The sequence below is a fragment of the Cupriavidus sp. NPDC089707 genome (assembly GCF_044748965.1).
Classification (GTDB): Bacteria; Pseudomonadota; Gammaproteobacteria; order Burkholderiales; family Burkholderiaceae; genus Cupriavidus.
In genome coordinates this window covers 1-114,921 of record NZ_JBIVHB010000019.1, presented here as the reverse complement: position 1 = coordinate 114,921, position 114,921 = coordinate 1, and the positions used below count along the sequence as shown (strand labels likewise).

Below are 114,921 nucleotides of genomic sequence, written 5' to 3'. Positions count from 1 at the left end.
CCTGCGGATGCCGAGGTCAGCGGCACGGCGGCCGGCCTGCATGTGGTGCTGTGGCTGCCGTCCCTGCGCCCGCGGGACGAAGCGGTGCTGGTGGCCGCTGCGCGGGAGAAGGAAGTTGGCGTTTATCCGTTGTCGCCGCTGTTTGCAATGCCGCCGTCGCAAGGCCGGCCGCGACCCCTCGGACTGGTGCTGGGTTATGCCAGCCTGACGACCGCGCAGATTCTGCAAGGCATGCGTAGCCTGGGCACGGTCATCGCCACGATGGGCCGGTGAATGCCGCTACGGGCGAACGCATCTGCGGGCGAACCGATCCTGGCGTTGGTGGACTAACAGGCAGCAAACCGCAGGAGATAAGCATGTCGCACATCACTTATCCCAACGAAAGCGCCGAATACCGCAAGGCGCGCAACGCGCTGCTTGACGAAGAAATTGCGTTGCGAAGGCATATCGAGGCCGTCGCGGCTCAACGCCGCGCGCTGCCGCCAGGCGGCGAAGTGCCACAGGACTACGTGTTCGAGCGCATCGGCGCGAACGGCATGCCCGAGAAGGTCGAAATGTCCACGCTGTTCGGCCCCCATAGCACCCTGATCCTGTACAGCTTCATGTACGGCCCGGACCGCGACACGCCATGCCCGATGTGCACGCTCTTGCTCGACTCCGTCAACGGTGCGGCGAGGCATATCGGCCAACGTGCTGCGCTCTATATCGTGGCCAAGTCGCCAATCGCCCGGCTTGTCGCCTGGGCGCGTGAGCGGGGATGGGCGCATTTGCAGTTCCTCTCGACCGCGGGCAACAGTTACGACGCCGACTATTTCGGAGACTCGACGAAACTGCCGGCGGAAATCCGGGCCTCCAGCGGCGGGAAGCCCGGCGAGGAATGGGACGACACCGCGTTCAACGTATTCCGTCTCGACCGTGGCAAGGTCCGCCATTTCTGGGGCAGCGATCTTACCTGGGCGCCATCGGAACCTGGCACGGACCACCGCTCCGGCGATGCCGTCAGTGCGTTCTGGGGACTGGTCGACATGACCCCAGAGGGGCGTGGGCAGTTCATGCCGAAGCTCGCCTACTGAACGCCGCCGATAGCGGCCTCCATCGCTTCAGCGGCTGCTGCCGGACTTGCGCTTCCTGACAGCACGCAGCATCAGTCCCGCCAGCATGGCGACGACTGCCAGGATGCCGATGGCGATGAAGAACGGCAATGGCTGATCGACGGCCAGGCTTTCCCCCGCGACGACAATGCCAAGCGCGTAGCCCCCTTCGGCGATGGCGATCGCGGCCAGGAATTTCGGAAAGGGGTAACGCATCGTGCCGAAGAGATAGCCGGGAATTTCCGACGGCACCGCGATACAGAACAGCAGCACCGCCCAGAATTTCATGCGCCGGGACACGTAGTCCTGGTACTTCGCCAGCTTGTCCGCGTAACCGCTGCGCGCGAGCAATGGATAGGCGAGCCGGCCGATGCCGTAGGCGGCAGCAGCGCCCAGCAGCCAGCCACCCCAGAGGAGCAGAACGGTGAGCGGCTTGCCCCACACCGCGCTGGCCGGCGGCACCAGGACCACGCTCGAGGCGAAGGCGAGCATGGCAGACACGGCCGAGAACAGGAAGAAGACGAGCGCGCCAGCGCCGCGGTGCTGTTCCATCGTCGCCTGCGCCCAGGCGATGGCCTGGTCGGCAAGGCCCTTGAAGGGAGGCGAGAGGACGATCAGTGCGACCAGCACCGCCAAGGTGCCGACTGCTAACCAGAACCAGATGGCGTGCCGATTGGCAGACAATTTGCTCAGCATACGAAAATTAGAACCACAGGCCTTGCCGAAAGTTTCGATCCCACTGTCGAGCGGATCGATGCATCGGGCAGGACGGCATCGACATTCAACTGGCTGATTAGCTCAGACGCACGTCATATTGGTCTGTTGAGGTCGAGGATGTAGCGCAGCCAATTGCTGCCATTGGATGGCGCATTCTCAATACGCCAGCCAATCATTTCGAACGGGCTCGTCATGACACAAGGCTTTCATCTGCGTTGATGCTGGTAACGCCCGTGCCGTCGTGTGTAACCGCGATGTAGCCGGCGGCTAGCCTGGCGGCGACTTCGAGGTTTGCCTGTGCGGCACGTACTGCAAGAGGTTGACGGCCATTGCAAGCTCGGGGGCACATGCCAGCCCCAGCGTACTGTCTTCATTCTGAAACGTTTTTTTCGATTTGCGCTGGCCGCCAATCCTTCCACCCCGACATTCCCGAAAAGAATCAAGAAGCTAGCCTTGGTTGGCACCGATCTCGCTTCGCCTTTTAGATCAATTCGCTATTCCGGGGAGATGCCGGGCGTGCGCCGGCGACGCCGGTGCGCGCTCAAGTTGGCAGTGAAGCTGCCGCCCGAAGGAAGTTTTGGAGGGCCCCGGACGAGACCAACGATGTCGTCCCGGGAGCTTCCCGGCCTTCCGCCGCTGGCGGAATGTTCCGCCCGCCCAGGGCAAGCCAAATGCGCCACAGAAATCAGTGAAGGAGGGCGCCACAAGTACCTTGGTTGAAACAGCTTTCTAAGGTTGGGGCACTGCTGGCTGCTGGCTGCTGGCCTTCAAACTGTATCCCTGAATAGATGGCCTCAAAGGAGGTCGTATGGCAAATCGTCGTAACGCCCTGTCACTGGCGGTGACAGGCACATGCTCGTTCTGGCTTATCGCCGCGCTGCCCGGTGCCGCTTCGGCGGCCGATGTATGCCCTGCCGCGGGTGTGGCGGTATGTGGGGTAAACAGCGGCCTGGTTCCGATCCACAAGGATTTTATCCACACCTCCCTTATATGGAACAAAAAATACGCCAAATGTCCCAAGATGCTGATCTGGATGCGGCCATCGGAGTACAAGCCGAAGCACTATCTCAACCCGACGGTGCACGGCGGTGGCTTCCCGGGATTCAACCCGAAGTACATCGAACTGGTACAGGGCGGTTTCGGGCTCGGGCAGCTGGACGAAAGCGGCTGGTCGCGCCACAGCCCTGACCTCGAACGAGAAAACACACAGATCGTCGATGTCTGTGGACTGCAGTACTTGATCGATGCCGGCATCTTCACCAAGACGGCTATCGCCGATCTGACCAGCGCGGAGCTCAGCTTTACCGAGCCGTTCTTTTCGGACGCCGGCTTCTCCAGGGGACTGGGATATAACCTGTTCTGCACTGGCCACGTGGCCGGCATCGATGGCCGCATCTACGTAGTCGGGCTGCATGACAAGGGCGGCAACAATGGTGGCAGGAAAGTCAACATATTCGACCCCAGGACCGAGCAATGGGTATTCAGGCCTACGCCCTGCGTCAGGTCAGGCTTCGAATCGGATCCGACCGGCGTCCTGTCGCATTGCAATCCGCTCAATGAGGACAACACCGACCCAAGGATTTCCTCGGACCTGAAATATCAACGGTGGTACCCGACCGCCGTGACCCTGCCCGATGGGAAGATCCTGGTCCTGTCCGGCTCGGACCAGGATACTAGCGTAGGGCCGGCCAATGCGAGCGCCACCAAGGTGCGGCAAGCGGTGCCGGAGGTGTATGACCCCAAGACGGACACGACGGTTGCACTGGAGAGCGCGCAGAAGCTGCTGCCAATGTATCCGCGCGCCTTCGTGGTCCAGACCGGCCCCGGCGAGAAGGACTGGAAGGTCGCGGTGACATCCGAAGTCGTGCCACCCCTGCCTGGACAACCGGGTGGGCTCAATATCCGCGGATATGACCCGTTCTTTTACAGCGGCAGGACCTACCTGTTCGATGTCCAGGCCGCACTGGCCGATCCGCTGATCGCCACGCCGGCGCAAAACCATTGGCAATATGTCGATACGGCGCAGAATGCCCACGACAGTGGCGCCGGGGTCATCATGGTAACGATCAACGCGGATGGCACATGGTCCCAGGATGTGTTCCTGTTCGGCGGATCGAATGGCGGCAACACACCGGCATCAGCTGTTGCGGAAACGATCAATTTCTCCAGCGCGGCGCCAAAATGGAAGCCCCTCGCCAACCTGGCCATGCCGGTCCAGCAGAACAATGTGGTCGCGCTGCCGGACGGGAAACTGCTGGTCGTTGGCGGTGCCGATGGCAACGTAAACAGCCTTGTCTACCAGATGTTCGATCCGGCCGACGGTAGCAGGACCGACGTGGTCACTTCGCCGGTGCCCCGGCATGACCATTCCACTGCGCTGCTGATGCCAAATGGTGGTGTATGGGTGATGGGAGGCAACCGGGTCAACCTGATACCAGGATCACCCCAGACGCAGGCGCAGCGTGACGCCGCCGTACCGGTCCTCGAGTTCTACAGGCCGCCGTATTTCTTCAAGGGCGCGAAGCCGATCATCACTAACAGCCCAAACAGCATCCACTATGGCCATAGCTTCAAGCTTGACGTCTTCGGTGCCGAGGTCGAATCGGTGACGCTGGTACGTACTGGTCCGATCACGCACAACTGGAGCTGGGGAAACCGCTATGTGAAGCTGCCAGTCCGGGCTCAGAACTACGGCAAGCTGGAAGTCACCGCTCCGCCGCTGCCAGGGCTTGCGATTGCCGGCGACTACGTGCTCTACGCGGTTGGCAAGAACGGGGCCGTCAGCGAAGGGCGCCATGTGGTGCTGAAGTCCAAAGGTGACCCTGCGAATGATTAGACCTGGCAGATGTTGACCGCACGAACCCGTTCGGCCCCTTCGTTCACGAAGCGGCCGAACGGGCCAGACTGCGCTCCTGCAAATCCATGGAACTTGACGGCCCGACCCAGGGCCGGGCGTTTCTGTTCCTGTTCCTGTTCCTGCTCCTGTTCCTGCTCCTGTTCCTGCTCCTGTTCCTGTTCCTGTTCCTGTTCCTGCTCGTGCCTGTTCTTCCAGTCAACGCGCAACTAAAGTGAGCCGGCACGAGGCGGCCGAAGTCGCGCCGTTTCGCGTTGGCCCACGCTTGCTAGCCGTCCTGAACCAGCTTGAATGCGGCCCGGCATGCCGAGGCCAATTCGCGGGCCAGCTCCTTGCGCAGCGCGGGCCCGGTCGCCATCGCTTGGTCCATCCCGGCCGCAAGCTCGTGCACGGGCACCGCGGCCGGCGCGCCGGCCGCGCCCCAGGCCGCGGCGAACGCAACCTGCTTGCTGGCTCCGGGCGGTTGCGCGGGCCGCAGCAGGCCCAGCCTCGGCAAGGCAAAGGCGCCTGCGACGATGCCGCCGTGCAGGCTGCTGCCGATGAAGCCCTGGCTGTGCGCGATCAGCGCGCAGATATCCCACAGGTCAAGCGAGTCGAAGAGCGCGACGGGCGTAGCGGACAACCGCGTGGCTAGGCGCCGGTAGCAAGCCAGGTCGTCATGCCACGGCGCGGCGCCGGCGCGGAACAGCACCACGCCCAGGTGTCTGTCCCGGGCGATGCGTTCGAGTTGGGACGCCAGCTGCGACAGGGTTTCGTCGTCGCCAAAGTCAGCGCTGCACTGCACCGCCAGGTATCCGCCAGGAAAACCTGAGTCGATGCGCGCGCATGCGCCGTGGCCGGCGCGCCGGCGGATGCGGTCGCCGAACAGTTCAGCCACCAGCACCGCCGGATCCGGCTCCAGGGCGCAATCAATGCCGTTCTCCGCAAGCAAGGTCCGGGTCCACGGGTCTCGTACGCCGACGCTGGTGGCGGCACCAAGCTTGCTCACCACCTCGGCCCGCATGCCAGGCTCGACCGATCCAAGGTCAATGCCGCCCGCGGCATGGACGATCACGCGCCTGACATTGACGAACAGGTTGGCGGGCAACAGGTAGGGAGCAAGGTCCGGCACGCCCAACTGGTCGCGCGCCCACACCGTTCGCGCGTGCGGCCGGTGATCGAGCTGCGCCACCACTGCCTCGGCCTGCTCGGGGGGCAGCAGCATCACTGCCGCCTCCCACAGCGAGCAGGTCAGGATTTCACCGCCCACGTGGATGACATCGACGGCGGCGTTGCCCACGGTGGCGGAAAGGCGCGCCAGGGTGTGGACCTGATGGCCGCCATGGCGCCTCAGGTCGCGCTCGGCAAGACCTCCGTAACAGAGACTGTCACGGGGACTGTCCGGGCCGACCATGCGTTGCACCACATGCGCGAGCAGCAGATCGCCGAAGTTGTGGCGGTCGAAGGCGCCGAACAGGATCGTGTAGGTCGCGGCGCCTGCTGGCATGGCATCAACGATACGCAAGCACCAGCTGCATGTCCGCGCTGTCGAAACCTTCGGTAAATCCAGCCCGGATACCCTCCAACAACTGTGTGGCGGGTTCCTCCTTGCCCTGCTGGCGCCATAGCCGTGCCAGGTCCAGCGCGGCCCGCAATTCCAGCGACCTGGCATGCTGGTGGCGAGCGACTTCCATCGCCTTGTGGAAACACGCTTGCGCTTGCGCCTCGCCATCAGGCCGCCCCTCGGCAGCCGAGCGTTGCTGTAACAGCTGACCCTGGAGACGGAGCCACTCCGCTTCGCAATAGTGCTCTCCGGCCTGGTCCACCGCGTCTTTCGCCACGGCAAGCGCGTCCAGCCCCGCCTGCCATTGCCCCTGGCGTCCGTAGGCGTTGGCCAGCAGGCACTGGAAGTGAGAATTGCCCAGGACCGCGCCGGTGGCGTGATAGGCCGCCAGCCCTTCGTCCATCAGGGCGATGCCTGCCTCTTGCTGCCCCTGTTCTGCCAGCGCCCAGCCGCGAAGGATGGTCGTCCACGCGCGCCAGAGCGGGAAACCCTGCTCGGTCGATAGCGTGATGGCAGCGTCCGCATATTCTTGCGTGAGTCGGGGCTCGCGGCGGAACTGGTGCAGCTCTGCTGCCTGGCATAGGGCATGGGCCAGGCTGAAGGGGTGGGATAGCTGCCGCGCCAGCGCAAGTCCGTCCTGCGCGCACTGAAGGGCCTGGTCTGGGTAGCCAAGGGCCCAGAGTACGAGCGCTGAAATCGACAGGGCACGCACTTCCGGATCCACGCCATGGACATTGAGGTGGGTGAGATGCGGTCCCGCGCCGTAGAGCGCCAGGGCATCGCGCAGATGGGCATGCGCGATGCCGAATCTTCCCGAGTAGTACGCGGTCATCCCGAGCGCCACATGCGCCTCGCCCGACAACTCCGGATCGTTCGTTTGACCGGCCAGCCGCAGCAGCTGCTTGCCCAGCCGGTAAGCCTTCGCATGTTCCGCGCGCAGCGAGAAATAGGTACGCAGCCCCACCAGCGTTGGAAACAGCTGCGGCGTGTCGCCGCTCTGGCCGCATAGCGCCAGCGCGCGGCTGTAGGTCGCTTCCACTTCAGATGCGGCAAAGCCGCGCGCGGCGATCAGCGCCGGCCCGATGGCCAGCCGCAGCACGAGCTCCTGCTGCGCGCGTTCCGGGGTATCCGGCTGGCGGCCGAGCCATTCCAGCGCGGCATTCAGGTGGCTGATCGCCTCGTGGTAGGCAGAGCGCTGGACGGCCTGCTGTCCTGTGTACTGCAGGTATTCCACCGCCTTCAGGCCGTTGCCGCTGAGGCTGTAGTGCCGGGCCAGTTCGCCGTAGTGATCCTTCAACTGGTTCTGGAACAGCGCCTCGATCGCCTGGGCCGTGCGCTGGTGCAGCGCGGTGCGTTGCTCCGTGAGCAGGCTGTTGCCGGCCACTTCCTGGGTCAGCGCGTGCTTGAACGTGTATTCGGTGTCGGGGAACGCCGGCCGCTCGTAGATGAATTCTCCTGCCTCCAGCTGGGCGAGGAGGGGGCGCAACTGTTCATCCGGCTGCGCTACCACGCGCTGGATCAGGCGGAGGGAGAACTCCTTGCCGATCACGGCCAGCGTCTGCAGCAAGTCTTTCTCGGCACGGGACAGCCGGTCGATGCGGGCGGCAAGCACGCCTTGCACCGTCGTGGGGATATGCAGCGCTGTGGGTGTCTGCTCGATGCGGTAATGGCCGGGCTCGCCAAGCAGCACCTTCTCCTCGCACAGGGTTTGCACCACCTCTTCCATGAAGAATGGGTTGCCCTCGGTCTTTGCGAGGATAAGGCGCTTGAGGGCCGTCAGCGCCGGATCGTCGCCAAGGAGCGCGGTGAGCAGTTGCCCGGCCTCCGCCTGGCCCAGCGGGTCCAGCCGCAGCGGCGTGTAGCTGTGTTTCCGGCTCCAGCCATGCTGGTACTCCGGCCGGTAGTTCAGCAGCAGCAGGATCCTGGCGCCGGAAAGGCGCTCGACCAGGACATCCAGGAAGGCCTCGGTCTCGCTGTCCAGCCATTGCAGGTCCTCGAACAACAGCACGAGCGGTTGATTGCGGCTCTCGCGCGCCAGCAGGCTGGTGATCGCCTCGAACGTGCGCTTGCGCCGGATCAGCGGATCCATGTCCGGCAATGCCGAGCCGGGTTCGCTGATGCCCAGCAGGTGCAGCAGGTATGGCAGCGCGTCTTCCAGTGTCCGGTCGAGCATCACCACGCGGCCGGCAACCTTCTCGCGGCATTTCCGTTCGTCGTCGTGGACCTCGAGCTGGAAGTAGTTCTTGACCAGTTCGATCAGCGGGAGATAGGCAAAGGCCTTGCCGTGGGACACCGAGAATGTCTCCAGCGTCAGGCAGCCGCTGGGAACGCGCGCCTTGAATTCGTGGAAGAGACGCGATTTGCCGACCCCGGCCTCGCCGACGACCGCGACGATCTGCCCATGTCCGGCCGCGGAACGCTGCAGCGCCTGCTGCAGCGCTTCCAGTTCCCGGTCCCGTCCGACAAAGCATGCGAGGCCGCGGTGCGCCGCCACCTGCAAGCGCGTGCGCAAGGGCCCGATGCCGGTCAGCTCGTACACGGCCAGCGGCATCGGGATGCCCTTGACCTGGGCAACGCCAAGCGGCTTGAACGCGAAATACCCTTCGGCGAGCCGATAGGTGGATTCGCTGACAAAGATCGACGACAGCGCGGCCATGGTCTCCATCCGCGAGGCAATGTGGATGGTGTGGCCGACCGGGTCGTAGTCCGTGTGCAGATCGTCCTTGCGGATCGAACGCACGACCACCTCGCCGGTGTGGATGCCGACCCGCATCTGCAGCGAGATGCCTTGTTCCAGCCTGAGCCTGTCGCTGTGGCGCTGCATCGCCTTCTGCATGCGCAGCGCGGCGTACAGCGCACGCTGGGGATGGTCCTCGTGAGCGATCGGTGCGCCGAACAGCGCCAGGATGCCGTCGCCCAGCGACTTGGCGACGTAGCCCTCGTAGTAGTGCACCGCCTCCATCATCAGGTCGATCACCGGCGTGATCAGCCGGTGGGCGTCCTCCGGATCCAGGTCGTGGATCAGGGCGGTCGAGCCGGCCATGTCCGCGAACAGGACGGTGATGGTCTTGCGCTCGCCGGCGGCCTCGCCACGGGCTTCCAGTGCGGCCTGCTCGCTGCGGATGCGTTCCGCCAGATGGGCCGGCGTGTAGGAGACCGGGGCAGTGGGCACAGCGGGGGGCAGATCACCGCAAGGTTCGCCGCAAGCACTGCAGAAGCGCGCCGCCGGGGCCAGGGCATGGCCGCAGCGGCGGCACTGGCGGGCGAGGGCGCTGCCGCACTGCTGGCAAAAATTGGCGCCCGCGGGGTTATCGCATCCGCACTTTATGCACTGCGCCATGGGGCCTCCTCGGGGACGCTTCCTTCATAGGATTAGTGCGCAAAGCCGTCCATCGCAAGAGGCGCCGCCAGGGGAGGCTGGCATCGGCCCAAACCGGCGGGCCAGTCAGCTTCGAAGTGCGCTGATGCCGTCCGGTTTCGGTTCCGTGGAGATGCTACAAGATGTCTTCCAGATTGTCCTGCTGCGACCGGATGTCTTCCGGACTGAACACGATATACCCGAGGGCTCTCAACAGACGCACCGCCTCCAGTTCGGCATCCAGGTACACCGGCCGTTCCGTGCGCCGCGCGCGCGCGGGGGCGCTGGCGTGCGTGCCGGCAGGGGGGGCGGGGAAGGACTGCCCGTCCGGCTGCCGCGCGGTCAGGATGCGGCAATGCTCGACGCTGGGCTTCCATGACACGTCGACGGCGGCATTGAAACGCGCCGCGCACAGCCGCAAGCGCTTCAGCGCCTGCAGCCAGCCGATAAATGCGTCGCGCTCCGACGGCTGGTAGCCCTTCAGCAGCGTACTGAGCTGCTCGTGGGCGGCGGGGTTGGCCGCGGCCGGGTCGTCGTCGAGCAGCGCGATCTCCAGCGCCACCCGCTGGCACCTGTCCTGGTCGTAGATCGTGCATTGGCAGTCGAGCACGCCTTCCTGCAGCAACTCGCACAGCAGGGCCCACACCCGCGGGTTCTTGTCGAGCCGGCCATCGAGGGTGGGATCGATCTGGCCGAGGATATCCGCAAGGAGGCGGCCGCTGTCCGCCTGCACGGCACGCGCAAATGCCATCGCGTTGTCCGAAGGGCTGTCGCCACGCGCCAGCCGTTGCAATGCGGCTTCCTTCAGTTCGTGGATCTCCGCGACGGTATCGGCGGCCTGCTTCCAGGCAAACGCTTCCAGGCCGCCAGCCAGCTTGCGCGCGGGCCTGGCAAGCTGGCCTGCCAGCGTCTGGATAAAACTGGTGCAGACGCTGCAGTGACATTCGAGCCGGCCCGCGTGCAGGAAGCCGGCATACAGGCGCTCCCGGTGCCCGCAATGCGGGCACTCCACCGAGAAGCCACCCTGCCGCGCGACGCGTTGCGAGGCGAGCAGTCCATCGACCTGGTAGTGCGCCTGGCCATCGCAGCACGGGCAGATCCATTCCAGCTTGTGAGCGCCGTCGCGCGGCGCGACCGCGCGGTCGAACTGGCGCTCGATTGCGCTGCGCGGAATGCCTTGCGAGCGTCCAAGCACGTCGGCGGCATAGCGCCAGTAGCAATACGAGTGGGCGGCGGCGGCCGCTTCCGCATCAAGACTCTGCAAAGCAGGGATGAGATGCGTGCTGCGCCGGATTTCGTTGGCCTTCGCGTCGACCAGCGCGGCCCCGCCGGGCATCACCGCCTCGAGTGCGGCACGACTCTGCGCGAGGAAGTCCGGCACGTGGACGCGGCGGATGAAGTCCTCGTTCTCGAGCCAGAACATATGCCCGGGCAAGGATTCGAGCGCATCGACGCCGGCCCTGACTTCCGCCATGCCGGAACAGGCGAGGAACGTGAAGGGCTTGCTGAACAGGAATGCATCGGCCATGTTTTGTCAACGGAGTATCCCGCCCACGGCCAGTACAGCACCGCGTGCGATGGTTTCACCCCGTGGCTCCTGCCAGGCCGATCGCGCGGACGGCGCATGCTTCTCGCATCAGCCCGCTTTTTTGGGGAGATTCCCCTTGTTATTGTTCAGGTATGTCTGATTCCGCACAGGTTAGCCCTGCCGGTTAGGACAGGATAGGCGACGGTCATGGATCCGTGCAAAGGCCAATAGTCGACTGCTGCAAGTTCCCGGCGGTCAGCGATCCTTCTTCTTCGGGGGCAGTCCTCCGGCGTAGTGCCGACTGACTGCCCTGGCCGGCACGTCAATGCATATGCTGCCCGCCGTTGATGGCGATATTCGCACCCGTCACGTAGGCCCCGTCCTCAGAGCAGAGGAAGGCAACCAGTCCGGCCACTTCTTCCGGCTTGCCAAGGCGCCCCATCGGGATCTGCGGCAGGATCTTGCTTTCCATGATGTCCTGCGGGACGGCCGTCACCATCTTGGTGGCCAGGTAGCCCGGCGATACGGTGTTGACCGTCACGCCCTTCCTGGCGACTTCGAGCGCCAGCGATTTGGTGAACCCATGCATGCCGGCCTTGGCCGCCGCATAGTTGGTCTGGCCGAAAGCGCCCTTGGAACCGTTGACCGAAGAGATGTTGATGATCCGACCCCAGCCACGCTCGACCATGCCATCGCAAAGGGGTTTGGTCATGTTGAAAACCGAGTCAAGGTTTGTCCTCATCACGGCGTCCCAATTCGGCTTGTCCAGCTTCCTGAATGCCATGTCGCGCGTAATGCCGGCGTTGTTCACCAGGATGTCGACGCGGCCAAGATCGGCCAGGATCCGGGCCGCGCTCGCCTGGCAGCTGTCGTAGTCGGCCACGTCGGCAGCGTACGCGTGCATCTCGCGGCCGCCGGCGGCCATGGCAGCCAGCCATTCCCGCACCTTCGTGTTGCCAGGCGAATGCGTGACCACCACCGTATGGCCGGCGTCGTGCAACCGGACGGAGATGGCCTCTCCGAGGCCGCCCATGCCGCCGGTAACCAGTGCGATTCTTTTCATCATTCGGATTGCTCTCGTTTTCGAGGTTAATAAGCCGCCGAGCCTGCCCTGAATGGCAGACCGACTGGACGGTTTTGTTGTGGCAGCCGCGACCCTGCCGGCGCAGTGCGGCGGGTCCGCTGGTCGATAAGCCGGGGTATTTGGTAGCAAGGGCGCCGGCTATTCCGGCGCCGCATCACGCCTTGAAGAGGCGAGACGTTGCCTGGCGGGCCGCGCCCGTGGTGGCACCAGCGCTTGCGGCGAGATTGGCGGTGGTCACGTCTGCCATCTGCTGGGTGATGGCCTGCGCCGCGCGGTAGGAATGATTGGCGGCATCTACCGTCGACTGCAGCAAGGCGGTAATGGCTTCGGAGCCGGCCGGGGCATTCTTCACGAAGGTGTCGACGAAGGCCTGCACATTGCGATGGTGCTGTTCGTACTGATCTTCAACGGCCTTGGCCAGTTCCGCGTGAGCCTGTGATGCGATCTCGCACACGCGTTGTGCATACGAGATGGCCTTTTCCGCGGAGGCCTGAGGCAGGTTACCCGGCACCGCCAGCGCGTCACGCAGATCGTTCCCGGCTGTCGCGGCCCTGAGGCCTTCCTGCCCCTCGGCCAGGGATGCCCTGGCCGCCTGCAGGTTCAGTTCCGCCAGCTTCTGGATCCCTTCAAGAGCCGTGTTCGACAGCCTTTCCAGATTGGCGAGGTTGTTCTTGTGGACTGCTGCAAACTGATCGGAAGTAAAGAAAGACATCCTTTGGGTTCCCCTTTTGTTGGTCGCCGGGTGTCAGCAGCAAAGGCTGTGAAATCCAATGCGAGCGCTGTTGCCAGGCGGTCATGGCTGCCGTCGCGGCAGCGCAGCAACCGAGGGCCAGAGGTTAGAGGAAATCTTCTAATTTGATCCCTAGGGACTTACCCAAATCGGCGCTGCATATCGGCTCATATGTGCTTTATGCGCCATGTATATAACATTTACTTACACATTTATGCTGCACCGCGAGATTACCTTTTCGGAGGAAGACGGACCTCGGGAGCTGTCTTAGAAGATTCATATCGCGCCTTGATAATTCGTGTAAGGCGGTATTGAATGAACGTTCCCGGCGCATGCGGCAGGTGCCGAGAGCTCAAAGGACCTTTGCAGAGAAGCGCATTTCGCCGTATGTGCCAATTCCTGGCGACGACGGCATTCATTCCCCCGCAGACGACAACGACGCAGGAGACGAACGTGCTGAGTCCACATGAAATTGCCGCACTCATTCTGGTCAAGGATGCCCCGAATCCGGAGGAACTGGATCCCGTGGCTATTGACATGCTGCTCACGCATCAATTTGTCACGCTCGAAGACCGGCCTTCCGGCCAGGCGTGTCCCCGCCTCACCCCGCGCGGCGATTCCGTTCTGAAGGCCGTCGGGCGGTTCCGCTAAGCCGCTGCCTGGCTGACACATCCTTACCCTTCCGTCCGTGGCGCTGCCATTTGCAGCAGGCCTGCCAGCAAGCCGCGTGTTTCGGCTGCGTCTCGGCTCGCTGGCCCCAGGCTAATTCGCACGACCCATTGGCGCCTCTGTGGCGACACGCTGCTGCCGCAGAGGCCGCCGGGTCCAACCTCAGGAGTCCATCATGCCTACGTTGCCCACCGAACAATTTTCGGCCCTCCACGCCGCCAACCTCGACCTGCTTTTCAGTCTGACGAACCAGACCATGGTCGGCTTCCAGAAGCTGACCGAACTGAATCTGCAGACAATGAAGGCGACCTTGGCGGAAACCCAGGACAACCTGAAGAAGGCGTTCGCCGCCAAGGACGTGCAGGAGCTGCTGGCGCTGCAAGCGAGCTTGTTGCAGCCGGCTGCAGAGAAGGCACAGGCGTACCGGCGTCAGTTCGTTGAGATCACCTCGGCCACACGAGCCGAATTCGCGAAAGTCGCCGAAGCACAGTACGAGGAAAACAAGCGCAAGGTGCAAGACGTCATTGACAACGCCACCAAGGCCGCCCCGGCCGGCTCGGAGGCCGCCGTGGCCGCCTGGCAATCGGCGGTGAGCGCCGCCACCAGCCTGTGCGATACGGTGCAGCAATCGGCCAGGCAGGCAATCGAAATCACCGAAAGCAATCTGGACATAGCTGCTGCCGCCGCATCGAACGCAGCGCGGCAAGCGACTGCGCAAGCTGCGCGTGCCACCAAGCGGTAGCGTGCGACGTCGACTGACGACGTCGATTCCTTTTTGCAGATTGCGCGGCGCCATCGGAGAAGGTGTGCCGTAGCTGCCCGACACACTGTTTCCGCCAGATTCGAGGGGGGCAGTAGCCGCAGTTGGTGGACAGGGCCCTGACCAATGCAGTCAGGGCCCATTTCCATTTGAGTTTTCCTGCCGGCGCGGTACTGCGGAAAACGCTGCTTTCCGGCCTCAGCCTGCCGTAGACAACGCTCGCCAGCGAGCGTCATCGGCATCGCACTGATGTGCGCCCGCGACCGATCTATGGTTCGCCGGCCGCCAGAGGTGGCCTGTCACTGCGCGTATGGCCATATCGCTTGTACAGGAAATGATCCACCGGCCAATTGCCGGCACCACGACATAGCAACACGAGCAGCATCGCCGCCCACTGGATATGCGTGGGCCAAGCCAGCGGATAAACGAATACCTCGATCACTGTGGTCGAAAATTTCTTGTGCGACAAACGGCTGTCGATAACGCAGAATGCAGTCATGGCTTCCCGAGCGCGCCGTCGTGACGGCCACCCCAGTTGCACGGGCGATCCCCAGGATTCGGCTCTTTCCGGCCTCGGATCCGGACCAGCGGCCCGCCGGGCCGATGGCACCGCGGATTGGTCGGTTGCCATGATGCGGGCCCAGGGCGGCGACCGCGAAGCCTACCGATACCTGCTGGAAGCCATCACCCCCTACGTGCGGGCACTTGCGGCCCGCCAGGTCCGCAACCGCGGCGACCTGGAGGATACGGTGCAGGACGTGCTGCTGACGGTACATGCGGTGCGTCACACCTATGATCCGGCCCGCCCGTTCGGCCCGTGGCTGGTTGCGATCGCCAATCGGCGCATCGTCGACGGCCTGCGCCAGCGTGGCCGCATCGGCTCGCACGAGACTGTGCTCGACACGGAGCATGAAACCTTTTCGGCCTCCGGCGCGAACTTTCAGGAAGAGGCTGTTGATGCGCGCGCGGTGCGGGATGCCATCGAGCAGCTCCCCATCGGCCAGCGCGAAGCGGTGCGCATGCTGAAACTGGAAGAGATGTCGCTCAAAGACGCTGCCGCCGTCAGCGGGATGTCGGTGGCGTCGTTGAAAGTGGCCAGCCATCGCGCCTTGAAGACGCTGCGCAAACTGTTTGCATCGCAAGGTAACAAGACGTGATTCCCACCCCTGACCTGATCGACTCCCTGGTGGCCGACGCGACGCCGGTGCGACGCTTGCGCCCGCCGGCTGTGCGGGCGGCACGGTGGCTGCTGCTTGCAGCGCTGGTCATTGTGCTGGCCGCGCTCCATCATGGGGTGCGGCCAGACTTGGCGTTGAAACTAGCGCAGCCCGTCTTTGTCTCCGGTGTGGCGGCAGCGGTGCTGACCGCTGTGCTGGCCGCCATCGCCGCGTTCATCGCCAGCGTACCTGGCCGCTCGCCACGATGGCTGATGCTGCCGGTGCCAGCAGTCCTGGTTTGGATCGGCACCATCGGTTACGGCTGCCTGACCGACTGGGTCAGGATCGGCCCGGGCGGCATCTCGCTCGGCGAGACAGCCAGTTGCTTCGCCACGCTGATGGTGGTCGGCCTGCCGCTATCGTTCGCCATGCTCTTCATGCTGCGCTATGTGGCACGACTGTCCCCTGGGCCGGTGGCAATGTGCGCCGGCCTTGCCGTTGCCGCGATGACAGCGACGGCCCTGTCCTTGCTCCACCCGTTGGATGCCACGGTGATGATTCTGCTGTGGAATTTCGGCGTGGCGCTGCTGCTGGTTGGCGTCAGCGGCCGGTATGGGCATTGGCTGTTCGCATGGATGGCGGCGCGCTGAAACGACTGCGTCCCCCTCGCATACCGACCTCAACACGCCCGATAGGGCTAATATCGACGCCTGAGGCGGACGACCGGCAAACCGTGCCCGGCGCACGCTTTTGAGTGTTCGACGACCACGGATGCCCCGTGCCCACCTTTCCAGGAGACACAACATGCCGAGCAAGAATACGATCTGTTTGTGGTACGACCGCGATGCGCTCGACGCCGCGAACTTCTACGCCGCGACATTCCCCGACAGCGCTGTCAAGGCCGTCCTCCGAGCCCCCGGCGATTATCCCGACGGCAAGGAAGGCGATGTCCTGACCGTCGAGTTCACCGTTGCCGGCATTCCCTGCCTCGGTCTCAACGGCGGCCCCCATTTCAAGCACAGCGAGGCGTTTTCCTTCCAGATCGCGACGGACGACCAGGCAGAAACCGACCGCCTCTGGAACGCGATCGTCGGCAACGGCGGCCAGGAAAGCGAATGTGGCTGGTGCAAGGACCGGTGGGGACTGTCGTGGCAGATCACCCCGCACGCACTGACCGCGGCGATCACCGATCCCGATCGCGCGGCGGCCAAGCGCGCCTTCGACGCAATGATGACGATGCGGAAAATCGATATCGCCAAGATCGAGGCGGCCCGGCGGGGGGCATGATCCAGTTGCCGGCCTGCACGCGCCTACACGCGCTGCGCCTGCCGCGACCGCCACTTCGACACGCTGCAGCCAAACTCGCCACTGAACCAGCGCGAAAACGTGCTCAGTGACGTAAATCCCAGCAGCGTTGCTACCTCCGACAACGGCCTGTCGGGGTTCTCGATATAGCCGACCACCAGGCCCGCACGCGCCTGGTTCAGGATTTCGGTATAGCTGGTCTGGTCCCGCGCCAGGCGACGGTGGATGGTGCGCCGGTCCACACCTAAGTGCTGCGCCACCCGGTCCACCGAGCACATGCCGGTGGGCAGCAGCACGTAGACCAGCTTGCGCACCTTGTCCGGCATGGTGGCGTTTGCCTGGGCCAGCAGGCTGCCGAGGTAGCGCTTGACCTGGCCTGCCATCACCGGATCGTAGGACGGCAGCGGGGCCTCCAGGTCGGCGGCGGCGCAGACGATGCCGTCGAAGTCCTGGTTGAACAGCGGGTCGATGCCGAACACGCGCGTACAGGTTGCCACGCTGGCGGGTGCCGGATGCGTGAAGCAGATGCTGCGCGGGCGCCAGGACGCACCCAGGAACAGGCTCAGCATGCGGAACATCACGCCCACGGCGAGGTCGGTGGCCTGCCGCAGCACGCCGGGCTCCTCGGTCAGGACGTGGAGCCGGATGATGACCAGTCCTTCGGATTCCTCCATGCGCATGGCCAGCGATTCGTTCTGCAGGCCCATGTATCGCACCATGGACTCCAGCGCGCGGCGCAGCGTGGGCTGCTCGCGCACCACGAAGGCCAGCGGCCCCAGGTTCGAGAACTGGCGCAGTTCCGCCATGCGCAGGCCGAAGTCGTCCACCTGCGCGGCGCGTGCCGAGGCGTCCAGCAAGCGTCCCACCAGCGCGGCGGGGATGCGGATGTCGGGATCGAGCAGCACGTCGCGGCTGATCCTGGCCGCGCGCATTTGCTGGTGCGGATCGAGGCCGACGGCGCGGGCCACTTCGACGTAGTTGGTAAGGCTGGCGCTGCGCAGGTAGTAGGACATCGCGTTATCCGAGTGTCGCGAGATGCAAGCCGATGGCGTCCGAAGGGCTGCCGATCATCGTTGCATGCCCTCAGCGCCCGCAGCGCTTGCGTTGCCGTTTGCGTTGCCGTTTGTGTTGCCGCTTGCGTGCCGCCGGCGCCATGCCAGCGGTGGTTCGCCGAACTGGATCGAGAACCAGCGCGTGAACGTGCTGGCCGAGCTGTAGCCCAGCAGTTCCGCCACCCGCAGCATGGCGTATTGCGGGTTCTCCACATAGCGCAGCGCCAGTTCGCGCCGCACTTCATTGAGGATATCGGTGAAGGTTTCGCCGGCTTCGTCGAGCTGGCGCTGCATGGTGCGCAGGCTCAGTCCCAGTCCCTGCGCCACGCCTTCGCAGGTGGCGCGGCCCATCGGCAGCATCAGGTAGACGGCATTGCGCACATCCCGGCCGATGCTGGGCGCGTTGATGCGCGGCAGCGTGTCGACAAAGCGCTCGGCATAGCGCGCCATCGCCGGATCGCCGGTCGGGTTGGGCGTGTCGAGGTCGGCTGCCCGGCACACGATGCCATTGAATTCGCTGTCGAACTCCAGCGGACAGCCGAACAGGCGCCGGTGGACGCGCAAGTCATCGGGCGCGGGATGCGTGAAGTTGATGCTCAGCGGGCGCCAGTGCGAGCCGAGCAAGGCCCGGCACAGGCGGAACACCACGCCCAGCGCCAGCTCGGTGCCCTGGCGCGAAGGCTGGTCCAGCACGACTTCCTGGCGGATGATGACCGCGCCGCCGGCTTCTTCCAGCAGGATCGACACGGATTCGTTGACCAGGTGCCGGTAGCGGATGATCGTGGCGAGCGCCGCGCGCAGCGTGGGCTGCTGGCTGATCAGCAGGCTCATCACGCCGAAGTCCGAAAGCTGCCGCGATTCCGCCATGCGCAGCCCGAAGGTCGGGCAGTCCGCGGCCCTGGCGGCGGCTTCCAGCAGGGTGGCGCAGGCGCTCACCGGAATGCGCTGGTCCGGCTCCGCGAGCAGCGCCCGGCTGAGCCTGGCGGTGCGCAGCAAAGGCTGCGTATTAAGGCCAAGTTCGCCGGCCACTTCAAAGAAATTGGTCAGTGCCGCGGCACGTACCAGCGTGTCCAAGGTTGTCTCCCCGCTTATGGCTGGCTGCTTATCGCGGCGGGCTTGCCGGGAAGCCGCCGCATTGTCTTTGCAGCGGCATGATAGGCGGGGTTGGCATGAAATGCAAAGCCGCTGGAGCCTATTGCAAAGCCGCCAGGGCCGCGGCGCCCTACATTGCTTGCATGCGCGGCACACACCGGTGCCGCAGTGTTCCAAGGAGACAAGTGCATGGCAAAGATCGTCCGCATGTATGAGACTGGCGGCCCCGAGGTATTGCGTTATGAAGACGCGCCGGTGGGAGATCCCGGTGCCGGGCAGGTGCGCATCCGCCACGTGGCGGTGGGCCTGAACTACGCCGACACCTACTTCCGCAACGGCACCTATCCGGTACCACTGCCGTCCGGCATGGGCGTCGAAGCCGCGGGCGTGGTGCAGGCCATCGGGGCTGGCGTGACCAACGTCGCCGTGGGCGATCGCGTCACGTATACCGGCTTCATCAACACGCTGGGCGCCTACAGCACCGAGCGCCTGGTGCCGGCGGCGCCGCTGATCCGCCTGCCGGACACCATCGGCTTCGAGACCGCGGCGGCGATGACCATGCGCGGCCTGACTTCGGCCTACCTGATGCGCCGTATCCATGCGTTCCAGCCTGGCGAGGCCATCCTGCTGCACGCGGCGGCCGGTGGCGTGGGCCTGATCGTGTCGCAATGGGCCAGGCTGCTTGGCCTGACGGTGATCGGCACGGTGTCGAGCGAGGCCAAGGCCGAAGTGGCGCGCGCCCATGGCTGCGACCACATCATCAACTACAGCCATGAAGACGTGGCCAAGCGCGTGCGCGAGCTGACCGACGGCGTCGGCGTGTCGGTGGTGTTCGACAGCGTCGGCAAGAGCACCTTCGCGTCTTCGCTGGATTCGCTGCGGCGCCGCGGCACCATGGTCTGCGTAGGCACCGCCTCCGGGCCGATCCCGCCGTTCGACCCGGTGCTGCTGGCCATGAAGGGCTCGCTGTTCCTGACCCGCCCGGCGCTGGCCGACTACATCTTTGATCCCGCAGAAAAGTCGCAACTGGCCGAAGAACTGTTCGATCACGTCGGGTCCGGCCGCATCCGGATCGAGATCAACCAGCGCTACGCGCTCGAAGACGCGGTGCTGGCGCACCACGACCTGGAATCGCGCAAGACCACCGGTTCGTCGATCTTTGTCATCTGAGGAGCCAATGCCATGCGAGTCCAACCACTCACTTGCGCGCTGGGCGCCGAACTGAGCGGCGTCAACCTGGCCGATGCCGTGCGCGACGACGGCTTGTTCGCCGAGATCCGCGCGTTGCTGCTGCAGCACCGCGTGCTGTTCCTGCGTGACCAGAAGCTCAGCCGTGCCGAGCATGTTGCCTTCGCCAGCCGCTTCGGCGAACTGGAAGACCATCCGGTGGCCGGCAGCGATCCGGAACATCCTGGCCTGGTGCGCATCTACAAGACGCCCGAGCAGCCGAACGACCGCTACGAGAACGCCTGGCATTCCGACACGACCTGGCGCGAGGCGCCGCAGTTCGGCGCGGTGCTGCGTTGCGTGGAATGCCCGCCGGTTGGCGGGGACACCATGTGGGCGAACATGGTGCTGGCCTACGAGCGGCTGCCCGACCTTGTCAAGACGCAGATCGCCGACCTGCGCGCGCGCCACAGCATCGAAGCCAGCTTCGGCGCCGCCATGCCGATCGAAAAGCGCCTGGCGCTGAAGGCGCAGTATCCCGATGCCGAGCATCCGGTCGTGCGCACGCACCCGGACACCGGCGAGAAGGTGCTTTACGTCAACGCCTTCACCACGCACTTCACCAACTACCACACCGCCGCGCGCGTGCGCTTCGGGCAGGACGCCAATCCGGGCGCCGCCGACCTGCTGCGCTACCTGGTGAGCCAGGCCTATATCCCCGAATATCAGGTGCGCTGGCGCTGGGCGCCCGACAGCGTGGCGATCTGGGACAACACCGCCACGCAGCACTACGCGGTGATGGATTACCCGCCGTGCCACCGCAAGATGGAGCGGGCCGGCATCATCGGCACGCGGCCGTACTGAACCCTGGCTTCGAGCAAATGAACATGCAAGACAACCTTGGTACCAACCTTGTTACGCCGGCCAAGTCGGCCTACGCCTATCCGCTGCTGGTCAAGCAGCTGCTGACCAATGCCCTGAGCCTCTACGGCGACCAGGAGATCAGCTACCGCGGCGAGATGCGCTATACCTTCCGCGACTTCCGCCACCGCATCGGCAAGCTGGCCTCCGCGCTGGCGGCGCTGGACATCCGCCATGGCAGCACCGTGGCCGTGATGGACTGGGACAGCCACCGCTACCTGGAATGCTATTTCGGCGTGCCGATGATGGGCGCCACGCTGTTCACCGTCAATGTGCGGCTGTCGCCCCAGCAGATCCTTTATACGCTCAACGACGCCGGCGCCGCGGTCGTGCTGGTTCACCCGGACTTCCTGCCGGTGATCGAGCAGATCCGCCCGCAGCTCACCGGCAACCCGCGCTTCGTGCTGCTGGCAGATGGCCAGGACGTGCCGCAGACCGGCGTGCCGCTCGCCGGCGAGTACGAGGCAATGCTGGCGCAGGCGTCAGCCGATTTTGATTTTGCAGACTTCGACGAGAACACCAAGGCCGCCACGTTCTATACGACCGGCACCACCGGGGATCCGAAGGGTGTCTGCTACAGCCACCGCGAGATCGTGCTGCACACGCTGGCGTCGGCGACGACCCTCTGCGCGCCGCGTGAAGGGCAGCGCATGCATCGCGAGGATGTCTATATGCCCATCACGCCGATGTTCCACGTGCTGGCGTGGGGCATCCCGTATATCGCCGTGATGCTGGGACTGCGCACGGTGCTGCCGGGCCGCTACGTGCCCGATCAACTGCTGAAGCTGCGCGAGACCGAGAAGGTCACGTTCTCGCACTGCGTGCCGACCATCCTGCAGATGCTGTTGCAGGCGTCCGCCGACGGCAAGCCGGACCTGTCCGGGTGGAAGATCATCATCGGTGGTTCGGCGCTGCCGCCCGCGCTGTGCGAGGCGGCGCTGGCGCGCGGCATCGACATCTTTGCCGGCTACGGCATGTCGGAGACCGGACCGATCGTGTCGCTGGCGCAGCTGCCGCCCGGGCGCGCGCCGAAGGACCATGCCGAAGAAGTCCGCATGCGCTGCTCCACCGGACGTCCGGTGACGCTGGTGGACTATCGCATCGTCAGCGAAGACATGCAGGACCTGCCGCGCGACGGCAAGAGCCGCGGCGAGATCGTGCTGCGCGCGCCGTTCCTGACCAAGGCGTATTTCGGCAAGCCGGCGGCATCGGAAGACCTGTGGGCCGGCGGCTACCTGCACACGCAGGATGTCGCGGTGATGGGCCAGGACGGCTTCGTGCAGATCGTCGACCGCATCAAGGACGTGATCAAGACCGGCGGCGAGTGGGTGTCGTCGATCGAGGTGGAGAACCTGATCACCGAAGTGCCCGGCGTGCTGGAATGCGCGGTGATCGGGGTTCCCGATGCCAGGTGGGGTGAGCGGCCGATGGCGTTCGTGGTGCGCAAGCCTGGCGCGGGCGTGGATGCGGAGCAGGTCCGCGGGCATCTGCTGGGACACGTCGCATCGCAGCGCATCAGCAAGTATGCAGTGCCCGAAGCCGACCGCATCACATTCGTCGAGGCAATCCCGAAGACCAGCGTCGGCAAGATCAACAAGAAGCAGTTGCGGGAAACCGCAGCCTGAGAGGGAAGGTAAGGAGCTTGGCGCCAGTCCTTTGGCGGGGACTGGCGATTTTTTATGTGCGCGCGACTCAGGCGATGACCTGCTTGGCGTAGGTCGCGCGCTGCATCTCGCACACTTCCACCGATACCTGTACCGATTGTCCGCCCTCCGCGCCGGTGCGCACGGCATCGGCGATCACGTCGCAGACGGCCTGGCCCAGCGCCTGTCGCACGGCGGTGTCGCGGCCATCGAGGATCGACAGGCGCGCAAAGACGAACGCGCGATCCGCGGCATCCACGCCCTGGCGGTAGGTCGACAGCGTGATGCAGCGCGACTTGATATCGGCCTCCTGGAACTGCCCCGACGCCAGCAGCGCGGCGTTTGCTTCATCGAGCAGTTCTTCCTGCGAGCAGTTCAGGCGGGTATTTTCCGTGAGTTCGATGACGAGGTGGGGCATGGCGGTATCCTGGATGATCCTGGCGATGGTGCCGGCATGGTGCCGACGAGAGTGCCGTCGAAAGCGAGCATGATACGGGATCGCGCGCCAGGTGGAATGCAACGGAGCGCCCGAAGGCGCCCCGCTTGGCTTGCCGCAAAGGTGGCTGCGGATCAGGCGTGGACGTACTCACGCATGACTTGCGCAGCCGGCTCAGTGGCGAAACGTGCCGGGTTCTCGCGCGCCAGCTGCTGCAGTTGTTCAAGCTTGGCCTTCAGCCCGGCATCGAGCTTGGGGGCGGGCATCACCGTGGACGGGCAGGCCACCCCAAGGATGCAGAGTGCATGCTGGAAGTTTTCAAGCGTCAGACCGAGGGCCGGATCGACGCTGACGAGGTGGTCGCGCATGGCTTCCGGCATGGATGCCGGCGCGGCGCATGAAAGGATCGCGTAATGGACGGGTGCCACGGCCTGTGCAAAATAAGCGGCGATCTCCGCGCCGTGGCCGCCACTGGCGGCCGGGGTCATGGCTTCGATCTGCAGGTCCAGCTGCTGCAGGATCGCGGCCGGCGTGCCGCGGCGCCAGGCATCGGACACCACCACGCGCGCACCGGCGACACCGAACAGCCGGCGAACAAGTCCTAGCGCGATCGGGTCGAAGAACCTGACATCGCGCAGCGTGCCTGAATCCGGAATGCCGCCAAGGCGGGCGCGGGAGCGGTCGGAGTACAGGACGCCGGGTACGTCCAGCATGATCAGTCGTTCAGCCATGGTTTCCTGGGCGGATGCCAGTTCAGTTGGTGTGAAGCAAGATTACTAGGCAGCCGGCGGCCTACACGTAACTGGCACCGCTTCAGTTGAAACAGATCTGTAACTTTGTCGAGGAAGACGTAAATGCCGGTTACGTCGCCATGACAAATGTTTCGCGCAGACACATCTGCCTGTCGTTAAGCGATCGGGAGCGACAAAGCTTGCCGCTCAGAAGCGGAATCGCGCCACATCCTCGGCCAGGACGGCGGCCTGGTGATCGAGGCGCCCGGCCTGTCCACCCAGTTCGTCCACCAGCGCGGCATTCTGCTGGGCGGTCTGGCGCAGCTGCGTGACGGATCCGGCAGCCGCCTGCACACTGGCGGCCTGCTGGTCGGCCAGCGCGCACAGGGTTCCGGCCAGCGCATGGCTGTGCCGGACCGCGGTGGCGATACGCTCCATGGCTGCAACCACGTCACCGCTCAGGCGCGCGCCCAGGCCGATTTCATGCGTGGCCGTGCCGATGATGCCGCCGATCTCGCGCGCGGCATCGGCGCTGCGCTGGGCCAGCGCGCGCACTTCCTGCGCGACCACGGCAAAGCCGCGCCCGGCCGGGCCCGCCCGGGCGGCCTCGACGGCGGCGTTGAGCGCCAGGATATTGGTCTGGAACGCAATGCCCTCGATCACGCTGACGATTTCCGCGATGTGGCGCGAGTGCCCGTGCAGCGCGTCCATGGCGCCGCGCATCTGGCGCACCACGTCCGCGCCGGCATCGGTGGCGGTGCGCGCCTGGTCGGCCAGCAGGCTCGATTCGGTCGCCTGGGCGTGGGCGTCGGCAACGCGCCCCGCCAGCGCCTCCATGCTGGCACCCGCGGCATCGAGTGCGCTGGCCTGCAGCTGCGTCCGGGCCGACAGGGCGTGATTGTCGGCGGCGATCTGCTGGCTGGCCGCGGCGATCTCCTGCGCGGAGCCATGAATGCGTGCCAGCACGCCGGCGAGCTGGTCACGCATGCCCGCCACGTGGTGCAGCATGCTGTTGCAATCCGAGGGATGCAGCGCGATCGTGGCGGTCAGGTCGCCGGCGGCAATGCGCCGCGCAATCTCGGCGGCGTCGCGCGGCTCGCCGCCCAGCTCGGCCCGCAGGCTGCGCGCGGCGATCCACGCCAGCCCTGCCGCGGCCAGCAGGCTGGCGCCGAGCAGGGCCACCATCCACGCTTGCGCGCGCAGCTGGCTGCTGGCGACGCTTGCCACGGTGGCGGCGGCCTGCCGCTCCTGCTGCACGCGCACCGCCTCGATGCGCTGGCTCAGGGCCTGCAATTGCTCGGTGACGAAGTGGCCCTCAACCGAGACCGCGCTGTCGAACTGCAGCGGATCGAGGGGCTGCTTGCGCAGCAGCGCGACATAGCCTTGCACCAGCTCGGCCGCGCGTTGCCGTGCCTCGAGCACCGGCCCGGCCTGCGTGGCATTGGCCTGGCGCACGCCGGCCAGCGCCGCGTCGAGCCGCGCCAGCGCCTGGTCGATCTCGCCGGCGGCGGTGTCGCGCTCGGCGCCGCTGGTGGCCATGGTCAGCGCCAGCTGGGCGCGGCCCAGTGCGGCCAGCGCCGAATGCGCGCGCTCGGCCGACATGGCGCCATGCATGTCCTGCTGGTAGAGGGTATCGGTGCGCGCCTTGATCGACACGAGGTTGGCGATACCGGTCAGCCCGACCGCGGCCCCGAACAGGTAGACCAGGGCAAAGGCGGCGCAAAGGCGTGCGACCAGCGGCAGGCGGCCCAGACGCGAAGCGGCCTGGCCTATCGCGGCAAAAGCCGGGCGGCCGCCCGGCAGGCTTGACTTGATGACGTGCAACACGGAGATGACTCCAGACGGGCGCGCGTCCAGCCAACCGCAGCGGGCGGCAGCGCAGCCCGGGCTTGACCCGGTATGCCGTCGCGCCTTCCTCATTTGGGCGGGTCGCTGGCGGCGCACGGATGGTGACCTATCAATGTGACGCTGGCGTGACATGACAAGCGCGGGACTGTCATCGTGTTGTCATATCCATGTCATGCAATGTGGCCCGCCGCAGGGTCTTGTGCCCTGCCAATCTGCTTTGCCTCCCGGATCCATTCATGCCCGGCCACGACGCCGCACCGCCACCGTTCCAACTCATACCAGGCCTGCGTGCCGGGCCGGCGGTGCCTCGCGCGCAAATCCCGCCGCTGCATGCGATATTCCAGCCGATCGTGCAGGCCGGCAATGCCGAGCTGCTCGGCTACGAAGCGCTGATCCGCGGCCCGGCGGGTTCGCCTTACGCATTGCCGGAAGCGTTGTTCCGCCTTGCACAGGGCGTGGAGAACACTATCGCGCTGGAAATCGAGGCAGCGCGCACCGCGTTGGCCGCCTGGCGCGGCCTCGACCTGCCGGGCAAGCTGTTCCTGAATTTCAGTCCGATGACGTTGCGGTATCTGCTGGCCGATCGCGAGCGCTTGTCGGCGGCGTTGCTGCGAGCCGGTATCGCACCGTCGCGGCTGGTGGTAGAAGTCACCGAGCAGACCCCGATCGGCGATGCCGCGAGCTTCGGCACGGCCATGTCGCTGCTGCGCGAGCTGGGCATGCAGTATGCGCTGGACGACTTCGGCTCCGGCCATGCCAACCTGGACCTGCTGGCACATCTGTCGCCCCAGTTCGTCAAGATCGACAAGTCGCTGGTACGCGGCATCGCCTCGTGCTCGCGGCGGCTGGAGATACTGCGTGCGGTGATGCGCATGATGAGCGCCTTCGGCGGGCGTGTCATTGCCGAGGGAGTCGAGCATGAGGAAGAACTTGCGGTGGTCCGCGACCTCGGCGTGACCGGTGCGCAGGGCTACTACATCGGCCGGCCTTCGGCACGCCCGGATACGCAGGTGGCCCCGCAGGTGCGGCGCACGCTGGCATCCCGGCATATCGCCGTGTTTCCGCAGGTGGTGCGCTCGGGCTGGTCCGGCACGACCGCCGGGCGGCTGTTGCGTCCGGCACCGACGGTATCGCCGGCCGCCAGCAACGACGCGGTGCTGCGCATGTTCCAGAACCAGCCCGAGCTGCATGCCGTGGCGGTGGTCCATGACGATGGACGGCCGCTTGCCATCATCGGCCGCCAGGGTTTTATCGACCGCTATGCCGCACCGTTCCACCGCGAGCTGTATGGCAAGAAGGCCTGCATTGCCATGGCCAACCGCGAACCGGCCTGCTTCGAGCGCAGCGCGACGCTGGAGGAAATGGCGCAGATCTTGTCCGCAGAGAACACGCGCTCGCTGGCCGATGGCTTTCTCATCACCGAGCAAGGGCGTTATATCGGGCTGGGGACCGGCGCCGACCTGATCCGCGCGATCACCGAAGTGCGCATGGAGGCGGCACGCTATGCCAATCCGCTGACGTTCCTCCCGGGCAATATCCCGCTCAACCAGCATATCGAGCGCCTGATCGAGGCCGCCAGCGAGTTCCGTGCGTGCTATGTCGACCTGAACCACTTCAAGCCGTTCAACGACAAGTACGGCTACTGGAAAGGCGACGAAATGCTCAAGGGCGCCGCCGCGATCCTGGCCGAGGCGTGCGACCCGGCACGGGATTTCCTTGGCCATGTCGGCGGCGACGACTTCCTGGTGCTGTTCCAGAGCAACGACTGGCCGGCGCGGATGGACGAGGCGATCCGGCGCTTCAACGATGCGGCACTTGCCATGTATGCGCCCGGCGATCGTGCTGCAGGCGGCATGCAGGGCGAAGACCGGCACGGCCAGCCAGTGTTCTTCCCGCCGGTATCCATGGCGGCGGGCGTGGTTTGCGTCAGCGGGGAGGGCGTGGCCGCGCTGCAGCGCCTCGGCAGCCAGCATATCGGCGCGGCCGCGGCAATCGCCAAGCGCGAGGCCAAGCGTTCGGCCACGGGGGTGGCGGTGCTCGAGTTCCTGTCGCTGGCGGCAGCGCTGCAGGCCTAGGGTCCGTGAACAGACCCTAGCAATCAGAGGGCTTGCCCGCGGTCAGCTTGCCACTGGCTACCGGCAGGCGCGGCAGGCTGCTTTCCTCCAGCACATCGAGCCGATAGCCATGGGCGTAGACGACGGTGACGATGATGCCGTTCTCGATGCCAAGCCGCAGCGTCTTGCGCAGCCGCGACATCAGCCCCGCCAGCGCTCGCGACAGCGGCGGCAATTCATGGCGCCATACCGTCTGCTCGATGCGGCTGTTGGGCAGCACCCGGCCGATATTGGAAAACAACAGCATGGCCAGGTCGAATTCCTTCGGCGTCAGCTCGATGCGCTCGTCGCGCAACGTGGCGAAGCGCCCGACGCTGTTGAGCTGGTATGGGCCGGCACGCACCACCAACCCCTGGCGCAAGCGCTCGCCGGTCACGCGGCGGCGCAGCGCGGCGATGCGCGCCAGCAGCACCCGGTGGCTGAGCGGACGGCACATGTAGTCGTCAGCACCGGCATCCAGTGCAACGACCAGGCGGTCTTCGCTGCTGTCGCTGCCAAGCATCATGATCGGCACATCGCGCGAGCGCGCGCTGCGCACCGCCCGGATCACGTCGATGGCCGGGATGTCGGCCACTTCGTCGGGAATCAGCAGCATGTCGTAGGTCTGCTGCAGGGCGCTGTGGATCAGGTCGCGGCCCGCGTCGAAGATGCAGTAACGAAAACCCGAGCGCTCCAGCAGGTCTGGAATGTCCTGGAGCTGGAGCGACCTGCCCAGCAGCAGCGCAATAGTGATCGGCGGCGGCATACGAAGCGAGCGTGACGGCGTGTGAGAACGGCAGGAACGGGGCGGATACCGGACGCCGGGTAGCGGGCAGATACCGGACCGCGTTGCATCGGGGTCGGAACCGAAGCGCGGCGCATTGCAGGCTGCGAATCGCGGAGCACCATGCGGCATCAAAGGGTAAAAAGTCGCGTGCCGTGGAACAATCGGACAATTCCGAAAAGCTCGCCGTTTTTGCCCTTTTCCCTCCGACGCGCTAACGGGCAGGCATGGATGACCAGCCAGGCTTGTGGGGGAGACCAAGTTGTCCACAGATCCTGTGGACAACGGGCCGGCCCCGGGGTTGGGGGCCGCATGGCACCGTCATCCCATCGGCGTGCCAAAAAAGAAGGCAGGCGGTGCGGTGCGGCATCAACATCCGGCCCGCGGTGTGCCAAAATAGCGCGCATCGTGTTCCGGACCGGGGACTCAAGCCACCGATGCTGCAGAGCCCGAGCATCATCGCCGTCATCCTCCTGGCCTTTCACGCTGTTGGCGTGGTGGCGGCGCTCCACGCCGTCATGACGGTGCGCACCGCGCCCGGCGCCATTGCGTGGGCGGGGTCGCTGTTGATGATGCCGTACATCACGCTGGTTCCGTACCTGATCTTCGGGCGCAGCACCTTTGCCGGCTACGTCGACGCGCGCCGCTTCAATGACGACCGGCTGCGCGAGATCCGCCACGGCATGACCCCGCGCGAACGCGAGGCACGCAGCGCCTGCGTGGTGCACGCGCCAACGCAGGTCTGCATGCGCGCGCTGCCGCAACTGACCGGCATGCCATGCCTGGCCAACAACGACGTGCGGCTACTGGTCAACGGCACGCAAACCTTCGATGCCATCTTTGCCGCGATCGGCCAGGCCAGGCAGGTGTTGATCGTGCAGTTCTTCATCGTCCACGACGATGCGCTGGGCCGGCGCCTGCAGGCACTGCTGTGCGAGCGCGCGCAGGCCGGCGTCAAGGTCTACTTCCTGTTCGATAGCATTGGCTGCCATGCGCTGCCGCGACGCTACGTGCGCACGCTGCTCGAGGCGGGCGTCAATGCCCGGCCGTTTTCCACGCATCGCGGCTTCGTCAACCGCTTCCAGCTCAACTTCCGTAACCACCGCAAGCTGGTGATCGTGGATGGGCGCGAGGCGTTTATCGGTGGCCATAATGTCGGCGTGGAGTACCTGGGCGAGCGTCCGCCGCTAGCGCCGTGGCGGGACACCCATATCGCATTGCGCGGCAGCGCCGTGCTGGACCTGCAGATGTCCTTTGCCGAAGACTGGTACTGGGCCGCGCGCGAAGTCCCGCATCTACTGATGCCGCCACCCGAGGTGGGCGGCCGCATGACCTGCCAGGTGGTCCCGACCGGCCCAGCGGACTCACAGGAAACGTGTTCGCTGTTCTTTGTCGAGGCGATCCAGTCGGCGCGGCACCGGCTGTGGATCACGTCGCCGTATTTCGTGCCCGACGAGGCGGTGTTCGCCGTGCTGCGGCTGGCGGTGCTGCGCGGCGTCGATGTACGCATCCTGATACCGGCGCGTCCCGATCACGTGGTCGTCTACGCGGCGTCGACCATCTATGCGTACCAGGCAGTCGCGGCGGGAATCAAGCTGTATCGCTACCAGCCGGGCTTCCTACACCAGAAGGTGATACTGATCGACGACGAGGCCGCCGCGGTGGGCACGGCGAACCTCGACAACCGCTCATTCCGGCTCAACTTCGAGCTGATGGTGATGACGGCGGACAAGGGCTTCGCTGCCGACGTGGAGGCCATGCTTGAAACCGATTTTGCCAACGCCACACGCATCGGGCTGGATGAATTCCTGGGCGCGCCCGCGCCGCTGCGTGTGGCCATGCACGTGGCCAAGCTGTTCGCCCCCATCCTCTGATTCCGGCTGCGGATAACGGCTTGCGGCGAGCCGGCGGCGCTTTGTTTGTGTACACTGTTCACTATAAGCGCCTGCAGATAATGAACCGAATCCAGCATCACAGGGGAGCCGCATGAAGCCGGCCGTCCCCGCGCCACCGGCGCGCGCCACTTACCGTCACGGCGACCTGCGCCGCGCCTTGCTTGACGCCGGCATCGACCTGGCCCGCGAAGGCGGCCCCGACGCCATCGTGCTGCGCGAAGCGACGCGCCGCGCCGGCGTTGTTCCCAATGCGGCTTACCGGCACTTTGCCAGCCGGCAGGACCTGCTTCAGGCGGTGCGAGCGTCGGCCTTGTCGTCGCTGGCGATCGCGATGGAGGCCGAGATCGGCGGACTGCGCCCGGGCCGTGGCGCCGCTGCCCATGCACGCGCATGCCTGCGCGCGGTCGGCACGGGCTACCTGCGCTTTGCGCTGGCGGAAACCGGCCTGTTTCGCACGGCATTCTCCGTGCCGGATGAAGTCGAGGATGACGCCGATCCCGCCAAAGCGGGCAACAGCGGGCTCAACCCGTTCCAGCTGCTTGGCGCTGCGCTCGACAAGCTGGTGGAGTCCGGCGCATTGCCCCCCGAGCGGCGGCCCGGTGCCGAGTACCTGGCCTGGTCCGCCGTGCACGGGCTGGCCATCCTGCTGATCGACGGTCCGTTGCGCAGCCGCGCGCACGAAATGGCCGAGCTGCTCGGGCAACGGCTGCTGGAAATGGTCGAGAAGGGTCTGTAGCCCCGCGCCGCGCTCAAAAAAAATTGCCACGACGGCGGGGACCATCGTGGCAGTGCAAGGAACCAGGAAGGGGGGCAACCTGGCTCTGTCGGGGCACCCGCGGACCGGGTGCAAGGGCAATGTAATACGGGCTTTCTCATGCGAATATCGGACAATTCCTAAATATGTCCTTGAATTGTCGTGACTCGGATTGTGCTGCGGCGCAGCGCTCGTCAAGTCATCGCCAAGAGCGGTCCGGGCGCCGGTGGAATTGCGTGGCAGCCGCGGCGGTCTAACCCTGTGCCCGCAACCCAGGCTGGCGACGCAAGGAGGGACCCATGCGCTACGGATATGGAGTGTTGCTTGCGGCGGCGCTGGTCAGCGGGTGCGTGGCTTATCCCTATGCCGGCGACGACTACCTGGCCTATCCCGCCTACCCGGTCAGCTCGCCGTACTACAGCGGCTATCCGGTCACGCCCGGATACCCCTATTACGGCCCCGGATACGGCAGCTACTACGGCAGCTTTGCCTTTTTCTATGGCGGTGGTGGCCGCAGCTGGAACCACGGACACCACGGACATCGCGGCTGGCATGGTGGCGGCCGTGGCAGAGGCGGCTGGGCTGCTGGCGGACGTGGCGGAGGCAGGGGCCGCTGATCGCTGATGGATATCAGGCGGGGATCTCTGGCCGGGATGTCTGGCGGGACGGCCAGGACGCACGAATTCCAGGCCAACCCGTTTGGCGGCGAGGTGCGCTACCGCCAGGCGTCTGACGCTACGTCCTGGGCGCGGGCCGCGGCAGCTAAGGCAGCTGCCGCAATTGGCCGATCACGGACATCAGGCGCCCGTGCGCCACGATGACACCCGATTCGTCCTGCAACGCTTCCTGGTAGCGCTTGCGAAAGCCGGGATCGGCGCCGTCGCTGAAGAGCTTTTCGGCGGCGCGCGCCACGGCGCGGCAGGTCTCGTCGTGATGCTCCTTCGATTCAAGTTCCTCATCGACCTCGATGATCAGCCGCGACAGCGGATCGAGCCAGCGAAAGAAGTTGTCCTCCGTGACCAGCTGGACAAACAGTCCGGCCGGGATCGGGCCATTCAGCCGTTCGTACTGGCTGCGGTCATAGCCGATGACTTCCTTGTGAACTTGCAGCAAGGCCGCCCGCAAGGCTTGCAGCCCCGAGCGGCGAGTTTCCTGGGTGGCGAGGAATTGTTCGTTGGGCATGCCCATCTCCGCGTTTCCACTGGTATGGCCCGGCAGCCGGTCCGGTCGCTCCGGCACGCGTTCCGGCGCACATCGTGGGCTTGTCCGGGCGGGTCGCCATCACCTGCCCCGGATCTCCGGGTGCTGCCGGCCAGCGCATCTGGCAATGTCCGGCGCGCCTGCCAGTATAGGCACCTGATGCATCCCGGGCCAGCGCACGGGGATAGCGAAATACCCGCATTTGCGGCGCGTTCTGCGCCCGCTAGCCGTTCTTGTCTTTCGCTAGTGCTGGCCCGAGCAGGTCCGCCGCACGCGAGCGCTGCATGTCCGCCGCACGGAAATAGCGCACCACCGTGGCTACGCTGGCGTGGCCGGTCATCGCCATGGTTTCGGCCAGCGGCACCTGTTGCGCTGCCGCTTCGGTGACGAAGCCCGCGCGCAGCGAGTGCGCGGAGTAGTCGCCCTCCAGGCCGGCCTGCGCGCAGCGTGCCTTGACGATGCGGCTCACTGCGGCATCGGATAAGCCTTCGCCCACATGGCCCCCGCGCCGGATGCGGCGGAACAGCGATCCGCCGTCAATGCCCGAGGCGGCCAGCCACGCCTCCAGCGCCTGTCCCGCTGCGCCAGTCACCGGCTTGGCGGCATCGGCATGATCGCGGCCTGACTGGTTGGTCTTGGACCAGCCCAGCACGTACACAAATTCACCCGGCGCGACGCGCGTCAGGTTCTCCACCGTCGCGCGCGCGACTTCGGAACGCCGGCGGCCGCCGCTGGCCCATGCGAACAGCAGCAGCGCACGGTCGCGCACGCCGCGCAATGAGTCATCACAGGTAGCCAGCAGTCGCAGCAGCGGGTCGCGCGTGAGCGCGGCCTTGCGTGCCTGCCGTTGTCCGCGGCGTGCATAGGCGCGGCGGATGCCGGACATCAACTCGCGCACCGACGCGTCGGCACAGGGATTGGGCAACTGCTGCAGGCGGTGGGCCTTGGCCAGCACCGCCAGGCGGTGCGTCAGCGTGGACAGCGCGGGCGCGCCGGGTCGTGCCTTGTATCCATCAGCGACCAGCGCCTGGTCGATCGCCGGGGGCAGCTCGCAAACAGGCCCGTGCGGCGTCTGCCGCGTAGCGTGGTCGACGATGAACTGAACCACGACGGCAGGAGCAAGCGGAAGCCGAACCGGCTGGCGATAGCGCAACCCGTGCCAGGCAGCCCAGTAGCGCAGGGCAGAACGGTAGCTTGCCACGGTGTTGGATGACTCGCCCTCGCGGCGCAGCGCGTTCGCGGCCTGTTCGGCAAGGGGATCCAGTTCAGACGGGCGAAGCGGCGCCGGAAATTCGACATCGGAGGCAAGTTGAGGTGGGTTGGCTTTTATCATATTAAATATGATGTATGCTGTATTGTATCATACATACACATCAGATAGCTTTCGATAACTCTCCATTATCGAACCTTATTTTGGCCTTTCCCGGATCTGACCATGGAAACACTCCGCTCCCGAGGCATCACCCGCGACGACGTCTGGAGCGCCGCCGACAGCCTGCTCAAGGCAGGCCAGCGTCCGACCATCGAACGCATTCGCCTGCATCTGGGGCGCGGTTCGCCCAACACCGTCAGCCCCCACCTCGACGCCTGGTTTGCCGCGCTCGGCGGGCGATTGCAGGATCCGCAAGGCTTCGCACCGAAACCGGGTTGCCCGGAACCGGTCACCGAAGCGGCGCGCTACCTGTGGGAGGCCGCATTGCAGGTCGCCCGGGCGCAGGCGGAAGCCGCGCTGGCCCAGCGGGAAACAGCGCTGGCCGAGGCGCAGGCGGCATTGGCCAGGGATCGGGAAACGCTGGAGCAGGAGCGCCTGGTCATGCAGGCGCGGCTGGACGGCGCCGAAGCGGCGATGGCGGAGATGACGCGCGCGCGGGACGAGGCGCTGGAGCGCGGCGCGCAGTCCGATTCCCGCGCGACAGCCCTGCAGCAGCAGGTCGAGACGTTACGCGCCGAGGCTGCCGTCGCGCTGGAGGCCCGGGTCTCGTTGCAGCGGGAATTCGCCGCGGAACGCGCCGCGTGGGACCTGGAGCGCGAAACCATGACCGCCCGCGCCACGGCCAGCGAGCGCCGGCTGGCGCTGGAACTGGATGCGGCCCGCGTGGCGGGCAAGGAATCGCAGAAGCTGCTGGAAGCAGAACGCAAGGCCGCGCTGGAGCGGCTTGCGCACGCGGCCGAAGCGGCTTCGCGCCAGGGCAGCGAGATGACGCGACTGAGCCAGTCGATTGCCGTACTGGAAGAACGCATCCGCCGGCGTGAGGCGATGCTTGTCGAATATCGCGAACAGAAGGGTGCCGGCAGCCAGGGCGTTGCCGCGGCGGGCCGGCGCGGGCGCCCGGCGCGTGGGGCGCTTGCGGGCGGCGCGAGCGGCTTGCTGCGGACGCGCGCGGCGCCGGGCGGCTGAGCTCGGGGCCGGCGCGCTACGCCGCCTGCGCGTCGGCGCGCAGCATGTGCTTCTGGATCTTGCCGCTGGTCGTCTTGGGCAGCGCGTCCAGGAAGTGATAGCGGCGCGGCCGCTTGTAGGCCGCCAGCCGGTCGCCCTGCAACAGGAACGCGTCGAGCTGCCCGGCGCTGACCGGCGCATCGCCGCGCACCACCACGTACGCACCCACCACCTGGCCCCACGTGGGATCGGGCTCGCCCAATACCGCGACTTCGAGCACCGCCGGGTGCTCGATCAGCGCGTCTTCGACTTCGCGGGGATACACGTTCTCCGCGCCGGAGTTGATCATGTAGTCGATGCGGTCGCGGATCCACAGGTAGCCGTCGGCGTCCAGGCTGCCAAGGTCGCCGGTGTGGTACCAGCCATGCGCCAGCGCCCGCGCATTGGCGTCGGGCCGGTTCAGGTAGCCCTGCATCATGCAGCCGCCGCGCACCAGCACCTCGCCGACTTCGCCGGGCGCGCACGGCTGCGCCGGATCGGTCGGCGCGCCATCGTCGCGCAGCTTTGCAACCACCAGGACATGGCCGAGCGCGGGCAGGCCTGCGGAGCCGGCGCGGCTGAGCTGTTCGTGCGGGTAGAGCACCGACATGCACGGGCCCATCTCGGTGGTGCCGTACACCTGTACCAGGCCGGCGCCGATCTTGCGGTCCCATTCGCGGATCAGGTGCGGCGCCATCGAGGCGCCGCCGTATTCGACCAGCCGTAGTGACGAGAGGTCGCGCGTCTGCGCGTCGGGATGGTTCAGCAGCATGCCGATCATGGTCGGCGCGGCGAAGAAGTGGGTCACGCGCTCGCTTTCCACCAGTTGCCAGGCTTCGCCCGCATCGAAGCGGCGCTGCAGCACCTGCGTGGCGCCGACCTGCAGCCGCGGCAGGAAGCTGGTGTGCAGTTCGGCGGTATGGTTCAGCGGCGCCACCGACAAGCCCACGTCTTCGCGCGAAAGCGTCATGGCCTGGTGCATGATCGCGTTGTGCTGCAGCTTGCTGCGATGGGTGTGCACCACGCCCTTGGGGCGGCCCGTGGTGCCGCTGGTGTACATCAGGATGCAAGGGTCGTCTTCGTGGACGTCGACCGCAGGCGGCGTGGTCGGCTGGCCGGCAGCGAGCGCATCGAGGCGATGCGTGGCAAACGCAGGGGCCGGGTCCGCGCCGGCATAGATGCGCAGCGCCGTGCCGGTGGCCAGTTCCGCCGCCTTCTCCACCACGGCGGCGCCTTCTTGCTCGAACAGCACCGCCTTGGCAGCCCCGTCGTTCAGGATGTAGGCCAGTTCCTGCGCAGCCAGCCGGTAGTTCACGGGGTTGAACACCGCGCCCAGGCGCGCCGTGGCCAGTAGCGTAAAGACGAAGGCCGGCGTGTTGTAGAGGAACGCGGCTACCACGTCGCCCTTGCCGATGCCGAGCGCCTGCAGCCCGTGGGCGTGGCGGTTGACCTCGGCATCGAGCTCCGCATACGACCAGGCCTGCCGCGCGGCGCCGATGCCGCTGACCAGCGCGGTCTTGCGAGGCAGGTAGCGTGCCGGCCAGGAAAGGGTATCGCCAAGGGTGAGGCCGCGGGTCAAGGTCATGCTCCAGTCGTGTGCTGGCCGCCGGATCAAGCGGGGACGGCCGATATTCTTGGGAACCGGAGACTATAGGGCGCAGTACGGGGCACTTGGAAATAACGATTTGCTCTTTCCTTATGCCGCCGTTGCCGCGCAGGGCGGGTGATTCGGCTCCAATACTGTATATTCATACAGCCCTAAGCCGTTCCAGCCTCGTGTCCGTCGACCCACCTGCCGCCCCCGTTCCGGTCCCAATTCCAACGCAAGCCCCTGCGTACATCGTCGCCGTGCGCGCGTTGTGCGACTTCACCGCCAAGGCAGGCGACCTCGACCTGCGCTTCGTGCCGACGCCAACCGCACAGGAAGGCGTCGCCGGTCACGCCCTGGTGACCGGCAGGCGTGGACCGGGCTACCAGGCAGAAGTGTCGCTCTCCGCGGATTTCGGCCCCTTGCATGTTCGCGGCCGGGCCGACGGCTACGATCCGGCCGCCAATCGCCTGGAAGAAATCAAGACCGTGCGAGGAGAGGCCGCGGTGCCGGACAACCACCGCCACCTGCATTGGGCGCAGGCAAAGATCTATGGCTGCCTGATGTGCCGCAAGCTCGGCCTGCCCGGGATCGACGTGGCCGTGGTCTATTTCGACATCGTCGGCCAGCGCGAGCACCCGGTGGTGCAGCACTTCACCGCGGACGCGCTCGACGCGTTCTTCATCCAGACCTGCGAACGCTTCCTGCAGTGGGCCCAGGCCGAACTGGCGCACCGGCAAGCCCGCGATGCCGCGCTGGCGCGGCTGGCCTTTCCGCACCCGGCATTCCGCACCGGCCAGCGTGAGCTGGCGCAGGCGGTCTACAACGCCAACCGCGCCGGGCGCACCCTGCTGGCCCAGGCGCCAACCGGCATCGGCAAGTCGATCGGCACCCTGTTTCCGCTGCTCAAGGCGATGCCGGGGCAGGGCATCGACAAGGCGTTCTTTTTGTCGGCGCGCTCCACCGGCCGCGGCGTCGCGCTGCAGGCTGCGCAAGCGCTGCGCAGCCACGGCGCGCAGCCGCTGCGGGTGATCGAACTGGTGGCGCGCGACAAGGCCTGCGAGCACCCGGAACTGGCCTGCCACGGCGAATCCTGCCCGCTCGCGCGCGGCTTCTACGATCGCCTGCCCGCCGCGCGCGAAGCCGCCTGTGACGTGCCGGTGCGCGACCGCGCCGCGGTGCGCACGCTGGCGCTGGCGCACGGCATCTGCCCTTACTACCTGGCGCAGGAACTGGTGCGCTGGAGCGATATGGTGGTGGCGGACTACAACTATTTTTTCGACCGCAGCGCGCTACTGTATGCGCTGACTGTCACCAACGGCTGGCGCGCAGGCGTGCTGGTCGACGAGGCGCACAACCTGGTCGAGCGCGGCCGTGCCATGTACACCGCCGAACTGGATCCGCAGGCGCTGCGCGAAGCCCGGCGCGGCGCGCCCGGGGCGGTGGCCAGGCCGCTGGCTCGGCTGGCGCGCCACTGGAGCGCACTGGCGCGGCAGGCCGACGCCGCCTATGAAGTCTTGCCGGAAGTGCCCGCGCCCCTGCTGCGCGCGCTCGATGAGTGCTGCGCGGCAGTGCTGGCGCACATGACCGAGCAGCCCGCGGCGATCGACCCGGCGCTGCAGCGTTTTTATTTCGATGCCTTGCATTTCAGCCGGCTGGCGGAGCAGCTCGATGCCAGTTCTCTGTTCGATATCCAGCGGCCAGCCCTCGCCGGAAAGGCAGGACGCGGCAACCATGCGCGCCTGTGCCTGCGCAATGTCATTCCGGCGCCGTTCCTGCGGCCGCGCTTTGCCGCGGCGCACTCCGTCACGCTGTTCTCGGCCACGCTGGACCCGGCCGCGTTCTATCTCGATACGCTGGGTTTGCCCGCCGATTGCGCGCGCGTGGCAGTGCCGTCGCCGTTCCGGGCCGAACAGCTGTCGGTACGCATCGCCAGCCGGATTTCCACCCGCTATGCCCGGCGCGGCCAGTCGCTGCCGGCCATCGCCGCGCTGATGGCAGAGCAGTTCCGCGCCCGCCGCGGCAACTACCTGGCGTTCTTCAGCAGCCACGAATACCTGCAGCAGGCCGTGTCGAATTTCACGCAGGCCCATCCGGACATTCCGCACTGGGTCCAGTCGCGCGGCATGGACGAGGCGGCGCAGGCCGCTTTCCTGTCCGCCTTTGTTCCGGGAGGCGCGGGCATCGGCTTTGCGGTGCTGGGCGGCGCCTTTGCCGAGGGCGTGGACCTGCCCGGCGAGCGCCTGATCGGCGCTTTCGTCGCCACGCTGGGGCTGCCGCAGTTCAACGCGGTCAACGAGCAGTTCCGCGCGCGCATGCAGTCGGCCTTCGGCCAGGGCTACGACTATGCCTATCTCTATCCGGGCTTGCGCAAGGTGGTACAGGCCGCGGGCAGGGTGATCCGCACGCAGCAGGACGAAGGCGTGATCTACCTGATCGACGACCGCTTTGCCGCGCCGGAAGTGCGCCGGCTGCTGCCGGAATGGTGGCAAATCGGCCCGGCAGCGTAGGAATTACACGGCGCGCCGCGCTTGGCCGCACCGCTTGCCGGGCTCCGCCGGGCCGCAAGGAATCTGGCACGAATCCGGCAGCAATGCGACCATGCGTGCCGATCGTACCCATTCGTCATCGAAACCAGGGGCCTGACCATGCCAATGACCCAGCATTACGCGGCCACCGAGCCGCACCGTACGGAAGTGAATGCGCTGAACGGCGGCACCGTGCTTGAATTCGGCGCCCCGTGGTGCGGTTTCTGCCAGCGTGCGCAGCCCGCCCTTGCCGAAGCGTTCGCCGTGCATCCGGCGCTGCGCCACATCAAGGTCGAGGACGGCAGCGGGCGCCCGCTGGGCCGTTCGTTCCGCATCAAGCTGTGGCCGACGCTGGTGTTCCTGCGCGACGGGCAGGAAGTCGCCAGATTGGTACGGCCGACCGAGGCGGATCCGATCCGGGAAGCCATGCGGCGCATCAGTTGACTGTTGAAAGTGCTTGATGGGGCGCATATAGGCGTTTTTCCGCTGCACCAGGACGCCTGACCCTGCTTTGGGAGGGAACAAGCCGGAGCAATTCTGCCGTTGTGCAGAGGGCGCCCCCGCGCAATGGCCCTGATGGCCGCGCAGGCGACCAGCCCGGCAACGGCCCGCGCGCGCAGCGCGCAGGAAACAAGACGGTCCCAACCGCCAATTTCGACAGATGAGCGCCCCAAGCCCCGACCAGCGCCCGACAATCCTGGTCGTCGACGACGTTCCCGAAAACATTGCGGCCATGGTCGCGCTGCTGCAGGACCCGTACCGCGTCAAGGTGGCGCCCCGGGCTGCCACCGCGCTGCAACTGGCACGGGAAGCGCCGCCCGACCTGATCCTGATGGATGTGTCGATGCCTGGCATGGACGGCTACGAGGCATGCCGCCAGCTCAAGGCCGATGCGCGCACCGCCATCGTGCCGGTGATCTTCCTGACCGCACGGGCCGAGGCCCACGACGAGGCGCTCGGCTTCGAAGTTGGCGCCGTCGACTACATCATGAAACCGGTCAGCGCGCCGGTGGCGCGCGCACGCATTGCCAGCCAGCTGGCACTCAAGCAGGCGCACGACTTCCTGCGCGACCGCTCGGCCTGGCTCGAGTCCGAGGTGCAGCGCCGCACGCGAGAGATCGAGCTGATCGAGGACGCCACCATCATCGCGCTGGCGGCGCTGGCCGAGACCCGCGACAACGAGACCGGCAACCATATCCGCCGCACCCAGCACTATGTGCGTGCACTGGCGCGCAAGCTGCAACACGAGCCGGAGTTCGCCGGCAGGCTCGACGACAAGACCATCGACCTGATGTTCAAGTCCGCGCCGCTGCACGATATCGGCAAGGTCGGCATCCCCGACCGCATCCTGCTCAAGCCCGGCAAGCTCACGGCCGAAGAATTCGAGGTCATGAAGACCCATACCACGCTGGGCCGCGATGCCATCGCCGATGCCGAGGCCCAGTGCGGCACTACCAGCTCTTTCCTGCGCTACGCGCGCGAGATCGCACATCACCACCACGAGAAATGGGACGGCAGCGGCTACCCCGACGGCCTGGCCGGCGAAGCGATTCCGCTGTCGGCGCGGCTGATGGCGGTGGCCGATGTCTACGACGCGCTGATCTCGCGCCGCGTTTACAAGCCCGCGTTTGCGCACGATGACGCGGTGCGCATCATCGCCGAGGGCCGCGGCCGCCATTTCGATCCGCGCGTGATCGATGCCTTCCTGGCGATCACCGGTGAATTCCATGCGATCGCGCTGGAATATGCCGATCCGGCCGGTGCCGAGCCGGTGCCGGCTCCCGCGCAAGGCTGACCGGCATGCCATCGCTGCGCATGGCACTGCGCCGCAGCGCGCGCGCGAGGCCGTTCGGCCCGCTGCTCGCCTATGCCGTGCTGTTGGCGGTGGCGGTATGGCTGCTCGCACTGGGCGCGGCCTCGGTGGTGCGCGAGAAGGAGCAGGCCAGCGTGGGCGCGCGCCTGGGCGCCACCGTCAACACCACCGCGCGGCTGCTGGAGGTCTGGGCGGGCGAGCAGCGCCGCCGCGCCGTGTCGATCGCCGCGCTGGACGACACCTTGCGGCTGGCGCGCCCGCTGCTGGCCAGCCATGGCGACGCCACCCCGGCGCAGGCTGCCGAATTTGCCGGATGGATTGCGCCGCTGCTGCGTTCGCACGGCTATATCGGCTTTGCGCTGGTAACCGCGGACGACCGCATCGTGGCCTCCGAGCTGGCCGACCGCAACGGCCAGCTGCTGTTGCCCGAGTCCGCCCGCACCGCGCAGCGTGCCCGCCACGACGGGGCCGCGGTGTCCGCGCCTTATCCCGGTCCGCAGCCCGGCCCGCAGCTGATGCCCGACGCCCGCGGGCACGCTGCCGTCCCGACCTTCCAGGTGGTATGCGCGAGGCTGTGGGATGCTGCCGAGCAGAATGTCGAGCGCGCGGCCGGCACCTTGTGCCTGCGCATCGACCCGCACGCGGTCATGCTGCAGATCGTGATGGCGGCACGCTATGGCCGCAGCGGCGACCTGTACATGATCGACGGCAACGGCCGGCTGGTGTCGCCCGCGCGCTTCGATGAAGAGCTGGCCGCGCAAGGGCTGCTTGCGCCCGGGATGGCGTCGATGTTCCATACCGTGGCGCGCGTTCCCGCGCCCGACGGCAACGGCACCTACCGCCTGCCGCCGGGCGCGCCACTGACACGGCTGGCGCAGCAGGTGCTGTCGCACCAGACGCTGCAGCTTGGCTTCGGCTATCGCGATTACCGCGGCCGGCGCGTCGCCGGCGCCGGGCTGTGGGTGCCGGCGCTGGCGAGCGGTCTGATCCTCGAGCAGGACATGGACGAGGCCTTCCACTCGTACCTGTCGACGCGCACCGTGGTCATCGGCATGGCGCTGGCGATCCTGCTGCTGATCGGCCTGGCCGCGTGGGCGCTGCGCCGCGGCCAACTGCGCCTGGCGCACAGCGAGGAGCGGCTGCGCGCGATGCTCGACCATTCGCCCGCCATCATGCACCTGAAGGATCGCAACCACGCCTTCCTGGCGCTGAACCCGGCCACGCAGGCATTGATCGGGCATACCGAGCGCGGGGCGCTGGGCCGTACCGACCGCGAATTGCCGGTGATGCCCGACGGCACGCAGGAGCGCTGGGACATCGAAGAGCGGGTGATGTCCACCGGCACGGCGGAGGAACATATCTACACGATGAAGGCCGCGGAGGGCACGCGCGAGCTGCAGGTGATGCGCTTCCCGGTGCGCAATCCGGCCACCAATGAAGTGGTCGGCGTGGGCTCGGTCGGCATCGACATTACCAGCCAGGTGCGCGCGCATCGCGAGCTGAAGGAGTTGTCGCAGACGCTGGAGCACAAGGTGTCCGAGCGCACCCGCGAACTCGCCATTGCCAACGCCGAGCTGGCCGAGGCCAAGCACGCGGCGGAATCGGCGGCGCAGGCCAAGGCCAGCTTCCTGGCCAATATGAGCCATGAGATCCGCACGCCGATGAACGCGGTGATCGGCATGGCGCACCTGGCGCTGGGCACGCAGCTCGATCCCAAGCAGCGCGACTATGTCGAGAAGATCCAGCGTTCGGGCCAGCACCTGCTTGGCATCCTCAACGATATCCTCGACCTGTCCAAGATCGAGGCCGGCAAGCTGGAAGTCGAAGAGATCGACTTCTCGCTGGAGCGCGTGCTGCGCACCGTGGGCGACCTCGTGTCCGAGCGGGCCGCGGCCAGGCAGCTGGAGCTGATCGTCGAGGTCGCGCCCGACGTGCCTGACGCGCTGCGTGGCGATCCGCTGCGGATCCGCCAGGTACTGATCAATTTCACCACCAACGCGGTCAAGTTCACCGAGCGCGGCGAGATTGTGGTGCGCGTGGCGCGCTGCGCCGGCGACGACGCGCTGCCGCGCGTGCGGCTGCATTTCGCCGTGCGCGACACCGGTATCGGCATCGCGCCCGATGCGATCGGGCGGCTGTTCCAGAACTTCGAGCAGGCCGACAGCTCGACCACGCGCCGTTACGGCGGCAGCGGCCTGGGCCTGGCGATCAGCCAGCGGCTGGTGCAGTTGATGGGCGGTACGCTGGGTGTCGAAAGCGCGCCGGGCGAGGGAAGCACCTTCTGGTTCGAACTGTCGCTGCTGCCGGGCAGCCAGCGCGCCCCGGCGCTGCTGGTGCGCCCGGAACTGGCCGGACGCCGACTGCTGGTGGTCGACGACCACGGCTATGCGCGCCAGGTCATCGCCGCGATGCTGCGCCGCTTTGGCTTCCGCGCCGACCAGGCCGCCTCGGGCGAAGCGGCGCTGGCCGCGATCGAAGCCGCCGATGCCGAGGGTGACCCGTACCACGCCGCCTTTATCGACTGGCGCATGCCCGGCCTGGATGGCATCGAGACCGTGCGCAGGCTGGCCGGGCTGACGCTGCGCGGTCCGCGCCCGCGGCCGCTGATGGTGACCGGCAACGGCAGCGAGGCCGTGATGCGTGCCGGCGAGCAGGTCGGCTTCGAAGCGCTGCTGCTCAAGCCGGTCAGCGCGTCGGTGCTGTTCGATGCCACGCTGCGTGTGCTGGCCGCCGAAGCCGGCATGCCGCCGCCGGCCGAGCCGGAGCGCCCGGCGCCCGGCCCCGGCTGGTCGCTGCCGCAGCGGCGCGTGCTGCTGGTCGAGGACAACGAAATCAATCGCGAGGTCGCGGTACACCTGCTGCAGCAGGCCGGTATCACGCCGGACACCGCCGACAACGGGCGGGTCGCGCTCGAGCGGCTGGCTACACAAGCGTATGACCTGGTGCTGATGGACATGCAGATGCCGGTGATGGACGGCATCGAGACCACGCGCCGCATCCGTGCCGATACGCGGCTTGCTGCGCTGCCGGTAGTCGCCATGACTGCCAACGCCTTGCCAGAGGACCGCGAACGCTGCCTGGCTGCGGGCATGGACGACCACATCGCCAAGCCGATCAGTCCGCCAGCGTTCTTTGCCACCGTGCATCGCTGGCTGGCCCGCGGCGGCGAGGTGCAAGCCGTGGCGCCGCAAGGGCCGGGGGAGCCGGCATGGCTTGGCGCGCTCGCCGCGACGGGCTTACTGGATATCCGGGGTGCGCTCGCGCGCGCCGGCGGGCAGCCGGAGACTTACCTTGGTTTGCTGGCGCGGCTGCGCGACCGATTGAGCCGCCGATTGAACGACCGATTGAGCGACCGATTGAGCGATCCATACGCCGATGCCGGCGCGGCCGCGCAGCTTGCGCATGAGCTCGCCGGCGTGGCCGGCAATCTCGGCGCAATGGTGGTGTCCCGCGCTGCCGCGGCGCTGGAATGCACGCTGCGCGATGGCGATGCAGACGGCGGCGCCGCGCTGCAGGCTGCCGCGCTGCAAGAGGCGATGTCGGAACTGCTGGCGGCACTGCGCCAGCATCTGCCGAATGCACCACCAGCGCCGCCAGCACCACCAGCGCCCGTCCAGTCTTCTACCGGATCCGCTGCGCCGGCACTGATCCGGCTGCGGCTGCAGTTGCGCGAAGGCGCCAGCGAAGCCGGATCGACCCTCGCCGCGCATCGCGCCGCGTTGGCAGTAGCGGTGCCTGCTGGCATGCTGGCCGAACTGGAAGCGGCGATCGAAGCGTACGACTACGACGCAGCGCTGGCGATCCTTGACGACGTGCTGCCCGTCATGGCGTCCGGCCACGGGTGATACTGATACCCGGCGGCGCCAGGCTTGTCAGCGGCCTGCCGGCAGCACCATCGTCACCAGCACCGATGCATCGGTGTCAGCGGTCAGGTCATAGCGCACGCACGGGCCGACGTAGAGCAGGTCGCCCTGACTCAGTCCGCGTTCGGCGCCGTCCACGCGCAGTCGGACTTTGCCTTCCAGGCACTGCACCGTCATCGGGCCGTCGACTGCATGGGGCGGCACATGCTTGCCTGCCTTCAGCACCAGCCGCATCACTTCCAGCGGGCCTTCCTTGAACAGGGCTTGGGTGACAGTCTGGTCCAGGCGCGTGCCCAGGGGCAGCACGCTGGCGATCTGTCCGGAAGCTAGGTGGGGGAGGGACATGCGCGGCTCCTCGCTGTAGTGGGGGCTTGTGGTTTGTGCCTTGTCAGGCACCGCTGGCGTTTTCCGCCAGCACGCCTTTCCAATCTAGCACCGGAGCGCGCACCTCAGTAGCGTTCAGCGTGCCGTAGCCGGCGTAGCCGGGATCGCCGATGCGGGCGCCGCGTGGTGGTTTTGTGCACACGGGACCGCATGACGGGCGCGTGCTTGGGCGCGTGCTTGGGCGCGGGCGCGCTCGATCACGGACCAGTCCGGGCCCGCGCTGGCGGGCAGGGATGCGGCAAGGGCGCCAAGCGTCAGCACGGCGAGCAGGATGGTCTTCATGGGGAATGTCGTCGAACTGCGGTGGGGGTCGAAACATGGCCGGAAACAGGTCCTTCCGGCCATCAATGCCGCCACGGCGAGCGCCGCGGCGGGCGGCAGCAGTATCAGGCGGCGTGTGCCGGCGGCGCCGAGACGCCGGTGCGGTCCAAGCCCGCCAGGTCCATGACGGCCGCCGGCTGGTTGGCGCCGTCGGTGAACGGGTCGCGCTTGCCATTGACATGGGCGCCGTCGGTGAACGGATCGCGCTTGCCGTTAACGTGTGCACCTTCGGTGAAGGGATCGCGCTTGCCGTTGTGCTGCAGGTTGTAGCCGTAGCGGTCGGCTTCGGTGCCATGGTCGCCGTGGTTGCTCAGGCCTTGCGCTGCGGCCGGGCCGCAGGCGAGCACGCTGGCCCCAAGGGCGGCGATGGAGAGCGTCGTGGCAAGGAGGGCTTTGAGATCGTTGTTATGCATGTCTGCTGTATCTTGAGTAAGGGGACGGCACGGTCCTGCAGCTTCCTGCTGGCCGTGCGGAGTGGCGGATCTGCCTGGCCGCAAGCCGTCCGGTTCGCCTTGTGGGCGGTGCCTGGGCGCACAAGGTGCCGGGGCACGGGACGAAGTGTAGTCACGCCGATCCATTCCTGTGATGATTTAAAAGGACAAAAATCAGTCGCTTTTTTCATCGTTAAGCGAGAGACCTTTCGAGAGCCTTTCCGAGGGCCCTTGCGAGACCTTGCGGCCGGCTTGCCAGCCGCCGCCCAAGGCGAGGAACAGGTCCACCTGGCGGTACGACACCTGAGCCTCGGCCGCGGCCAGCGCGGCTTCGGCATCGGCCAACGCCCGCTCGGCGTCGAGACGGTCAAGGTAAGAAACGCGGCCGGCCTGATGCAGCCGCACCTGCTGGCGCGCGGCTTCACCGGCCTGCTCGCGCGCCGCATGCAGCGACTCGCGCCGCTCCAGCGCATGGGCATAGGCGGACAGCGCCGTTTCCGTTTCCTGCAGCGCCCGCAGCACGGTTCCGTCGAAGCGCGCCAACGCGGCGTCGGCGGCCGCTTCATTGCCGTGGATGCGGTGGCGCACGCCGTTGGTCGGCAGCGACCAGCTCAGCAAGGGGCCCAGGCTCCAGCGCGCCGTCGGGCCGCTGCCGAGGTCGCTGAGCACGCCGGTCAGGCCGGCGCTGGCGCCGATGCGGATCGACGGATACAGGTCCGCGGTGGCAACGCCGATGCGCGCGGTGGCCGCCGCCAGTTCCCGCTCGGCCTGACGGATATCGGGGCGGCGCCGCAGCAGCGCGGCACCGTCGCCCACCGGCAGCGGCGCCTGCAATTCCGGCTCGGCATGGCAATCGACCTCGTCCGGCGCCAGTGCCGACGGCGGCTTGCCCAGCAGCAGCGCCAGGCGGTAACGCGCCGCGGCGCGCTCTGCCGCGAAGGCCGGCAAGGCGGCGCGCAACGCTTCCGTGCGGGCGCGTTCGCGTGCCACGTCCGGCGGCTGCGCGCGGCCGGCGGCGACCAGCCGGCGGGTTGCGTCCAGCGTTCGCTCCCGCACCGCAAGCTGCTGCGTGGCGACTGCCAACTCATGGGTTGCGGCGCATCCCTGCACATACGCGCGCACGGTCTGCGCGGCCACGCTGACGCGCACCATGTCGAGGGTGGCTTCGCTGGCTTCGGCGCCAGCCAGCGCGGCCTCGTCGGCACGCGCCAGCTTGCCGAAGAAATCGATGAGGTAAGACACGCCGAAGCCGAAGTCGCCCAGGTTGAATACCGGCGGCTTGACGGTCTGCAGGAAGCTCTGGGCCGACAACTGCGCGCGCGACACGCTGGCGTTGACGCCGCCTTGCGGCAGATTCTCGGACTCGACTTCGTGCAGCAGCGCCACCGCGCGCCGCAGGTTGGCCGAGGCGGCGCGGATGTCGGTGTTGGCCGCCAGCGCCTGCCGCACCAGCCGGTCGAGCCGCGCGTCGTCATAGAGTCGCCACCAGTCGTCCGGGACCGGGCCGATGTCGACGCCATGCGTGTTGGCGCCCTGCAGCGCGCCGTTGGCCTGCGGCGCCTTGATCGCGGCGCGCTCGGGCACGCGGTAGTCCGGGCCCATCGTGGTGCAGGCGCACAGGCACGCGGCTGCGCACGCCAGCCAGCGACGGCGCCCGCTCATGACCGCGCCGCGGCCGGGCGCCGCGGTTCGCGCACCGACACCGTCGCGGTGCGGCCCGACACCAGCCTGACGTCCGCAGGCACGTCTTCCAGCACGATGCGCACCGGCACGCGCTGCGCCAGACGCACCCAGTTGAAGGTCGGGTTGACGTTGGGCAGCAGGTTGGAGCCCGCACTGCGGTCGCGGTCCTCGATGCCGGCGGCGATGCTCTGCACATGTCCGCGCAGGTGCCGCGGCTCGCCCATGATATGGACGTCCACCGGGCTGCCGATATGGATGCGGTGCAGCTTGGTTTCCTCGAAATACCCTTCCACATGGAACGATGCCGCGTCGACCATCGATAGCACCGGGCGGCCGGTGGATACGTAGTCGCCCAGTCGCGGCAGGCGGTCGTTGAGGTAGCCGGCTACAGGGCTGCGCACGCTGGTGCGCTCCAGGTTCAGTCGCGCCAGCCGCACCGTGGCTTCGGCCTGCGCCAGCGCGGCTTCGCCTTGCTCCACGCGGGCACGGCCCTGTTCGGCGACTTCGCCGGCCACCAGCCCGTCGAGTGCCCGGTTGCGCGCGGCTTCGCGCCGCGCCTGCGTCAGCGTCGCGCGCAGCGTGGCGGCGGTGGCCAGCGCCTGCTGCAGCGCCAGCGCATAGCGGTCACGGTCGATCTCGAACAGCACCTCGCCGCGCTGCACGTACTGGTTGTCGCGCACCAGCACGCGCGTGACCAGGCCAGAGACGTCGGGCGCGACCTGGACGATATCGGCGCGCACATGGCCGTCGCGCGTCCATGGCGCGGCGGTGTAGTAGTCCCACAGGTGGCGCAGCACCAGTACGGCGGCCAGCACGGCCAGCAGCGTCGGCAGCAAGGGAAGCAGGGGGCGGAGTCGGAGTGTCATGACGGCAGTCCCGGCACCGCGGCGAAGACCGCCGCCACGCCGCCCAGGACGATCACATAGAGGGAAAGGTTGAACAGCGAGCGGTGCCAGATATGCCGATAGCAACCCAGCGCCGCCAGCGCCATGCGGATCGGCGTGGTGACGGCGAAGGCCAGCACCATCAGCACCAGCACGCCTGGCACGAACACGCCATAGAGATCGATTTCACTGAGCATCGGGGAGCAGCAAGAGCGGTGGGGGGCGGTGGGTGAGCGGTGGGTGGGATCAGCCCGCGCGCGTCGGCGGGCACGCGCCGGGCTGCAGCGTTACCTGCAGCACCACCAGGGCGCCTAGCGCACCATTGTCCTGGCGTGGCAGCGCGGCGATGGCATCGGCGACCCTGCGTGACAGCGCCGCCGGTGCCGCCACGGCATGGCCGCTGCGCAGCCGCGAGCGGTAATGCCGCGCGACTGCCGCAAGCACCCGGCGCACCGGCTTGCGTGCCGCGGGCGGCAGGTCCGGCAGCGCCTTGTGCAGCGCCAGCGCGCAATAGCCGACCTGCAGCGCATGGAAGCCATCCGACGAGAGCGGGTCGCCGGCCGCACCCAGGCGAGGCACCAGCTGCCCGAGCCGGTCCAGCATGCGCGCGCCGAGCCGTGCGTCGCCATCGGCCGTGCGCAGCGTGGCCGCCTGCGCCAGGTCCTGCCAGCTGGCGCGCACCAGCCGGTGCGCCGCCGCGCGCGCGCCGAACGGGCGCACCGCCATCGACCACAGCGGCGCGAACAGCATGGCGGCGGTGCTGGCCAGGCAGGCATTGAAGGTGCCGAGGAAATCCGCTTCGAAGACTGCCTGCACATTGGCGAGCGAGGCGGTATTGACCGACAGCAGCATTGCGATCAGCTGGAAGCCCGGCCGCGCCACCAGCAGGCCGATGCCGAGGTAGGGCAGCGCCAGCATTGCCGCCAGCGTTTCGAAGGCAGGCGCGTGCGGAACTACCACGAACAGGTAGCCGGAGGCCACCAGCAGGCACACCAGGCTCCAGCGCAGGAAGGGGCCGGCCATGCGGCGCGGCTCGTCGATGGCGGCAAAGAAGCAGCAGGCGATCGATGCCACCGCCACCGCGCCGGCGCCGTCTTCCCAGCCCGAGAAGATCCACAGCAACCCGGCGCAGAACACCGCCAGCCCGCTGGACACCGCGCCGAACAGCAGCATGCCGTGGTCATGGTGGTGGCCGGAGCCGTCCGCTCCCGGCCGGCTGGTGGCAGACAGCGCCTCGGGGCCGTGTTCGGCGATGCCACGTTGCAGCGCCCGGCATTCCGCGTACAGCGTGCACAGGCGTTGCAACTGGTCTGCGGCGGTCGTGGCGAGCCGCGCCGGCCAGCCGCCCTCCGCGCCCTCCAGGCGCCAGTCGCGGTGCAGGCGCGGAGCCGGCTGCGCGGCACCGCTGTCCAGCCACGCGGCCGTCGCGGCCAGCGCCTGCCGCAGCGGCGCCGGCATGCCGCCAGGCAGCGCGCGCTGCGCCTGCAGCACGCTTTCCAGGGACGACAGCAACGGCATCAGCATCGTCATGCGCTGGCGCAGCGCGCGCGCATGGCGCAGCGTGCGGCTGCCTTCGGTGTCGTAGGCGAGCTGGCTGATCAGCTGGTCCAGCGCCAGGATGTCGCTGGCAAGCCGATGGCGGCCATCGTCGGCGCGGGGGCTGCCGCGCAGGATCGCCGCGGCCCAGCCGCTGGCGTCGGCAAGCCAGCGCTGCGCACGCTGGTGCAGCGCGGGCGCCACCTTGGCCGGGAACACGATCGACCCGACCAGCCCGGCGCAGACGATGCCGATCACGATTTCCTCGATGCGCGCCACGGCGATATCGAAGATCTGGGCCGGCTGGCTGACGGCCGGCAGCGCCACGATCGGCAGCGTGTACGCCGCCAGCAGAAACACATAGCTGCGCGGCGAGCGCTGCAGCAGCGACAGGTACACCAGCGCGGTGATCCACAGCCCGATTGCGCCCATCAGCACGATCGGCATGTTGACCAGCTGCGGCACCGTCGCCACCGCGGCGGCCGCGCCAAGCACGGTGCCGGCGACTCGGTATGCCGCCTTGGAACGGGTGGCGCCGGTCAGCGGGTGCGAGACGAAATACACGGTGGCCATGGCCCAGAAGGGCCGCGGCAGGCCCAGCGCCAGTGCGATATAGAGGGCCAGCATCGCGGCGGCGAATGCCTTCAGCGAGAACAGCCACTGTCGTGCATTCGGCCAGCTAGCCATGGAGCGGGGTCTTGAAGACAAGGAGTTGGGGGGGCGCAGCGCCGCCTGCCGCCCCACGCTTCATGGCGGCGCAGTCGGGCAGGGGCGATGTGTGGAAGCGAAGTGTAGCCAAACCTTTTGCATTCCATTCATGATTTAATATTGGCTTTACCATTCTGTTTTTTCATGGATTCGTGCCACCACGGTCCAGCCTGAGTTCCACATGCCTATCGATATCCGCGCGCTGCGCTATTTCGTCGAGACCGCCCGCCTGCACAGCTTCACGCAGGCGGCGAGTTCGCTGTTCGTCACCCAGTCGACCATCAGCAAGATGGTGAAGCAGCTCGAGGACGAGGTCGGCCAGCCGCTGCTGATCCGCGAAGGCAAGAGCGTGCGCCTGACCGACGTGGGGCGCGTGGTCTACGAACGCGGGCAGGAAGCGCTCGGCGTGGTCCACCGGCTCACGCTGGAGGTGGCAGACCTGTCATCGCTGGGCCGCGGGCAGCTGACGGTCGGCATCCCGCCGATGGTCAACCTGTTCTTCTCGCCGGCGGTCAGCGCGTTCCGGCAGCGCTATCCCAACCTGCAGCTGACGCTGGACGAGCATGGCGGGCAGGTGGTCGAGCAACTGGTTGCCAGCGGCGAACTGGAGGTCGGCGCCACGGTGCTGCCCGGCGACAGTGGCCTCGCGCTGGAGACACGGCAGTTTGGCCGGCACCCGATCTGGGCGGTCGGGCCGCGCAAGGCGAAGTGGGCGCGCGGGCGTACCGTCACGCTGGGTGCGCTGCGCGACGAGCCGCTGGTGATGCTGACCGACGACTTCTCGCTGACGCGCAAGCTCAGCCATGCCTTTCTGCAAGCGCGCATCGAGCCGCGCGTGGTGGCGCGCAGCGGCCACTGGGATTTCCTGGCGTCGATGGCGGCGGCGGGACTGGGCACCACCTTCCTGCCGCAGCCGCTCGCCGAGCGCCTGCAGGGCCAGGACACGCTCGCCATGGCGCGCCTGACCGAACCGGCGATGGACTGGACCATGGCGCACATCTGGTCGCCGGGACGCTACCTGTCGCACGCGGCACGCGCGTGGCTGGCGGTCTGCGACGAAGTGCTCGGGGAAGGAGAAAAGCGGTAGCGGCGCCAGAGTTATTCTGTCGCCGGAGTTGTCCGTTCTGCTTCGTATTCCCAGTCGTCCAATTCCGCTTTCCTCACGAAGACCCACCGCTGCCTGAAATACCCCCGGCCCTCACGCCGGGTATTGGTGGCAAGCCGAGCCGCGGCGACCCGCAGCGCCGGCGCATCGTCATCGGTCATCGCCGGGAAGATCAGGGGCTTGTCTGCGTCTCGCCAAGAGTAAAACGTCACTCGACGCGGAGCCACCACGCCTGCTCCCAGCCGTCTTGACCAGTCTTCTCATCCCGGACCGGCACATCAGGGAATGCCATATTGGCGGGCAACGTGAACGCCGTTCCACGTGTCATGGGATGGACGTAGTGCCGCCCATGCGGAAACACCGGCACGTACTTGCCCGCCTGATGGCACATATCGCCGCTCATCGGCAACGGGCCGTAGCGCTGACGCAGCGACACCGGCATCTCGCGTGCCCGCGCCTTGCGTTCTTCCTGGGTGAGCACCGGATAGTCGCGATTGATGCGTACCTCCGCCAGCACTGTCGAGGTCAGACCACCCTGTTCCGGGGGCTGAGCCCCCGGCCGGATATAGTCGAGCTGTACCTTTACCGGGAACTTGCTGTCCGGCACCTCCAGCGCTTGGTAACGGTAGGGCTCCGCAAACGGCGTGAGTGGATCAGCCGGGAAGCGGTTATAGGAAATCACCTCCCCATCAATGAACCGGTAACTGCCCACCTTCAATTGCAGCAGCCCCTCCAGCTCCTCGACTGCGAGCTTGTCCAGAAGCGGTGTGAAGTGAATCGAGAAGAACGTCGGCACCTCTGCTGCCTTGGCGCGATCTTCGCGGAAGTCATCAGGGTCATCCGCCATGTAGAGCACCATGGACACTCTCGGGAGCATCGGGTGGGAGAAATCGTATTCCTTGCCGAAAGGATTGCCCGGCAGCGGTGAGATATCCCAATTTTTCCCAAAGCCCCCCTTGACCTTCTCCAGCGGCACATCGTCGCGCAGCAGGCGCATGGCGGCCTGCAGAATCTCGCGCACGATCTGCCGCTGCTGATCGGTGTAGCGCTCAGCCATGACTGTGGCCTCCCGCGCCGCCGGCGGCTTCGGAGAACTCTCTTGTGCAAATCCCAGGGTTGCGCAACAGAGGAGTGCCATCGCGGCTATCCCAGTACGACTGCACCGCTTCACCGCAAATAAACGCGTCGTCTTCATGGAGTTGTGCCCGATATCCTGTTTCATGCTTCACCATGGTGTCGACATTGATGGAAACGCCCCCGGCGCCAACGGTCTGCAGCAAGTTGTAAGCGAACTGCCGCGTTGCCTGCAACTCGGCGTCATAGGAGGCATCCCCGAAGAGCGGCACGCCCGGGTTCTGAGCCTTGTGCGCCAGCCGCAGGTCAAGCGGGGCGCGCCAGATGGATCACGCTTTTGCCACGCGTTAGGAGCGTTTCGCCAAAAGTAGAACGTCACTCGACGCGGAGCCACCACGCCTGCTCCCAGCCGTCTTGACCAGTCTTCTCATCCCGGACCGGCACATCGGGGAATGCCATATTGGCGGGCAACGTGAACGCCGTTCCACGTGTCATGGGATGGACGTAGTGCCGCCCATCCGGAAACACCGGCACGTACTTGCCCGCCTGATGGCACATATCGCCGCTCATCGGCAACGGGCCGTAGCGCTGACGCAGCGACACCGGCATCTCGCGTGCCCGCGCCTTGCGTTCTTCTAGGGTGAGCACCGGATAATCGCGATTGATGCGTACCTCCGCCAGCACCGTCGAGGTCAGGCCGCCCTGTTCCGGGGGCTGCGCCCCCGGCCGGATGTAGTCAAGCTCGACATCCACCGAGAATTTGCTGCCCGGCACTTCCAGCGCCTGGTAACGGTAGGGCTCCGCAAACGGCGTGAGTGGATCCGGCAGAAAGCGGTTGTACGGTACGACATGGCTTTCCGAAAACCGGTAACTGCCCACCTTCAATTGCAGCAGCCGCTCCAGTTCTTCGACTGCGAGCTTGTCCAGAAGTGGAGTGAAGTGAATCGAGAAGAACGTCGGCACCTTTGCCGCCTTGGCGCGATCTTCACGGAAATCATCAGGGTCAGCCCCGGTGTAGAGCACCATGGACACTCTTGGGATCATCGGGTGGGAGAAATTGTATTCCTTGCCGAACGGATTGCCCGGCAGCGGTGAGATATCCCAATTTTTCCCAAAGCCCCCCTTGACCTTCTCCAGCGGCACATCGTCGCGCAGCAGGCGCATGGCGGCCTGCAGGATCTCGCGCACGATCTGCCGCTGCTGATCGGTGTAGCGCTCAGCCATGACTGTGGCCTCCCGCGCCGCCGGCGGCTTCGGAGAACTCTCTTGTGCAAATACCAGGGTTGCGCAACAGAGGAGTGCCATCGCGGCTATCCCAGTACGACTGGACCGCTTCACCGCAAATGAACGCGTCGTCTTCGTGGAGTTGTGCCCGATATCCTGTTTCATGCTTCACCATGGTGTCGACATTGATGGAAACGCCTCCGGCGCCAACGGTCTGCAGCAAGTCGTAAGCGAACTGCCGCGCTGCGTGTAGCTCTGCGTCATAGAAGGCATCCCCGAAGAGCGGCACGCCTGGATTCCGAGCCTTGTACTGCTGCCGCCCCTCGCGCAGGCCGGCCAGCATCCAGTAGTAGTGTCCCACCAGCATCCGGTGCAGGCCCCGCAGCACCAACGGATCCATTGGGATCGGTTGTTTGCCAGCCAGCTTGAACACCTCTTTGTGAAAGAACTCCCCGTAGAACTCTTGCATATGCGGCACACGTGCATAGTCCTGCGGGAACTGCTGCATCAGGGCCGCCATCCAGAATTCCTGCTGGCAGTGCCGGGCTTCGTGGTAAAGAGCGTCGGCCAGCACCTTCTCTGCGATGTCTCGGCTAGTCAGGTCCCGGGAATTGAGCAACGCCTCGACCGTCTTGGACGTCACAGCGATCTGCCAAGGCTGGCGCAGGAAGCCTGCGTTGGCAGTGGCCACCAAGTGCAGAGCTTGCAATTGTTCGTCGGTAACGATTCTGACGGCAGGTAGCGCCCCTGAGTTGGGCGATCCATTTGCAATCCCGTCCGGCAAGCCGAACGGCCCGCTGCGCAGTGCAGCGTAAATCCACGGCTGGATTTTCTTGACTAGGCCTTTTGCCTCAGTATCCGCAAGCGGCCAACTCATCGCGCCCCAGTCGATCCCTTGCAACACCGGCTTGATAGTCGCCGTATAGGCCTTGGCAACCGGGTAGACCACATCCTTGCGCAACGGCCTGCCGCTCTCGCCCGGCTTGCCCGTCGCCGGGTCAATGGCGATTTCACACAAGCGCAGCCCATAGTTGTGCGGATCGCAGGTGGCCAGCATCGGCTGCTTGCTTTCACTGGTCGGCTCACGCTCGGCTTTCTCCGCGGTCTTGCCTCCTACCTGCGTGGAGCGCCGTTCCGGATTCGGCGCGGCAACCGCGGCGTACTGCGCATCCTGCATCAGCATTGGTTCGTGTACCGTCAACACCTTTCCGGGCTCGCTCGCCGATAGAAATTCCAGCCGCGCTAACTGCGCCACGGCCGCCGTCGCCAATTCGGTCTCTCCGTGCGCATTGGCGATGCCTTCGATCACCCGGCCATCGTCGAGCGTGATCCGGTAGGGTTGCTCCGGAAGGGTGAGGCCCGTTCCCAGTTCGGCCAGCACAAAATGCTCGGCTACCCTGGCCTCGGTCTGCGGCAGCAGCGGCATGGCCTGCCCGATCGACTTCGGCCCGGGCATGGCGTGCGAGCTGGCATGCGCCTTCCAGGTGCCGGAGGTGCCATGCTCGATGCCATCGGCATTGAGCCGCACATAACTGCCGCCACCATTGACCAGGACCTCCTTGGCGGCGGTGATCTCTATCCGTTCCATGGTGCTGATCACCCTGAGCACCTTCTGCGCAATGATCTCGATGTCATCGCTCTGCGCCTGGATCTCGACCTTGCCCTTGGCCGCGAACAGCCGCATGCCGCTCTTGCGAGCGAACAGCACGATCTTGTCCATGGCACTGGCCAGCAGACTCTTTCCGGTGGCGATCGACAGGTGTTGGCCGGTGGTCAGGCCAGTATGGTGTTCGCTGTGCAGGTGAATGTCCTGCGCCGCAGTGGCCGCAATGCCTGCGGGGGCGGCCAGCACCAGGTGCGGGGCAGCAAATTCTCCTTGTTCGCCGCGACCTTTCAGAGTGTCGTGCTGGGCCTGCAGCGCCCGCGCCACGTCCAGTTGTTGCCCCTCCTGGGCGCGGAGGTGCTCGGCCGCGTCGCCCAGTTCGTGGTGGATGTCGTGCGCGCTGGCCAGCCGCTGTACGGTCTCCGAGATGTCCTTGTGGTAGCTGACGGCATCGGGCCGGACCTCAGCGGTCAGCAGCAGCCCGGCGCCCCCGCGTAGCGCGCCCCAGCCATCGGTGCGCAGCTCGAACCCCTCGCCGCGTTTCTCGCGCCGACCCTCATGATCGGGCACGTGCACGATGTAGCCCAGGCTGAGCATCGTGGCCTGGTGGTCGCTGCCGATCTGCGTCTGGATCTGAGCCTCGGTATCATCCTGCAGGAAGGTGTTGTGGCGCTCGCCAAACAGCTCCTTGCTGCGAAAGCCCGACAGCGCGTGCTGGTCCGGCAGGTTCCACTGCGGCATGTTGACCCGGTTCGGCACCCGGCCGATGACGATCGGGCAGTCGGGGTCGCCGTGCGTGAAATTGACAATCACCTCCTGGCCGATGCGCGGCAGGTGGCTCGCCCCGAACTGGTCGCCTTGCCAGGCCTGTGCGACGCGCACCCAGCATGAACTATTGGCATTGCGCTGCCCAGTCCGGTCCCAGTGGAACTGGACCTTGATGCGGCCGAACTCATCCACCCAGATTTCCTGGTTCTCCGGCCCGACCACGGTCGCCGTTTGCGGCCCGCAGGTGTGCGGTTTGGGCTGGGTGCGCTCGGGCCGGAAGATCTCCGCCGTGGACTGGGCCTGGAACCCGACCTCGCAGCGCCAGGCCTGTCCCTGTCCGGAGGCCTCGCCCACTTCCTCGAGCGTCAGGGTGGTGTGAAACACCAGGTATTCGCGGTTGGCCTCAGCCTGCGCAAAGCCCTTGAGGGTGAAGGTACAGCCCGGCACCACGGCGCGCACGTTGCCGCCCGCAAAGACCCGGCTGCCATGCTGGCGGATTGCCTCCATGCGGATGCGCGACAGCAAGTCGCCTTCTTTCCACGGATCGTTGCCGGTGGCGGGCTGGGCGTGATCGCCGGGATATTCGCGGATCTCGCTGTTGGCGTGGGCGGTGGCACGTGGATCGTCAGTGGCCACGGTCAGATCGGCGCGCGGCTTGACGAAATCGTAGTCCGTGCTCGTCCAACTGCCCGACACGAGCTGGTCCTGCACATGGAAATCGTACAGGTGCTCGGCATCGGCCCGGTCCGAGGTCGGCCGCCAGGAGAGCGCGTGGTACGCCGGGCTGGCAAAGCGGCGGAAGGCGCCATTGCCATCGGTCAGCACCAGCCGGTGCTTGCCACCCGAATGCTCGAAGAACCACGAGATGCCCCATTCCTGGGTCAGGCGCTGGAAGAACCCGAAATCCGTCTCGCCGTACTGGACCTGATATTCGCGAGTCGGATAGCGCGCGACATCAAGGCGGTTCTCGACTGGGAAGCTATAGTCCGCCAGCAGCGCATCGAGAATCTCGACCGCGGTCTTCTGCTGGAAGATCTTGAAGTCGCTGGTGAGCGTGGCCAGGAACAACCAGGGTTGGAGCGTGACCCGATAGATAAAGTGGCGTCCCTCCACAACGGGGCCCATGACCCCGGTCACAATGCCCGTGATTTCGCGCGTGCCTGCGCCAAGATTTCCGGTCAGTCCGGTGCCGCTGCCATCGAGTTCGATCTCCAGCGTCAGCTCCTTGCCCTGCAGCGCCGGCAGATCAAGATTGGCGGCTGGGGCGCCCAGTCCCCAGCGCTCGTCGGGCGTCTTGAGCTCGACCGTATAGGAGAACAGGTCGTTCAGGCCTTCGGTGCCTTGCACGCGTGCGACGGTCAGGGCGACCTGGCCGAGGATCTCGGGTAGGCCATCACCACGCAGGGTGACAGTGCGGAAGGACGGCAGCGGCAGTCGGTTGCCCATTGGCAGCGCTCCAACGAAAGTCGTGGGGCCCGCGCAAAGCTCGATACCAACCAACGCATGACGCGGGGTAGCCTTTCAGGCTACCCGGCAAATACCGGATTTCTATAAGAGGAATCCCAAAATCGCGAATGATTTGGCGCTAAGCGCTGCAGCGCTGTCCAATGGCGCGTGAGCCTGGACGGGTACTCCGAGACGCGTTTCCAGGGGATGATGAGCCTGGAGTTGAGAAGTGCTGCGGAGGGTTGACTGCCGACAGGCGGCGGACTATGGCCGAAAGTTGATCATCTGTGGTTAATCGTCAACTTGGCGGAATCAAGAATCGCACGCTGGCGCACGAAGTACTCGAAGGCACGTGCCGACTGGAATTCATCTTGGTCGTACCCCTATTTGTGCAGGCACTGGTCCGGCGCGATATTCAGCCGCACCAGCGACTGCCGCCCCGCGGTGTAGTGGTACAGCAGCGTCACGCCGAGCTTGCCCAGCACCGGCACGTCCGGATTGCGGCAGATGCCGCGCTCCAGGATCGGCTTGGCCGACGCCATGTACTCGCGCGTGCCGTCGCGGGTGGCATCGACCCCCGACACCTTGAGCTGGAACTCGACGATCTTGCCGGGCCGGGTCACGCAGCCGTCGAAGCGCGTGGTGTCGTCCAGGTCCAGCGGGCCGGCGCGCATCAGCTCCTGGCAGGCCATCCGCAATTCCCGGTCGACATTGCCAGTCGTAAGCCGCGTGATGCCGGACATGCCGGTCGGCTTGCCGCGCACGGTGCCGAGCAGCAGCGTGGCGAGGCCGGAGAGCTGCGGGCTTTGCGCCGGTGGCGCCGCCGGCGCGGCGGTGGCGGACACGGAGGCGACCAGGGGAACGAGGACCGCCAGGAAGGGCAGGAAGAGGCGGTGGAGCGTGGCCATCGGGGCGGCTGGGGCAAGGCGCATAAAGGGGGCGGGTTGGGTGAAGCCTGTCGCGCTGCTACTTTAGCCCCAGCCTCTTGCCGCCGTTGTCAGGCGTTGTCCTACGCGGCAACACCGCCAGCGCCGTGCCGCAGGCAGTGCGCGGCACATGGCGCCGCGGCACCGGCCGCCGTTACAGCTCAAGCACCAGCCGGCATCCGTCGGCCGCGCGCGAGCAGCACGCCATCATGCGGTCGTTGGTGTCGCGCTCGGTGCGGGTCAGCACCACGTCGCGGTGATCGACCTGGCCGGCCAGCACGCGTACTTCGCACGAGCCGCACAGGCCCTCCTCGCAATCGCTCTGCACGTCGATATTGGCGCCGCGCAGTGCCGCGAGCAGGGTCTGGCCGGCGGGCACCTCCATGACCAGCCCGGAGTCCTTCAGTTCGACGGTGAAAGCCTGCTCCTTCGACGCGTCCAGCGTGCCCAGCCGCGACACGAAGTGCTCGACCCGCAGCGCGTCCTCCGGCCACGCCGCGCAGGTAGCCGAGAGCGCATCGAGCAGCCGTTGCGGGCCGCAAGCGTAAACGTGGGTGCGCGGCGCCGGCGTGGCCAGCAATGCGGTGAAGTCGGCGCGGCGGCCTTCGTCGCTGGCGTAGACGTGCAGGCGCTCGCCATGCAGGGTCTGCAGCCCGTCCAGCATCGCCATCGACCTGCGCGAGCGGCCGCAGTAATGGATCTCGTAGTCGATGCCGAGCTGGCGTGCGCGCCGTGCCATGGCGCTGACTGGCGTGATGCCGATGCCGCCGGCAATGAAGATGGCGCGGCCGCAGCCCTCGTCGAAGCGGAAATGGTTGCGCGGGCCGCGGATGCGCAAGCGGTCGCCCGCCTTGACGTTGTCGTGCACCCAGGCCGAGCCGCCGCGGCTCTCGGGCTCGCGCAGCACGGCGATTTCCAGTGCGGCGGCATCGTCGGGATCGCCGCACAGCGAATACTGGCGCGACAGCCCGGTATCGCCGCACTCCACGTCGATATGCGAGCCCGGCGCCCAGCGCGGCAGCGGCTTGCCGTCAGGCGCCGCCAGCCGCAGCCGCACCACGCCATCGGCGGCGTGGGCGATGCTCTCCACCACCACGGTGCGCGCGCTGGTGTGCGCCGACGGTTCGCCGATGCGCACGGGCTGGCGCTGCGCCAGCAGCGCGGGGTCGCGACGCTCCGGGTTTTGCGCCGGGTCCCATTCGACCAGCAGGTGCTCGGGGCCACGGAACGACGTGTTGGGCACGTAGGTGAAGGACTGTTCCGCCAGCCGCATATGCGGCAGCCGGCGTGTCAGCTCTTCCAGGAAGATCTGCATCTCCATGCGCGCCAGGTTCTTGCCCATGCACTGGTGCGAGCCGTAGCCGAAGGTCAGCTGCTCGCTGGCGTTGTCGCGGCGGATGTCGAACAGGTCGGCATCGGCAAAGTGGCGCTCGTCATGGTTGGCCGACGAGGTCACGATCAGCAGCTTGCTGCCGGCGGCCAGTTGGATGCCGCCCACCTCCGTGTCGCGCGTGACCAGCCGGCGCCACGCCGCCACCGAGCCGTTGTGGCGCAGGCATTCTTCCACCGCGTTGGGGATCAGCGAAGGATCCTCGCAGATTTCGCGCCATGTGTCGGGATGCTGCAGCAGCAGCTTGATGGCGTTGGCCGAGGCGTTGGCGGTAGTCTCGTGCGCGGCCACGATGCCGGCCATCATCATCGAATGCAAGTACGAGTCGGTGACGACTTCAGGCAGTGCCTGCTGCTTGCGCAGGCCGTACTGCATCCAGCCCGGGCCGGACGGGTCCTGGCGCATCTTGTCGAGGATGCGCCCGGCCAACTGCCAGAAGTTGCCGACCGCATGCGCGACCGCGACCTGTTCTTCCGGCCTGGGCCGTCCCCACGTGTTGACCGTATGGGCAATGGAGTACTGGCGCAGCAGGTCCATGTCCTCTTCGGGCACGCCCAGGAAATGCAGCGCCACGGTCAGCGGCACTTCCCACAGCATCTGGTCGACCAGGTCGGCGCGGCCGTCGTCGATAAAGCGGTCGACGTATTCGCGCGCGAGGCGCCGCACCATCGGCTCGTGATGCGCGAGCTCGGCGGGCGTGAACGGGTCCATCAGCGCGCGCCGGCGCGGCATGTGGGCGGGCTCGTCCTCGTTGACCAGCGTGCGGTTCATGGCATAGCCGTACGAGGCCAGCACCGCGTTGGCTTCATCGCCGGTGGGCGTGATCTTCTCCAGCGCGATGGATGGGCTGAAGGTGAGGTTGTCGCGGAAGATCGCCTTGATGTCGTCGTAGCGCGTGACCACCCAGTAGCCCAGCTTCGGGCTGTAGAACACCGGTTCCTGCTCGCGCGACCAGCGCACGTACTCGGGCGGATCCTGCTGGTAGCCGTCGCCGAACGGATCGAACTTAGCCGCCTGGTGACTGACCGGGCAGCCATTGGGGGCGGTGAAGGCGGAATGGTCGACGGGACAGCCGCCGCGCGCGGTGTCGGGGGAGGGGGTGGCCATGCTGCGTACTCCTGCAAAAACATCGCCGTCCGGGCGGGGCCGGACGGCCTCGAAGCGATACCAGAACCGAGGCGGATGCCGCTCAGTTGTCCAGCGTGATCTTCAGGTCGCGGATCAGCTTGGTCCAGCGTGCCGACTCGGTGCGCAGCAGCTCGCTGAACTGCGCCGGCGTATTGCCCACTGGCTCCACGCCGAAGTCCACCAGCCGCTTGTTCACCGCCGGTTCGCGGATCGCCGCGACCACGTCCTTGTTCAGCGTATTGATAACCTCCGTCGGCGTGGCGGCAGGCACCACCATGCCGACCAGCGCGGCGGCTTCCACACGCGGATAACCCAGTTCGGCGAAGGTCGGCACGTCGGGCAGCTGCGGCAGCCGGGTGGCATTGGCCACTGCCAGCGGCCGCACCTTGCCGCCCTTGATAAAGCCGGCGCCGGCGGCGTAGTCCACCATCATTGCGGCGACCTGGCCGGCGGCAACGTCGGACAGCGCGGGCGCGGCGCCGCGGTACGGCGCGTGCGTCATCGACAGGCCACCGGCTTCCACCTTCAGCAGTTCCATCGCCAGGTGGTGCGGGCTGCCCGCGCCGGCGGAGCCATAGTTGACACCGCCCTGGGTTGACTTGGCCTGCGCAATGAATTCCTTGGCAGTTTTCACCGGGCTGTTCGCGCCGACTACGAGGATCATCGGGAAGCGGCCCAGCAACGTGACCGGGGCCAGGTCCTTGCCAGGGTGGTAGGAAAGCGTCTTGTACAGGACCGGGTTGAACACCAGCGTGCCGTTGTCGGCGGACAGCACGGTATAGCCATCGGCGGCCGAGCGCGCCGTCTCGGACGCGCCGATCGCGGTGTTGCCGCCGGGTTTGTTATCCACCAGCACGGGCTGGCCGACCTTGGCCGACAGCCCCTGGCCGATGGTGCGCGCGAGGAAATCCGAGCCGCCGCCGGCGGCGTACGGCACGATCCAGCGGATCGGCTTGGCCGGGTAGGTGTCGGCGGCATGCGCCGGCAGGGCGGACAGCAGGGGCAGGACGAGCGCGCCGATGGCCAGGCGCGGCAGCAGGGGGCGGGGCATGTGGTTGTCTCCGTTGATTTCTGTTTTGCGTAAATCTTATACGCATTGCGTAATGATTGAATGAGGGTTAACCTTGAAGCGGATCGCCCTACCGCCTCTCTCCCAGGCATGGCCTAATCTGCCAGCCTTTGCCAACACCACTGCCATGCCAGCATCCCGTTCCAAGTCCGCCGCCTCCGAAACGCCTGCCGACGTTTCCTTGCCCCGCACACGGGAGCGCCGCCAGCGCGTGCAATCCGCTGTCACGGGCATGGCGGTGCTCAAAGGGCTGGCCCGGCTGGGCGGGCGCGCCAGCCTGACCGCGCTGGCCGCGCATATCGACGAAAGCCCGGCCAAGGTGCATCGCTACCTGGTCAGCCTGCTGGAAGAAGGACTGGTCGCGCAGGAATCCGGTACGCAGCAGTACCACCTGGGCTACGAGGCGCTCCAGATCGGGATGGCGGCGATGCGCCAGGCCGACCCGATCCGGCTGGCCGAAGCCTCGCTGGTACGGCTGCGCGAGACGCTGGAGGTGACTTGCTTTGTCGCGGTGATGGGCAACAAGGGCCCGACCATCATGCGTTTTGAAGAACCGGGATTGCCGGTCACGGTGAACGTGCGCGCGGGGTCGGTGATGCCGCTGTTGTGGTCGGCCACCGGGCGCGTATTCCTGGGCCTGCTGGACGAAACCCGGGTGCAGACGCAGGCGACAGAAGAACTGGCAGAGGCGAGCCCGGCGCGGCTGGCATCGCTCGACCGGGAGGACCCGATCGGCGCGCTGCGCCGCGTCGTGCAGGCCGACGACTGCGCCTGGGTGCGTGACACCAACCTGACCGGCATCAGCGCCGTGGCCGCGCCGGTGCGCGACCACACTGGCCGCGTGTGCGCGGTGCTGACGGCGCTGGGCGCCACCGGCGGCTTCGATCCGACGATCGACGGGCCGGTCGGCACCGCCGTGCGGCACGAGGCCCGCGTGATCAGCGCCGCGCTCGGCTTCAACCCGGAGGCGGCGCGCTAAGGTCCGGTTTCAGCGCCGGGCAAGCCTGCACGGCAACGGCGTCGACGCGTGCCGGGTCGCCCAGCAGCGCCATCAGTCCGCACGCCAGCGTACCGCGCCACTGCAGGTAATCGTGGCCGCTGGCATGCTCGGCATGCACCACCGGATAGCCCTTTGCCGTCAGCACATCGCGCAGGTGGCGCGTGGTCGTCAGGATATTGACCGTGCCGCGGCCTTCCTCGAAACGTCCGGCTTCGAGATAGAACCGCAATGGCAGCCGTGGGCTGGCCGCGTACTGGCCGATCAGCCATTCCGGCTGCCGCGGCGGCTGGTCCGGCGCGCCGCCCGGCCCCCACCAGAACGAGCCTGACTGGCTCAGCACGAGCCCGAAGCGCTCAGGATGACGCAGGCCTGCGTATGCCGCAGCCAGTCCGCCGTAGCTGGAGCCCGCCACTACCGTGCTAGATGCCGGTGCGTCCAGGCCCAGCGTGGCCGCCCACGGCATCAGTTCGTTGGCGAGGAAGTCGGCAAAGGCCGGGTTCGGCGGCAACTGCGTGGCACGCGCGTTCGCACTGGGATTGGCGACGATCAGGGCTGCTACTGGCGGGATGCGGCCTTCGGCCACGAGGTTGTCGAGCAGCGTCGGCGTGGGCACCAGCGACAGGTAGGCATGGGCGTCGAACAGCACCAGCGTGGCGGACGGCCCGGCGCCTGCCGGACGGTACACGTAGACGTCGCGCGCTTCGCGGAGGATGCGGCTGTCGAGGCGGTAAGCCGTGACCGTGCCGGCGGGCACGCCCGCGCGCGGTGCCAGCCAGGGCTGCGGCGGCGCGGCAGGCAGTTCCAGCGTCGACTTGAGCTGGAACGCATCGACGCCCTGAGTCGGGAAGGTGTGCGGGAAAGTGTGCGGATTGAGCGGGTCGCGCTGCACCGTGGCCAGCAGCGCGCGGCGGCGCTGCGGCGCGGGCAAATTCAGCTCGGGCACGTCGGGCGCGAGCTGGTAGCTCATGCGGGTGCTGGCGGGTACGCGGTAGGTGCGGTACCAGACGTCGCTGTCGCCAAGGCGCAGCAAAGGGTCGTGGTCGCCGGCGGGGCTGCCGAGCAGCCGCACGTTGTGGCGCGCGCCGCGCCACAGGAAGGTCACGCGCACCATTGCCTCAGTCGTGTCGCCAGACTTAGCGGCGATCGGCTCGACCAGCGGCGTGCCGCGCCGGGCCACGTCGTCCCAGAACGCTTCGGTGCTGCCCCCGGCTGCCAGCGCCTGCGCTAGCGCGCGGATGGCGGGGCTGTCGGGTTCGTCGGGCGGGGCATGCTGCGCGCTGACGGGAACGATCTCGTCGATGCGCAGCGCATAGCGCGCGCCTGGCTGCGGGCGGCCGCCGACGGCGCCCCCAACGGCGCCCTGGCCGGCATCGACGCGCAGCCGGTAGGTGCCGGTTCCCGGCGACACGAACATGAAGCTGCGCGACAGCGTGGTGGGGCCCAGCAGCCGGCGCACCGGCTTGCCGTCGGCATCGGCCAGCTCCAGCGCGGCGGCCGGTCCGTCGAGGTTGCCGCGTACCAGGTCGCCGGCATGCAAGGCCAGCGTAAAGTCGAGCGTCGCGCCAGGCTGCCATGCGGCGGCAGCGGCCTGGCCGACAGCGAGCCGGGCCGGCGCAGCCTGCGTGGCCACGGCGCCCAGCGTTAACGCGAGAGCCACGAGGGTTCGGCTGGTCAGGTTAGCCTTGCGCATCAGAAATCCACCGACGTCGTGAACTTGAACAGCCGCGGCGCGTTCTGCGTGACGTAGCCGTCGTTGAACGAGCCGGCCCAATAGCTCTTGTTGAACAGGTTCTCGACGCTCGCATAGAAACCGACGCGCTTGCCCTGGATCTTCGTCACGTAGCGCGCGCCGATGTCATAGCGGGTCCAGCTGTCGATCTTCTGTGTGTTGGCGTTGTTGACGAACTGCGAGCCGGTGTAGGTCACGCGGCCAGTGACGGTCAGCCCGGGCACCCACGGCAGGTCCCATTCCGCGCCCAGGTTGCCCGACCAGGTCGGGCTGCCGAAGGCGGTGTTGCCGTCATACGTGCCATTGGCCGTGCGCGTCAGCACCGCGCGCGTGTAGGCGATGCCGCCCAGCACGCGCACGCCGGGCACGGCTTCGCCATAGAGATTCCACTCCACGCCGCGATGGCGGCGTTCGCCGTCGGGGTTGTAGGTGTTGGTGGCGGCGTCCTTGATCAGGCTCGGGCGCGTGATCTGGAACACGCTGAGGGTCTGCGTCAGCTTGCCGCTGTCCCATTTCACGCCGAGTTCGCCCTGGCGGGTTTTGTAGGGCGCGAACATCTGCTGGTAGTTGCGCGCGGTGATGTCGGTCACGGTATCGCCCTGGCTCAGGCCTTCGACATAGTTGCCGTACAGCGACAGCTGCGGCCCCCACGGCTTGAGCACCAGCCCGACGGTGGGCGTGAATGCGCCCTCGTCATAGTCCGCGGTGCGCGCGCCGGTGGTGGCGCTGAAGCTTTGCGCCTGCACACGCTGGTGGCGCACGCCCAGCGTCAGCTGCACCTTGTCGTCGGCGAAGGCCAGAGTATCGGCCAGCGCCAGGCTGCTCAGCGTGGTGTCCGACGTCTTGGGCACGTTGCCGGGCGAGGCCGCCAGGATCGGCGTGACGGGATCGTAGATGTTGGAGCTGTACGAGCGGCTGGCCACGTTGACGGTGCCGGAGCGCAGGCCGAGGTAGGTGTAGCCGAGGACCAGCCGATGCTCCACCGGCCCGGTGCGCAAGGTGCCACGCAGGCCGGTCTCGGCCGAGACCGTGTCGGTGTAGCCCTTCTGGTTGTAGGTGATGCCGGTGAAGTTGCCGTTCGGCTGCACGTTGTTGGCGCGCGTGCCGTTGATAAAGCCGCTATAGCGGTAGCCCAGCGCGCCCAGGCCCGCATAGACGGTCCAGTCCTTCGTCAGGTCATATTCGCCGCGCGCGACCACGGCGTGGTTGTCGAGCCGGCCATGCGTGCCGCGCAGGATATTGGTGCCGGCCTTGGGCGGCTCCGGCACGGTGCTGGCGAACGAGGCCATCCAGGCGCTGCCGTTGCGGACTTCTTCCTCGTTGACGTAGGCGTCGATCGAGGCGCGGGCGCGCTCGCCGGCATAGTCCAGCGCCACCGCGCCGAGCGCGCGGCGCTTGGACTGGCCGTCGATGCCGGTGCGGCCGTTGTCGTACGCGCCGTTGACGCGCACGCCGAAGGCATTGTCCGGGCCGAAGCGCCGGCCTACGTCGATGCTGGCGCCGACGTTGCCTTCTGAGAGGTAGTTGGCGGACAGGCGCGTCAGCGGCGCATCGGCCGCGCGCTTGGGCACGAGGTTGATCACGCCGCCGACGGCGCCACTGGGCGACATCCCGGTCAGCAGCGCGGTAGGCCCGCGCAGCAGCTCGACGCGCTCGACGAACTCGGTGGGCGCATGCCCGTACGGCGCCAGGCCATACATGCCGTTGAGCGCCAGGTCGTTCGACGAGATATCAAAGCCGCGCACCGTGTAGTTCTCATACAGGTGGCCGGCCGAGGTGGTGAAGCGCACGGTCGGGTCGTTGGCGAGCACGTCGGCAATGGTGTGCGCCTGCTGGTCCTGGATGGTCTGCGCGGTATAAGCGGCGCTGCTGTACGGCGAATCCATGGCGTCGGTATTGCCGAGCAGGCCAAGGCGCGCGCCGCGTGCAACCTGGCCGCCTGCATAAGCCGGCGTCAGCGCCTCGGCGTCGGGGCGCGCGGCGGTCACAGTGACGGCGGGCAGCGTGGCGCCGGCACCGTCCTGCGCGGCGGCGGGCAGCGGCTTGACGGCGAAGCCGTTGGGCACCGCCTGTGCCTGCAGGCCGGTGCCGCGCAACAGCAGCGCCAGGCCCTCGGCCGGCGCATGGCGGCCCTGCAGGCCGTCGGTGCGGCGCTGGGCGAGGTCGGCGGCATCGTATGAGACCAGCACGCCGGCTTCCAGGCCGAAGCGGGTCAGCGCAGGTTGCAGCGGTCCGGCCGGGATGGCATAGCTGCGCGCGGATGCGGCAGCCGTGGCGGCATCGGCGGCATGGCCGGCCAGCGGTATGGCGCCCGCCAGCAAGACAAGGGCGTGGCTGACTGCGACGACGCTGTGCCGCACGCGCGGCGTGGATGGCCGGCGGGCGCCGGCGCTCGGAAATGGCAAACCTTGCTTGCCCATGAAACTGTCCTTTCAAGAAGACGCTGGAAATCAGTCGTTCCTCTCGTAGGCCCCGCGAAACGGGCAAACCCCTCAACCTGAGGCAACAAATATCTCTATGGAGGTGAAAGCGTCGATAGCTTCGGCTAGGCGCGTGGCCTGACGCTGACCCAATAGCGCGTCCACCGATGGACCGTTACCGGCAGCAGGTGCGGCAGTGCCGCCAGCACCTGGTCGGTATCGGACAGCGGAAACACGCCCGATACGCGCAAGCCGGCCACGGCCGGCGCGCATCCAAGCCGCCCGTGCCGGTAGCGGCCCAGCTCGGCCAGGAAGGCGTCGAGGCGCATGTCATGAACGGCCAGCATGCCTTGCGTCCAGGCGTTGTCGGCGACGCTGGCCGGATCCGCCGGATCGATCGCCGAACGGGTGAAGCGCGTGCGCTCGCCCGCTTGCAGCACATGGGTTTCGGCGGCGTTGTCGGCGGGGCGGATCTCGACTGCACCTTCCTGCACGCTGACCGCGGTGGCGTCGTCATGCAGCCGCACGGTGAAGCGCGTGCCCAGCGCCCGCAGCGTGCCTTGCGCGGTCGCCACGCGAAACGGTCGGCCCAGCGGGTCGCTTGCCGTCGCCACCGACAGCGCGCCGGCCAGCAGCGTGACGCGGCGTTCGCTGGCGCCATAGCGCACGGCCACGGCGCTATCGGTATCCAGATCGACTTCGGTGCCGTCGTCCAGTACCAGTTGGCGGCGTTCGCCGACGCCCGTCTCATGGTCCGCGCGCCAGGCCACCAGGGGGCTGCCGCGCTGCCATTGCCAGGAGGCTGCAACCACCGCGCCAGTCGCCATCAGCACCATGGCGCGGCGGCGTCCGCGCTGCGGCGTGCCGCGCGACGCAGACGTATCGGCCAGTGCAGCGCTGGCGATGCCGCGCGGCATCCCGTGCATGGCCGTGTTGAACGCATGCAGGTGCTGCCACGCCCGTTCATGGTCGGGATGTTCGGCGCGCCAGCGCGCGCAGGCTGCGTGGCTTTCAGGCGATGCGCCGGGCGGGAGCAGCGCCATCCACCATTGCGTTGCCCGCAACGTGATGGCGGAGTCGATCGGCGGATGCGGCGCGGCGGGCAGGGAAGACAAGGACATCTGGGAGAGCGGGGCGCAGATGCTCAGGCAGCGAAGCAGCACTGGTGCAGCGCCTTGACGATATAGCGCTGCACCGTGGCGATCGATACCCGCAGTTCCGTAGCGATGCTCGCCTGGTCCATGCCATCGACCTGGAACAGCACGAACGCGCGCCGCACCGCGGCTGGCAGTGCCAGCAGGCGGCGGTCGATCTCGGTCAGTGTCTCGAGCAGCAGTGCGCGGGTCTCGGGATCGGGCGCCTCGGCTTCGGGCAACGCGGCCAATGCCTGCTGGCACGCCAGCTCGATTTCCTGTCGCCGGTAGAAGTTGGAGACCAGCCCGCGCGCCACCGTGGCCAGGAATGCGCGCGGCTCGCGCGCGGCGATCGGCGCCTCGCGCGAAAGCAGGCGCACGAAGGTGTCATGCGCCAGGTCCGCGGCGTGCCCCGCGTCGCCCATGCGCCGCCTCAGCCAGGCGCGCAGCCAGCCGTGATGGTCGAGATACAGCGTATGGACTTCATCGTTGAGCGAGGGCTCGGCGGCGGGCATGGCGCGGGCAGATCAGGCAAGGCTTTAGGCAGACAGCGCCGCATTATATAGGTAAATGATAATTATTCGCAATAATAGGGAAGGATGGAGATTGTTGAGATCCGGTCAGCTGTCTGCAACCTGGCCGCGATGGGCGGAAAAGCTTTCCCTCGCGGCCTGACAAAGATCCTTGTTCCAATGAGTCTGGCAGGGGAGTCAGTGCCCCGCCCCGCGGATCGAATCCGGGGAAAAATACGCCTCACCAAACTGCGGACTGCTGTTTAAGCGTACCGGCTTCCCTTCATTCGTCAGCCGGTCCGCCAGATAGGAGCCAGCAGTGAGGTCGTGGTAGAACGCCACCGCCGGGTAGTAGCGCCGCGCATCATAGGCGTAAAGCGACGATTGCATGTTCGTTCGCCACAGCTGGCCGCGGGCATCGTAGTTGTCGGCAAGCACTGCCATCCAGGTGTCTTCGTCCAGGTACAGGACGCGCCTCGCATACTGATGTCGGAAGCCTTGCTTCAGTCTGGCTTCGAGCACCCAGACGCGGTGCAATTCATAGCGGATCAGCTCAGGCGTGGCATGGTTGGGGCCCAGCAGTTCGGCGTACTTGACGGCGGGATCGACCAGCTTGTAGTTGTGGTAGGGAATATAGATCTCCCGCTTGCCGACAATCTTCCACTCGTAGCGTTCGCCAGAGCCATTGAACAGGCGATCGTCGTCGACCGTGCGGAAGCCGCCCGGCCCCAGCGGCTGGTCGAAGCCGAACTCGGGTGCCTGCCGCACCCGGCGGGTCCCGGGATTGTATTGCCAGGTTCTGGCTGTATCCGAACCTTCGCGATCCCAAAAATTGTGGGAAACGATGATATTGCCGCGCTCGCGTAAAGGCAGTTCGGTTTCCACGCGTGCGAAGGTCCGGTTGATCAGCGGCGAGCCTTTTTCAAATGCGGTACCGTTGACCGGCGACCAGATGTCATATTTCCACTTGCCCCACGCGATCTTGCCGTCGCGATACACGACTGCCTGGTCGTAGACGGCCGACTCTTCGGCAATGGCGGAAGAAAAGCGAAGATTCCACATCAGCTCCAGCCCGCTCTTGGGGACAGGAAACGGCGCGGTGGGCGGATAGTCCTTGAGACCGTTCGCATCCGTCGTCAGTTGCGTTCTGGCGGCGTGATGCTGAATCGCCCTGTAGATGGCATCCCCATAGCGGAAGTCGCGATGGCTGGGATAGATCGCCATCTTGAATGTCGCCGGGTAGAGCTTGAACATGGCGAGTTGCCCGTCGCTCAGGTGCGTACGGTACTGCTCCATGTTCTGGGCCGTGATCGTTGCCAGCGGTTGCTCCGACGCGTAGGGATCGGGATAGGCATCGCCTGGCCGAAAAGCCAGGCCCGCTGGCGTGGCCTGCCATTTTCCGCTCCACGCGGGGATGCTGCCGTCCTTGTTGGCGGACCGCTCGGCACCCATTGGCGTGAGCGGACCGTCCAGGCGCCTGACTTCGTCAGGCGTCATCGCGGCAAGGGAAGGTGCGCTCAGCTGTGAGGCGGCTAGCACCGTACCGGCTAGCGTGCACAGCAGAATGGCCTTGCTTTTCATTGTCTCTCCTCCGATTTCGATGGTGTGATGGTCTTGCGCCAGCATCGGCCTGCCGACAGGCTGGCGTGAGATCGCCTGCGATCAAGCATTGGGCGGTTCGGCAATACGCAGGACCAGCTTGCCTGGCGCCTGACCCGACTGCACCAGGTCGAGCGCGCGTCCGGCCTGTTCCAGCGGCAGGCATTCAATGCGAGGGGGCCGCAGGCGCTCGCTTCCGAGCAGCGACGCGATCTCGCGCAGCCGCGCGCCGCTGGGCATCTTGCTGTACGCCACGGCGGTCCGCATACCGCGCCGTGCGGCTTCGGCCGGATCCGGGCCGTCATCGCCATTGACTAGTGTGAGGATGGCGACAAGGATGCCGCCGGGCCTGAGCAGGTCCATGCCATTCGGCAGGGTGCCGCAGCCAACGGCATCCAGAACCAGGTCGACGCCAGCCTGCGCCCATGCCTGCATGGCGGTAGCGATGTCGCCGCGGTAGTCGATCGCCAGGTCGCAGCCAAGCGCTCTCAGTTGTTCGCGGCGTGCCGCGCTGCAGGTCGCCGCGACGGCAGCTCCGGCTGCCGTTGCCAGTTGCACGGCAAACGTGCCGACCGCGCCGGCACCGCCATGCACCAGCACTGTCTGCGCTGGCTTGAGTCCGCCTTCATCGAAGAGTCCCGTCCAGGCCGCCAGCGCCGGCGTCGGGACGGCCGCAGCTTCGGCAAAACCGAGGTTGTCTGGCATCGGCACCACGCAATCCTGAGAGACCGCCACGTACTCGGCATAAGATCCCCATTTGCCGGCGCCAGCCTCCGTTTGCGCGAACACGCGCTGGCCCGGGACGAAGTCCTTGACGCCGGTCCCCACGGCTGCCACGACGCCGCTGGCATCGAAGCCGATCACGAACGGGAAGCGGTATGGCATGAAGCGGCTCAGATAGCCTTCACGGCATTTCCAATCCGCGGGATTCACCCCCGCGCAGGCTACGCGGATCAGGATTTCGCCGGCAGCGGGCTCCGGCCTCGCGACGTCCGCAAGCCTGAGTACATCGGACCCGCCGGTACGGTCCATGACGACGGCGCGCATGCTCTTCTCCATCGGTTCACCTTGCGGACAGTTCATCGTGGCTCCGATTGGCAATCAGGCTGGTTGCGAGTGGGCAGAAGGCATGCGAGATCGACTGGACGGTCCATTCGGGAAACTCCGGGTCGAACCATCGGTCGACATGGCCCCAATGGAAGGGGTGCATCAGGTATTCGCCCAGGAGGTCATCTGCGCTGGCAAACTCCTGCTGCCAGACATGGGTCCATGTGCCAGGCGACAAGACGCGGGCAAGCCGCCAGTTGAGGATGCCGGGCATGTACTCAGGCATGCGCAGCAGGTCCTGCTCAAGGCCGCGGACCCGCCAGTCGGGTGCTTCGGGCCGGACGCGAAACATCAGCGTGCGCCAGATCCCCTGGCGCAAGTGCGGGGCGCGCAGCCCATGCGCGATCGGGCTATAGACGACGCGATCCACCTCGGCCATCCCGTCCAGCGCGGCAGCCAGGCCGGCGTCGGGGCCGGCCGAGCAGGATGGCGCCGGGTCGAAGCGCAGGTCGAGCGTGTAGTCGCCAGCCTCCCAGCTTCCCGCCAGGTTCCGGCCAATCACCACATGACGCAGGCCTGGCAGCGTTTCAATGCGGGCAAGGATGGCTTGCTCCCGTGTGCTTGCCTCAGTGCCGGTGGCAGGGCGCATCCGGATCTGCGCTGTCTCAAGCCGCATCGCAATGCTCCTTGCGTTCGGACAGGCCATGTGTCGCATCGGCCATCACATGGCGACGGCGGGTATCACACAGGGTGTCGACCGTCGACCAGAAGGCGAGGGCCGGAGCCTCGATGCTGGCGCGCATGGCGTAGTAGGCTGGCGCATCCGCCACTTGCCACAGCAGCCACAACGTATTCGGTGCATCTTTCAGTGCCACCGGTGGCGAAACCCAGCGCTGCAGCAGCGCCAGGCCCCTGCCGGCGCTGCCGGGCAGGTACTGGCTTTCCAGCAGGGCCAGCACGGTGGCCAAGTGCCGCGGCGCGAGGACGATTTCATCGAGAATGTGGATCATGGCTGTGTCTCCCGCGGCGCAGGCAGCGTGCAGCAAGGCTGCGATGTCGGCGTCGGAGATTTGCGGGCGGAATGCGCGGTCATGGGTTGTCCCGTGGGTTGTTGCGTGAGTTGTTCTGTGGGTTGATCCGTGGGTTGTTCCGTATGGGCAGGGCGTTCATGGCATGGCAACCTCCATGGCCCAGGCCGTGCGTACCTGTTGCGCGGCTGGAAGTGCCGGGATGATTATGTGAGGCCTGGCCGCACGGGATCCCTACCAGGACGATCAACAACCGCTACCGAAGCAATCAGGACGAGCAACCATGAATGCCTACATACCGGGGAATCGCGTACCCGTTCCGCATGGCATGGTGCAGCGCTTGCTAGATGAACTGAAGCGGCAGGGCGTCGAGGTTCCGCCGGCCCCCGGCGCACCCGGGCATGCGCCGCCCGCGCAGTTCATCGCGCTCTATCGCGCCGCGATCGAGCAGCTGGAAGCCCTGGTCGCCAAGGGCAACGGCCATCCCCCGATGCGCAAGCAGGAAGTGGACTTGTTGTGTCGTTGCGTATTGAGTAGCCAGACGCTGGGGGAGGCGATCCGCTGCGCGGGCGACTTCTGCGCGATGCTGTACCCGCGCGCCGGCTCGCTCAGCCTCGGACAAAGCGCAGGCAAGGCGCTGTTCCGCATGGATTCACTGCGGCGCGCAAAAAGCTCTGCGGCTTGTCTGGTGGACCTCACCGGGCTCTTCTTCTACATGCTCTTGTTCGGCTGGCTGATTGGCCATCCGATACGTCCGACCCACGTCTACCTTGCGCACCCCCGACGCGAGGACGCCATGCCTTTCCTGGGCTTGTTCCATGCCGCTGTGACGTCCGGCGCGCAGACCTACGGCTTCGAGTTCGATGAGGCGTTGCTCGACCGGCCGGTCGTGCGCCAGGCAGCGGAACTCGATGCCTTCCTGGAAGACTTCCCTTACCGCCTGATCGGTGCGCCGGTTGAGGTCGTATCCCTGAGCCAGCAAGTGCGCGGCATCCTGCATGCAGCGCTGGTACATGGCGCGCGGCTGCCGACGCTCGCTGAACTGGCCGCACGTTTTGATGTGAGCGAACCGACGCTGCGCCGCCGTCTCGCTGCCGATGGCAGCAGTTACCGGATACTGCGCGAGCACAACCTGCAGGAGTACGCCGAACAATGCCTGCGTACGACCAACTGGTCGATAGGCAGGATCGCGGAGCAGCTTGGCTTTGCCAGCGAGGAAGCGTTTCGCCGGGCGTTTCAGCGCTGGACCGGGCATGCGCCGACGCGGTTCAGGCGGGACAGCAGAAGGTGAGGCGCTCGGAGCCGGTGCAAGGGCAGCCGCCAGGCATGCGAGTCTCCTTGTCACGGTCCTGTTTCGATGGTCGACTTGCGAACGGGCAGCGCGCGGCCTGGTCGGGTATGCTCGGCTTTCCGGAGCGCAGCCCTGCTCCTTTTACTGCCTGACATGAAGATCCTTGCCCCCACGCGCCTCGCGGCGATTGCCGCCGCCGGCCTCCTGTGCACGCCAGCCACGTACGCCGCCGACAAGGTCGACCAGCGCCTGCTCGAACGCGCCGTCAACGAGGCGATCGCGCCAATGATGAAGGCGCACAACGTGCCGGGCATGGCCATCGCGGTGACGGCGGACGGCAAGCAGTACTTCTTTAACTATGGCGTGACCGCGAGGCGGGGCGGCAAGCGCGTCACCGAGTCGACCCTGTTCGAGCTCGGCTCGGTCAGCAAGACCTTCACCGCGACGCTGGCGGGCTATGCGCAGGCCAGCGGCGCCATGTCGCTGTCGGATCCCGCGGCCAAGTACCTGCCGTTGCTTGCCGGCAGTGCCCTGGGCACGACCAGCCTGCTCGACCTTGGCACCTATGCGGCCGGCGGCCTGCCGCTGCAGTTTCCGGAGACGGTCAACAGTCCGCAGGCGATGGTCGATTACTTCAAGACCTGGCGACCTGCCTACGCGGCCGGTACCCACCGGCGCTATTCGAACCCCAGCATCGGCCTGTTCGGCTACCTCGCCGCGCGCAGCCTGGGCGAGCCGTTCGACGACCTGATGGAGAAGACCCTCTTTCCGTCGTTTGGCCTGAAGCGCACCTATATCCGGGTGCCGAAGCCGTTGATGGCGGACTACGCGTGGGGTTACACCCGGGACAACAAGCCGACCCGCGTGACGCCGGGGGTGCTGGATTCCGAAGCCTACGGCGTGAAGACGACGTCTGCCGACATGATCCGCTTCGTCGAGGCCAACATGTCGCCGGCGGGGCTTGACGACAAGATGCAGCGCGCCATCGCCACCACGCGTACCGGCTACTTCAAGGTCGGCGGCATGGTGCAGGGGCTGGGATGGGAAATGTATGCCTATCCGACGCCAGTCAGTGCCATGCTGGCGGGCAACTCGCAGCAGATGGTGTTCGAGGCCAACAAGGTCGACAGGCTGGAGCCGCCGCAGGCGCCGGGCGCCAATGTGCTGGTCAACAAGACCGGGTCGACCAACGGGTTTGGTGCCTACGTCGTCTTCGTCCCGGCCAGGCGCATCGGGCTGGTCATGCTCGGCAACAAGAACATGCCGGTGCCGGCGCGGGTTGAAGCGGCGCATCACATTCTGACTGTGCTGGACACCGAGCTGGCGGCAAGGCGCTAGGACCGGCCCGCCAGTCACTGGCCGAAAAAAAGCGGCCCGAAGGCCGCCCGTGTCTGCTGCGCGCTGAAGCGCCGTCAGAACTGATCGGCTGTCAGCGCATTGACCGGACCAGCACCGCCGACGATAGCATCGCGCAGCGCCGTTGCCTGCGACAGGATGTGCTGTGCGAAGAAATGCGCGGTCGCGACCTTGGCGTCGTGGAAGCCGGGATCCTCGGCGCGCCTTGCATCGGCCGCCAGCATGGCGCGGCCCAGTTGCCAGCCGGAGAACACGATCCCGCACAGCTTCAGGTACGGCACGCTGCCGGCGAACACGGCGTTCGGGTCCGACTTGGCATTGCTCACCACAAACCCGACCACTGCTTCCAGCGCCGCGCGGCCATTGGCCAGCTGCGCCTGGACCGCGGTGAAGGCAGCGCCGCCGTGCTTGCCCAGCGCGGCCTCGGTCTCGGCGATCTGCGCGCAGATCGCGCGCGCCACCGCGCCGCCATCCCGCACGGTCTTGCGGCCGACCAGGTCGTTGGCCTGGATGGCCGTGGTGCCTTCGTAGATCGGCAGGATGCGGGCGTCGCGATAGTGCTGCGCCGCGCCGGTTTCCTCGATAAAGCCCATGCCGCCATGCACCTGCACGCCGAGGCTGGTGACATCGATCGACAGTTCGGTGCTCCAGCCTTTGATCACCGGCACCAGGAACTCATAGAATGCCTGGTTCTGCTTGCGCACGGCTTCGTCCGGATGCTGGTGCGCGGTGTCGCTGGCAGCGGCCGCCACGTAGGCCACCGCGCGGGCGCCCTCGGTCAGCGCGCGCATGGTCATCAGCATGCGCTTGACGTCGGGGTGGTGGATGATGGTCACGGCTTCGCGCGCCGAGCCGTCGACCGGGCGGCTTTGCACGCGCTCGCGGGCATAGGCCACGGCCTGCTGGTAAGCGCGCTCGGACACGGCAACACCCTGCATGCCGACCGCGAAGCGGGCCGAATTCATCATGATGAACATGTACTCCAGGCCGCGGTTCTCTTCGCCCACCAGCGTGCCGATGGCGCCGCCGTGGTCGCCGAACTGCAGCACCGCAGTCGGGCTGGCCTTGATACCCAGCTTGTGCTCGATCGACACGCAATGCGCATCGTTGCGCTCGCCCAGGCTGCCGTCGGCGTTGACCAGGTACTTGGGCACGATGAACAGCGAGATGCCCTTGACGCCTTCAGGCGCATCGGGCGTGCGGGCCAGCACCAGATGGACGATGTTCTTCGCCATGTCGTGCTCGCCGTAGGTAATGAAGATCTTGGTGCCGAAGACCTTGTAGGTGCCATCGCCCTGCGGCTCGGCGCGGGTGCGCACGGCGGCCAGGTCCGAGCCCGCCTGCGGCTCGGTCAGGTTCATGGTGCCGGTCCACTCGCCGCTGATCAGCTTGGGCAGGAAGGTAGCCTTCTGCGCGTCGGAGCCGGCGGTCAGCAGGGCCTCGATGGCGCCGTCGGTGAGCAGCGGGCACAGCGCGAACGACAGGTTGGCGCTGTTCAGCATTTCAATGCAGGCGGTGGCGATCAGCTTGGGCAGGCCCTGGCCGCCGAAGTCCTGCGGATGCAGCACGCCCTGCCAGCCGCCTTCGCCAAACTGGCGGAAGGCGTCCTTGAAGCCGGGCGTCGTGCTGACCACGCCGTCCTTCCAGCTGCTCGGATCCAGGTCGCCGGTGCGGTTCAGAGGTGCCACCACCTGTTCGTTGAACTTGGCGGCTTCGTCGAGCACCGCCTCGGCCGTTTCCGGCGTGGCTTCCTCGAAGCCGGGCAGGCGGCTGACGGCGTCAAGACCTGCGAGCTCGTTCATCACGAACAACATGTCTTTGAGCGGGGCACGGTAGGTCATGGATGTCTCCTGTCTGTACGTCTGTATGCTTGTTCCTGGGTGGCGCGCAAGGCATGGCGCCTGGCCCACAGCTTGGGCCGGATACGTGATCGTAACGCGGGAAGCGCCGGTCGCGGCTATCCAAAGCTGCCCATTCATTGACGAAACCTGCCGCCATACATAAACCGGCGCGCAGCGATGCCCACAGGCTGGCGCCGGCCGGGCCGGGTGGCAGGATTTGTCAGGCGTTTGCGGGCATGGTCCGGTAGGCCTTGGGTGTGCTGCCGGTCCAGTTGCGGAAGGCGCGATGGAAGGCAGTGGGGTTGTCAAAGCCGATATCGAAGGCGATCGCCGCGATCGCGTCCGTGGTGCGCGTCAGCCGCTGGATGGCAATGTCCCGGCGCACCTCGTCCTTGATTGCCTGGAAGTTGGTGCCCTCGGCGGTGAGCCGGCGGCACAGCGTGCGCACTGAGAAGTGCAGGTCCTGCGCCACGGCTTCGATGGTCGGCGTGGCTGGCAGGCAGTCGGCCAGGTACTGGCGCACATGGTGGCACACCATCTGATCCGCGAACGAAACGAAGATCCAGTCCTCGGGCGCGCGTGCCAGGAACTTCCGCAGCTCGGCCTTGCGCCGGCGGACCGGCATGTCCAGATAGGCGTCGTCGAACCTGAGCAGCGTCTGGCGGCTGCCGAACTGCACCGGGCCGGGAAACAGGTAAAGAGAGTCGCTGGCGCGCGGCGGCCGCGGGAAATTGAATTCCACCCTGGCCAGCGGGATGCGCATGCCGATCAGCCATGAGGCGACGCCATGGACCAGCTTGAGCATCAGCTCGCTGCCCAGCGCGCTGACGCCGGGGCCGGCCGGGTCGGCGCGCAGCACGACCTCGCCGAAGCCGTCCTCGCGCCCGGATTCAAGCCGGAAGTCGTCCAGGATCAGGTGGAAGAACTGGCCAAAGCGGTGCAGCGCCACCTCCAGCCGCGGCGCATCCAGCAGGCTCAGGCACAGGAACTTGAGCGTGCCGTTGCGCAGCGGGCGGTTGAAGATGCCGGGCATCTCGTCGTCCAGTTCCATGGCGAGTTCGCGGTAGAGCGTGGAAAACTGTTCCTCGGTCACGCGCGCGGCCGGCGCCTGCAACAGGCCGCGCGGGATCCCGGCGCGCTCCGCCAGCCGTGCCGTGGCGGCCGGATCGGCACCGGACAGGAAGCCGTTGACCAGTGAAATGGGGACGGTGGCGGTGAACTGGGTCAATGTTGCGGGGCGGGTCAGGACGGTGTGGTGCGGACGCGGGGCGGGCCGGTGCGTGGCGTATTTTGTCATAGCCCGGCGGGTAGTCACCGGCGCTCCGGGGCGGCGACGACGCCCGTGTCGAGCGTCGCGGCCGCGGTCAGTCCTACGCGGACCGTGCCGGTTCCTCCGGTGCGTGCGCGCCCGGCGCCGCGTCCATGTGGACGCTGGCCAGGCCGGAATTGAGCTGGTTCAGGAAATGGACCAGTGAAACCTTGTCGTCAAAGCCGAAGCTTGCCAGTGCCTGGCGGTAAAACTCATAGATCCTGGGTTGCAGGCTGTTCCAGAACTCGCGCCCCTTTGGCGTCAGCACCACCTTCTTGGCGCGGCGGTCCACTGTGTCGGCAACACGCTGGACATGCTTGTCCCGCTCCAGCCGCTTGAGCACGCCATCAAGGCTTTGCCGGCTCACCACCAGGTATTCCGTCAGTTCCGAGAACGACATGCCTTCCAGCACCTGCGGCCGCGACAGCGCTCCCAGCACCGACCACTGCACGGTGGTGATGCCGAGCGACTTGCTCGTCTGCCGGTCCAGCGTATTGCCGGCCTGGAACAGCCGGAAGAACAGCCGGTTATGGACGGATGCGTCGGCCGGGTCGTACGTGGAATCTGGTTTGGTCATGGTGTGGGTTTGACACTGGCCGCCTTGAGCGTGCCATGGGTGTGCCTATTCTAAGGCGGCGCGGAGCACACACGTGCGCGGGGCAAAGGGTGGGGTGGGATCCTGGTTCCCTTCGGGACTCGTCTGAATGTGTGTCGGAGTCGTCTTTTGCTGCATTTGTGCAATGATCTTGATCATTATTTCTGAGTCTTCGCGCAGAGATAAAGCATCATGCGGCGCAGTAAGTAAATATAGGTAATGATATTGACGTACAGGTGTGGCGTGCCTAGTATTCTTCAGACTCTTGCCACAAAGGTTCGGCCATGACCATCACGCTCCACCATGCCGGCGATATCGCCGTCCTGACCGTCGACCGCCCGGCGGCGCACAATGCCCTGAATCACGACATGCTGCAAACGCTGTCGCAACACCTTGACGCGATTGCCGCTTCGGACGTCCGTGCCGTGCTGGTCGTGGGCGGCGGAGACCGGGCCTTCTGCGCCGGGGCCGACATCGGCGAGCTGCGCGGCCGCACCGACGACGAGCACCTCGCGGGGATAGCGCTGGGGCAGGGCACGTTCTCGCGCCTGGCCGCGCTGAAGGTGCCGACAATGGCGGTGATCCGCGGCGCCGCGCTGGGCGGCGGGCTGGAGCTGGCCATGGCCTGCAGCCACCGGGTAGCACTGCCCGGCGCCAGGCTCGGCCTGCCGGAAATCAAGCTTGGCCTGATTCCCGGCTACGGCGGGACCCAGCGCCTGCCGCGCCTGGTGGGCGCGGACAAGGCGCTCGACCTGATCCTCTCGGGGCGCCTGATTCCGGCTGAAGAGGCGTTGGCGATCGGGTTGGTCGACCATTTGGCCGGTGACGGCGACGCGGTGGACATCGGCCTGGCCCTCCTCGACTCGCTCGAGGCGCACGCATCGCTGGCTGGCCAGCTTCCCGCCGCCGCGCATTTTGTCCGTGAGGCAGTCCGGCGCGCGGCAACGCTGGGCCTCGAAGCCGGCCTGCTCGCGGAAGCGGAACTGTTCGTGCAGACAGCCCGGACCGCCGACGCCTGCGAAGGCATTGCCGCCTTCCTGGAAAAGCGCCCGGCGCGCTTCGTCGGCCGCTGAGCGGTTGGCGCCGGCTCGCTGGGACACAAAACATGGAAGTGGCACAGGCCGCGCGACCCCACCGGTCCACGGAGCCGGAAATCGGCATCGCCGACATGCTCCATCACATCCGCGCCGCGGCCCGGACCATCCAGGCCGAGGCCCGGCGCCAATGGCCCGGCGACGCCAATGCGGTGACACGCCGCCTGAGCCGCCTGCTGTCGCTGGCCATGCGCCAGCAATCCGCGCTGGACATTGCGGTGATCCTGGGCAGTGCCGCCGAGCTTCGCTATTTCCCGGACGATGCGGCGCTGGAGCGGTGTACCCGCATGGTCGAGTCCCACGGCGGCAAGGCGATGCGTGCGGTCGTCTGGGCGGTCCGGCATCGCCGCGTGCGGGCCGGCGTCACCATTACCCGGCGCTTTGTCGTCGACGCCGCCGACTGACCTCCAATGACAATGGCGGGCCCTGGCATCGTGCCGGCCCGCCATTTCCTTACCGCGGCGCGCAGTCGCGCCGCACGCCTCCAGGACGCTGTCAGCTTCGCGCTTCAGCCACGCCTTGCATCACCGACGCCGGAGCCACGCTTGCCGCTGCATCGACATGCTGCGCCGATGCCGACAGGCGATGGTTGATGCACGCCAGCGCCAGCGCACCCACAATCCCCGCCGCACCGATGACCAGGAAGTTTTGCGCCAACGGCAGCTGCAGCGAAACGATCAGCCCGATCAAGACCGGTGCCGCGATGGCACCGAGCCGTCCGATGCCAGAGGCCATGCCAACGCCGGTCGAACGGATCGACACCGGATAAAACTGGCCGCTGTATGCATACGCGACGATCTGTGCGCCGGTCGTGCAGGCGCCCACCGCGCCGATCAGCAGGTAAAGCATCTCGGTCGAGGTCTTGAACGTCATCAGGTACAGGAAGGCGCCGCCGAGCAAGTACATCACCACCAGCACCCACTTGATATGGAACCGGTCGGCCAGCCAGCCGCCGCCAATCGCACCGACCACCGCGCCCACGTTCAGCGCGATCACGAAGCTGAGCGCCGAGCCCAGGCTGTAGCCCGACATCGCCATCAGCTTGGTCAGCCAGGTGCTGAGCGCATAGACCATGAACAGGCCGGTAAAGAAGGCGATCCAGAACATGACCGTGCTGAAGCCACGCCCGTCCTGGAACAGGCGGGCCACCGGCGCGCCGCTTGCGCGGTCCTGCTGCGGTACGCGGAAGGTAGCGCCGGCATCCAGGCGCAGGTGCGGGTCGATGCGCTGGGCGAGCGTGCGCAGGTCCTTTTCGTTCTGGCGCGACACCAGGAACGACAGCGACTCCGGCATCGACTTCAGGATGAACGGGATCAGGATCACCGGCACGCCGGCCGCGAAAAACACGATCTGCCAGCCAAATCCGGCAATGAACTGCTTGCCGATCACCGCGGCCAGGATGCCGCCGATGGCGTAGCCGGAGAACATCACCGTGGTCATGAAGCTGCGGATCTTGCGCGGCGAGTATTCCGTCATCTGCGCGACGATGTTGGGCATGACGCCGCCGATGCCGAGACCGGCGATAAACCGCATCACGCTGAACGTGACCGGATCGCTGGTCAGGCCCGCGGCCGCGGTGAATACGCTGAACAGGAACACGCACAGCGAGATCGTCCAGCGCCGGCCGATCCGGTCTGACAGGGCACCCAGGAAGATGGCGCCGAACATCATGCCGAACAGCGCCGAACTCGCCATGAAGCCGGCCGTCGACGCGGTGACGCCCATCTCCTTCATGATCGAAGGCAGCGCGGCACCCGCGACGGCGATGTCATAGCCGTCGATGATGATCACCAGCAGGCACCAGGCCAGGACACGCGCATGGAATCGGTTAAAGCGGGCGCCGTCGGCCAGCTTTTGTACATCAATGTGCTGCATCGTATGTCTCCTTCACCAATCTTCTTTTGAACGCTCAACAAGCGGCAAGGCCCTCCGAACCGGCCCCTGGCCTGGGCTGGACGGACTATGGTTGATGCGTGGTTATACGTCAAGATCATTACCTATATCGTGACGAGAACCTAGGGTATTTCCTGTGAAGAAGTGCGGAATTAGCGGTTATTCAGTCAATAAGTTGATTTATCAAGGCCATATGGTGAGGCGCCATCGGGTCTGACCGCCATTGACATAGTTTGCGCAACTGCGCGGCCTGAACCTATCTCCCGTTGTGGTCCCGGACCGCAACACCACGTGCTGCGGCTGGCCCTATCGCCGCCCCCTTCTGTCACCTAGCATTCCAGCGGGGTCGTCCCATACTGTTCCCGCAAACCGAGGTGCAAGATGAAAATTGTCGTGATCGGTGGTACCGGGCTGATCGGCAGCAAGGTGGTGGCGCGGCTGGCGGCGCAAGGGCACGAGGTGATTGCCGCGGCGCCAAAGACCGGCGTGAATGCACTGACCGGCGAAGGCCTGGCCGAGGCGCTGGCCGGTGCGCAGGTGGTCGTGGATGTCGCCAACTCACCCTCGTTCGAGGACAAGGCGGTACTCGACTTTTTCCAGACATCGGGGCGCAATCTGGCCGCCGCCGAGAAGGCCGCGGGTGTCAGCCACCATGTTGCGCTGTCCGTGGTCGGCACGGACAAGCTGTCGCAGAGCGGTTACTTCCGCGCGAAGATCGCCCAGGAAGCCCTGATCCGGGACGCCGGCATTCCCTATACCATCGTCCGGTCCACCCAGTTCCTCGAGTTCCTCGGCGGGATCGCTTATTCCGGGGCGGAAGGCGATACGGTGCGGCTGTCCGCCGCGCAGATCCAGCCCATTGCGTCGGATGACGTGGCCGAGGCAGTCGCGGACCATGCGCTTGCCGCCCCGGTGAATGGCATGGTCGATATTGCCGGCCCCGAAAGATTCCGCATGGACGAACTGGTGCAGCGTTATCTCGAGGCCACTGCCGATCCGCGCAAGGTCGTGACGGATCCGGAATCCCGGTATTTCGGCGCCGAGATCAACGACGGTACGCTGGTGCCGGAGGGTGCCGCCTGGCTGGGAAAGACCACCTTCGAGGCATGGATGGCGCAAAGCCGCGGCGCACAGCGCTGAATGCAGGGATGTGCGGCTGGCCCGGAGCGCCTGGCAGCCTGCATCCCGCACCCGTCAAGGCATTCACGCCAGCGTACTGAGCCGAGCCTGCAGCCGCCCGCGCGTGATCGCGCCGATTTGCGCCAGCGCCTCATCCAGCTCGTGCTGCGTGCCGCGGTCGATACGGCGTTCCAGCGCGGCGAAGATGCCTTCGCGCGTGTAGTGCCGCACGCAGATGATGAAGGGAAAGCCGTGCCGCGCGAGGTAGGCGGCATTCATGCGGTCAAGCGTGGCTTCCTGCTGCGCTGACATCGCGTCCAGCCCCGCGCTCTTCTGCTCGGCATTGGAATCGGCTGTCATGGTGCCGGCGCGGATGTTCGCGGCCGACAGCATCGGGTGCAGGTTGAGGAAATCGCACTGGGCTTTCGCGTCCAGCTTGCGGATGACATCCATCATCGCATCGTGCAGCGCGCTGGCCGATGCAAAGGGCCGCTGCGCCCAGGCGCGCTCCGCGGCCAGCGGAAAATGTTCGAACACGCTGCCGAACGCTTGCGTGAAGCCGGACTGGTCCAGCGCATTGACCGGCGCCAGATCGAGTGACTGTGACATGGACTGCTCTCCCGTAAGGCCCGCCGCGCAGGCCAGGCATGGAAACCGAATACGGGCCGAGTATAGAAAGCAGGCATGACCGCGGCGAGGGGCGCGGCCATATAGGACGCATAACAGAATCCAATACCGCTAAGCGCGTGCGGCAGCGTCCAGGTCGCGCAAGTCACGCAGCGCCTGCGACGCCGCCGTCAGCATGCCGCGCAGCCACGCATGCGAGGCCGAGCGGTGGCGCGCGGGATGCCACAGCTGGTAGAAGCGCATGAACGGGAATTCGATCGGCGGCTTGAGCAGGGCCACCGGCACGTGCTGCGCGTGATAGTTGGCAAAGTGGCGGCCCGTGGTCAGGATCAGGTCCGTACCCGGGATCAGGCTCGGCGCGAGGTTGAAGTAGGGGCAGCTCACGCGGTTGTCGCGGTGCACGCGCATTGTGCTCAGACCCGTGTCCACCAGCCCGCGCTGGTCGCGCGAGTAGGGCGTGGGCACGATATGCGCCGCGCCCAGGTAGGCCTGGGCGGTGAATTTGCCCGGCTGGTTATGCACGCTGTCCTGCGCCACCATGCAGACCACTTCGTCTTCCAGCAATACCGACAGGTGCAGGTGCTCCGGCGGATTGGGCCAGTTGCCGATCACGATATCGATGGTGCCCTCTGACAGCGCCTGCTCATAGTCGAAGGTGGCGGTCAGCGGAATCGCCGCGAGCCGCGCGTGCGGCGCCACGCGGCGGAACTCTCGTACCACGTGGGCAAAGAAGGGCGGTGCGAGGTAGTCCGGCATGGCTACCGTAAAGCTTTGCTCGGTGGTGGCGGGGTCGAAGCGGTCGTCCGACACCAGCAGGTTGTCCAGCGCGCTTAGCGCCGCCTGCGCGTTGCGGGCGATCTGCAGGGCGCGCTCGGTCGGCACCATGACGTTCTTCTCGCGCGTGAGCAGCGGGTCGTTGAAGATCGCGCGCAGCCGCTTGAGCGCCGAGCTGATGGCCGGCTGCGACTGGTTCAGGCGGATGGCGGTGCGCGAGACGCTCTGCTCGGCAATCAGGATGCACAGCACGCGCAGCAGGTAGGTATCGAAAGGGTCGTCGGCGCGGATCATGCGGAATCTCGGGCGTTCTGGTTGGTGAGGTGGCGCGGGCAGCGGCGCAACCGGCACGCAGCGCGCACTGCCCATGCGGATTTGTAGCCTGCCGCGCACCGCAGGGCAACGCGGTCGAACCCGCACGCGGGCGCGGCGCCGCCCGAACGGTGCCCCCGTGAGGGCGACCAAGCCAGCCGCCTAGGGTAATCCATAGGTCTGCCAAGGCGCCGGTCAATCGCCCGGAAACCCGCGCCACGCAAGGCTTTCCGACCCATATCCAAGCTGATATAGGGCCTATACCAGCCCCCCCGTTCCGCATTCCGGGCCCGTTCCTATACTTGCACCCAATCCAGACGGAAGGCCGCCGCCGCATCATTCCCGCGGCAACGGCTGCACCACACAAACCGACAAGACAGGAGACTCCATGTCCATTACAAAACAAGGCGTTCCGCTGTTCGCCGGCACGGCGGACGATGCGGAAGCCAGCGTCTTTCGCAAGGTGTCGTGGCGCCTGCTGCCATTCCTTGGCGTGCTGTGGGTGCTGGCGTGGCTGGACCGCGTCAACATCGGCTTTGCCAAGCTGCAGATGCTGGATTCGCTGCGCTTCAGCGAGGCGGTGTATGGCCTGGGCGCCGGCATCTTCTTCCTCGGGTACTTCTTCTTTGAAGTGCCGTCGAACATGCTGCTGCAGAAGATCGGCGCCAAGAAGACGATCATGCGCATCACCATCTGCTGGGGCGTGATCTGCATGCTGCAAGCCTATGTCACCACGCCGACGCAGTTCTATATCCTGCGCTTCCTGCTGGGGGCGTTCGAAGCCGGCTTCTATCCGGGCGTGATCCTCTACCTCACGTACTGGTATCCGTCACAGCGGCGCGCGCGCGCGTTCGGCACCTTCATGTCGGCATCGGCCATCGCCGGGGTACTGGGCGGCCCGCTGGCGGGCTGGATCATGACCTCGATGGGCGGCGTGCACGGCATGCATGGCTGGCAGTGGCTGTTTATCCTGGAAGGCATTCCCTCGGTGCTGGCCGGCATCTTTGCCTGGTTCTACATGACCGACAAGCCGCAACAGGCCAACTGGCTGAGCGACCATGAAAAGCGCGTGGTGCTCGATGCCCTGAAGCGCGACGAGGCCGTCATGGGCGATCGCGGCCACGACTGGCGCACGCTGTTCACCAACCGCAAGGTGTGGCTGCTGATCGCCATCTACTTCTGCTTGCTGTGCGCCAACTCCACGCTGACCTTCTGGATCCCGACCATCATCAAGGACGTGGGTTTCACCACCCCCATGGCGGTGGGCTGGATCGCGGCGGTGGCCTACCTCTGCGGCGCCATCGGCATGGTCGCCAACGGCGCGCACTCTGACCGCCGCAACGAGGTGCGCTGGCACTTCAGCGCCGCCGCGCTGACCGGTGGCGCAGCAATGGCCGTGCTGGCCGTGCTGCTGGGCATGCAGGCGCTGTCGCCGGTGATTGCCATGCTTGCCATGACCGCCGCGCTGGTCGGCACCATGAGCGCTATCCCGGTGTTCTGGCAGTTGCCCAACCGCTACCTGGCAGGCAGCGCCGCGGCCGTGGGCGTGGCCCTGATCAACTCCGTCTCCAACCTGGCCGGCTTTGGCGCGCCTTACGTGATGGGCCTGATCAAGACCTCGACCGGCACGGTCAGCAGCGGCCTTTACCTGGTGGCCGCCATCGAAATCCTGGCTGCGGTGCTGGTTGTGTTCGGCATCCGCCGCCTCCATCACAAGCGCGAGGCCTGACATGCACGACGACCACGATCCCGGCTTCAACGCCGCCCGCCGCCGCTTTGGCCTGCAATCGATCACGCTGGGAGGCAGTGCGCTGCTGGCCGGCAACGCACTGGCCGCCAGCCCGGCGCCGGCCCCGGCACCCAACCAGACCGCGGGCCCGGTGCAGCAGGGCGGCCTCAGCCCCCGGCTGACCATGCACGCGCTCGACACCTGGCACGGCACGCCCGCCGCGGGCATGCGCGTGGACATGTACCGCGTTGAAAACGGACAGCCACGCCTGCTGCAGACGGTGACCCTCGCCGCCAACGGCCGCAGCGAACCACCGCTGCTGCTCGGCGATGCCTATCGCACCGGCACCTACGAACTGGTGCTGCACGTGGACGAGTACTTCGCCGTCCGCAAGGCCAGCCTGCCGCAGCCGCTGTTCCTGTCGAAGATCCCGCTGCGCCTGCGCGTGACGGACGCCAGCCAGCGCATCCACCTGCCCGTGACGTTCGGGCCGTGGAGCTACAACTACTACCGCGGCAGCTGATGCCGGCGTTGCATTGAAAGGAGACAGATCATGGCAGGCATCAGCACCCACGTCCTCGACGTATCGCTCGGCAAACCGATTGCCGGCATGCAGATCGAATTATTCGACGTCGGCACGCAGCCCCCGAAACTGATCGCAAAGGCGCGGACCAATAACGACGGCCGCACCGACTCGCCCATGCTGCCCGCCGCCCAGGCCCGCACCGGTGACTTCGAGCTGCGTTTCTGGGTGGCGGACTACTTCATGACGCCCGACACGTTCGCCGACATCGTGCCGGTGCGCTTTAGCATCGCGGACGCCGCGCAGCACTACCACGTGCCGCTGCTGTGCTCGCCGTGGAGTTTCGGCACGTACCGGGGCAGCTGAAGCGCAACCTACTGCGTGCCGGTCAGCACCGCGCGGGAGCGGGTCGGCGCAGCGTTGCCCTCGACCACCAGCAGCGTGGCGGCCGCGGGCTGCTTCCCGGACAAGGCGGGCACCACCTCGCGCAACGGCCCGATGGCCGTGCCATTGGCGGCGCCGGCAGCATTCGTTTTGAAGCTTGCAATCGGCGTCCGGTGGCCAGACAAGTAGACGTCATAGACCGTCTGCGGCTTGAGCTGGAAGAGGAACACTTCCAGCGCATCGACCAGGCCGAGGTTGCGTGCCACGACGAAGCCGCGCCCGGCGCCGCCGGTAGCCTTGAGCGGAACGTTGATGGGATCGCTGTTTGCGCGCGGCGTGAGATTTGCCTTGCCATCGCCGGCCGGCACGGCGTTAGAGACATAGACGAGGGCCTGCGGTGCCTGTCCCACCGGGGTGCGGGCGATGACGCGCTGGGTAGCGGTGTCGATCACGTCGACGCCGTCGCCGTTTTCCAGGCCCACATACATGCGGCTGCCGTCATCGGACGGCCAGATGCCATGCGGCAGCGCGCCGACGGGGATGGTCGCGAGCAGGCGGGGCTCGGCGTCGGTGGTGTAGACCTTGACCGCATTCTCGCCGCCGACCGTTACGTAGGCGAGCGTGCCGCGCGCGGTCCTGGCGAAGCCGATGTGGTTGGTGATAAAGCCGGTATCGAACACGCCCTTGACGCTGAGGCCTTGCGTGTCGATGCGGGTGACCTTGCCCACGTCCTTGTGCGTCATCCACACTTCGCTGAAGTCCGGGGTGAACTGCAGGAAGGGCGAAAACGGGCTGGCGACCGGAATGCGCTTGACGACCTGGTACGTGGCGACGTCGATCACATCGACCTCGGGCGTAAAGCTGGACACAACAAAGGCGAGCTTGCCATCGGGATGGAACAGCACCATGCCTGGGCCTGGCGCGGTGGGGATGCGGCGGATCTCCTTGTAGCTGGCCGGGTCGATCACCGAGATATAGTCCTCGCCACGCACAACTACCCACGCTTGCTTGCCATCGGCGGTAAAGAAGCCCTCGTGCGGCGAGCGGCCGATATAGGCCACGCCCTTGACCTGGTTCGTGGCGGTATCGATGAACGTAGCCGAGTTCGAGCCATTGGAGACCACAAGCAGCGTCTTGTGATCCGGCGAGAAGCCCAGGCCATGCACGTTGATCTCGCCCTTGTAGAGCGGCGAAAGGATATCGGGCCGCGCGTTGCCAAGGCGGATCTGGCCGAGCAGCGTATTGGTGGCGGGGTGGATGACCGACACGGTGTTGCTGTTCTGGTCCGCCGTGTAGACGCGGTCGCTGGCGGCCGGCGCCGCGACGGCAAGCGACGACGCTGTGCCCAGGACCAGCGCAAGCTGCAATGTCTGCTTCATGTGGGGTTCCTTTAGTGAGAATCGGCAGGTGCCGGATTGCGGCTCGGCGCGGCTTTCGGATGGCGGGCGAGCCAGGCTTGCATCAGGCGGATCTCGTTCTGCTGGTCGGTGATGATTCCCTGCGCCAGGTTGCGCAGTTCGGGATCCCTGGTGTCGAGCAGCAACGCCTTGGCCATGTCGATGGCGCCCTGGTGATGCGGGATCATCATCGCGACGAAGTCGTGGTCAGGGTCGCCGTTCATGGCGGCGGCGCGCATGCCTGCATCCATGACGGCCATGGCGTCGTCCATGCGTTGTGCGAAGGGCTTCGCGGTGCTTGCGACAAAGGGTCCGGTTTGCCGCGCCAGTGGTGGATGGCCATGATCATGCGACACCGCCGGCACGCCACCTGCCAGGCAGATCGATGCGGCCGCCGCCGCAATGGCGGCGAGCATGAAAGCGGGCAGAGGGGGCTTCATGTTGGCGTTCTCCAGGTTGTCGTTGCGCGGGCTACGTCGCAGTAAACACACCTGGAGCCGGCTTTATTCCACGCTGCCGGACTTTTTTTTCACAGTCTTCGAGACATCACCTCAGCCGGCGTCAGGCCGCCTTCGCCGTGGCCTCGAAGTAGTCGGCGAATTCGTCCCGCACCACCTCCTCGATCCGCGCAATCTCTTCATCGGACAACTCGGTGAATTTCGCGCGCTTGCGGTTTGAGAGTTCGCCGTGGTTCTGCACGACCAGGTCGATCAGGTTGGTGAGGCGCGCCTGGCGCAGGTCCAGCCATCCTTCGATCCGGGCCACGCTGGCATCGAACGCCTTCAGGTAGCGGATCTCCATTGCAAGGTCTTCCTCGACGCATTGCTGGATGCATTCGAAGACAAACTCGCAAAGCGCCGTCGCATCGAACGATGCATAGAGCCAATAGGGCTGCGGCGACTTGATGAGGATCGTATCGCTGTCCGCGTCCAGCGCATAGTTCAGCAGCCCCGTGCGGGGCGCGGAATAGTCCTTCAACAGGCCCGCGTAGACCGGCAGGTTCTTCAGCATGCTGGCCGATACCGGCAACACGACGCCCTCCGGCGTCACGCCGGCCTGGCGCAACAGATGGTGGATCAGGAAGCGGTGGAGGCGCCCGTTGCCGTCATAGAACGGGTGAATATAGACAAAGCCGAATGCAACGCATGCCGCGATGACCAAGGGGTGTGCCGCTTTCGTCTTGATCAGGCCGGCAAGCTGGGCCAGGCCTTCCATCATCGGCTCGATCTGCTGCGGGGGCGGGGGGATGTAGTCGGCAATGTTGCGCAGCCGTCCGCCGCGCGAGAGCCAGTTCTGGCGGTCGCGATAGGCGTACTCCGCCCGGATCGATGAAATGATCTCGTTTTGCCATTCGCAGAACTGCGCCTCGTCGAGCGGCACGGCGGCACCGGCAAATTCCAGCAGGCGCCTGAACCTGGCGACACGCTGGTTGTCTGGCAACTCCTTCTCGATCGAGTACGTCGAACGGGTTTCGGCGAGGTATAGATAGTCCACCGCGCGCGCCAGCACTTCCGGCTCGAGCCGGTTGATCGCGGCGGCGATCTTGCCCGGGAGGTCGGCGCCGATGAATGCCTCAAGGCGCTCAGTGCGACGCACCAATGGGCAGAATGCCGCCGGGCCGAGGTGGTTGTTCAGGATGCCGAACTGGGCGTCGAGCTGGCTTTCGCCCGTCACGTAGTCCGCTTCGTCGAGCGCCGCAACGCGGGCGGTTCCCGCAGGCAGCTTGTAGTCGAACTCCGCGCCGGCAAGCCACTTCGCATAGAAGCCGCTGAGCCGCGCATACCGCGAGCCGGGCGAAGCCGCCAGCCACTGCCGTACCTCGTCAACCGCCTCCCGATGCTCGAACAGCGCGGCCAGCACCGTCAGGTTCAGTGGTTCCTTGCGCAGCGCAAAAGTGAGGTGGTCGAGCGTCGTATCGTCGCCGCGGTAGCGATTTCTGGGATAGACAGTTTTCACGCTGCCGTCGGCGCCGGTATGCGTGCTTAGCACTCCTGTCTTGTCCGACAGTTCCGATATCGAATGCAGGGGCGGAACGCGCAGCTTGAACTTGGCAATCAGGGCGCTGTAGCCGAGTGGAGCGTAAGCCATAAACGGACTGCGGAGTGAAGTAATGGATGCATGGTGGATTACCAGAGTTTATACGTCGATTACCACTTCGTCTATGTCAGTCGTTATGAATTACCATATTGCATATTTCCGCTGCGCAGCCAAATTGCCAGATCACCTATGCGGCTTACCCAAACACCTACCCATAGTGAAGCCGATTACCAGTTCGCATGCAACGGGCAGGGCACGCATGACGTCTATTCCGCAATGATCTTGCGGTCCGCGGCGATCCGCTTCCATTGCGCGAGATCGTGCTTCATCCGCGCGCCAAACTCAGCGGAAGTGACAGCCAGCGGACGCGAGCCATCCGGTTCCAGCACCACGCGCACCTCAGGCGAGGCAGCGATCTCGGCGATTTCCCGATTCAGCCGCTGCACCAGCGCCGCCGGCGTCCCGGCCGGCGCCAGCACGCCGACCCAGATCTCGATGCCATAGCCGGGCACCGACGCCGCCAGCGTTGGCAACTCCGGGAAAGCGGGGTTCGGCGTGGCCGACGTCACGGCCAGCGGTTTGACCTTGCCGGATTTGATCTGCGTAGCAATCGAACTGTAGTTCGACATCATCACATCGATCTGCCCAGCGGCGAGGTCGATCAGCGCATTGGCCGCGCCCTTGTATGGCACGTGCATCATCTGCACCCTTGAGGCGTCGCACAGCAGCTCGGTCGCAAGCTGGCCCAGCGAGCCGACGCCCGCCGAGCCATAGGTGATGGCGCCCGGCTTCGCGCGCGCGGCAGCGATCAGTTCCGCGGCCGTGCGGATCGACTTCGACGCCGCGAGGGTGGACGACACCGCCAGCAGCAGCGGCCCGTCGGCAACCAGCGCAACCGGCGCGAACGCGGTCAGCGGATCATAGGGCGAGCGCGCCTGCGTGGCCGCCGCGGTCAGGAAGGTCGACGACGTCAGCAGCAGCACCGATCCGTCGCGTGGCGACTTGGCGACGTAATCCGCGCCCAGCACGCCGGCCACGCCGGGCCGGTTCTCGACGATCACGGTGTTCCCGAGCCGCTTGATCCGCGCCACCGGCACGCCGAACAGCGCAGCCATGCTTTCGCGGTTTAGCACCCGGGACCGTTTGACGCGCTCATACTGCGCGGCCTCGCGGAAGATGATGTCGAACGTGATCTTGTTGACCCCGGCGTTCTTGCTCCGGATGGTCTTGGCAAGTTCGTGCAGCTTCTGCGCGGGCGCATGGGAGGCGAGCGCAGGGGAGGCGGTCGGATTGGCGGTAGTCATGATGGATATCCTGGAAGTTTGGCGCGTCAGACGCCGGCCTCGACAACATGGGTGGGGAACAGCGCCAGCGGATCGTGCACCGCCATCGTGTGGTTCAGCGTCCAGCGATAGGCGGGGCTGGCGCGCAGCACCTCGTCCAGCGGGAACGACACCGAGCCTGCCGTGCCTTTGACGTCCGGCAGGCGCGCATAGAACATCTGGCGCAGGCCGATCATCGCCACTTCCTCAGCCATCTCGCGCGTGGGCGCCACGCCCTGCACCATGACGCACAACTCATGGCCAGGACGGTCGCGCAGCGGTTCCAGCTCGCCCATCACGCCGTCGCGCCCGTAGACGTTGTAGTGCAGCTCGTAGCCCATATCGCCGAAACGCGCGCGCACCTGGTCGCGGGCCCAGGCGATCACGCGGTCCACATTGGCGATCGTGTACGGGTCGCGGATACCGCAAAGCCCCACATACCGCTCGCCGACCTTGCCGGCGCCTTCGAGCTTGACGCGCACGAGCTGGTCGGGCTCGAAGCGCGAACCGGTAATGCGGGTCGTGCGCGGATCGAGCTGCTCGTAGTGGCAATGGCGCATGTCGAGCCTGCCGCCCGCAACGAATTCCTCGAAGGGGTTGGAGCGTTCATACATGGCATGGCCGGCCACCGACGCAATGGTGCAGCGCTGGTCCGGATGCATCGCGGTGACGCGGACGTCGTCGCGGGTGATCTCGCCCATCACGGTCTCCTTGCCGCCATACGGCTCTGCGCAGAAGGACGCGCATTCCAGTACCTTGCCCAGGTAGTAGGCATGGTCTGCCGCAAAGCCGTGGTGCAGTGCCGGCGCGGCGAATACGGCGGCGTCGGAACTGCGGCCACCGATGATCACGTCCGCCCCCTGGCGCAGCAGTTCGAGATAGGGATGCACGCCCGCCATGGCGACGATGCGGTCGGTGCTGTCCAGTTCGGACAGCGTCAGGTCGGCAAAGCCGTCGAGGCCGCGGATGGTCTCGTTGGCGGCGAGCTTTTCACGGACCAGCGAGGTGGGAACCTCTGAGTAGAAGTAGCCGATGCGAAAGCGCTTGAGCCCGTGCCGTTGCGCCAGCTCGCGGATGATATTGACGTAAAGGTCGACCCGGCTGTTGGTGCCTGTGTCGCCCGCCGAGCCGATGATCATCGGCACGCCCAGGCGCCGCGAGGCCAGCAGCATGTGCTCCAGGTCGTGGCGCTGCCATGCCTCGGGGCTGGTCGAGGTATCCGAGCCGAGCGGCACCGGGCCCACGTCATCGCTGCCCGAATCGGCCGCGATGTAGTCGGGCCGGGCGGCCACGCCGATCTCGAAGCTGCCGGTGCGCAGCGGTGCAAAGCCGAGATGGCCGTTGGGGCAAATGATCTTCAGCGACTGCATGCAAGGTTCTCCGGTTAGGTGTCGCTTTATCTGATTAAGCGAGTCACATAACACTTACTGAGCAGAAGCCGTGCCAGCCGAAGGTGTCAGATTTTCTTCTTTGAAATCAATGGCCTGCGAATCGAGGGGGAGGGGGGTCTGCGTGAAGGGCGCGCGCGCAGCCGCATGAGGCGCGTGCATTCCACGCGGCTGCGTGAAATGCACGCCAGATCAGTCTGCGGCCAGGCCGAGCTTGATCATCTGGTGCCGGAGGGCGTGGCGGCTCAGGCCAAGCCGGCGAGCCGCCTCGGCCAGATTGCCGTGGCATGCCGCCAGGGTCTGCCCAAGCAGCGCCATCTGGAATTGCGCCGTGGCAGCGTGGTAATCCAGGCCATCCGCCAGCGCCGCGCTTGCCGCCGGCGATGCTGCGCCGGCAACCGGCGCGGCATCGGCCAAAGGCGCGGTGGTCGTCCCAGGGGTGTCGGCCCTCCCGGTCGCGCGCAAGATTCGCGCCGGCAGATGCGCCGGCAGGACGCTATCGCCTTGCTCGAGCAGGCAGATGCGTTCCAGCAGGTTTTCCAGTTCGCGCACATTGCCCGGCCAGCGATACGCGCGGAAGATCCGCTCGACTTCCGGGTCGAGCCGCTCCATCCGGCTGCCGTACTGTCGGTTGTAGCGCTGCAGCGCGCCATGCGCGAGCAGCAGGATGTCGTCGCCGCGCTCGCGCAAGGGCGGGATATTGATGGCGATGACCTGCAGCCGGTAATACAGGTCCTCGCGGAACTTGCCGGCGTTGACCTCGCTGAGCAGGATCTTGTTGGTGGCGGCGATAAAGCGCACATCCACGCTGATCGGCTTGACCGCGCCGACCCGGCGGAAACGGCGAGTATCGAGCAGCGTCAGCAGCTTGGACTGCATGACCAGATCCAGTTCGCGTACCTCGTCCAGGAACACGGTGCCGCCATTGCCGGCCTCGATCAACCCTTCCTTCTTGCCGACCGCACCCGTAAAAGCGCCGCGTTCGTGGCCGAACAGCTCGGATTCGAGCAATTGCGCCGGGATTGCCGCGCAGTTGATGTCGATGAATTCCGCTCCGGCGCGGCTCGATTGCTGGTGCAGCATGCGAGCCACCAGGCTCTTGCCGGTGCCAGTCTCGCCGTACAGCAAGACCGTGCGGGCCTGGCTGCTGGCCACGCGGGCAATGAGGTCGCGCAAGGCGACGATCGATGGATGGTTTCCGACGAGTTGCAGTGGGGCGTTCATTGCTGGCGGAAGGCGAGGCAGGACGCGCATGGGTGGCGCGGTCTGGCCCGATCATGGGGCAGGCCTTGGGTGGGCCTTGGGTGGGCCTGGGGTGGGCCTGGTTTGGCCCGCATCATAACCCGCGTCAGAGCTGGGAGCCGATCAGTGATGCCGCCCGGTCGCGCAGCTTTTCGGTCCAGGGACGGCCGGCCCATTGCTCGTACGTCATCGGATGCGATAGTTTCAAGTCTTCCTCGAAGATCCGGGTCTGTTCCGCAGCAAATCCGGCGTCGAGGATATTCAGCGTGGCCTCGTCATTGAGACGGAATGACCGGTTGTCGAAATTGGTGGAACCGACCGACACCAGCAGGCCATCAACGATCAGCACCTTGCAGTGGTACATCGTAGGCGCGTATTCGGCGATCACGGCGCCAGCCTTCAGCAGATTGCCCCAGCGCCGGCGCGAACTCGTTGCCGATATCGCCGGACCAATAGATGTACGACTCGAAATTGATCGTTTGCTTCGCGCAGCGGATCGCGCCCAGCATCGCCGGAAAGATCTCGTCGCCATTCCTGAGCACGCGAAAGCGGTTGCCATCGACAACAGGAGGCCCGAGCAATACGCCCAGTTCGCGGACAAATTGCGGATCGGCCAGGCTGTAGAGCCGGTCGAGACGGCGCTCGATACGCTTTTCGCCGCCAATCAGGTTGTACGCAACAATGCCGCCGAGGGCGGCCACTAGAATGACGGCAAGCAATGCGAGCATTCGGCCCTTTCTACGCGCTCCTGGAAGGACGTGGCGGTAAATCACGCAAGCACCATGATGTCTGGTCCAGGAATTGCACCGTCAAGCCGGCGACTATCACAGCATAGTTCCCTGGATTGGCAGTATCAAAGCCAGGCCCGTGCGAAGCTCGCGGCATTTGATCGATCAAGACAACGGGGAAAAGATTGACATGGGCATCCACATCCGCAATGAGCAGGTCGCCGACGTCGACGCCATCGCACGGCTGACGGAAGCCGCGTTCCGCGGCGAGCCGCACTCAAGCCATACCGAGCACTTCGTTGTCAATGCACTGCGCCGCGATGGGCAACTGATTGTGTCGCTCGTGGCAGCGGACGGCGACGCGATCGTCGGCCATGTTGCCATCTCGCCGGTGACGATTTCGTCCGGAGCAACGGGATGGTATGGCCTGGGACCGATCTCCGTGTGGCCTGAACGGCAAGGGCAAGGTATTGGCACGAAACTGATGAAGGCGGCCCTGGCTGAACTGCAGCGCCTTGGCGGCGCAGGCTGCGTGGTGCTCGGCAACCCTGAGTACTACGGCCGCTTTGGATTCAGGGCGCATGCCGGCCTGGTGCTGCCTGGCGTTCCACAAGAATACTTTCAGGCCGTAGCCTTCGGCGGGGAAATGCCGGCCGGCGACGTGCGCTACCACCAGGCGTTCGAAGCCACGGAGTAACGGAGGCAAGCGGCACCCAGTGGGCGGCATGATCCGGCTGGCTCAAAGCCGTACAGGTTACCCGGACCAACTCGGACATTTGAATTTGGCTATAAACGGACATTAGAATCTGGCGCCAACACCTACTGTCCAGGCAAAGTTGAAATGTCCGGGCGCCAGCAAAGCTGAAATGTCCGTTTTTCCGGTGTCATTTCAGCTTTGTTTGTTCTGTTTTTAGGGTTCCGGTCGGGCGGTGGTGCTGGCCTGACACGATTGAGTCCAACTCAGGGTGAAGCTGTCATGCCAGCAGGGCGGAGTGAATTCTCAGGCGCAAACAGAAATCAGTTCTCGGTTCCGTTAAGCGGCCACGGTTGCCGCTGTAAGCGTTTTAGCGCTTCCAACATATCGTTCTGATCCAGCGAGCGCTGCGACTTCTTGCCTGGTGGTCGTCCACGCTTGCGAACAACGCCTTCCGTGGCAGGCAAAGAGAGCGATCGCGTGTTGTCGCGTTTCTCCTGGACATATTGCGCCATCTGCAGCACAGCTCCGAGCCGCTTGTTATCGACGATGGCGCCTTGATCGATTTCTGACAGTCGGTCATAGATGGTGTAGGGCAGGGCAGCGCCATTCGCCCTTGGCTCAATCCTACCGTCCGGATAGTGATAGACGTCGATATAGCGCCCAGCAAGCTTCCGATGCTCTGGCGTATCGGCCAGCAGGTAGAGCATCTTGTCGTACTGAATCGTCAGGCTCTTGGACACACACCGCGGCTCGCGCCAGGTAAAGACTAGGTCCAGGTTTTCATCCGATCGCAGTGGTCGATGGGCATCATGGCTGTTGCGCGGTACCTTGGCAAAGCGCGCGTTGTAATCCGCAATGAATTCCGACATGAAGGCGTTGGCGGCCTCCATGGTGCTGATGCCGCGCAGGCGCAGTTCCTTGACCAGGCGATCCTGCAACGTCAGGTGGGTCCGTTCGACGCGGCCCTTGGCTTGGCTGCTGTTGGCGCAAATGCCCTCAATGTTCAACTCGAACAAGGCCCGGGAAAACTGGGTGTGGCCGTCGCCGCTGGTTGCCCCTTGTTTGTTGGGGTCGCTTCAGAAAACGGAAAATATTGCACGCTAAGACCAAGCAGGGGCGCGGCCGCTGTAGTGCTCAGTTGGACTGGCGCGGAGGTAATCCCGACACGCGGCAGATCACAACATGGCCGTTGCCGACCCAACAGAGCCATTCGACGAAGGGCCGAGTCGTGCCGATAAGCGGCGTTCTGACGCAGAATGCGAGGACCGCTGCGGGCCCTTCATGCGCTGTTTCATGGCGTTTCAGTTCAGAGCTGCATTGCCTCGGTATGCCCACGCAGACTGGCTGATGGGCGGCAACCTCGCCGTTGCAAAAGGCCCACTACTACGAGATGGCAAGACAATCTCTGCTGGAAGGGTTGTGTCACGCTCGAAGCCGGCAGTTTGGGGGTCCGTCGAAGCCCGGCTGGCCTTCTCAAGGCCGGATCCCTTTTCATGGCTCTGGACAGGTCGGTACCAGGATCGTCAACTCGCTGGTGAGCCGGGCAGTCGCTCCCAATGATGTGCTTGCCGCTGGTCGGCACGCCGATTTCGCGCTGGCGATGTCTCAGCGCTGCATACGCATCTGGTCGTCATGGCCGCTGCCATACGACATCAGGCCTTTGCCGTCAGTCTATCCACGCCACGCCGACTTGCTTTCGATTCCATCCTTTTCTTTGCCCATCGCAATCAACCCTCTGCCACAGTCCGTCGAGCTTTGCTGGATTTCGACAATATCGCGACAACCGACTCACGGGCCTGATTGGCTACAGAATCCCCGGCGGAGGTCACCGGCGCTGGAAGCCTCGCGCTATTCGCGGGCCTACACTACACTGAAAGCCGCTATCGCGAACTGCTTCTGGCAGGACATGTAAACGCCTCGCTCAACTCGCATGTCCATGGCGATGCCGGTAAGTCCGCGCCGCGAGATAACAGGCATTTAACACGATAAAATTTGGGGATCTCCTTGTCATCCTCCAACAAGCTAACGACCTGGACAATTTTGGCTCCGCTGGCCGGTTGGATTATCCTGATCGCGGGAATGCTCTCTGCTCAGGAATGGCTGCAGTGGTTGGCCGCGCTTGCCCTGGCCGGCTCCGTATTCGCGGCAGTTCACCACGCAGAGATGGTTGCCCACAAGGTGGGCGAGCCGTTCGGCACGCTGGTGCTTGCCGTATCGATTACCGTCATCGAGGTAGCGTTGATCGTTTCAATGATGGTGTCGGCCGGACCTGAGAAGGCCGCACTGGCACGCGACACGGTATTCGCCGCGGTCATGCTGGTGTGCAATGGCATTGTGGGCCTGTGCCTGTTCATGGGCGCGCTGCGACATCGCGAGCAGGTCTTCCAGGCACCGGGCGCAAACGTTGCCCTGGCGGTGCTGACAGCACTTGCCGTGCTGACCATGGTGCTTCCGAATTACACCACCGCCACTCCGGGACCCGAGTTTTCCCGCTCGCAACTGGCATTCGCCGGCGTGAGCTCACTGGTCTTGTACTGCAGCTTCATTTTCGTGCAGACAATACGTCACAGGGATTACTTCCTGATCGAGGGCAGTTCGGATGAAAGCGAGCACGCGCCGCCGCCGACTTCGGCTGTTGCACTGATCAGTGCCCTGATGCTGGTTGTTTGCCTCGTGGCAGTGGTGGGACTGGCCAAGCAGTTGTCGCCAGCCGTGGAGGCTGGGGTGGAACTGATGGGTGCGCCGGAGGCTACGGTCGGCATCGTGATCGCTGCGCTGGTGCTCTTGCCGGAAGGGTTGGCTGCCTTGCGCTCGGCCATGGCCAATCGTCTGCAGACCAGCCTGAATCTGGCGCTGGGCTCGGTTCTGGCCTGCATTGGTCTCACCATACCCAGTGTCGCGGCAGTATCGGCTGCAATCGATCGCCCGCTGGCACTCGGGCTTGAGCCGAAGGAAACCGTGCTGCTGGCACTGACGATAGTGGTCAGCACGCTCACTCTGGGCATGGGTCGGACCAATATCCTTCAAGGTATTGTGCACATGATCGTGCTGGCAGCTTATCTTTTTCTGGCCTTCGCACCCTAAGGCATGTCCGTGGCCTGGCAAAACGCGTGATTGGACGATTCAGGAAGACGCGCGGGCTACGCCTTTGGCGGCGGCGGGAATGCCCATATCCAATATCCTCCCGCGCGAATGCGGCATGGTACTTAGTTGCCCGGTACTTTGCGTGAGAGCCAACGACCGTCGCTTTGCTTGCAGAACCAGCCGGTCCAGTTCCCGCTCTTTTGGGCGCGCTGCAACCGGACGTTCAGTTGGCGGCAGGACTGTCCCTGATCGGTCGTTGATTTAAGGGGCGTAAGTTTCCCCTTGATCTCCTTGCGCGAGCCGGTTGCAGGGTAGTTCCATGGGACGGCCGTGCGGTCTGCCCCGTCATCCAGTACCTTGTTGACGGCCTGCAGGAGTTCGTCCTTCTCGGTCTTGTTCATGCTTCCGATCACGGTTCCACTCAGGGGATGGTCAAAGTAGGCATCCACGGATGTGGCCATACCGCCCAGGGTTGCGCACAGAGCAAGCGCTGCCAGCAAATTTCTCGTGGCCATATCTAAATCCTTTGCCAACAGTCCTGTGAACGCATAGGGAGTTGCCCAACGGGGAACACGACTCGGTCGAAATTTTTCGCGCCGATTCGGAGTGCCCCTGCCGCCGTGGATTTGACGAGTCACTGCATCCTTATGTGAGTTCCCATCAGCGATCCGAAAACGTTTGGGTAGGGCTTTGCCAATGTCAGCATAGGCCATGTAATCCCGAAAGTACTGCGCTCTGCGCTTGTCAACCAAATGGAACACACTCGAATGTGTGGAATGGATCGGTGTGCGGTGTGGGATCCACCGCAAAGTGCCTCGTTGCGTACAACGCTCGCGGAACGCCTCACGATGTGGCTTAGGGTCTCGACCTGTTGAGATCGGAGTTGAGGATAGGAGCGCGTGCGGATCAAGGCGCTGGGCCGGGAAGTCCGGGGGCCTGTGCGACCCGTCGCCTTAAACTCTCCAGTTCCTCCCACAAGGCACATGCCAGCCGGTTTTGTTCAAGTGCAATGGCGCCCAATACGTCGGGATCGGCAGGAAGATCCGAGGCGGACAAGGCGACAGGCATGCCGACAGAGTGTTCGCCTGTCGCAGTGCCCTGCACCGCGGATGACGGCTCGGTGCCCGTATTACCGGAAACCATCAAGTGGCGGCTTTTGCTGCGCCACCGGGACACACTGCATCCGAACCGGCGCCCGAACCAGCGTGAGAAAGCGCTCAAGGATGAGAACCCCGCCAACGTCGCGACTTCCGACACGGGCCGATTGGTACTGGACAGGTATCCCTTGATCATTTCCTCCCGAACGTCGTCGACTATCGACAGATAGCTTTCGCCGTGTTGCGCGAGGCGGCTGGATACGGTCCTGCGAGAGACGCCCAGATGCTGCGCTACGCGATCCAGGGAGCAGGTGCCGGAAGGAAGCAGCGTGATGACGAGCTTTCGTACCTGCTCGGACATGGACGCATTGGACTGCGCCAGCAGCGTATCGAGGTGCCGGCGTACCTGCTGTGCCATTACCGGGTCGTAAGCCGGGATCGCGACCTCCAGATCGGACGCCCGGCAAACCAGGCCATCGAAATCCTGCTTGAACAGAACCGAGGCGCCGAACACCCTCTCGTACATGGCAACGCTTGAGGGAGCCGCATGCGTAAAGCAGATGGCTCTTGGCCGCCAGGTGGCACCAAGAATGGTTGTCAGCGTCCGATGCAGCACCCCCAGCACCAACTGCATCGCCTGTCGCACGGTGCCGGCAAAGCCATCCAGTACATCCTCCCGGATGAGAACGATGCCCTCGCTCTCCTCGATCCGCATGTGAAGCGCTTCGTTCTGCAACCGGAGATAACGGGCGACGGAGTCGAGTGCCTTGCGCAGCGTGGGCTGCTCCTGCATCACAAAGGCGAGGGGCCCAAGGTTGGACAGCTCGCGGCTCTGCGCCATGCGCAGGCCGAAGTCCGCGATTCCCGCAGCCTCGGCCGATTCCTCCAGCAGGCGCGCCACCGCCTCGGCCGGAATCATGACATCCGAGGCCAGTGCGGACGGATCGATCCTGTTGTCCCTGAGGAAGCGGTACGGATCAATACCGACGGACCTCGCCACCTTCAGGTAGTCGGTCAGGGCAGTGCTGCGAACGAGGTAAGCCATTTTTGCGTTTCTCCCACGTTGCCCGATATGTAAATAAAAACGCCCGGTATGTCAAATCAACCCATCGGCGGTCTCCGATACTTGGACCCAAGGCGCCATGACGCGGCGCCAGTTCAAAACTGTCAGGAGGCAAACGATGAGCGACAAGGCCGTGGCTACCCCCATTTGCGACCAATTGCGCAAGACGGGCAACTGGAACGCGGCATGGGATCCGATCGCGGAAGTGGATCCCGTCTGGACCGAAAAATTCATGGCCATGGGCGCACACACGATGACGTCGGGCGTACTGGAGCCAAAGGTGCTCGAGTTCCTCGCTATCGCGGTGGACGCGTCATGCACCCACATGTACGCGCCGGGCACGCGCCGCCACATCCGCAAGGCGCTTGAGCTCGGGGCCACGCGGGAAGAGATCGCCGCCGTTCTGCAGGCCGTCAGTGTGCTGGGCATTCACTCCAGCAGCCTGGGCGCGCCGATTCTCCTGGAAGAGCTGGCCGCCATGGCGCAACAAAAGCCCGAAGCCGAGCGCGCCGCTGCCTGATCAACCTTTCTCCCAATCACTCATTCAAGGTACTTGACCATGCAATTCCTAGACGACTCCCTGTTGCCCGAGAACCAGGAAAAACTCGTAATCCAGGTGGCGCCGTACGGTCCGCAATGGATCCCCGGCGACTCGGACGATATCCCGGTCACGATGGACGAGCAGGTCCAGAAGGCTGTGGACTGCTACAACGCCGGCGCCACCGTGCTGCACGTCCATGTGCGCGAGGTGGACGGCAAGGGCAGCAAGCGGCTGTCGAAATTCAATGAATTGCTCGCTCTCCTGCGCGAGGCCGTTCCCAAGATGGTATTGCAGGTCGGTGGTTCGATTTCATTCGCACCCGAAGATGAGGGCCAAGCCGCCAAGTGGCTGAATGACGACACGCGTCATATGTTGGCTGAACTGGACCCCCGTCCAGACCAGGTGACGGTGGCAATCAATACCAGCCAGATGAATGTGATGGAGTTGATGACCGAAGCGGACATCGCCGGCACCTCGCTCCTGAATCCCGCGCTGCAGGCGGCCTATCGCGACATGATCTCGCCGTCCAACCCCTCATGGCATGTCGAGCACCTCAAGCGGCTGGTCGAAAACGGCATTCAACCGCAGTTCATGCTAGGCAACGTGACGCAACTGGAAACACTCGAGCGCCTGATCCGCAAGGGCCTCTACACCGGACCACTGAATCTGAACTACGTGGCGATCGGTGGCGGTGCGGCCGGGTTGCATCCGGCCGACATGCTCGAGTTCGCGCGTCGTACCCCGGATAGCGCTGTCCTCACCATCGAAACCCTGAACCGCAATGTGGTGCCGATGAACACGATGGCAATCGCGCTTGGCCTGCATGTGCGTGTCGGCATCGAAGACACGCTGTTCGGCCCTGACGGCAAGCGCGCGACCTCGGTCCAGCAGATCGAGCAAATGGTACGCATTGCCCGCGAACTGAACCGCGACATTGCTACCGGAGAGGATGCGCGCCGCATCTACCAAATCGGTACCCAGTGGAAATCCGCGGAAGAGACGCTGAACGCCTTGGGCATGGTCCCCAACCGTGCGCCGGCGCAGCGCGGTGTGCCCTTGCGCAAGGCGGCCTGACACGTGTGTCCCCGGACGGCGCGCGGCAGCGTCCCGCATGCCGTCCGCCTGTGACGACAGTTCCTAGAAGTGGAGACATCCAATGCTGTGGAAGAAAAGCCCTTCAGCCGTTCTGGCGACCCTGTTGACCATCCACCTGCTTGCGCACATCGATCGCAACATGTTGCTGGGATTCTCGCCCCAGATCATCAAGGACCTGGCGATCAACAACGCGCAATATGGCTTCCTGGTCGGCGCGGTGTGGGTGCTGAGCTTCGGTGGCATGGCGATGATCATGGGAACGCTTGCGGATCGCTTCAGCCGTACGCGGATCATCGCGGCCGGCGTGCTGATCTGGAGCGGCTGCACCTGGGCTTCCGGGCATGCACAGAGCTTCGAGCAAATGGCCATTGCACGCTTCTTCGTTGCTAGCGGCGAAGCGGCGCTCGTGCCAGCCGCGGTGAGCCTGCTTGCCGAGCTTTTCCCGGAGAAGCGGCGTGGCACGGCGATGGGCCTGTTCTTCATGGGCATTCCTCTCGGTATCGGTTGCAGCTTCCTGCTGGCCGGCACGCTTGGTGCCACCCACGGCTGGCGCGACACCTTTTACATTCTGGGCATGATTGGCGTCGCCATCGCCGTACCGCTGGCATGGCTCAAGGAAGATCGCGGCCAGGTCGCGCCTCAGGAACGTGGGGCCCCCGCCATGCAACAGGTCCGGGCCGTCCTCCAGCTGATCTGGGAGCACCGTGCACTTCGCTTCACCATCGTTGGCTTCGTGCTGACTCACGTCGCGTTCGCCAGCCTCTCCTTCATGCAACTGTGGTTGGTGAATGAGCGCGGCATGGACGCCAACGGCATCGCCACCCGCATCGGTGCGCTGCAACTGGTATTCGGCACACTCGGCGCGGTGGCGGGTGGCGTGCTCAGTGACCGCGTGGCGCACAGGTTCCGTGGCGGACACGCAAGCTTTATCGCGCTGCTAGTCGTCGTCAGCGCGCCGTTCGTTATCGCCTGTCGTCTCGCCCCAGCAGGCTCCGCCCTGTTCTATATCGGCATGTGCGTTGCGTTCTTCCTGCCGCTGGCAATTTATGGGCCGGCCAATGCGGCCATCGCAAGCATGACTCCGCAGAATATGCGTTCGACGATCTCCGGCTTCACGATGCTGTGCATCAATGTCTTCGCGCTTGCGACTGGCACCGTGGTCGTTGGTGCTGCAACAGACTACCTCATCGCCAACGGCGTGACGGTGCCGCTGACACGGGTGCTGCTGACCACTGACGCGCTGGCCATCTCTTCGGCACTGTTCTTCGCACTGGCTGCGCGCGTGTCGTGCAAGCAGCCGGCTGTCAACTTGCCATTCCTGCAAACGACGAAGTAAGGAATCATGATGCAACACCAAAGACAACCTCTTGCAGGCCGTGTGGCCCTGGTTACCGGCGCCGGTCGGGGGATGGGCGGCGCTATCGCGCTTGACCTCGCCACGGCAGGCGCCCACCTCGTGATCTGTGATATCGACTTGCCTGCACTCGAGCAGACGCACGCGGCAGTGGAAGCTGCCGGTGCGCAATGTCTGTCGCTGCGCTGCGACGTGTCATCGCCTGTGGAGGTCGACAGCATGTTCGGCGCCATCGTCGAGCGATTCGGCACATTGCACATCCTGGTGAATAACGCTGCGCTGGTGCCCAACCGGCCGGTTGACACCGAGCGTCGCAACAAGCACTACGCCTATATCACTTCGCCGGTGCCGCGCCAGTCGCTGGGATTCACAAGCACCATGAGCGACGAGGAATGGCATCGCTACTGGGATGTCAATGTGCACGGCCTGTTCTATTGCACTCGCGCAGCGCTCAGACTGATGGAGGCGCAGCGTGACGGCAAGATCATCAACATTGCTTCGATCGCCGGCCTCTCGGCGATGAGCGCGCATAGCCCGCATTACGGTGCCACCAAAGGCGCTGTCATCGCCTTCACCAAGTCGGTCGCCGCCGAAGTGGCCGGCGCCAATATATTTGTCAATGCCATGGCGCCAGGTGGTGTGGCAACTCCGGACTTCACGGAGTATTTCGAACGAGCTGGTGAGGAGAAGCGCAACCAGTTCTGGCAGATGGTCCCCGCCGGACGCCTTGGCACGATGCAGGAATACGCATCGACGGTGACCTATCTGGCCGGCGACCATTACCTGGTAGGCCAGGTGGTCAGCCCTAATGGTGGCGTCGTGATCTGACGAAGCGCACCAGATGCCGGAGCCGGTGGCAAGAGAATGCCACCGGCGTGCCTCCAATATCCACGCATACAGGTTTGTTGAGCTATGAACGGTTTGATGATGCACAAGCAGATGTTGATTTCCTCACTGATCGTCCACGCCGATCGTCACCACGGCGATACGGAGATCGTGTCGCGGCGGGTGGAGGGCGATCTGCACCGCTATACCTTCCGCGACTGTCACCGTCGTGCGCGCCAGTTGGCCAATGCTCTCGCCAACCTCGACGTCAAGCCTTCCGACCGAGTGGGCACGCTGGCATGGAACGGCTATCGACATATGGAGTTGTACTACGGTGTTTCTGGCATGGGCGCGGTGATGCACACCATCAACCCTCGCTTGCACGAGGACCAGGTCGTATACATTGCCGATCACGCCGAAGACAAATACATCTTCTTCGATCTGACCTTCCTGCCGCTGGTCCAGGCAATCGCCGCGCGCTGCACGACGGTCAAGGCCTTTGTGGCCATGACGGACCGGGCGCACATGCCGGAGGATTGCGGCATTGCGAACCTGCTGTGCTATGAGGATCTGCTCGAGGATAGCTCGCCGGACTACGAATGGCCGAACCTGGACGAGGATAGTGCCAGCACCCTTTGCTACACGTCGGGAACAACCGGCAACCCGAAAGGCGTTCTGTACAGTCATCGCTCGACACTTCTGCATACTTTTGCAGCGGCGCTTCCCGATGCGCTGAATTGCTCGTCGCGCGACACGATTCTGCCCGTGGTGCCGATGTTCCATGTGAATGCCTGGGGCATACCGTATATCGCTTGCATGGTGGGCGCCAAATTGGTGTTTCCTGGTCCTGCTCTGGACGGTAAATCCCTTTACGAATTGTTTGAGGCTGAACAAGTCACCCTCTCCGCCGGAGTTCCGACGGTCTGGCAAGGCCTGCTAGGCTACGTCGAGCAGAATGGACTTGCGTTCTCGAACATGAAGCGCACCGTGATTGGAGGTGCGGCTTGCTCGCCAAGCATGCTGCGCACGTTCCAGGAGGACCACGGCGTTCAAGTGCTGCATGCATGGGGGATGACGGAGCTGAGCCCGCTTGGTACGGTTGGCACGTTGAAGTCCAGGCACTCGACAATGTCCGCCATCGACCGCCATGCAGTGCAATGCAAGCAGGGGCGTGCCGTGTTTGGTGTAGACATGAAGATCGTTGACCAGGACGGGGCGGAACTGCCATGGAACGGCCAGACCTCAGGCGAGCTGCTGGTGCGCGGCCCGTGGGTGGTACGAAACTACTTTAGAAGTGAAGACGGGAACCCGCTGAGGATCGACGGCGGAGCGCATGGCTGGTTCCCGACGGGAGATGTCGCCACCATCGATGCAGATGGATTCATGCAGATCACCGACAGAAGCAAGGACGTAATCAAGTCGGGAGGTGAATGGATCGGTTCCATTGAACTCGAAAACATCGCAATGGCGCATCCAGCGGTGTCGCAAGCGGCGTGCATTGGCGCGAAGCATGCCAAGTGGGATGAGCGTCCCTTGCTCATCGTTGTTCGAAAGCCGGAGGCGGATTTGACGGGTGAGCAGATGCGTATGTTCTACGAGGGCAAGGTTGCAAAGTGGTGGATCCCGGACGACGTGGTCTTCGTCGATGCCGTCCCTTTGGGCGCGACTGGAAAGATCCTGAAAAACCGCCTGCGAGAGCAGTTCGGTGATCACTTGTTAGGCGGCGCTCATTGATCCAGCGATACAACTCCATGCTGATTTCCGAGTCGGGCTGCCACCTCGATGACCGGGTGCCCGCGCTCAATCACCCGACGCGCTGCTCGAAGTTTGCTATCAATCGCAAGATTGAACAGAGCCAAATCGCGGATGCTTGCTGCCACCTGCAGCCTCGTTCGAATAGCCCAGATTTCAGCAAGCCTTCAATGGTGGTTTTTGTCCGGTCAGCTTGCCTTTGTTCCAATGCACGCGGGAGGACAGGGAGCTCATTACGGGTTTCCATGACGATCTCCGTCCGGTTGGAGGAAGATCCAGCGTGCGCCTTTGCCAGCGGGCGGTGACCGACCCACATGCGACAGTCGTCCTTCCGCAAAGCGGTCATTCATTCGACGCTGGGTCCCCTACGAACAAACAGGCGTGTGCTTAGCTACGCCGGTTCGCCGAAGCGCAGGAGATTGCCATCCAGATCGCGGATCGTGAACTCGCGCCGCCCCCAGGGCTGCACGGCAAGCGCCTCGGTGATCGGTACGTTCTTGCGCTGGTACTCGTCATAAAGTACGTCCAATCGCGGCGCGACGGTGATGTATAGCGCGCCGGAAGGCGCAGCCGACGCCAGGACTCGCTGCGTCAGTTGCAGCCTCAGCCCTTGAGTGGACCACTCGCCCCGGAACAATCCAGCATGCGAAACTGGGTCGCCAAACACGTAGTCCACCGTAAAGCCTAATTGCTCGCGGTAGAACTGCACGGCGGTGCCGACATCAGCCACGCCCAGTATCGGCTCAACCCCATAAAACACCGGCCAGCTGTCCATGGGCAAAGTCGCTCGATCGTCCGACTGCGTATCGCTTCTTGACCACTGCACACGCGTGACGCCATACACCGCCGTTTCTCGCGATTGTCCCTCTCGCGGGTAGATCTGGCGAAAGGCGCCGCGTCGAGCGAACCCAAGCGATTCCGCCATCCTCTGGGACGCCGTGTTCGCCTCATGAATCCAAAGCTCGACACGGTCGAGATTCAATTGCTGAAAGCCGAAGTCCAATGCCACCCGAGCGGCCTCTGCCGCGTATCCCTGCGACCGATGGCGGGAATGGATCGCATAACCGAAACCCGGGATTGTGCCAAAGCCGAGAAAACCCAAGAACCCTATCGTCTCCTGCTTCGCGGCGGTGCGCACGGACCACCAACGGGCGCGAGGCGGACGCAACATGGCCTCAATGGCCGACCTGGTATCTTCCAGCGTCTGGTGCCGGCACGTGTGCCAATACGGCATCGCGTCGGGATCATGGAACAGGTCGAACAATGCCGGCGCATCGTCCGGACACAACGCATGCAACTGCAGTCTTTCGGTTCGCAGGAACTCCGGCAGCGTCGTCATTCAGCGACATCCCGTAATCGTCCAGACAATCGGCTCGGACGCATGCGGTCGGCGATCGGTAATGTCCGCGCGGATCGCCGTGGCAGCCCCGAGATCGGCGGCCGTGAATACAAGTGGTATCTTCACCCGCTGTACCCAGGGCGCTGCGGCGGAGGCAGTACGCTTCCAGCTCAGATACACAAAACGCGACGCGGGCTTGCCGTGTACGAAGGGTCCGGCGAAATCGATGCTACCGACCCCCTTGTCGCGCACCTGAATCACACACTCGAATTCGAAGGAGCCGTCGCGCTTGCGTGTGCCGGCATGCACATTCTGGTCTTTGTCCTGAATACCGACGTTTGCCGGCTCCTCGATCGGCGGTAGAGTCTTGCATGTCAGGGTTACCAGGATGTCGCGGGGAAATTCGCTCATTCTTATCCTTGTGTCGAAGGAATGCAGGTCGAATTATTGACGATTTGAAGGGCCCCGTGGACCGACCGGTAGTGCCAGAACCGGCCGGAACGGACTCTGGCTTATTAGGACCCCCGATCTGGCGAATCTAACATCCGATTTCTACGCAAACCGTACCGGAAGTTCCTTCGGCTAGCTGTGCTCCGGGAGTGGGCGCAGCGGCCGGAAGCTCCCTTCCTGTAGTTTGTTGCTCTGGCGCCACACATAGTCGCCGGTCAGGTTGATGTGTTCCCATCCGAGCGGCAACAGATAAGAAAACATGGCCGGATCGATTGACATGCCGCGGCCCATCAATGCCTGCACAGCGCGTTCGAGATAGACGGTGTTCCACAGCACAATTGCCGCCGTGACCAGGTTCAACCCGCTGGCGCGATAGCGTTGCTGCTCGAAGCTGCGGTCGCGAATTTCGCCGAGACGGTAGAAGAAGACGGATCGCGCAAGAGCGTTGCGGGCCTCGCCCTTGTTGAGGCCCGCATGGGTGCGACGGCGCAATTGCAGATCTTGCAACCAGTCTAGAGTGAACAATGTCCGTTCGATGCGGCCGACCTCGCGAAGCGCGACCGCCAGGCCATTCTGTCGCGGGTAGCTGCCGAGCTTTCGTAGCATCAATGAGGCGGTAACGGTGCCCTGCCGGATCGACGTGGCCAGGCGCAGGATTTCATCCCAGTGTGACCGGATCAGTCTTTCCTTGTACGCGCTGCCGATCATCGGTGCCAAGGTTGGATAGTCGTCCGGGGTGCCAGGGATGTACAGTTTCGTGTCCGCGAGATCGCGAATCCGAGGCGCAAACCGGAACCCGAGTAGATTCATCAGGGCGAAGACATGGTCCGTAAAGCCATTTGTATCCGTGTAGTGCTCCTGGATTCGCAGATCCGACTCATGGTACAGCAGGCCATCGAGCACGTAGGTCGAGTCACGGATGCCGACGTTGACCAGCTTCGAGTGATATGGCGCGTACTGATCCGAGATGTGCGTGTAGATCATCCGGCCGGGATCAGAGCCGTACTTTGGATTGACGTGGCCAGTGCTTTCGGCTCGGCCGCCGGCCTTGAAGCGCTGGCCGTCCGATGACGACGTGGTGCCGTCGCCCCAATGGGCGGCGAACCCATGGGCGGACTGCGCATTGACCAGATCGGCAAGGCCTTGAGAGTAGGTTTCGTCCCGAATATGCCATGCCTGCAGCCACGACAGCTTGGCGTAGGTTGTGCCCGGGCAGGATTCCGCCATCTTGGTCAACCCGAGATTGATGGCATCGGCAAGAACTGTCGTGAGCAACAGCGTCTTGTCGGCGGCCGGCTCGCCCGTCTTCAGGTGCGTGAAATGGCGGGTGAATCCGGTCCATGCATCGACTTCCATCAGCAGTTCCGTGATCTTGACGCGGGGCAGCATGAGCGCGGTCTGGTCGATCAATGTCTGCGCCTCCATTGGAACGGCGGCGTCGAGCGGCGAGATCTTCAGGCCGGACTGGGTAATGATCGCGTCCGGCAGCTTGTTCGCGGTCGCTAGCCGGTTAACGGTGGCCAGTTTCAGTTCCAGCAATCGACGTCGCTCACTCAAGTAGCGGTCGCAATCGGTGGCGACCGGCAGCGGCAGCAGGCGGCTCTGTTGGAGCGCGAGGAATTTTTCGGCGGGCAGCAGGTACTCGTCGAAATCCTTGAATTGCCGCGAGCCCTGGACCCAGATGTCGCCGGAACGCAGGCGATTCCTGAGCTCCGACAGCGCGCACAGCTCGTAGTACCGACGGTCGATGCCGTTCTTGGCTCGCACCAGCGGCTCCCAGCGCTTCTTGATAAAGGAGGTGGGCGCATCGGCCGGGACTTTGCGTGCATCGTTGACATTCATCTGTCGGATGGTGTCGATGGCGGCCAGCACGTCCTTGGCCGCCGGCGCGGCGCGCAGCTTCAGGACCTCGAGAAATTCGGGCACATAGCGCCGTAGCGTCGAAAAATGGTCGCCGATCAGATGGAGGAAGTCGAACGCCTCCGGCTGGGCGAGCTGTTCGGCCTCGGTAACACTCTTGGTGAAAACATGCCAGGACATCACCGTTTCGATCGCCTCGAATGGGTCGCCGCCGCGCTCCTTCGCCTCCAGCAGGGCCCGCCCGATTTTCGAGTACTGCCGGATCTTGTCATTGATCGACTTGCCGGACAGATGAAACTCCTCCCGGTGCTTTTTCTTCGCCAGGTTGAACAGACGCCCCAAGATGCGGTCGTGCAGATCGACGATTTCGTCGGTGACGGTTGCGCAGGCCTCGACCACGATTGCGGTCAGCGTCGCGTGCCGGCGCTGCGCTTCGAACTTGGCGAGATCATGGGGCGTCATCTGACCGCCCTCGCGGGCGAGCTTGAGCAGCCGGTTTTGATGAACCAGCCGTTCGATGCCATCTGGCAAGCCGACAGCCCGCAACATCTTCAGGCGATTGATGTGCTGCAACATCTGGCGGGAGCTGGCCTTGCCCGGTGGCAGCCGCAGCCAGGCCAGCCAGGTCAGGCGCCCGTCCGGCCGGCGCTGCAGAAGATGATCCAGCTGGCGCCGCTGGTATTCCGTCAGCGGCTCGGTCAGTATCTGGTAGATGCGGCGGGTGGCGCGCGTGATGGCCTCCGCGCAAATGCGTTCGAGCACGTTCATGCCCGGCAGAAGCAGGGACTGCTGCCGCAGGTAATCGATCAATGCCGTGGCCAGGATGATGCCCTTGTCGGTTTGCTGCGCCAGCTCCGACAGCGATTGGACTGCGGCGCGATAGTCTGTCATCGTGAACGGGCGCATCCGGAGCACCGCCTGCAGCTCCGCCTGGTGTTCCCTCCGGGTCTGATCACGCCGCCCGTAGTCCGCCCAATGCGTCGGCGCAATGCGCAGTTGCTGCGCGACCATCGCCAGCAATGGCGGAGGAGGCTCCTCGCCAGCGGCCAACATGATGCCGGGATAGCGCATGTAGCAAAGCTGGACGGCGAACCCCAGTCGGTTGGCGGCACCACGACGCTGACGGACCAGCGCGAGATCCGACTCGTTGAACGTGTAATGACGGATCAGTTCGTCCTGGCTGTCGGGGAAAGCGAGCAGGCTTTCCCGCTCGGTGGTGGAAAGTACGGTACGGCGTGGCATGCCAAGGCTTTCGATCCACCCGAATCAGCGCTCTTGGTCGGTGCTGCGCCGGCTTCCGGGGGCTAGGTTTCGGGAAAAAATGCGCAGTTTAAAGCGTTCTATTCAGATAATCCTTCTTATCACAACAACTCTGTTTCTGTCGTAAACTGGCAACCATGAAATCACGCCAGACACCGCCCCCCGCACTCGGCATCCCGGAGTCCCACGACTTCCCCGATGAGGCTTCGCTCGCCGCACTGCGCGGCTGGTATGCGGGCCTGTCTTCCCGCGCGGCGGTGGAGCGCTATCTGCCCCACGCGAAGGCCCCCGGCCAGTCGGCGCGCGGCATCCTCGGCCGAATCCGCCGGCAACTGATCGCCTTCGCCCAGCACCGCCAGCGCGCCGACCTGGCCGAGTTGCTGCGGCATCCGGTCAACGAACGGCTGCCGCACGCGAGTGCTGTTGGCCACGCCATCAATGTTCTGCGCGCCCTCCCAGCGCCGCAGCCACAGGTTACTGACGACATCGAACTTTGGCTGGCGCCGCGGGCCGTGCGCACGCTGCGGGCTCATGGCATCCGGACGCTGGCGGACCTGACCGTGCGCGTGCCGCGCCGGCGCCGCTGGTGGAGTGCGATCCCGGGACTTGGGCAAGCGAGCGCGCGGCACATCGAGGCGTTCTTCCACACCCATCCGCAGTTGACGGAACGGGCGCGCGCCCTGATTGCCGCCACGCCGCCGGGCGCCGTGGTGCCGTGGGAGCGACTGCGCCTGCCGCACGAGGTGGACGGCTCGCGGGGGAGTTTCCGGGCACCGCAGCAGGCCTGCACGCTCGACGCCGCCAATGACTACGAAGCGGTGCGGGCCTGGCTCTCACTGCACGAAGCGCCAACCACGCAGCGCGCCTACCGGAAGGAAGCGGAGCGCCTGATGCTGTGGGCAATTGTCGAGCGCAGTCGGGCGCTGTCATCGCTCACGACTGAGGACGCCATCGCCTATCGCAGCTTTCTGCGGCGGCCGACCCCGCGCGAGCGGTGGGTCGGACCTCCGCGAGCGCGCAGCGCGCCCGACTGGCGCCCCTTCGCACGGGGGCTGTCCGCACGCTCGACGGCCTACGCGCTCTCGGTGCTGGGCGCCCTGTTTCGCTGGCTGATCGAACAGCGCTACGTCCTGGGCAATCCTTTTGCCGGCATCAAGGTGCGCGGCCGCACGCGAGTCGCGGCACTCGATACCTCGCGCGGCTTTATCGAAGGCGAATGGTTGCTGGTGCGCACCATTGCCGATGGCCTGGAATGGTCATACGGCTGGGACGCGCCCGCAGCGCAACGCTTGCGATTCATCCTCGATTTCGCCTACGCGACCGGTCTGCGGGCCAGTGAACTGATTGGCGCGACGCTTGGCGATATCCACACGGACGAGCACCACGGCTGCTGGCTCCACCTGGTCGGCAAGGGCAGTCGGCCGGGGAAAGTGGCGCTACCTCCGCTTGCGCGCACGGCGCTCGATCAGCACCTTGTGCAGCGCGGCCTGCCGGTAACGCCAGCCCGTTGGGATTCCAAGATGCCCCTGATCGCCAGCCTGGAGCAGGACAGCGCAATCAGCATCACCGGCACCCGCCTGTGGACGGTAATGCGGCGCTTCTTTGGTCAGGCTGCGGACATCATCGCCGGCGATCACCCTGCAGTCGCGGAAAAGCTGCGCCGGGCCAGTCCCCACTGGATGCGGCACACGCACGCGACCCATGCCCTGGCCCGCGGCGCGGAGCTGACCACCGTGCGCGATAATCTTCGCCACGCGTCGGTGGCCACCACCTCGATCTACCTGCAAAGCGATGAGGTCAAGCGAGCACGCCAGATGGATCAGGCCTTTGCCGCACGGTAGCCAGCCTCTGGCCGGGTTTCCAAAAGCTTAGCGTGCAATTTTGTCCGTTTTCTGAAGCGACCCCTTGTTGACCCGAAACACGCTTGCCTTGTCGCTGTAGAACGCCACCGGCTTGCCGTGGCGCTCCAGGTAGGCGCGCGTTGCGGCGAAGTATGTGAAGGTGGCCTCCGAATGGGTAAAGTGCAACTCCATGATCCGGCTGGTGGCGTCGTCGACATAGACCAGCAGCGTGCAGGCCGGCGCGCGATCCTCGAACCAGCGGTGATCGCAGCCGTCGATCTGGATCAGTTCACCGAGGCACGCGCGGCGGTTGCGTGGCTGGTAGACCTTTGGTGGCCGCTGTTTGCGTGGCACCCACAGGCCGGCCACCATCATCAGCCGGCGAATCGTTTCCTTAGACAGCGTCAGCCCATGACGCTCGCGCAGCTTCTCGGCGGCCAGGGTCGGGCCAAAGTCGGCGTAATGCTCGCGGATCAGGCCCAGCGCCGCGGCCTCGCGATCGGCCGATAGGCGGTTGTTGGCGGGCCGGCCGCGCTTGCGGGGGAGACCAGCCCCGACGGTCCTTCCTGCCGATAGCGTTCCAGCAATCGCCGGAACTGCCGGTCGGTGATCTCCAATCGTTCGGCCGCCACGCCGGGCCGCAATTGGCCATCCATCACGGCCTGGACCGTCTTGAGCCTGTCTAATTCCTGCATGCTGACTGTAATGACCTCGGATTTAGCCATCCTCTGGCGTCTCCATCGTGTTCGACCGGGCAGGCTGAATACCACGAATAGAGCACTCAGGCGGACATTTCTGCTTTGCTAAAACCGGACATTGCCGCTTTGCCGCTACAGCTACATTTCGCACAGTTGGTATGTCGGGGTTTTTGTTGCGAGGGGCGTTTTCACTGCCCCATATTGATGTATAGCGGGTTTCCAGCGAAGTTATCCAC

The 114,921-nt window shown here is 65.6% G+C and carries 93 protein-coding genes and 5 pseudogenes (1 of these 98 only partly in view); 39 read left to right on the top strand and 59 right to left on the bottom strand.

From position 1 onward, the window contains the following. Window positions 1-273, top strand: the 3' end of a protein-coding gene (locus ACIP1U_RS24920) for a PLP-dependent aminotransferase family protein (RefSeq protein WP_400320711.1). 1,212 nt of this gene lie to the left of the window's left edge; the window shows 273 of its 1,485 coding nt (coding positions 1,213-1,485); the start codon falls outside the window, past its left edge; the stop codon is at window positions 271-273. 83 nt (window positions 274-356) lie between these two features. Beyond that, window positions 357-1,073 carry a DUF899 family protein gene (locus ACIP1U_RS24915; RefSeq protein WP_400320708.1) on the top strand — a complete coding sequence of 239 codons (717 nt, stop codon included), beginning with the start codon at window positions 357-359 and terminating at the stop codon, window positions 1,071-1,073. Between the two features lie 27 nt (window positions 1,074-1,100). Here the strand turns inward: ACIP1U_RS24915 and ACIP1U_RS24910 are convergent, their stop codons facing one another. Beyond that, window positions 1,101-1,721: a VTT domain-containing protein gene (locus ACIP1U_RS24910; protein ID WP_400320732.1), complete on the bottom strand. Its 621-nt coding sequence runs from the start codon at window positions 1,719-1,721 to the stop codon at window positions 1,101-1,103. A gap of 895 nt (window positions 1,722-2,616) precedes the next feature. Between ACIP1U_RS24910 and ACIP1U_RS24905 the strand changes: the two genes are divergently transcribed. Both ACIP1U_RS24905 and ACIP1U_RS24900 read left to right on the top strand, forming a co-directional pair. Continuing rightward, window positions 2,617-4,644, top strand: coding sequence for a galactose oxidase-like domain-containing protein (locus ACIP1U_RS24905; protein ID WP_400320705.1), 2,028 nt, complete (start codon window positions 2,617-2,619; stop codon window positions 4,642-4,644). 86 nt (window positions 4,645-4,730) lie between these two features. Next, on the top strand, window positions 4,731-4,880 hold the full coding sequence (locus ACIP1U_RS24900; protein ID WP_400320703.1) for a hypothetical protein: 150 nt from the start codon (window positions 4,731-4,733) through the stop codon (window positions 4,878-4,880). Window positions 4,881-4,930: 50 nt separating this feature from the next. On the opposite strand, the gene ACIP1U_RS24895 is transcribed toward ACIP1U_RS24900, so the two are convergent. The 5 genes from ACIP1U_RS24895 to ACIP1U_RS24875 form a co-directional block, all read right to left on the bottom strand. Then, the gene (locus ACIP1U_RS24895; RefSeq protein ID WP_400320729.1) at window positions 4,931-6,148 is read right to left on the bottom strand and encodes a polysaccharide pyruvyl transferase family protein; all 1,218 of its coding nucleotides are present in this window, start codon (window positions 6,146-6,148) and stop codon (window positions 4,931-4,933) included. 4 nt (window positions 6,149-6,152) lie between these two features. Further along, window positions 6,153-9,545 carry an adenylate/guanylate cyclase domain-containing protein gene (locus tag ACIP1U_RS24890; protein ID WP_400320701.1) on the bottom strand — a complete coding sequence of 1,131 codons (3,393 nt, stop codon included), beginning with the start codon at window positions 9,543-9,545 and terminating at the stop codon, window positions 6,153-6,155. Between the two features lie 154 nt (window positions 9,546-9,699). Continuing rightward, on the bottom strand, window positions 9,700-11,091 hold the full coding sequence (locus ACIP1U_RS24885) for a hypothetical protein (protein WP_400320698.1): 1,392 nt from the start codon (window positions 11,089-11,091) through the stop codon (window positions 9,700-9,702). Window positions 11,092-11,413: 322 nt separating this feature from the next. Further along, window positions 11,414-12,157: an acetoacetyl-CoA reductase gene (gene phbB, locus ACIP1U_RS24880; protein WP_400320696.1), complete on the bottom strand. Its 744-nt coding sequence runs from the start codon at window positions 12,155-12,157 to the stop codon at window positions 11,414-11,416. A gap of 172 nt (window positions 12,158-12,329) precedes the next feature. Continuing rightward, on the bottom strand, window positions 12,330-12,887 hold the full coding sequence (locus ACIP1U_RS24875) for a phasin family protein (protein WP_400320693.1): 558 nt from the start codon (window positions 12,885-12,887) through the stop codon (window positions 12,330-12,332). 405 nt (window positions 12,888-13,292) lie between these two features. Here ACIP1U_RS24875 and ACIP1U_RS24870 point away from each other — a divergent pair, with 405 nt between their 5' ends. Continuing rightward, on the top strand, window positions 13,293-13,556 hold the full coding sequence (locus ACIP1U_RS24870; RefSeq protein WP_400320691.1) for a hypothetical protein: 264 nt from the start codon (window positions 13,293-13,295) through the stop codon (window positions 13,554-13,556). A 193-nt stretch (window positions 13,557-13,749) separates the two neighbouring features. Then, a complete protein-coding gene (gene phaP, locus ACIP1U_RS24865) occupies window positions 13,750-14,316 on the top strand; it encodes a TIGR01841 family phasin (RefSeq protein ID WP_400320688.1) in 567 nt (188 codons plus the stop codon). A 286-nt stretch (window positions 14,317-14,602) separates the two neighbouring features. Here phaP and ACIP1U_RS24860 read toward each other — a convergent pair. After that, window positions 14,603-14,782, bottom strand: a pseudogene (locus ACIP1U_RS24860) (DoxX family protein); the annotation flags it as partial. 181 nt (window positions 14,783-14,963) lie between these two features. On the opposite strand from ACIP1U_RS24860, the gene ACIP1U_RS24855 reads away from it, so the two are divergent. The 3 genes from ACIP1U_RS24855 (at window position 14,964) to ACIP1U_RS24845 (ending at window position 16,778) form a co-directional block, all read left to right on the top strand. Beyond that, on the top strand, window positions 14,964-15,491 hold the full coding sequence (locus tag ACIP1U_RS24855; protein WP_400320685.1) for a sigma-70 family RNA polymerase sigma factor: 528 nt from the start codon (window positions 14,964-14,966) through the stop codon (window positions 15,489-15,491). Beyond that, a complete protein-coding gene (locus ACIP1U_RS24850; protein ID WP_400320683.1) occupies window positions 15,488-16,141 on the top strand; it encodes an NrsF family protein in 654 nt (217 codons plus the stop codon). Before ACIP1U_RS24855 ends, ACIP1U_RS24850 begins: the two co-directional genes overlap by 4 nt. A 154-nt stretch (window positions 16,142-16,295) precedes the next feature. Beyond that, on the top strand, window positions 16,296-16,778 hold the full coding sequence (locus ACIP1U_RS24845; protein WP_400320680.1) for a VOC family protein: 483 nt from the start codon (window positions 16,296-16,298) through the stop codon (window positions 16,776-16,778). A gap of 23 nt (window positions 16,779-16,801) precedes the next feature. Here ACIP1U_RS24845 and ACIP1U_RS24840 read toward each other — a convergent pair whose 3' ends face one another. Both ACIP1U_RS24840 and ACIP1U_RS24835 read right to left on the bottom strand, forming a co-directional pair. Further along, window positions 16,802-17,809: an AraC family transcriptional regulator gene (locus ACIP1U_RS24840; RefSeq protein WP_400320677.1), complete on the bottom strand. Its 1,008-nt coding sequence runs from the start codon at window positions 17,807-17,809 to the stop codon at window positions 16,802-16,804. A 54-nt stretch (window positions 17,810-17,863) separates the two neighbouring features. Beyond that, the gene (locus ACIP1U_RS24835) at window positions 17,864-18,922 is read right to left on the bottom strand and encodes an AraC family transcriptional regulator (protein WP_400320674.1); all 1,059 of its coding nucleotides are present in this window, start codon (window positions 18,920-18,922) and stop codon (window positions 17,864-17,866) included. Window positions 18,923-19,129: 207 nt separating this feature from the next. On the opposite strand from ACIP1U_RS24835, the gene ACIP1U_RS24830 reads away from it, so the two are divergent. The 3 genes from ACIP1U_RS24830 to ACIP1U_RS24820 are packed head-to-tail and all read left to right on the top strand — an operon-like array spanning window position 19,130 to window position 22,653. After that, entirely contained in the window at window positions 19,130-20,110 is a 981-nt protein-coding gene (locus tag ACIP1U_RS24830; protein ID WP_400320671.1) for a quinone oxidoreductase family protein, read from the top strand. Between the two features lie 12 nt (window positions 20,111-20,122). Beyond that, window positions 20,123-20,971: a TauD/TfdA dioxygenase family protein gene (locus tag ACIP1U_RS24825; protein WP_400320669.1), complete on the top strand. Its 849-nt coding sequence runs from the start codon at window positions 20,123-20,125 to the stop codon at window positions 20,969-20,971. A gap of 23 nt (window positions 20,972-20,994) precedes the next feature. Next, window positions 20,995-22,653 (top strand): fatty acid--CoA ligase, encoded by a 1,659-nt coding sequence (locus ACIP1U_RS24820; protein ID WP_400320667.1) that lies wholly within the window; start codon window positions 20,995-20,997, stop codon window positions 22,651-22,653. A 67-nt stretch (window positions 22,654-22,720) separates the two neighbouring features. Here the strand turns inward: ACIP1U_RS24820 and ACIP1U_RS24815 are convergent, their stop codons facing one another. From ACIP1U_RS24815 to ACIP1U_RS24805, 3 genes are all read right to left on the bottom strand, one after another. Continuing rightward, window positions 22,721-23,089: a 5-carboxymethyl-2-hydroxymuconate Delta-isomerase gene (locus ACIP1U_RS24815; protein ID WP_400320665.1), complete on the bottom strand. Its 369-nt coding sequence runs from the start codon at window positions 23,087-23,089 to the stop codon at window positions 22,721-22,723. Window positions 23,090-23,241: 152 nt separating this feature from the next. Continuing rightward, complete coding sequence (locus tag ACIP1U_RS24810) at window positions 23,242-23,838, bottom strand: HAD domain-containing protein (protein WP_400320662.1); 597 nt, start codon at window positions 23,836-23,838, stop codon at window positions 23,242-23,244. A 207-nt stretch (window positions 23,839-24,045) separates the two neighbouring features. Then, window positions 24,046-25,665 carry a methyl-accepting chemotaxis protein gene (locus ACIP1U_RS24805; RefSeq protein ID WP_400320660.1) on the bottom strand — a complete coding sequence of 540 codons (1,620 nt, stop codon included), beginning with the start codon at window positions 25,663-25,665 and terminating at the stop codon, window positions 24,046-24,048. A 257-nt stretch (window positions 25,666-25,922) separates the two neighbouring features. Between ACIP1U_RS24805 and ACIP1U_RS24800 the strand changes: the two genes are divergently transcribed. Next, window positions 25,923-27,761, top strand: coding sequence for an EAL domain-containing protein (locus ACIP1U_RS24800; protein WP_400320658.1), 1,839 nt, complete (start codon window positions 25,923-25,925; stop codon window positions 27,759-27,761). 16 nt (window positions 27,762-27,777) lie between these two features. Here the strand turns inward: ACIP1U_RS24800 and ACIP1U_RS24795 are convergent, their stop codons facing one another. Continuing rightward, entirely contained in the window at window positions 27,778-28,533 is a 756-nt protein-coding gene (locus tag ACIP1U_RS24795) for a response regulator transcription factor (protein ID WP_400320726.1), read from the bottom strand. A gap of 467 nt (window positions 28,534-29,000) precedes the next feature. Here ACIP1U_RS24795 and cls point away from each other — a divergent pair, with 467 nt between their 5' ends. From cls to ACIP1U_RS24780, 3 genes are all read left to right on the top strand, one after another. Then, window positions 29,001-30,437, top strand: coding sequence for a cardiolipin synthase (cls, locus tag ACIP1U_RS24790; RefSeq protein ID WP_400320655.1), 1,437 nt, complete (start codon window positions 29,001-29,003; stop codon window positions 30,435-30,437). 112 nt (window positions 30,438-30,549) lie between these two features. Then, complete coding sequence (locus tag ACIP1U_RS24785; RefSeq protein ID WP_400320652.1) at window positions 30,550-31,194, top strand: TetR/AcrR family transcriptional regulator; 645 nt, start codon at window positions 30,550-30,552, stop codon at window positions 31,192-31,194. Window positions 31,195-31,511: 317 nt separating this feature from the next. Then, complete coding sequence (locus ACIP1U_RS24780; RefSeq protein WP_400320649.1) at window positions 31,512-31,829, top strand: hypothetical protein; 318 nt, start codon at window positions 31,512-31,514, stop codon at window positions 31,827-31,829. 145 nt (window positions 31,830-31,974) lie between these two features. Here the strand turns inward: ACIP1U_RS24780 and ACIP1U_RS24775 are convergent, their stop codons facing one another. Then, entirely contained in the window at window positions 31,975-32,400 is a 426-nt protein-coding gene (locus ACIP1U_RS24775; RefSeq protein ID WP_063241386.1) for a hypothetical protein, read from the bottom strand. A 235-nt stretch (window positions 32,401-32,635) separates the two neighbouring features. Continuing rightward, window positions 32,636-33,745 carry a site-specific integrase gene (locus ACIP1U_RS24770; protein WP_400320646.1) on the bottom strand — a complete coding sequence of 370 codons (1,110 nt, stop codon included), beginning with the start codon at window positions 33,743-33,745 and terminating at the stop codon, window positions 32,636-32,638. 102 nt (window positions 33,746-33,847) lie between these two features. On the opposite strand from ACIP1U_RS24770, the gene ACIP1U_RS24765 reads away from it, so the two are divergent. After that, window positions 33,848-34,810 (top strand): DNA-binding protein, encoded by a 963-nt coding sequence (locus tag ACIP1U_RS24765; RefSeq protein ID WP_400320644.1) that lies wholly within the window; start codon window positions 33,848-33,850, stop codon window positions 34,808-34,810. A gap of 16 nt (window positions 34,811-34,826) precedes the next feature. Here ACIP1U_RS24765 and ACIP1U_RS24760 read toward each other — a convergent pair whose 3' ends face one another. After that, window positions 34,827-36,413 (bottom strand): fatty acid--CoA ligase, encoded by a 1,587-nt coding sequence (locus ACIP1U_RS24760; RefSeq protein ID WP_400320641.1) that lies wholly within the window; start codon window positions 36,411-36,413, stop codon window positions 34,827-34,829. 230 nt (window positions 36,414-36,643) lie between these two features. Between ACIP1U_RS24760 and ACIP1U_RS24755 the strand changes: the two genes are divergently transcribed. The 4 genes from ACIP1U_RS24755 (at window position 36,644) to ACIP1U_RS24740 (ending at window position 44,602) form a co-directional block, all read left to right on the top strand. After that, window positions 36,644-38,926, top strand: coding sequence for an ATP-dependent DNA helicase (locus tag ACIP1U_RS24755; protein WP_400320723.1), 2,283 nt, complete (start codon window positions 36,644-36,646; stop codon window positions 38,924-38,926). A 138-nt stretch (window positions 38,927-39,064) separates the two neighbouring features. Beyond that, on the top strand, window positions 39,065-39,388 hold the full coding sequence (locus tag ACIP1U_RS24750) for a thioredoxin family protein (protein WP_400320640.1): 324 nt from the start codon (window positions 39,065-39,067) through the stop codon (window positions 39,386-39,388). 217 nt (window positions 39,389-39,605) lie between these two features. Beyond that, window positions 39,606-40,739, top strand: a complete 1,134-nt coding sequence (locus tag ACIP1U_RS24745; RefSeq protein WP_400320639.1) for an HD-GYP domain-containing protein — start codon at window positions 39,606-39,608, stop codon at window positions 40,737-40,739. 5 nt (window positions 40,740-40,744) lie between these two features. After that, a complete protein-coding gene (locus ACIP1U_RS24740; protein WP_400320636.1) occupies window positions 40,745-44,602 on the top strand; it encodes a response regulator in 3,858 nt (1,285 codons plus the stop codon). 27 nt (window positions 44,603-44,629) lie between these two features. Here ACIP1U_RS24740 and ACIP1U_RS24735 read toward each other — a convergent pair whose 3' ends face one another. The 7 genes from ACIP1U_RS24735 to ACIP1U_RS24705 form a co-directional block, all read right to left on the bottom strand. Further along, window positions 44,630-44,965 carry a cupin domain-containing protein gene (locus ACIP1U_RS24735; RefSeq protein ID WP_400320634.1) on the bottom strand — a complete coding sequence of 112 codons (336 nt, stop codon included), beginning with the start codon at window positions 44,963-44,965 and terminating at the stop codon, window positions 44,630-44,632. Between the two features lie 114 nt (window positions 44,966-45,079). Then, window positions 45,080-45,286: a hypothetical protein gene (locus ACIP1U_RS24730; RefSeq protein ID WP_400320631.1), complete on the bottom strand. Its 207-nt coding sequence runs from the start codon at window positions 45,284-45,286 to the stop codon at window positions 45,080-45,082. 104 nt (window positions 45,287-45,390) lie between these two features. Beyond that, the gene (locus tag ACIP1U_RS24725; protein ID WP_400320629.1) at window positions 45,391-45,738 is read right to left on the bottom strand and encodes a hypothetical protein; all 348 of its coding nucleotides are present in this window, start codon (window positions 45,736-45,738) and stop codon (window positions 45,391-45,393) included. 192 nt (window positions 45,739-45,930) lie between these two features. Further along, window positions 45,931-47,418, bottom strand: a complete 1,488-nt coding sequence (locus tag ACIP1U_RS24720; RefSeq protein ID WP_400320626.1) for an efflux transporter outer membrane subunit — start codon at window positions 47,416-47,418, stop codon at window positions 45,931-45,933. After that, window positions 47,415-48,305, bottom strand: coding sequence for an efflux RND transporter periplasmic adaptor subunit (locus tag ACIP1U_RS24715; protein WP_400320623.1), 891 nt, complete (start codon window positions 48,303-48,305; stop codon window positions 47,415-47,417). The genes ACIP1U_RS24720 and ACIP1U_RS24715 overlap by 4 nt, the downstream gene beginning before the upstream one ends. Further along, window positions 48,302-48,520: a DUF1656 domain-containing protein gene (locus tag ACIP1U_RS24710; protein WP_400320621.1), complete on the bottom strand. Its 219-nt coding sequence runs from the start codon at window positions 48,518-48,520 to the stop codon at window positions 48,302-48,304. The genes ACIP1U_RS24715 and ACIP1U_RS24710 overlap by 4 nt, the downstream gene beginning before the upstream one ends. 49 nt (window positions 48,521-48,569) lie before the next feature. Next, a complete protein-coding gene (locus ACIP1U_RS24705; RefSeq protein WP_400320619.1) occupies window positions 48,570-50,546 on the bottom strand; it encodes an FUSC family protein in 1,977 nt (658 codons plus the stop codon). A gap of 202 nt (window positions 50,547-50,748) precedes the next feature. On the opposite strand from ACIP1U_RS24705, the gene ACIP1U_RS24700 reads away from it, so the two are divergent. Further along, window positions 50,749-51,654 carry a LysR substrate-binding domain-containing protein gene (locus tag ACIP1U_RS24700; RefSeq protein ID WP_400320616.1) on the top strand — a complete coding sequence of 302 codons (906 nt, stop codon included), beginning with the start codon at window positions 50,749-50,751 and terminating at the stop codon, window positions 51,652-51,654. A gap of 226 nt (window positions 51,655-51,880) precedes the next feature. Here the strand turns inward: ACIP1U_RS24700 and ACIP1U_RS24695 are convergent, their stop codons facing one another. From ACIP1U_RS24695 to ACIP1U_RS24665, 7 genes are all read right to left on the bottom strand, one after another. Further along, window positions 51,881-52,729 (bottom strand): hypothetical protein, encoded by an 849-nt coding sequence (locus ACIP1U_RS24695; protein ID WP_400320613.1) that lies wholly within the window; start codon window positions 52,727-52,729, stop codon window positions 51,881-51,883. Beyond that, a complete protein-coding gene (locus ACIP1U_RS24690; RefSeq protein ID WP_400320610.1) occupies window positions 52,722-53,018 on the bottom strand; it encodes a hypothetical protein in 297 nt (98 codons plus the stop codon). The genes ACIP1U_RS24695 and ACIP1U_RS24690 overlap by 8 nt, the downstream gene beginning before the upstream one ends. Window positions 53,019-53,121: 103 nt before the next feature. Beyond that, window positions 53,122-53,970, bottom strand: a complete 849-nt coding sequence (locus tag ACIP1U_RS24685) for a hypothetical protein (RefSeq protein WP_400320608.1) — start codon at window positions 53,968-53,970, stop codon at window positions 53,122-53,124. After that, window positions 53,963-57,787 carry a type VI secretion system Vgr family protein gene (locus ACIP1U_RS24680; RefSeq protein WP_400320605.1) on the bottom strand — a complete coding sequence of 1,275 codons (3,825 nt, stop codon included), beginning with the start codon at window positions 57,785-57,787 and terminating at the stop codon, window positions 53,963-53,965. The genes ACIP1U_RS24685 and ACIP1U_RS24680 overlap by 8 nt, the downstream gene beginning before the upstream one ends. Before the next feature lie 383 nt (window positions 57,788-58,170). Next, a complete protein-coding gene (locus tag ACIP1U_RS24675; protein WP_400320603.1) occupies window positions 58,171-58,695 on the bottom strand; it encodes a hypothetical protein in 525 nt (174 codons plus the stop codon). A gap of 172 nt (window positions 58,696-58,867) precedes the next feature. Then, window positions 58,868-61,210, bottom strand: a complete 2,343-nt coding sequence (locus ACIP1U_RS24670; RefSeq protein ID WP_400320600.1) for a cytochrome P450/oxidoreductase — start codon at window positions 61,208-61,210, stop codon at window positions 58,868-58,870. Between the two features lie 82 nt (window positions 61,211-61,292). Next, window positions 61,293-62,282, bottom strand: a complete 990-nt coding sequence (locus ACIP1U_RS24665) for a Bug family tripartite tricarboxylate transporter substrate binding protein (protein WP_400320597.1) — start codon at window positions 62,280-62,282, stop codon at window positions 61,293-61,295. A gap of 145 nt (window positions 62,283-62,427) precedes the next feature. On the opposite strand from ACIP1U_RS24665, the gene ACIP1U_RS24660 reads away from it, so the two are divergent. After that, window positions 62,428-63,279, top strand: coding sequence for an IclR family transcriptional regulator (locus tag ACIP1U_RS24660; RefSeq protein WP_400320595.1), 852 nt, complete (start codon window positions 62,428-62,430; stop codon window positions 63,277-63,279). Here the strand turns inward: ACIP1U_RS24660 and ACIP1U_RS24655 are convergent. The 8 genes from ACIP1U_RS24655 to ACIP1U_RS24620 all read right to left on the bottom strand — a co-directional run bounded on the left by ACIP1U_RS24655 (window position 63,257) and on the right by ACIP1U_RS24620 (window position 72,750). Then, window positions 63,257-64,990 (bottom strand): alpha/beta hydrolase-fold protein, encoded by a 1,734-nt coding sequence (locus ACIP1U_RS24655; RefSeq protein ID WP_400320592.1) that lies wholly within the window; start codon window positions 64,988-64,990, stop codon window positions 63,257-63,259. The two genes, ACIP1U_RS24660 and ACIP1U_RS24655, sit on opposite strands and share 23 nt — an antisense overlap. Next, window positions 64,990-67,449: a TonB-dependent siderophore receptor gene (locus ACIP1U_RS24650; protein ID WP_400320589.1), complete on the bottom strand. Its 2,460-nt coding sequence runs from the start codon at window positions 67,447-67,449 to the stop codon at window positions 64,990-64,992. Before ACIP1U_RS24650 ends, ACIP1U_RS24655 begins: the two co-directional genes overlap by 1 nt. Window positions 67,450-67,574: 125 nt before the next feature. Next, window positions 67,575-68,564 carry a FecR domain-containing protein gene (locus ACIP1U_RS24645; protein ID WP_400320586.1) on the bottom strand — a complete coding sequence of 330 codons (990 nt, stop codon included), beginning with the start codon at window positions 68,562-68,564 and terminating at the stop codon, window positions 67,575-67,577. A 29-nt stretch (window positions 68,565-68,593) separates the two neighbouring features. Beyond that, entirely contained in the window at window positions 68,594-69,097 is a 504-nt protein-coding gene (locus ACIP1U_RS24640) for a sigma-70 family RNA polymerase sigma factor (RefSeq protein WP_400320583.1), read from the bottom strand. 195 nt (window positions 69,098-69,292) lie between these two features. Then, window positions 69,293-70,675 (bottom strand): DUF1329 domain-containing protein, encoded by a 1,383-nt coding sequence (locus tag ACIP1U_RS24635; RefSeq protein WP_400320580.1) that lies wholly within the window; start codon window positions 70,673-70,675, stop codon window positions 69,293-69,295. 81 nt (window positions 70,676-70,756) lie between these two features. Then, window positions 70,757-71,740 carry an NADP-dependent oxidoreductase gene (locus ACIP1U_RS24630; protein WP_400320577.1) on the bottom strand — a complete coding sequence of 328 codons (984 nt, stop codon included), beginning with the start codon at window positions 71,738-71,740 and terminating at the stop codon, window positions 70,757-70,759. Window positions 71,741-71,756: 16 nt separating this feature from the next. Next, window positions 71,757-72,416 (bottom strand): Dabb family protein, encoded by a 660-nt coding sequence (locus ACIP1U_RS24625; protein WP_400320575.1) that lies wholly within the window; start codon window positions 72,414-72,416, stop codon window positions 71,757-71,759. Further along, window positions 72,406-72,750, bottom strand: coding sequence for a hypothetical protein (locus tag ACIP1U_RS24620; protein ID WP_400320572.1), 345 nt, complete (start codon window positions 72,748-72,750; stop codon window positions 72,406-72,408). The genes ACIP1U_RS24625 and ACIP1U_RS24620 overlap by 11 nt, the downstream gene beginning before the upstream one ends. A gap of 301 nt (window positions 72,751-73,051) precedes the next feature. Here ACIP1U_RS24620 and ACIP1U_RS24615 point away from each other — a divergent pair, with 301 nt between their 5' ends. Together ACIP1U_RS24615 and ampC are read left to right on the top strand one after the other, a co-directional pair. Continuing rightward, on the top strand, window positions 73,052-74,059 hold the full coding sequence (locus ACIP1U_RS24615; protein ID WP_400320569.1) for an AraC family transcriptional regulator ligand-binding domain-containing protein: 1,008 nt from the start codon (window positions 73,052-73,054) through the stop codon (window positions 74,057-74,059). A gap of 153 nt (window positions 74,060-74,212) precedes the next feature. Beyond that, entirely contained in the window at window positions 74,213-75,397 is a 1,185-nt protein-coding gene (gene ampC / locus ACIP1U_RS24610; protein WP_400320566.1) for a class C beta-lactamase, read from the top strand. 74 nt (window positions 75,398-75,471) lie between these two features. On the opposite strand, the gene ACIP1U_RS24605 is transcribed toward ampC, so the two are convergent. From ACIP1U_RS24605 to ACIP1U_RS24595, 3 genes are all read right to left on the bottom strand, one after another. Continuing rightward, the gene (locus tag ACIP1U_RS24605) at window positions 75,472-77,256 is read right to left on the bottom strand and encodes an acyl-CoA dehydrogenase (RefSeq protein WP_400320563.1); all 1,785 of its coding nucleotides are present in this window, start codon (window positions 77,254-77,256) and stop codon (window positions 75,472-75,474) included. Between the two features lie 220 nt (window positions 77,257-77,476). After that, window positions 77,477-78,553, bottom strand: a complete 1,077-nt coding sequence (locus tag ACIP1U_RS24600) for an AraC family transcriptional regulator (protein ID WP_400320561.1) — start codon at window positions 78,551-78,553, stop codon at window positions 77,477-77,479. 73 nt (window positions 78,554-78,626) lie between these two features. After that, window positions 78,627-79,142, bottom strand: coding sequence for a MarR family winged helix-turn-helix transcriptional regulator (locus tag ACIP1U_RS24595; protein ID WP_400320558.1), 516 nt, complete (start codon window positions 79,140-79,142; stop codon window positions 78,627-78,629). A 302-nt stretch (window positions 79,143-79,444) separates the two neighbouring features. On the opposite strand from ACIP1U_RS24595, the gene ACIP1U_RS24590 reads away from it, so the two are divergent. Continuing rightward, window positions 79,445-80,233: an enoyl-CoA hydratase/isomerase family protein gene (locus tag ACIP1U_RS24590; RefSeq protein WP_400320555.1), complete on the top strand. Its 789-nt coding sequence runs from the start codon at window positions 79,445-79,447 to the stop codon at window positions 80,231-80,233. Window positions 80,234-80,265: 32 nt separating this feature from the next. Next, window positions 80,266-80,658, top strand: coding sequence for a hypothetical protein (locus tag ACIP1U_RS24585; RefSeq protein ID WP_400320552.1), 393 nt, complete (start codon window positions 80,266-80,268; stop codon window positions 80,656-80,658). A 91-nt stretch (window positions 80,659-80,749) separates the two neighbouring features. Here the strand turns inward: ACIP1U_RS24585 and ACIP1U_RS24580 are convergent, their stop codons facing one another. Continuing rightward, window positions 80,750-82,129 (bottom strand): MFS transporter, encoded by a 1,380-nt coding sequence (locus tag ACIP1U_RS24580; RefSeq protein WP_400320549.1) that lies wholly within the window; start codon window positions 82,127-82,129, stop codon window positions 80,750-80,752. 399 nt (window positions 82,130-82,528) lie between these two features. Between ACIP1U_RS24580 and ACIP1U_RS24575 the strand changes: the two genes are divergently transcribed. Continuing rightward, window positions 82,529-83,287 carry an SDR family oxidoreductase gene (locus ACIP1U_RS24575; protein WP_400320547.1) on the top strand — a complete coding sequence of 253 codons (759 nt, stop codon included), beginning with the start codon at window positions 82,529-82,531 and terminating at the stop codon, window positions 83,285-83,287. A 63-nt stretch (window positions 83,288-83,350) separates the two neighbouring features. Here the strand turns inward: ACIP1U_RS24575 and uraD are convergent, their stop codons facing one another. Then, window positions 83,351-83,875: a 2-oxo-4-hydroxy-4-carboxy-5-ureidoimidazoline decarboxylase gene (gene uraD / locus ACIP1U_RS24570; RefSeq protein ID WP_400320545.1), complete on the bottom strand. Its 525-nt coding sequence runs from the start codon at window positions 83,873-83,875 to the stop codon at window positions 83,351-83,353. A 129-nt stretch (window positions 83,876-84,004) separates the two neighbouring features. After that, window positions 84,005-84,961 (bottom strand): LysR family transcriptional regulator, encoded by a 957-nt coding sequence (locus ACIP1U_RS24565; RefSeq protein ID WP_400320542.1) that lies wholly within the window; start codon window positions 84,959-84,961, stop codon window positions 84,005-84,007. 406 nt (window positions 84,962-85,367) lie between these two features. On the opposite strand from ACIP1U_RS24565, the gene ACIP1U_RS24560 reads away from it, so the two are divergent. From ACIP1U_RS24560 to uraH, 3 genes are read left to right on the top strand one after another with little or no spacing between them, the layout of a single operon-like run. Beyond that, entirely contained in the window at window positions 85,368-86,708 is a 1,341-nt protein-coding gene (locus ACIP1U_RS24560) for an MFS transporter (RefSeq protein WP_400320539.1), read from the top strand. Between the two features lies 1 nt (window position 86,709). Beyond that, the gene (locus ACIP1U_RS24555) at window positions 86,710-87,231 is read left to right on the top strand and encodes a hydroxyisourate hydrolase (RefSeq protein ID WP_400320536.1); all 522 of its coding nucleotides are present in this window, start codon (window positions 86,710-86,712) and stop codon (window positions 87,229-87,231) included. A 30-nt stretch (window positions 87,232-87,261) separates the two neighbouring features. After that, entirely contained in the window at window positions 87,262-87,597 is a 336-nt protein-coding gene (gene uraH / locus ACIP1U_RS24550; protein ID WP_400320533.1) for a hydroxyisourate hydrolase, read from the top strand. Between the two features lie 8 nt (window positions 87,598-87,605). Here the strand turns inward: uraH and ACIP1U_RS24545 are convergent, their stop codons facing one another. The 7 genes and pseudogenes from ACIP1U_RS24545 to ACIP1U_RS24515 form a co-directional block, all read right to left on the bottom strand. Beyond that, on the bottom strand, window positions 87,606-88,994 hold the full coding sequence (locus ACIP1U_RS24545) for a hypothetical protein (RefSeq protein WP_400320530.1): 1,389 nt from the start codon (window positions 88,992-88,994) through the stop codon (window positions 87,606-87,608). A gap of 11 nt (window positions 88,995-89,005) precedes the next feature. Then, window positions 89,006-89,452: a DUF305 domain-containing protein gene (locus tag ACIP1U_RS24540; RefSeq protein WP_400320527.1), complete on the bottom strand. Its 447-nt coding sequence runs from the start codon at window positions 89,450-89,452 to the stop codon at window positions 89,006-89,008. Window positions 89,453-89,573: 121 nt separating this feature from the next. Next, window positions 89,574-91,100, bottom strand: a complete 1,527-nt coding sequence (locus tag ACIP1U_RS24535) for a Fic family protein (RefSeq protein ID WP_400320524.1) — start codon at window positions 91,098-91,100, stop codon at window positions 89,574-89,576. A gap of 215 nt (window positions 91,101-91,315) precedes the next feature. After that, on the bottom strand, window positions 91,316-92,353 hold the full coding sequence (locus tag ACIP1U_RS24530; RefSeq protein ID WP_400320522.1) for a tripartite tricarboxylate transporter substrate-binding protein: 1,038 nt from the start codon (window positions 92,351-92,353) through the stop codon (window positions 91,316-91,318). Window positions 92,354-92,379: 26 nt separating this feature from the next. Next, on the bottom strand, window positions 92,380-93,741 hold the full coding sequence (locus ACIP1U_RS24525) for an acyclic terpene utilization AtuA family protein (protein ID WP_400320519.1): 1,362 nt from the start codon (window positions 93,739-93,741) through the stop codon (window positions 92,380-92,382). Window positions 93,742-93,951: 210 nt separating this feature from the next. Beyond that, the gene (locus ACIP1U_RS24520) at window positions 93,952-94,983 is read right to left on the bottom strand and encodes a sigma-54 interaction domain-containing protein (RefSeq protein WP_400320516.1); all 1,032 of its coding nucleotides are present in this window, start codon (window positions 94,981-94,983) and stop codon (window positions 93,952-93,954) included. Window positions 94,984-95,107: 124 nt separating this feature from the next. Next, window positions 95,108-95,729: pseudogene (locus ACIP1U_RS24515) on the bottom strand (phospholipase D-like domain-containing protein). A 190-nt stretch (window positions 95,730-95,919) separates the two neighbouring features. On the opposite strand from ACIP1U_RS24515, the gene ACIP1U_RS24510 reads away from it, so the two are divergent. Continuing rightward, window positions 95,920-96,426 (top strand): GNAT family N-acetyltransferase, encoded by a 507-nt coding sequence (locus ACIP1U_RS24510; protein ID WP_400320720.1) that lies wholly within the window; start codon window positions 95,920-95,922, stop codon window positions 96,424-96,426. A gap of 320 nt (window positions 96,427-96,746) precedes the next feature. Here ACIP1U_RS24510 and ACIP1U_RS24505 read toward each other — a convergent pair. Then, window positions 96,747-97,493 (bottom strand): annotated as a pseudogene (locus ACIP1U_RS24505) (ISNCY family transposase); the annotation flags it as partial. Between the two features lie 937 nt (window positions 97,494-98,430). Between ACIP1U_RS24505 and ACIP1U_RS24500 the strand changes: the two are divergent. Next, window positions 98,431-99,510, top strand: a complete 1,080-nt coding sequence (locus ACIP1U_RS24500) for a calcium:proton antiporter (protein WP_400320513.1) — start codon at window positions 98,431-98,433, stop codon at window positions 99,508-99,510. Between the two features lie 122 nt (window positions 99,511-99,632). Here ACIP1U_RS24500 and ACIP1U_RS24495 read toward each other — a convergent pair whose 3' ends face one another. Then, window positions 99,633-100,025 carry an RT0821/Lpp0805 family surface protein gene (locus ACIP1U_RS24495; protein ID WP_209764873.1) on the bottom strand — a complete coding sequence of 131 codons (393 nt, stop codon included), beginning with the start codon at window positions 100,023-100,025 and terminating at the stop codon, window positions 99,633-99,635. Window positions 100,026-100,416: 391 nt separating this feature from the next. Then, entirely contained in the window at window positions 100,417-101,652 is a 1,236-nt protein-coding gene (locus ACIP1U_RS24490; protein ID WP_209764875.1) for an AraC family transcriptional regulator, read from the bottom strand. Window positions 101,653-101,788: 136 nt separating this feature from the next. On the opposite strand from ACIP1U_RS24490, the gene ACIP1U_RS24485 reads away from it, so the two are divergent. The 5 genes from ACIP1U_RS24485 to ACIP1U_RS24465 all read left to right on the top strand — a co-directional run bounded on the left by ACIP1U_RS24485 (window position 101,789) and on the right by ACIP1U_RS24465 (window position 107,219). Beyond that, entirely contained in the window at window positions 101,789-102,190 is a 402-nt protein-coding gene (locus ACIP1U_RS24485; RefSeq protein WP_209764877.1) for a carboxymuconolactone decarboxylase family protein, read from the top strand. Between the two features lie 39 nt (window positions 102,191-102,229). Next, window positions 102,230-103,285, top strand: a complete 1,056-nt coding sequence (locus ACIP1U_RS24480) for a 3-keto-5-aminohexanoate cleavage protein (protein WP_400320509.1) — start codon at window positions 102,230-102,232, stop codon at window positions 103,283-103,285. Window positions 103,286-103,367: 82 nt separating this feature from the next. Next, complete coding sequence (locus ACIP1U_RS24475; RefSeq protein ID WP_400320506.1) at window positions 103,368-104,642, top strand: MFS transporter; 1,275 nt, start codon at window positions 103,368-103,370, stop codon at window positions 104,640-104,642. 6 nt (window positions 104,643-104,648) lie between these two features. After that, window positions 104,649-105,488: an SDR family NAD(P)-dependent oxidoreductase gene (locus ACIP1U_RS24470; RefSeq protein ID WP_240987955.1), complete on the top strand. Its 840-nt coding sequence runs from the start codon at window positions 104,649-104,651 to the stop codon at window positions 105,486-105,488. A gap of 84 nt (window positions 105,489-105,572) precedes the next feature. Next, on the top strand, window positions 105,573-107,219 hold the full coding sequence (locus tag ACIP1U_RS24465) for a 3-(methylthio)propionyl-CoA ligase (protein ID WP_400320503.1): 1,647 nt from the start codon (window positions 105,573-105,575) through the stop codon (window positions 107,217-107,219). Between the two features lie 83 nt (window positions 107,220-107,302). Here the strand turns inward: ACIP1U_RS24465 and ACIP1U_RS24460 are convergent. From ACIP1U_RS24460 to ACIP1U_RS24445, 4 genes and pseudogenes are all read right to left on the bottom strand, one after another. Then, window positions 107,303-107,471 (bottom strand): annotated as a pseudogene (locus tag ACIP1U_RS24460) (integrase); the annotation flags it as partial. A gap of 157 nt (window positions 107,472-107,628) precedes the next feature. Next, window positions 107,629-108,576: a GNAT family N-acetyltransferase gene (locus ACIP1U_RS24455; protein ID WP_209764891.1), complete on the bottom strand. Its 948-nt coding sequence runs from the start codon at window positions 108,574-108,576 to the stop codon at window positions 107,629-107,631. Then, window positions 108,577-108,987 (bottom strand): DUF5990 family protein, encoded by a 411-nt coding sequence (locus ACIP1U_RS24450; protein ID WP_209764893.1) that lies wholly within the window; start codon window positions 108,985-108,987, stop codon window positions 108,577-108,579. A gap of 171 nt (window positions 108,988-109,158) precedes the next feature. Further along, a complete protein-coding gene (locus ACIP1U_RS24445; RefSeq protein WP_400320499.1) occupies window positions 109,159-112,128 on the bottom strand; it encodes a Tn3 family transposase in 2,970 nt (989 codons plus the stop codon). Window positions 112,129-112,283: 155 nt separating this feature from the next. On the opposite strand from ACIP1U_RS24445, the gene ACIP1U_RS24440 reads away from it, so the two are divergent. After that, window positions 112,284-113,987, top strand: a complete 1,704-nt coding sequence (locus tag ACIP1U_RS24440) for a phage integrase family protein (protein WP_400320496.1) — start codon at window positions 112,284-112,286, stop codon at window positions 113,985-113,987. A 66-nt stretch (window positions 113,988-114,053) separates the two neighbouring features. Here the strand turns inward: ACIP1U_RS24440 and ACIP1U_RS24435 are convergent. Beyond that, window positions 114,054-114,712: pseudogene (locus ACIP1U_RS24435) on the bottom strand (ISNCY family transposase); the annotation flags it as partial. Between the last annotated feature and the right edge of the window lie 209 nt (window positions 114,713-114,921).

Coding starts and splice junctions, on each gene's coding strand:
- ACIP1U_RS24915 (WP_400320708.1), top strand. CDS start 357: ATGTCGCACATCACTTATCCCAACGAAAGCGCCGAATACCGCAAGGCG.
- ACIP1U_RS24905 (WP_400320705.1), top strand. CDS start 2,617: ATGGCAAATCGTCGTAACGCCCTGTCACTGGCGGTGACAGGCACATGC.
- ACIP1U_RS24900 (WP_400320703.1), top strand. CDS start 4,731: ATGGAACTTGACGGCCCGACCCAGGGCCGGGCGTTTCTGTTCCTGTTC.
- ACIP1U_RS24895 (WP_400320729.1), bottom strand. CDS start 6,148: ATGCCAGCAGGCGCCGCGACCTACACGATCCTGTTCGGCGCCTTCGAC.
- ACIP1U_RS24890 (WP_400320701.1), bottom strand. CDS start 9,545: ATGGCGCAGTGCATAAAGTGCGGATGCGATAACCCCGCGGGCGCCAAT.
- ACIP1U_RS24885 (WP_400320698.1), bottom strand. CDS start 11,091: ATGGCCGATGCATTCCTGTTCAGCAAGCCCTTCACGTTCCTCGCCTGT.
- phbB (WP_400320696.1), bottom strand. CDS start 12,157: ATGATGAAAAGAATCGCACTGGTTACCGGCGGCATGGGCGGCCTCGGA.
- ACIP1U_RS24875 (WP_400320693.1), bottom strand. CDS start 12,887: ATGTCTTTCTTTACTTCCGATCAGTTTGCAGCAGTCCACAAGAACAAC.
- ACIP1U_RS24870 (WP_400320691.1), top strand. CDS start 13,293: ATGTGCCAATTCCTGGCGACGACGGCATTCATTCCCCCGCAGACGACA.
- phaP (WP_400320688.1), top strand. CDS start 13,750: ATGCCTACGTTGCCCACCGAACAATTTTCGGCCCTCCACGCCGCCAAC.
- ACIP1U_RS24855 (WP_400320685.1), top strand. CDS start 14,964: ATGATGCGGGCCCAGGGCGGCGACCGCGAAGCCTACCGATACCTGCTG.
- ACIP1U_RS24845 (WP_400320680.1), top strand. CDS start 16,296: ATGCCGAGCAAGAATACGATCTGTTTGTGGTACGACCGCGATGCGCTC.
- ACIP1U_RS24840 (WP_400320677.1), bottom strand. CDS start 17,809: ATGTCCTACTACCTGCGCAGCGCCAGCCTTACCAACTACGTCGAAGTG.
- ACIP1U_RS24830 (WP_400320671.1), top strand. CDS start 19,130: ATGGCAAAGATCGTCCGCATGTATGAGACTGGCGGCCCCGAGGTATTG.
- ACIP1U_RS24825 (WP_400320669.1), top strand. CDS start 20,123: ATGCGAGTCCAACCACTCACTTGCGCGCTGGGCGCCGAACTGAGCGGC.
- ACIP1U_RS24820 (WP_400320667.1), top strand. CDS start 20,995: ATGCAAGACAACCTTGGTACCAACCTTGTTACGCCGGCCAAGTCGGCC.
- ACIP1U_RS24815 (WP_400320665.1), bottom strand. CDS start 23,089: ATGCCCCACCTCGTCATCGAACTCACGGAAAATACCCGCCTGAACTGC.
- ACIP1U_RS24810 (WP_400320662.1), bottom strand. CDS start 23,838: ATGGCTGAACGACTGATCATGCTGGACGTACCCGGCGTCCTGTACTCC.
- ACIP1U_RS24800 (WP_400320658.1), top strand. CDS start 25,923: ATGCCCGGCCACGACGCCGCACCGCCACCGTTCCAACTCATACCAGGC.
- cls (WP_400320655.1), top strand. CDS start 29,001: ATGCTGCAGAGCCCGAGCATCATCGCCGTCATCCTCCTGGCCTTTCAC.
- ACIP1U_RS24785 (WP_400320652.1), top strand. CDS start 30,550: ATGAAGCCGGCCGTCCCCGCGCCACCGGCGCGCGCCACTTACCGTCAC.
- ACIP1U_RS24780 (WP_400320649.1), top strand. CDS start 31,512: ATGCGCTACGGATATGGAGTGTTGCTTGCGGCGGCGCTGGTCAGCGGG.
- ACIP1U_RS24775 (WP_063241386.1), bottom strand. CDS start 32,400: ATGGGCATGCCCAACGAACAATTCCTCGCCACCCAGGAAACTCGCCGC.
- ACIP1U_RS24770 (WP_400320646.1), bottom strand. CDS start 33,745: ATGATAAAAGCCAACCCACCTCAACTTGCCTCCGATGTCGAATTTCCG.
- ACIP1U_RS24765 (WP_400320644.1), top strand. CDS start 33,848: ATGGAAACACTCCGCTCCCGAGGCATCACCCGCGACGACGTCTGGAGC.
- ACIP1U_RS24760 (WP_400320641.1), bottom strand. CDS start 36,413: ATGACCTTGACCCGCGGCCTCACCCTTGGCGATACCCTTTCCTGGCCG.
- ACIP1U_RS24750 (WP_400320640.1), top strand. CDS start 39,065: ATGCCAATGACCCAGCATTACGCGGCCACCGAGCCGCACCGTACGGAA.
- ACIP1U_RS24745 (WP_400320639.1), top strand. CDS start 39,606: ATGAGCGCCCCAAGCCCCGACCAGCGCCCGACAATCCTGGTCGTCGAC.
- ACIP1U_RS24740 (WP_400320636.1), top strand. CDS start 40,745: ATGCCATCGCTGCGCATGGCACTGCGCCGCAGCGCGCGCGCGAGGCCG.
- ACIP1U_RS24735 (WP_400320634.1), bottom strand. CDS start 44,965: ATGTCCCTCCCCCACCTAGCTTCCGGACAGATCGCCAGCGTGCTGCCC.
- ACIP1U_RS24730 (WP_400320631.1), bottom strand. CDS start 45,286: ATGAAGACCATCCTGCTCGCCGTGCTGACGCTTGGCGCCCTTGCCGCA.
- ACIP1U_RS24725 (WP_400320629.1), bottom strand. CDS start 45,738: ATGCATAACAACGATCTCAAAGCCCTCCTTGCCACGACGCTCTCCATC.
- ACIP1U_RS24720 (WP_400320626.1), bottom strand. CDS start 47,418: ATGAGCGGGCGCCGTCGCTGGCTGGCGTGCGCAGCCGCGTGCCTGTGC.
- ACIP1U_RS24715 (WP_400320623.1), bottom strand. CDS start 48,305: ATGACACTCCGACTCCGCCCCCTGCTTCCCTTGCTGCCGACGCTGCTG.
- ACIP1U_RS24710 (WP_400320621.1), bottom strand. CDS start 48,520: ATGCTCAGTGAAATCGATCTCTATGGCGTGTTCGTGCCAGGCGTGCTG.
- ACIP1U_RS24705 (WP_400320619.1), bottom strand. CDS start 50,546: ATGGCTAGCTGGCCGAATGCACGACAGTGGCTGTTCTCGCTGAAGGCA.
- ACIP1U_RS24700 (WP_400320616.1), top strand. CDS start 50,749: ATGCCTATCGATATCCGCGCGCTGCGCTATTTCGTCGAGACCGCCCGC.
- ACIP1U_RS24695 (WP_400320613.1), bottom strand. CDS start 52,729: ATGGCTGAGCGCTACACCGATCAGCAGCGGCAGATCGTGCGCGAGATT.
- ACIP1U_RS24685 (WP_400320608.1), bottom strand. CDS start 53,970: ATGGCTGAGCGCTACACCGATCAGCAGCGGCAGATCGTGCGCGAGATC.
- ACIP1U_RS24680 (WP_400320605.1), bottom strand. CDS start 57,787: ATGGGCAACCGACTGCCGCTGCCGTCCTTCCGCACTGTCACCCTGCGT.
- ACIP1U_RS24675 (WP_400320603.1), bottom strand. CDS start 58,695: ATGGCCACGCTCCACCGCCTCTTCCTGCCCTTCCTGGCGGTCCTCGTT.
- ACIP1U_RS24670 (WP_400320600.1), bottom strand. CDS start 61,210: ATGGCCACCCCCTCCCCCGACACCGCGCGCGGCGGCTGTCCCGTCGAC.
- ACIP1U_RS24665 (WP_400320597.1), bottom strand. CDS start 62,282: ATGCCCCGCCCCCTGCTGCCGCGCCTGGCCATCGGCGCGCTCGTCCTG.
- ACIP1U_RS24660 (WP_400320595.1), top strand. CDS start 62,428: ATGCCAGCATCCCGTTCCAAGTCCGCCGCCTCCGAAACGCCTGCCGAC.
- ACIP1U_RS24655 (WP_400320592.1), bottom strand. CDS start 64,990: ATGCGCAAGGCTAACCTGACCAGCCGAACCCTCGTGGCTCTCGCGTTA.
- ACIP1U_RS24650 (WP_400320589.1), bottom strand. CDS start 67,449: ATGGGCAAGCAAGGTTTGCCATTTCCGAGCGCCGGCGCCCGCCGGCCA.
- ACIP1U_RS24640 (WP_400320583.1), bottom strand. CDS start 69,097: ATGCCCGCCGCCGAGCCCTCGCTCAACGATGAAGTCCATACGCTGTAT.
- ACIP1U_RS24635 (WP_400320580.1), bottom strand. CDS start 70,675: ATGAAAAGCAAGGCCATTCTGCTGTGCACGCTAGCCGGTACGGTGCTA.
- ACIP1U_RS24630 (WP_400320577.1), bottom strand. CDS start 71,740: ATGCGCGCCGTCGTCATGGACCGTACCGGCGGGTCCGATGTACTCAGG.
- ACIP1U_RS24625 (WP_400320575.1), bottom strand. CDS start 72,416: ATGCGGCTTGAGACAGCGCAGATCCGGATGCGCCCTGCCACCGGCACT.
- ACIP1U_RS24620 (WP_400320572.1), bottom strand. CDS start 72,750: ATGATCCACATTCTCGATGAAATCGTCCTCGCGCCGCGGCACTTGGCC.
- ACIP1U_RS24615 (WP_400320569.1), top strand. CDS start 73,052: ATGAATGCCTACATACCGGGGAATCGCGTACCCGTTCCGCATGGCATG.
- ampC (WP_400320566.1), top strand. CDS start 74,213: ATGAAGATCCTTGCCCCCACGCGCCTCGCGGCGATTGCCGCCGCCGGC.
- ACIP1U_RS24605 (WP_400320563.1), bottom strand. CDS start 77,256: ATGACCTACCGTGCCCCGCTCAAAGACATGTTGTTCGTGATGAACGAG.
- ACIP1U_RS24600 (WP_400320561.1), bottom strand. CDS start 78,553: ATGACAAAATACGCCACGCACCGGCCCGCCCCGCGTCCGCACCACACC.
- ACIP1U_RS24595 (WP_400320558.1), bottom strand. CDS start 79,142: ATGACCAAACCAGATTCCACGTACGACCCGGCCGACGCATCCGTCCAT.
- ACIP1U_RS24590 (WP_400320555.1), top strand. CDS start 79,445: ATGACCATCACGCTCCACCATGCCGGCGATATCGCCGTCCTGACCGTC.
- ACIP1U_RS24585 (WP_400320552.1), top strand. CDS start 80,266: ATGGAAGTGGCACAGGCCGCGCGACCCCACCGGTCCACGGAGCCGGAA.
- ACIP1U_RS24580 (WP_400320549.1), bottom strand. CDS start 82,129: ATGCAGCACATTGATGTACAAAAGCTGGCCGACGGCGCCCGCTTTAAC.
- ACIP1U_RS24575 (WP_400320547.1), top strand. CDS start 82,529: ATGAAAATTGTCGTGATCGGTGGTACCGGGCTGATCGGCAGCAAGGTG.
- uraD (WP_400320545.1), bottom strand. CDS start 83,875: ATGTCACAGTCACTCGATCTGGCGCCGGTCAATGCGCTGGACCAGTCC.
- ACIP1U_RS24565 (WP_400320542.1), bottom strand. CDS start 84,961: ATGATCCGCGCCGACGACCCTTTCGATACCTACCTGCTGCGCGTGCTG.
- ACIP1U_RS24560 (WP_400320539.1), top strand. CDS start 85,368: ATGTCCATTACAAAACAAGGCGTTCCGCTGTTCGCCGGCACGGCGGAC.
- ACIP1U_RS24555 (WP_400320536.1), top strand. CDS start 86,710: ATGCACGACGACCACGATCCCGGCTTCAACGCCGCCCGCCGCCGCTTT.
- uraH (WP_400320533.1), top strand. CDS start 87,262: ATGGCAGGCATCAGCACCCACGTCCTCGACGTATCGCTCGGCAAACCG.
- ACIP1U_RS24545 (WP_400320530.1), bottom strand. CDS start 88,994: ATGAAGCAGACATTGCAGCTTGCGCTGGTCCTGGGCACAGCGTCGTCG.
- ACIP1U_RS24540 (WP_400320527.1), bottom strand. CDS start 89,452: ATGAAGCCCCCTCTGCCCGCTTTCATGCTCGCCGCCATTGCGGCGGCG.
- ACIP1U_RS24535 (WP_400320524.1), bottom strand. CDS start 91,100: ATGGCTTACGCTCCACTCGGCTACAGCGCCCTGATTGCCAAGTTCAAG.
- ACIP1U_RS24530 (WP_400320522.1), bottom strand. CDS start 92,353: ATGACTACCGCCAATCCGACCGCCTCCCCTGCGCTCGCCTCCCATGCG.
- ACIP1U_RS24525 (WP_400320519.1), bottom strand. CDS start 93,741: ATGCAGTCGCTGAAGATCATTTGCCCCAACGGCCATCTCGGCTTTGCA.
- ACIP1U_RS24520 (WP_400320516.1), bottom strand. CDS start 94,983: ATGAACGCCCCACTGCAACTCGTCGGAAACCATCCATCGATCGTCGCC.
- ACIP1U_RS24510 (WP_400320720.1), top strand. CDS start 95,920: ATGGGCATCCACATCCGCAATGAGCAGGTCGCCGACGTCGACGCCATC.
- ACIP1U_RS24495 (WP_209764873.1), bottom strand. CDS start 100,025: ATGGCCACGAGAAATTTGCTGGCAGCGCTTGCTCTGTGCGCAACCCTG.
- ACIP1U_RS24490 (WP_209764875.1), bottom strand. CDS start 101,652: ATGGCTTACCTCGTTCGCAGCACTGCCCTGACCGACTACCTGAAGGTG.
- ACIP1U_RS24485 (WP_209764877.1), top strand. CDS start 101,789: ATGAGCGACAAGGCCGTGGCTACCCCCATTTGCGACCAATTGCGCAAG.
- ACIP1U_RS24480 (WP_400320509.1), top strand. CDS start 102,230: ATGCAATTCCTAGACGACTCCCTGTTGCCCGAGAACCAGGAAAAACTC.
- ACIP1U_RS24475 (WP_400320506.1), top strand. CDS start 103,368: ATGCTGTGGAAGAAAAGCCCTTCAGCCGTTCTGGCGACCCTGTTGACC.
- ACIP1U_RS24470 (WP_240987955.1), top strand. CDS start 104,649: ATGATGCAACACCAAAGACAACCTCTTGCAGGCCGTGTGGCCCTGGTT.
- ACIP1U_RS24465 (WP_400320503.1), top strand. CDS start 105,573: ATGAACGGTTTGATGATGCACAAGCAGATGTTGATTTCCTCACTGATC.
- ACIP1U_RS24455 (WP_209764891.1), bottom strand. CDS start 108,576: ATGACGACGCTGCCGGAGTTCCTGCGAACCGAAAGACTGCAGTTGCAT.
- ACIP1U_RS24450 (WP_209764893.1), bottom strand. CDS start 108,987: ATGAGCGAATTTCCCCGCGACATCCTGGTAACCCTGACATGCAAGACT.
- ACIP1U_RS24445 (WP_400320499.1), bottom strand. CDS start 112,128: ATGCCACGCCGTACCGTACTTTCCACCACCGAGCGGGAAAGCCTGCTC.
- ACIP1U_RS24440 (WP_400320496.1), top strand. CDS start 112,284: ATGAAATCACGCCAGACACCGCCCCCCGCACTCGGCATCCCGGAGTCC.